We start from the raw sequence: 115,343 nt of genomic DNA, 5'->3' as shown, positions 1-115,343 counted from the left end.
AATGTGACCATAGGAGCAGTGCCCGATATCACCAACAATCAGGTGCAAGTCATCACCACGTCGCGTAATTTATCTACCAGTGATGTCGAGCAGTTTATCACCTACCCGGTAGAACTGGAAATGGCAAATTTACCCGGAGTCAAGGAAATACGTTCGGTATCCAAATTTGGGCTTTCTGTGGTCACCATTATATTTGAAGATGATTATGGAACCTACCTGCCCAGGCAATTAATCGCAGAAAAATTAAAATCTGCCGCCAGGAAAATACCATCCAGTTTTGGAACTCCTTTTATGGGCCCCATAACCACAGGTTTAGGAGAAATATACCAGTATACGCTGGAAACCAAACCTGGTTATGAAGACGAGTATGATGCCAGAGAACTGAGAACTATTCAGGATTGGATTGTGAGACGGCAGCTTTCCGGTATTCCAGGGGTGGTTGAAATCAATTCCTGGGGCGGTTATTTGAAGCAATATGAGGTCAGCATCAACACCAAGCGCCTTCAAGCCAATGAAATTAGTTTTTCTGAAGTTTTCCGAGCGCTGGAGGATAACAATTCTGTTGCAGGAGGAAGTTATATCGAAAAAAATGGCGAAGCCTATTTTATTCGGGGAGAAGGTCTGTTTTCAGATCTTGAGGATATCAAAAACACGGTGGTTACCACACGCGGGAACCTACCCATATATATTGAGGACATCGCAGAAGTGGGTTTTGGTCATGCCAGACGTTTTGGCGCCATAACAGGTAATGGTGAGGGGGAAAAGGTGTTAGGTCAGGTTATGATGTTAAAAGGGGCAGATTCTCAAAGTGTCATTACTGCGGTGAAAGAAAGAATAGCTCAGGTTGAAAACACTTTACCAGAAGGAGTCTACATCAACGGTTTTTTGGACAGATCAGAACTCATTGAACGCACCACGTCCACAATTGCAGAAAACCTGTTTTTAGGCTTCCTGGTGGTTGCTTTAATCGTGATCCTCATTATTGGAGACTGGAGAGCTGGCTTGGTCATTTCTTCCATAATCCCTTTAAGTTTTCTGTGTGCCATTAGTTTAATGTATGTTTTTGGAGTGGATGTCAACTTGATGAGCATGGGAGCCCTAGACTTTGGGATTATTATAGATGGCGCAGTCATTATTGTTGAGTTTGTAGCCTTTAGGATGTGGCAGCGAGCCAACGAATTCAGTGATAAAACCTCTTCAGAAATCCAAAAACTGAAAGATAAAATAACCTTTAAGGGGGCTTCAAAAATGTTGAATTCTGCCATTTTTGGCCAGGTCATTATCCTGATTGTTTTTATTCCTATTTTATCCTTAAGCGGCGTGGAAGGAAAAATGTTCAAGCCCATGGCCCTTACCTTTAGTTTTGCACTTGTAGGAGCGATGATTTTATGTTTAACCTGGGTTCCTGTAGCTTCCAGTTTTATTTTAAAAGCAAACTCCAAGCCATTCAGGTTTTCTACAAAATTTATGGACGGTATAAAACGCATGTATTTACCATCCATAAGATGGGCTTTAGACCACACGAAAGTCGTCCTAATTTCGGCTGTATTAATCATTGCCCTTGGAATATTTACGTTTAGCAGGATGGGCGGAGAATTTGTTCCTACGCTGGATGAAGGAGATTTTGTAATTCAGCCCGTTTTAAAAACCGGAAAATCTCTGAGCAGCACCATAGAACGCACGACTGAAATTGAGAAGATTCTAATAGAAAAAATTCCAGAGGTAGAGCAGGTTGTGTCGCGAATTGGAGCTGCAGAGGTCCCGACCGACCCCATGTCTATGCAGGATGCAGATGTTATCGTTACCCTAATACCAAAATCAGACTGGAGGGGAGGCATGACTAAAACCAAACTCGCTGGTGAAATTAAGAAGGCTCTAGCTGTGTTTCCGGGTATGGAGCTACAATTCACCCAACCTATCGAGATGCGTTTTAACGAGTTAATCACGGGTGTTCGCTCTGATATCGCCATAAAAATATATGGTGAAGACCTCGATGTCCTGGCGGAAAAAGGAGATGAGATCAAAGAATTAATTGAAGATGTGGAAGGAGCGGCAGACATTTTTGTTGAAAAAATTGTAGGCCTGCCCCAACTGGCTGTTCAATACAATCGCGACAAAATAGCGAGGTACGGGCTCAATATTAAGGATGTAAACGCCATTGTGGCCGCCGGTTTCGCCGGAAAGTCAACAGGAGTCGTTTTTGAAGGGCAAAAACGCTTCGATCTGGTCGTTAGACTTGAGGAAACTCAGCGGCAGGGTATTAACGATTTAAAAACACTACGGATTGATACGCCTAATTCAGGTAAAATCTCACTGTCTGAAGTTGCTGATATCAGCTATAAAGAAGGTCCAGCACAAATATCACGTGATGAAACCAAACGCCGTATTGTGGTAGGGGTCAATGTCAGAAACAGTGATTTAGAAACGGTCGTGAGTAAAATAAGGGATTTGGTGAATGACAATATAGATTTGCCGGTTGGATACACCATCACCTATGGCGGTCAGTTTGAAAATCTAAGAAGTGCTAAAGAAAGATTAACCCTAGCCGTTCCCATTGCTTTGATTCTTATTTATATCTTACTTTACTTTGCTCTCAAAAGGCATCGCGATTCGCTTCTTATTTATACAGCTATCCCCTTCTCTGCTGTTGGTGGAGTTTTTCTGCTATGGCTAAGAGGCATGCCTTTCAGTATTTCTGCAGGAGTTGGCTTTATTGCTTTATTTGGTATTGCAGTTTTAAATGGAATTATTTTGGTCGAGTATTTTAAGGATATTTTGAAAAAACAAAATCAATTAAGTATGAAACATATTATCGATGCTACCCAGGATCGCTTACGTGCCGTCCTGCTTACCGCAAGTTCTACCGCTTTAGGCTTTTTGCCGATGGCTATCTCTACCGGTGCCGGCGCGGAAGTTCAACGCCCTGTGGCTACCGTTATCATCGGCGGCCTGGTGACCTCCACACTGCTAACCTTAATTGTTTTACCCGTACTCTATGCTGTAACCATAAAAAAATCTAATGTGACATTTAAAGGAAAAACAGCCTTACTCATCATTCTATTTTTAGGTACAGGTTTTTCAGGCCTTGCTCAGGACAGGGAGTTTGAAACTTTAAAAACTGAAATGCTTGAGAACAATAATAAACTGAAATCGGCTCAGCTTCGGGCAGAGGGGGCCAAGGCAGGGGAAGGTGAAGCCTTCACTTTTGATAAAACGAAGCTTTTCAAAAATTATGACGAAACTGTATTTGCACCGCCAGATAATATAAGCCTTTTTACAGCCTGGGGAATTTCACAGGCTATTGATTTTCCTACGGTTTACAGCAGTAAGCTGAAACTGAATAAGGTAAAGACAGCTCTGGCTGAAACACAATACAGCATCACCGAACTAAAGCAAATCAAAGCCCTGCAGCAAAGCTATCAGAACTATTTGGTCGCTGTAGATAAATTATCTATATATGATAGTATCTACAAGGTGTATTCTGAGTTTGCTTACATGGCCAGGCGAAAATTTGAAGAGGGTGAATCCAATTATTTAGAAAAGATAACCGCTGAGTCCAAAACCAATCAAATTGAGCTTGAAATCCAGCAGATAGAACACAACAGAACGGCGAGCAGGGCCGACATCAAAAGTCTGCTTCAAACAGAAGATACCTTGATTTTGAAAGGCGATCAACTACGTAAATTAGAATTGGACCAGCCTACTGACAAGTCACAGAATCTGAGTTTATCTGCGCTGGTGCAGGATCAAAAATTATCTGAAAGAACTTCTGCCCTAGCCAAAAATCAGTTGCTGCCAGGTCTTTCTGCCAGCTACTCGGTGAGGGGTAATTCAGCCCTCGATCAGAATTTTGAAGTTTACCAAATCGGAGTCAGTATTCCCTTATTATTTTTTGGAGATCGCTCAAAGATAAAATCTGCAGAACTTATGGAACAGGCCAAGCAGGCTGAAGTTGAAGACGCTAAAATTATCCTGGAGCAACGTCAGAAACAATTGATCAGTCAGCTTTCTGTTCAGCAAAAAGCTTTGGACAATTTTGAAAATTATCAACTGAAGGTAGCGAAAGAAATCCTGACATCTGCCAAAAGAAGTTATGAGGCTGGAGAAATTGATTTTTTCAGGTATACACAAAGCATTGAGGATGCACGTCGCATACAACTGGATTACCTTTCAAAATTGAGAGAGTATAACCAAAGCATCATCGCTTTGAATTATTTATTATTAAACTAAACTTATGATACGCCATACCTATATTATCCTGAGTCTCTTCACCTTGATATTCCTGTCCTGTGGAGAAAAACAGACCGAACCAACGGAAGAAAAACACGATGATAATTTTATAGAATTAACGCAGGAACAGTTTCAGAAAAATGAACTGACTTTAGGGAAACCAGAGAAAATGACCTTTTCAGAAGAGTTTGAAGTTATGGGGGTGGTGGATGTTCCCCCAAGGAACAGATCCACAGTCACTTCTTATTTTGATGGCTACGTAAGTCAAACCGATTTATTGGTTGGAGACAGTGTGAAAAAAGGAGACTTGCTGGTAAGATTAAAAAATCCCGATTACATTAAAATGCAGCAAAATTATGTGGAAGCCAGGAGTAATCTGGATTATTTGAAATCTGAGTTTGAACGTAAGAAGACCTTGTTCCAAGACCAGGTCATTGCTCAGAAAGTGTTTCAGGATACCAGGAATCAGTACCTTAAAGCCAGAGCTCAGCTTGCCGCTGCTGAGGAACTCATAAAACTTACGAACTTCAATCCTCAGGACATTGCCGAGGGGAATTTCACATCAGAGATTACACTTAGGTCACCCATAAGAGGTAAAGTCTCAAAGTTGAATGTCACACAGGGAAAGTTTATAGGAAAATCCGAAATGATCATGGAAATCCTGGATGTGGATCATATTCATTTAGAACTGGATGTGTTTGAAAAAGACCTCATGAAAATTCAAAAAGGAGACAGTTTAAAGTTTGAGGTCCCTGAAATAGCTAACGAGCGTTATTCTGCCTATGTGAGTCTTATCGGTGCGGAAATAAATGAAAACAGGAAAGTTAGAATCCACGCACATCCTTTAGACAGAGAAGATAATTTTACGGTCGGCATGTTTGTAAATGCCTATTTTGAGGCTGACCGAAAAAAACACGTAGCGCTGCCAGAATCTGCATTTACAGAAGTGGATGAAACCACGTATATTCTAGAATTAATAGAGCAAACTGATAATACGTATAGATTCAGGAAAGTTGAAGTAAAATCCACCCCATCACAGCATGGCTTTAAACCGATTTTGAATCCAGCAGACATAAACACAAATTCTAAGTACCTAACCAAAGGCGTTTTTGACCTAATAACCACCGGAGGGGGTGGACATCATCATTAACAGCCTTATCATTGATATGATTCTGACTTAAGCAAAAGCATATCAATAACAAAGCCTTCAAATATTGTTTGAAGGCTTTGTTGAGTTTGATACTAAAAGTGTATTATCTCAATATCGTCTCTTTCCTATCTGGACCCACAGATACAATTTTGATAGGAACCTTCAGTTCGTCTTCAATAAATTTGATGTAATCCTTTAGGGTCTGTGGTAAATTATCAAAACTAGTATGCCTGGAGATATCCTCTTTCCAGCCTTTGAACTCTTTATAAACCGGCTGTAAATTTTCTGGTTCAATATTGTACGGCAGATGCTGTATTTCTTCCCCGTTGTAATTGTAAGCAGTACATACTTTCAAGGTTTTAAAACCGCTTAACACATCAGATTTCATCATCATCAATTCTGTGACTCCGTTGATTTGCACAGCGTATTTTAAAGCCACCAGATCCAGCCAGCCGCAGCGCCTTGGTCTTCCTGTAGTCGCTCCAAACTCATTTCCAACTTTGGCCATTCTGGCTCCATCTTCATCAAATAATTCTGTAGGAAATGGTCCACTACCCACACGCGTAGTATAGGCTTTAAATATTCCAAATACCTTTTTGATTTTATTAGGAGCTATGCCCAGACCTGTACAGGCACCGGCAGCAGTCGTGTTGGAGGAAGTGACAAAAGGATAGGTTCCAAAGTCTATATCCAATAAAGAACCCTGAGCACCTTCAGCCAGAATAGTTTGATTATCGACTTGTGCCTGGTGAAGATATTCTTCAGAATCGATAAATTTCAATGATTTTATAGACTCAATAGCTTCAAAAAATTCGCTTTCCAGTTCTTTTAAATTGTACTGAACATCCACATTGTAAAACTCAATCAATGCCTGATGCTTGTTGGCCAATTGTCTGTATTTCTCTTTCCAGTTATCAAACTCGAGATCTCCAATTCTTAAGCCGTTACGACCAGTCTTGTCCATATAGGTTGGACCAATGCCTTTTAAAGTCGAACCAATCTTGGCTTTCCCCTTCGAGGTTTCTGAAGCAGCATCCAATAATCTGTGCGTCGGAAGAATAATATGAGCCTTTCTTGAAATCAATAAGCTTTTAGTAAAGTCAAGATCGAATTTGGCTAATGCCTTTATTTCTTTTTGAAAAATGACCGGGTCAATGACCACTCCATTTCCAACGACGTTTACAGCATTTTTATGAAATATCCCTGACGGGATAGTGTGTAAAACGTGCTTTATGCCATCAAATTCAAGCGTATGTCCGGCGTTGGGACCGCCTTGAAATCTTGCGATAATGCTGTAATCTTTGGTTAAGTAATCAACAATTTTTCCTTTGCCTTCATCTCCCCACTGGAGTCCAAGTAGTAAATCTACTGCCATGTTTTAGTCTGTCTTTGGTTGGTTTTTAGTTCCGTAGAAATATAAAGAGTGCCTGTCGATAGAAATATCGAACACCTCTTCTATTGTTTTTTTGATCGATTCTATACGTGGGTCACAAAATTCTATGACTTCTCCTGTATCGGTAAGAATAACATGGTCATGCTGTTTATCGAAGTAAGATTTTTCATACTGAGCCTGATTTTTACCAAACTGATGCTTTCTCACCAAGCCACAATCTAAAAGCAAATCTATGGTATTGTATAAAGTTGCTCTACTCACTCTGTAATTCTTGGTCTTCATCTTGATGTACAAAGATTCTATGTCGAAGTGATCATCACTTTCATAGATTTCCTGAAGTATTGCGTACCGTTCTGGAGTTTTACGATGGCCGTTATTTTCTAAAAATTTAGTAAACACATTTTTTACTACAGCCAAATCGTTTTTTAAATTATCTTTATTTACCATAGCTACAAAAATATACTTTTATTCACGCTTAACCTTATCGATACCATCGATTTTTTCCAATCTTTCCATAAGTTTAGTTAATATAGAGATATTCTTCACTTTCACAACCAATTTTCCTTCAAAAACACCATCGTTACTGGAAAAAGCGATATTCAAAATATTCACATTAAGGTTTCTGGAAATTTCATTGGTAATAACACTTACCAAACCAAGATCATCTATACCCGTAAGCCTTATGCTGGCGCTAAACTCTTCTTGAGAAGAATCTATCCATCTCGCTTTCAACACCCTGTAAGCATAATTGCTTTGAAGCTGAATAGCGTTCGGACAATTCTTCTTATGAACTTTTATACCGTCTTTGATCGTCGTAAATCCAAACACTTCATCACCAGGAATAGGATTGCAACAGGGCGCTAATTTGTAGTCCAGCTTCTGTTCATCGTCCCCAAACACAAGCTGATCGTAATTATTGGAAATATCTCCCTCATCCTGCGATGTATCCTTATCTGGGGAACGCCTGATTTTATTTTTGAAAAACGAGACCAAAGCATTGCTTCTGGAAGATGCGTAATCTTTGATTTGTTTATTGTCTATAGTACCAATCCCTACTCTATAAAATAAATCCTGACTTGTTTTCAGTTTGAAGAACACGACCATTTCATTCACTGTTCTCTCGTTCAAACTGATACGCTGGGATTTAAGCTTTCGTCTTAAAATCTCCTTGCCCTCTTCTGCAATGAGTTTCCTTTTTTCTTTTAAAGCGGATTTGATTTTAGTCCGAGCTCTTGCTGTCGTTGCATAATCCAGCCAGTTTTTTGTCGGCTTTGCCGATGAAGACGTAATGATTTCTACCTGGTCACCACTTTTCAAGACCCGACTCAAAGCCACAATTTTACCGTTCACTTTGGCTCCTCTGGTTTGATAACCGATATCGGTATGAATGGCGAAAGCAAAATCCAGAACAGTAGCCCCTTTGGGCAAAGACTTCAAATCGCCCTGAGGCGTGAACACAAAAATCTCTTTGGAATATAAATTCAACTTGAATTGCTCTACAAAATCCACAGCATTCATCTCATTATTTTCCAAGGCCTCCTGAAGCCTGTTCAGCCATAAATCCAGGCCTTGTTCGTCCTGGGCTTCATCCTTGTGTTTGTATTTATAATGAGCCGCATAGCCTTTTTCGGCAATCTCATTCATACGTTCACTTCGGATCTGTACCTCCACCCATTTTCCCTTCGGTCCCATCACCGTGATGTGCAAGGCTTCATATCCCGTGGTTTTAGGTGAAGAAATCCAGTCGCGAAGACGTGTAGGATTTGGCCTGTAATAATCGGTGACGATAGAATAAATTTTCCAGGCCAGGAATTTTTCATTTTCGGGGTTGGATTTATAAATGATCCTTAGCGCAAACTTGTCATAGATTTCGTCAAATGAAATGTTTTGGTTGACAATTTTTTTCCTGATGGAATAAATAGACTTCGGTCGCCCTTTAACTTCAAAGTCGATGTCCTCTTTTTTCAGCGCATCCGAAATTGTTTTCGAAAAATCTTTGATATACTGGTCCTGTTCTTCCTTGCTTTCCTTGAGTTTGCCTAAAATATCATTGTAAACTTCAGGCTCTGTGTACTTTAAACTGAGATCCTCCAGCTCCGTTTTGATATTATAAAGTCCTATTCTGTGGGCTAAAGGCGCATATATATAAAGCGTTTCACTGGCTATTTTAACTTGTTTGTCCGGACGCATGGCGTCCATGGTTTGCATATTGTGAAGCCTGTCTGCAATCTTGATGATAATCACGCGAACATCATCGTTCAGGGTAAGCAGCATTTTTCTGAAATTTTCAGCCTGCATAGAAATGTCACCATCCTTTTTCAGACTGGAGATTTTGGTCAGCCCGTTTACAATTCTAGCGACTGCTTCGCCAAACATCTGCTCAATATCGGCAAGGGTGTATCGCGTATCTTCTACCACATCGTGTAAAAGGGCAGAAGCTATGGATGTTGCATCCAAACCGATCTCGTGCGCCACAATTTTTGCAACGGCAATAGGATGAAAAATATAAGCTTCACCGGACTTTCGCCTCTGGTCTTTATGAGCTTCGACAGCAGTTTCAAAGGCTTTGCGAATAAGCTTTTTGTCCTTAACGCTTAAAATCCTGTAACTTATGCGTAAAAGCTCCTTGTACTCTTTGGTAATCTCCTTGCTTTCCTGCTCTAAATAAGCATCTGTAATCTCCATAAACCTTGTCTCTTATTAAAATGAAATTACGAATTATTTTCTAAATTTTTAAGCCTTTCCGATAATGGCGGGTGAGAATAGTGAAAAAACACATAGGCCGGGTGAGGAGTCAAATTGCTCAAACTTTTCTTAGATAGTTTTTTCAGTCCTGAAATCAGTTGCTGAGCAGAATAGGTTGACCTGGCAAAATCATCAGCCTGAAATTCAAATTTTCTTGATAAAATATTGGTGAGAAGACCGGTCACCAAAGAAATAGGGGCATATAAAAAACTAAAAGCGACCAGGCCAATGTGGAAGCTTGGCTTTTCTACTCCTAAAGCTTGTGCAAGCACAGGTTCGCTTACAAACAAGGAGAGCAGCCATAAGGTAAAACCGGTTATAAGTAATGAACTAAAAAGATTGATGAGAATATGATTCTTTTTGTAATGACCCACTTCATGCGCCAGAACAGCAACGATTTCTTCGTTGTCTAAATCTTTAATTAATGTATCGTACAACGTAATACGCTTTTCACTTCCAAATCCAGAAAAGTAAGCATTGGCCTTTTTGCTTCTTTTAGAACCATCAATCACAAAGATATTTTTCAAATTAAAATTCATTTTGGTGGCGTATTTTTCGATTTCAGTGCGCAACGCTCCTTCTTCCAATGGTGTTTGCTTATTAAACAAAGGCACAATGAGTCTGGCATAAAACATATTCAGCAAGACTGAAATAAGCGCTACCAAAATCCATGTGTACCACCAAAAATCGGTTCCAACAGACTTATAAAACACTAAAATCAAGCCTAAAATAATTCCTCCCAAAACAACAGTGAGCAAAAATGATTTCAACTTGTCCTTACAAAATAAGGCTACTGTAGAGGTATTAAAATCGTAGTCTTCTTCGATGACAAAAGTGAAGTAATAATCGAAAGGCAGACTGAGCAAAAAACTTCCTGTAAATAAAATCCCGAAGAAGAGCAGAGACACAAGAATAGAATGCTCTGCATAGCGGTTGGCTATAGCGTTTACAAACTCAAAACCATCTACGCCTAAGAAAATCAGAATTAAAGCAACCGAAAAAAAGGACTGGACCAGTCCAAATTTGAATTTGTCTTTTTTATAAGCCTGGGACCTTTCGTACTCGTTTTCATCATAAAGATCTTTCATTTCTTCAGGGGGTGTAACATCAAATTTGGTGTAGTTCAAATAGTCCAGAAGGCTTTCCAACAGAAAGTTGAAAACAATGAGACCAAGGATAAGGTAAAAAACTAATTCTGAAGTCATTCGAGGATTTTTTCCGCAAATCTAAAGCATGTTTTGCAATTGTTTAGAAATATTCCTTGCTATTCATTTTGAATTTTATGAAAAGTAGGTTGTCATATTCATTAATAGATGCTAAATTTGCTTTAAAGCAATGCGAAAGTTATAAATGAGTAAATTGTTAATTAGCGTTGAATCTTTAGAAGTTAATTTGAAAAAATTGATTTCAAATCATGAAGCCTTAAAGGTTGAATATAACCATCTTAAAGCTGAGTTTGATTCCAGGTCTACAAGAGTTTCAGAATTAAATTCAGAACTGGAAAGATTACAACACGAAAACAAAACCCTCAAAACAGCCAACGCCATGCTGGGCAGTACCGAGTACAAAAGAGAAACAAAACTCAAAATAAATAGTTTAATCAAGGAAATAGATACTTGCATTATTCAATTGGCAGAATAAAATGGCTACAGATAAATTCAAAATAAAATTATCGATTGCAGACCGGGTTTATCCGCTAACCATAAGACCAGAGCAAGAAGAAGGTCTTAGAAAAGCAGCCAAGAGAATCAATGAAGTAATTAAGAAATTTGAGCAGGATTATGCCGTAAGAGATAAACAAGATGTTTTGGCCATGAGTGCCTTACAATTTGCTGCAGAAATCGAACAAAACCAGTTATCTTCATCTTCAGAGGTGAAGCAAGTAGAAGTCAAACTTGAAGCGCTGGATGACATGCTTAAAAACCAGTTAAACTAACGTTCATTACATAAATCGACACTGCCTGTATTAGTCGTACCTTTTTGATAAACTCAACATTTACTATTTAAAAAGGGTGAGTTTCAGTTGCTAAAGCAAGCCGCCACTTCGGTGCAGCGGATCCTTGATCAACTGAGTATCCCTAAACCTGTTTACACGGAGTTTTATACAAAACTAGGCTAATACAGGCTTTTTTTATATATACAATTATGGAAATTACATTTATTATAATAGCAGCAATTGCTGGACTTATCATCGGTTTTATAATTTCGAAAACCATCGACAGTAAAACTGCTACCGGCACTGTAAAAAGCGCCGAGAAAGAAGCTCAAAAAATCATTAGAGAGGCTGAAAAAGAAGGTGAAAGCGTCAAAAAAGACAAAATCCTTCAGGCCAAAGAAAAATTTATTGAACTCAAATCTGAGCATGAAAAAGTCATTCTTAGCAGAGATCAAAAAATAAGCGAAGCCGAAAAAAGAACAAAAGACAAGGAATCTCAGGTTTCCAATGAGCTTGCCAAAAACAAGAAACTAAATACAGAGCTTGAAGACAAGCTTAAAGATTATACCTACCGAACAGAATACCTCGAAAAAAGGCAGGAAGAAATCGACAAGATCCTTCAGCGTAAAATCGATCAGCTCGAAGTCCTTAGCGGCCTGAGTGCAGAAGATGCCAAGGCTCAGCTTATGGAATCGCTCAAGGAAACCGCTAAAGCCGAAGCCATGCAGATGATACAGGATACGGTTGAAGAAGCTAAGCTGACCGCCCAGCAGGAGGCTAAGAAAATAGTGATCAACACCATTCAAAGGGTTGGAACTGAAGAAGCTATTGATAACTGTGTATCGGTTTTCAATTTGGAAAGCGATGACGTTAAAGGTAGAATTATTGGACGGGAAGGTCGAAACATAAGGGCTATAGAGGCGGCGACTGGTGTGGAAATCATCGTCGATGACACTCCGGAAGCTATTATCTTATCCTGTTTTGACTCCATACGTCGTGAAGTGGCCAGATTATCCTTACACAAACTGGTAACCGATGGCCGTATTCACCCGGCACGAATTGAAGAAGTCGTCAAGAAAACCAGAAAAGCGATTGATGAAGAAATTATAGATATAGGTAAACGAACCATCATCGATCTTGGGATTCACGGCTTACACCCGGAGCTTGTAAAGATGGTAGGACGAATGAAATACAGATCGTCTTACGGACAGAATCTTCTGCAACACTCCCGAGAGGTCGCCAACCTTTGCGGCATCATGGCTTCAGAACTCGGACTCAATCCAAAACTTGCCAAACGAGCCGGATTACTTCATGATATTGGTAAAGTTCCAGAAAATGAAACCGAACTTCCACATGCTATTTTAGGAATGCAGTGGGCGGAGAAATACGGTGAAAAACCTGAAATTTGTAATGCGATTGGAGCTCACCACGATGAAGTGGAAATGACTTCCTTACTTTCTCCTCTGGTGCAGGTTTGTGATGCGATAAGTGGCGCCAGACCCGGAGCCAGACGACAAGTCCTGGACTCTTATGTGAAGCGACTAAAAGACCTTGAAGACATCGCCTTTGGTTTTGGTGGCGTCAAAAAAGCTTATGCTATTCAAGCCGGTAGAGAATTGAGAGTGATAGTGGAAAGCGAAAAAGTAACCGATGAAAAAGCCTCTGCTTTATCTTTTGAAATCTCACAAAAAATTCAAACCGACATGACGTATCCAGGTCAGGTAAAAGTGACTGTGATACGTGAAACGCGAGCGATTAATATTGCCAAGTAGTGACAAAAGATTGACTTTAAAGTTAATTATTATTAACATTTTCGGAATGAGTTATAGTTAATTAATATTTTGCCGATTAATTTATATAAAATAATTAATCATGAAAAAAATCATCGTATTAGGAGCATTTTTAATTTCAACTTTAAGTATGAATGCTCAAGAAGCTAACGTTAGTCTAAGTGGAGCTTTAGAATTTGGTCAAGGAGAGTCTTTAACTTTTGGTCTTAACCTAGATTTGAATTATTTATGGGAAGCTTCTGAAAAATTTGACTTTGGTCTCACCGCTGGTTATCATTACTATTTTAAAGAAGATTATCAACTAGTACCATCTACGACTATCGATGTTCCAGATTTTAGTTTTTTACCACTCGCTGCTGCTGCTCGTTTTAACGCCACTGAAAAGTTAACTTTTGGCGCAGACATAGGTTATGCTTTGGGTATTAGTCCTAGTGGAAATAATGGTGGATTTTATTACGCCCCAAAGGTTCAATTTGGCGTAACTCCAACATTAGATATTGTTTTTGCTTATAAAGTAATTACCTTTGACGGAGGAGGCTCTTTTGATGTTGCTAACATAGGTCTAGAATTTGGGTTTTAATTCATTAATATATTAACAAAAAAGGCTGTTTCAAATGAAACAGCCTTTTTTAATTTAGTCATATTAGATTTAAAACTGCTCTCTTCCTGAAAAATGAAAATTGCTTTCAATAGTTGCATTTTCATCGCTGTCACTTCCGTGGATAGCATTTTCGCTGATGGAAGCTGCATATTTTTTACGAATCGTGCCTTCAGCAGCCTCTTCAGGATTGGTAGCACCAATCAAAGTTCTGAAATCATCAACCGCATTTTCTTTCTCAAGAATCGCTGCTACGATAGGACCACTTGTCATATATTCAACAAGTTCTCCGTAAAAAGGTCTCTCTTTATGAACTTCGTAGAAGGTTTTAGCATCCTGTTCTGTCATTTGCGTCATTTTGAGCGCAACAATTCTAAAACCTGATCCAGTAATTTGTTTAAGGATATCTCCTGTATAGCCTTTAGATACTGCATCTGGCTTAAGCATGGTAAATGTTTTATTTCCTGCCATTGTCTTGTTTTTTATTTAAGCTGCAAAAGTAAGCAATTCTAAAGACTTTTACTTACTTCTTACTTTGAGAAACTCAGCTTTAAATTTTGAATCACATGACCGTCTTTAGTCGATTTTATTTTTAAGTCCGCTTCTTCAACTTCCAAATCCAGATCGACAATCCCGTAGCTGGTTTGAGCTACAACTTCTCCTACTCGGTACTGGTTTGGCTCTCCATCATAAGATGCATACGAATGGGTTAAGCCACTGGACGTAAAATCAGTTAACATATAATCCAAACCCTCGATTTTCTTTTGTGAAAATTCTGAAATGTGTCTGTCCCCACTTAACATCAAAACATTATCAAGTGAATAGTCTAGTAATAAGCTTTGTAATTTCTCAACCTCGTGAGGAAAATTACCCCAGGTTTCGAATCCGTGCTCGCTGGATAGAAACTGAATACTGCTCACGATGATATTGAAGTCCGCTTCAGACTTTTTAAATTCCTGCTCCAGCCAGTCCCACTGAGCCTCACCAAGCAGGGTGGAATCCTGTGAGCTATGTGGCTGATACCTCTTATCAGAAGCTTCCGCCTCCAACAAACCATCTCTAAAGTAACGCATATCCAGCATGTAGAATTTAATGCTTTTATCCCCGGCATCAATAACCTCAGCATGATAAATCCCGCCTCGGTTTGCCATGGCGTGCGTGGAATCTATATCCATAAAATCCATAAAGAGGGTCTTTGCTTCGTCTTTGTATTCCCAGCCTTCACCGGCATCATTTTTACCGTAATCATGGTCATCCCAAACCCCCATAGGGCCGTAAGGAAGCTTACTCACAAAAGTCTGGTAATAAGGGTTATTTTTAAGACTATCGTACTTGGCCTCCATCAGGTCCATATCCGGTGTATCGGCATAGATATTATCTCCTCCCCAAATAAAAATATCTGCAGAATCTTTTTGAATCACAGACCAGTAATCCTGCGGCATGTCCTGACGGTTACAACTTCCAAGAGCAATTCTAAAGCTGGTTATCTGTTCAGCATCAGCTGGTTGTTCGGTATTAGGCCTACAGGACCCTAACATAACAGAAGCTAAAACCAGTACTAAAAATCTAGTGTTCATGTTTAAATATTTTAGGCAAATCTAGAACTTCCAGTGTTATTGCATTATTAAGAATTCGTACATTTGAAATCTATGAGAAAAAAAACAATCGAAGGTCTTAAAAGCCAGTTGTCTTCAAATTCAAAAGTAAGCATTATAGGTCATAAAAATCCAGATGGGGATGCTTTAGGCTCCACTATGGGACTTTCTTTATTCCTGGAGCAGCTTGGTATTTCAACCCAGGTAATCATGCCTAACGGCTTTCCGGATTTTCTCAAGTGGCTTCCTGGTATAAACACGGTGCTTTGCTACGATGCAGATAAGGAACAGTGTGAAAAAAAATTAGCGGATTCTGATTTTGTTTTTACTTTAGATTTCAATGATTTTGGCAGAACCGGCAACCTGGGAGAGTTTCTCAAAGCCCTGGACACCAGATTTGTGATGATAGATCATCATCAGGAACCTTCAGATTATGCTGAGTTTATGCTTGTCGATACGCATATCGCTTCAACCTGCGAACTTGTATATGAGTTTATAACGACAGAATATTCAGAACAGAAATTAACTGCAGAAGTAGCAAGTTGTCTGTATACAGGCATAATGACGGATACAGGCTCGTTCAGATTCCCTTCAACCACCAGCAAAACGCACCGAATCATTGCAGATTTGATAGATGCGGGAGCAAAAAACAGTCAGATTCATCAGGACATCTATGATAATAACGCAGAAAGCCGACTTCATTTGCTTGGTCAGGCACTTCAGAATTTGAAAGTCCTGGAAGACTTTAATACCGCTTATACCTACCTGACTCAGGACGATCTCAATACCCATGGGTTCAAGAAAGGAGATACGGAAGGCTTTGTGAATTATGCTTTATCCTTAAAAGGCATTAGATTTGCAGTGATTTTTATTGAAAATAAAGCCGAGGAGATTATAAAAATATCCTTTAGATCTATTGGCGATTTTGACGTGAATACATTTGCCAGAGCACATTACCATGGCGGAGGTCATAAAAATGCAGCCGGAGGAAAAAGTGATTTGGATCTCAAGTCTACTTTAACAGAATTTGAAAACAGGTTGGATGCCTACAAAGAAAAGCTCTCATGAAAACAGTATTATATGCAATGTTATGTCTCTTTTTGCTTCAGGGATGCAAGTCACCTGAACCCAGAAAGCCAGTAAGCAGAACCTCTAAAAGTTTTACAAATAAGTCCTTAAAAATGAATAAGGCTATTGTTGAAAAAGAAGAGTCCTATATCAGAGAGCTCATCAAAAAAGATTCAACACAAGCCTATATCACTTCCGCAGATGGATTTTGGTACTATTATAATACTAGGAATGACAGGGACACCCTTACGCCTGAGTTTGGTGACGAAGTTGAATTCAATTACAATTTACTCACCTTACAGGGGGACACCATCTATTCTAGAAAGGAACTCGGTGAGAGAGCTTATGTTATCGATAAAGAAGAAATCTTTACAGGCCTGCGTCAGGGCCTTAAACTGATGAAGGAAGGTGAAACGGTCACCTTTCTTTTCCCTTCTCATCAGGCTTATGGCTATTATGGTGATAACGATAAGATCGGATCTCACGTTGCCTTAAAGGCCAGAGTAACCTTAAATAAAATTAAAACAAACATTGATTAAAACCTGAACACAATGAAAACACTAAAATTATCTTTAATTGCTTTAGCAGGACTCTTCATTTATAGTTGTGCCTCCGAATATCCAAAATTAGAAGACGGACTTTACGCAGAGTTCGAAACTTCTGAAGGCGATTTTGTCACCGAGCTTTACTATCAAAAAACACCTATGACTGTAGGTAACTTTGTCGCTTTGGCTGAAGGGAATCACCCTAAAGCTGACGAGCAATTCCAGAATGAAAAATTTTATGACAGCCTTATTTTCCACCGAATTATCGATGGATTTATGATACAGGGCGGTGATCCGCAGGGTACAGGTCAGGGCGGACCCGGCTATTCTTTCCCCGATGAGTTTCACCCCGATCTGAAGCACGAAAAAGGAGTGCTTTCTATGGCTAATGCCGGACCAGGTACAAACGGAAGTCAATTTTTTATCACGCTTGTACCAACACCACATCTGGACGGCAGACACAGCGTTTTTGGTAAAGTTGTCGTTGGTGAAGCCGTTGTCGACAGCATTGGAAAAGTGGAAACAAAAAAACCCGGAGACCGACCTGTTGAAGATGTAGTTATAGAAACCGTCAATATCATAAGAAAAGGCAGTGAAGCTAAGGCATTTGATGCCGTTGAAGCTTTTAAGGAAGGTGTAAAAAATGCTGAAGAAGCTAAAAAAGAAGCCCTGGCTTTACTAGAGAAAAAACTAGAAGAGGCCAGCGAGGGATTTGAAGTGACGGATAGCGGACTTCGCTATAACATCACAACCGAAAATCCAGGCGGAGTTTCACCAGAGGCCGGAGATATGGTCAAGGTACATTATTCAGGATATCTTCTGGACGGAACAAAATTTGATTCCTCTTTAGACAGAGATGAACCTATCGAATTTGCTGTAGGAACCGGAAGAGTTATTCCAGGCTGGGACGAAGGAATTATGCTGCTAAAGACCGGAGAAAAAGCTGAACTCGTTATACCCGCTGAATTGGCTTACGGTGCCAGACAGGTTGGACCAATTCCTGCAAACTCCATTCTAAAGTTTGAAGTTGAACTACTCGAAGTAGACAAATAATCCTACTATCCATAAATTAGCTTTTAAACATTTACTGTCAACTCTAGATGTTGATGGTAAATGTTTTTTATTATATAAAGAGGGTAAGCAAAAAGACCAATTATACAATTACTAATCAGTTTTGAGCATAGTCCCATAGAGAGCTAAACATGAAATCAATCCCACTTATCCTATAACGAAATAGCAACAGAGTCTATTCCGCCGTATTCGAATTTTAATGTAGAACTTGTAGAGGTATACTCTAAATAAAACAATACAGCCCTGTGACTTGTTGTCACAGGGCTGTATTGTATAAAGAAAAGCAATATTACATATTATTGATTTCTTCTTTTAATTGTTCTTTGGTTTTACCGGTTTTTTCCTGAAGCTTACCGAGCATTTCTTCAAACTTACCTTCAGAATACTGCAGGTCGTCTTCTGAGACATGTTCAGCATATTTTTGCTTAAATTTACCTTTAACTTCTTTAAATTTTCCTTCTAATTGATCTAAGTTCATAATATTTAGTTTTAGATTTAAACTTTAATTTACTAAACAATTCCTTTTTTTATGTTAATACCTTCTTATTTAACTCAACTTTTAAGGTTAAGCCTACTCTCGGTTTTAATCGCAGGTTGTAGCACTACCAAAGGCTTAGGAAACCAAAATCTGGAAGTTGAATTTTTGGACGAGTACACACTCCCTGCAGGTTTTAAGGTTAAAGGGGAGACTTTTGGTGGTATTTCAGGCGTTGATTTCAGAACGGGCAAGCTCATCATGACCAACGACTCCCCTTCCAATCCTTTACTCTTTTCTGCTGAATTTAATCTCAATGGCTATACCCTCGACACCCTTGTGTTTACATCGGTCTTAAAACTTGAGGGGGATGCTTTTTTTGAAGAAAATGCTTTGGATATGGAATCTGTTCGGTTTGATGGGTTGGATTACCTGATTTCTACTGAAGGAAACATCGATAAAGACCTTCCTCCACGGATTTTTAAACTAAGCCAAAACGCGGAGTTTATTGAACAGTATCCGCTACCGGATTACTTTCTGCCAAACGGCACTAATCAGCCCAGGCATAATGGTGTATTTGAGGGATTATCCATGAGCTCTAACTCGAGCGGATTTTGGTTTGCCAACGAGCTTCCCCTGGAAGAGGACGCTACGACCCCTAAGCTTTACAACACCAATTCACCTGTTCGAATAAGCTATTATGACAGAAATCAGAATCAAATTACCAGGCAATATGCCATGGATTTGGATAGAATTACAAAAATTCCGCTTCTTCCGTTTGCACTGAATGGATTGACAGAACTCCTTCAGCTCGATGAAAATAGATTCTTAGTCCTGGAAAGGTCATATTCAGCGGGTCATAAAAGCCATGGCAACCGGGTGAAGTTATTTCTGGTTGATATCAGCAAAGCCACAGACATCAAAGGCATAGAGGAACTCAGTACGGCTTCCGAAAACATAGTTTATGCCAAAAAGAGCCTGCTTTTCGATTTTAAAAGCATCGCATCCAAACTAACTCATAAAATCGTGGACAACCTGGAGGGAATTTGCTTTGGTCCCATCCTGCCCAATGGAAATATAACTCTAATCGTTACCTCCGACGATAATTTTAATAATTTTGGACCTCAGCTGAATCAATTTATCCTTTTGGAGTTAAAATCGAATTAAATGAAATCTACACCACTTTACATAATTAGCCTAATAGTTCTTCTTATGACCTCCTGTAAAGAATCCAGTACATCCTCTTTTCCCTACGATATCCCTGAAGGCCAGGATCCTCGAAACACGACTTATTATTTTTTAAGGCATGCCGAAAAGGACACCTCGAATCCTCAGGAAAAGGATCCTCATCTCACCGATGAAGGCATCAGAAGAGCCAATTACATGGCCACTTACTTTGCAGACAAAGACTTTGACTTGTTTTATTCCACCGACTACAGCCGAACTATACAAACGCTCATTCCTATCGTTCATAAATTCAAAGGGACTATCCAAAGTTACGAGGCCCAAAAAGACACCTTGTTTACCGAAGCCTTCTGGAAAGAGACCTATGGGAAAAATGTTTTAGTGGTAGGGCACAGCAACACCAATCCAAAATTTGTCAACGAAATCATTTCAGAGGAAAAATATCAGGACCTGGATGAAAGCAACTATGACGTCTTTTTTAAGGTTGAAGTTAAAAAAGACCTAAGCCTTAAAGATTCTATGATTACTAGAGAAGTTCCTGAAGATTTTACTTACAATTAAGCTCAGCTGGAGTTAATTCAATAGCCTTGTTTTCTATAACAGATAAAAGTTCGAGTTCATCATTTTCAAACAGATCTGCCAGGCCTTCCAGATTTTTAGATTTTTTCTTCGGCTTATAATTTTCATAGTCCTGGAAAACGATACCCTCGATTGTTCTCCTGTTGATGGCTTTTCTAAAACGCAGGCCACCTTCATTCACTATAAAGCTATAAGCTAAGTAATCCATTGAGAAATCTTTGACATCGAACCAGTAGATAAAAACATCTTCGAAATCGACTCCTCCTCCCTCTTCAGAAAATCTGACCTGCACTTTGTGATAGGTCTGGTCCTGAATCTCTTCTTTACCCAGATACGATAAATTGACAGCATCATCTTTCAGCCTTAAGGGGAGCTGAGTGAAATAATGAACAGAATTGACAGATTCATAATAGGAAAAAGCCGTAGAGTCTGCCAGTTTTACCAGTGAATCGCTGTAGTAACGCTTAAGCTTTTCGTTGACTAACACATCTCGGACAGGTTTGGTTTTAGAAATTCTTTCAAATCTAAAGCCATCACAGGTGGGGATAGCTTTATAGGTATACTTTCTAAAATCAAATTTAAGAATTGTGGTGTTCAGCTTCGATTTGCCAGAGTAAGCAATGGCTTTATCCACAATTTTTTCCGGAGTCAAAGTCGAATCAGATTCCTGACAACTTACCAAGGCAATTATTAAAAGTCCAAAAATATATTTCATCATAGTATTAATTTAACCATAAACATTAGTCGCTACTTATCTCTATCCTTTCAAAAGTCTTATTTTTGAAAGAATTACTAGAAACTCTATGCTGAAAAATAAAGTCAATATAAAGAATAAGAAAGCAAGATTTCAATATGAAATCCTGGACAAATATACAGCAGGAATTGTATTAGCCGGTACCGAAATCAAATCTATTCGCGAAGGCAAAGCTACAATTGCCGAAAGTTTTTGTGAGTTCAATGATAAAGGAGAACTCTTTGTCATCAATATGGATGTTCAGGAGTATTCTCATGCGACGCACTTCAATCATAAACCCAAAAATGCCCGAAAGCTCTTACTCAATAAACAAGAGCTGAAAAAGCTTTATAAAGAAGTTAGAAACTCGGGACTTACTATCATTCCGTTAAAATTATTCCTGAACGACAGAGGTTTTGCAAAATTGCAAATCGCTTTATGTAAGGGTAAAAAACTGCATGACAAGCGGGAAACCATAAAGGATAGAGATACGAAACGCAAGCTTAACCGTATCAACAAAACTTACAACACCTAGTATGCGCTAAACCTCTAGATGAAACATCAACTCTTACTTTTTTACTTTTTATTCTTTTCAGTGTTTGCTCAGGCTCAGATTTTAGGAAAAGTGACGGATACTGAAAAGCAACCTCTTCAAAATGTAAACGTTTATGTGGAAGGGACCTTTACCGGAACGACGACCAATGCCAGCGGCGAGTTCAAAATCAATGTAGATTTAGCCAAATCCCAGGTCCTTGTTTTCAAGTTTCTGGGTTTTGAAACCGAAAGAAGAACTCTTGAAAAGAATGCAACTTATCTGGAAGTTCAGCTGTCAGAAAAAGTGACCAGCCTGGAGGATGTGGTAATCACCAATAACGAAGATCCTGCCTATGCCATTATCAGAAACGCCATTGCTCAACGCAAAGAGAACTTAGCAAAGATCAAAGAATTCAAAGCTGACTTTTATTCCAAGGGACTCTGGGAAATCCAAAATGCACCTGAAAAAATACTCGGCCAGGACGTGGGGGATCTCGGCGGAGGTCTGGATTCCACCAGAAGCGGTGTGGTTTATCTCAGTGAAACGGTTTCTAAAATTGCTTACAAAGCTCCCAATCGGTTTAAAGAACGCATCATCGCTTCCAAAGTGAGCGGAAACGACAGAGGATTTAGTTTTAATTCTGCCGAAGATTTCAATTTTTCATTCTATGAAAACACCATTGATTTAGGAAACAATCTGGTATCCCCTATCGCCGATTTTGCATTGTCCTATTACGACTACAAACTCGTTGGAACCTTCTATGACAACGACAAATTTCTGGTCAATAAAATTAAAGTTATTCCCAAACGCCCCAAGGATATTGTATTTAGCGGTCATCTGTATATTCTGGAAGATACCTGGGAAATTTATGGCATTGAATTAAAAACCACAGGAAAATCTTTGCAAATTGAAGTGGTTGATGAAATCAATTTCAATCAAAACTTCAAATACAGCGAAGAGAACGCCTTTTGGGCACTAATCTCCCAGGATATTTCCTTCAGCTGGGGAATATTCGGGATTTCAGGAGGCGGAGACTTTGTCGCTTCCTATCAAAACTATGACTTCAACCCCGGACTCACCCCTAAGGACTTCAACAATGCCATTATTGTGTTTGAGAAAGAAGCCAACACCAAAGACAGTTTGTTTTGGAAAAAAAACAGGCCGGTGCCACTGACGAGCCTGGAGCTGGAGGATTACGCTTTTAAAGACAGTATTCAAACACTCAAAAACTCGCCGGCCTACAAAGACTCTATTGATGCCGTTAGAAATACCTTCAGTATCACCGATCCTATTTTTGGTTACTCCTGGCAGAATTCAACCTCGCATCGGGAAGCTGGATTTACAGGGCTTACCAATATCAATTACAACACCGTTCAGGGCTTCAATATCAAGTCTGATGTGTATTTCAGACAAAAAGATACCGCAGGCACTTACCGCAGGTTTTGGGAACTCCGCTCTTTTTTCGACTATGGATTCTCTGAAGAAAAGCTAAGAGTTCATGGAAAGTGGACTAAAAAATTCAATAATTTCTCCAGGCCTTTCTTCAGCCTTTCCGGAGGAACTAAGCTGGAAGAAATCAACTCTACCAACCCCATCAATGAACGTTTATCTTCTGTTGCTTCTGTGTTTTTTGAAAGGAATTATCTCAAATTATATGAAACTAGTTTCGGTGAAGTCAGTTATAGTCAGGAGGTCTTTAATGGACTAAGAATGAGTGCAGCTTTTAAGTTCGAGAGAAGGCGAGCCTTAATCAATTCTACAAACTCTCCGATAATCCCTAATGAAAATGGAGGATTCACAGCCAACAACCCCCTGGCACCACAGGATTTTGGCTCACTGCTATTCCCTTCGCATAATATCGGTAAGTTAAGAATCGCAGGGGAACTCAATTTTGACCAGGAATATGTACTGACGCCCAATGGAAAATACAACACCTACAGCAATAGGTTTCCTGTCTTGAGCTTTCTGTATGAAAAGGGGCTGGCTTCAGATATAAAAGATTACCATTTTGATTTGCTAAAAATCAGACTTACTCAGACTAAAACCATTTCCCGGTTTGGTGACTTAGCTTATAGTTTGAATGCAGGCTTGTTTTTCAATGCTGAACATATTTCATTTCTGGATTATACGCATTTTAATGGAAATCAAACCAGAATAGGCACTTCAGACAATTACCTCAATCAGTTTAATCTATTGCCCTACTATGAACTTTCAACCAATTCAAATTATGCAGATGTTCATGTGGAACACAACTTTAAAGGTTATGTTCTGAACAAGTTACCCTTGCTCAATCAACTCAATTTCAATCTGGTTTTAGGAGCAAAAAGCCTGTTTACAGAGGCATATAACCCTTATTCTGAATTTTCTGTCGGCTTGGATAATGTGGGATTTGGTGAATTTAGATTTTTTAGGCTAGATTATGTCAAACCTTATCAAAGCGGCTGGCAAAATGGAGCTCTCATCTTCGGCATTAAATTACTGGACCAATTTTAGTTTTTATCCTCCAGCAGCGGAACGAACCTGAATTCTCCGAAGGTTTCTTTCTGAAATTTTGTAGGTGTAGTTCTTGTCAGTAAAGTCATAATTTGCGGATCCTCCCCTACGGGAATCACAAGCCTGCCCCCTACTTTCAGTTGAGACAATAAGGGCTTTGGAATAAACGGGGCGCCAGCAGTCACGATGATCTTATCGAATGGCGCATAGTCTGGAAGACCCTTGTAACCGTCTCCAAAACTCATAAACTTGGGTCTGTATCCTAACTGCTCCAGGAAGTTCTTGGTTTTTTTGTAGAGTTTGTGCTGACGTTCTATGGTGTAAACTTTGGCTCCCAATTCACATAACACAGCCGCCTGGTAACCGCTACCCGTCCCCACTTCCAAAATCAGATCTCCGGGTTTGACCTGAAGCAGTTCCGTTTGAAAAGCAACGGTATACGGCTGAGATATGGTCTGTCCTGCCGCAATGGGAAAAGCTTTGTCCTGGTAGGCATGGTCTTCAAAACTACTATCCATAAACAAGTGCCTGGGAATTGAGTTGATGGCATTCAAAACCTTCTCGTCTTTGATGCCTTTTTCCCGAATCAATTCTACCAGTAATTTGCGTTTACCCTGCTGTCTGTAACTGTCTTCCAAGCCTTTATGTTTTGACGAATATGGAAGTAAATTTAGAAAAAAATATGAGCAATTCTATATGCGAAAATATTGTTTTAGGGCTATATATTTATTCGGTTTTCAATAGATGCTTATCAAGCGAAACATAAACCAGTTACAATGGCTTTTAAGCTGTTTTGGTTATATAAAAACGATCGGCTTTCATAAGCTAGCCGTTTCTAAAACTCAATAAGCCAGTAATCATTTACTACTTATAATTTCAATTTTTCTAATGTTAGGATCTTCCACTAGTAATTCTGATGCGTTTTCCATTAAAGCTTTGGCGATTTCTCCATTGAGGTGCGCATCTCTGCCGTGTTCGTTTTCAAAGGTGTCAAAAATTCCAAAAGTCGACTCATCTATTTGAAAAGAATACCAGGTAAGGGTTTCATTTTCTTTCTTTGCAGCTTCAACAGCATTTGATAAAAAATTTCTCACTTCGCTTTCTTTTCCTTTTTTAGCTTTGACCGTCGCTAATAATCCTAAATTCTTCATGGTAGTTTTATTTAATTAAATCAATATAGATATTCGTAATTTAGGCATACACATTAATACATTACAATACAATGGCTTATTTTATGAATCTTTTAATTGTCTATAAAATGAATTGAATCTTATTTAAATTTTAGACTTCCCATAACTGCAGCCTCCATCTTTACCTCCAATTTCAATCGTGACATGTTCAATAGATTCCTCGTGAAGTCTGTATCGTATCTTTTCTTTTAAATCCGAAACTTCTGACAGTTTATAATCTTGTTTCAATCGCACATGAACAGACATCACGTTATAGTTCCCGTCCAAAGACCAGACGTGGAGATCATGAAATTTCATAATTTCAGACAGGTCCAGGAGTTTGCTTTTGACCTCATCCAGGGAAACCTCTGAAGGGGTTGCCTGTAAAATCACCTGTATGCTTTTCTTTAGATTTCTTTAAACATTGTAAATCACGCATAGCGATATCAAAATGGATAAAAGCGGATCGATAAAAGGCGCATCAAAGTTCATCATGAGTATACTTCCGACTAAAACTGCCGCCCAGCCGAGCACATCTTCGAGCAGGTGTAAGGACACCACCTTTTCGTTTATGGATTCACCCTTTCTCAGTTTAAAAACGGCAGCACCATTTACAATAACCCCAAGAATTGCCAGGTAAAGTATGCCTTCAGCATGTGTATCTTCAGGGTTAAATAGCTGAGGTATGGTTTGAGTCAAAATAAATACAGAGCCAACTGCCAGCACAACCGCATCGATGATTGCGCCCAACAAGGAAAAGCGCTTATAGCTGTAGGAATAATTTTGGTTACGCCCTGTATTGGATAGGTTTTGAAAATACCAGTAAAGCCCCAGACTCAGACTATCCCCAGGTCATGTAAGGCATCGGATAAAATGGCCAAACTGTTGGTATAAATTCCTCCAATAATCTCAACAATAGTAAAACCAAGATTTAGAAAGAAAGCAACTTTTAAGTTACCGGTATCCTGAGAATGATCGTGGTGTTGTTCCATTTTATTTGGACAGTTTTAGAATTCTGAAGGCGCCCTGCATGACAACAGTGAAAACTAGTCCGCCTATGACCAAATCCGGCCATTTGCTATTCAGGTAATAAACCAGAATCCCTGCCACCATGACTCCTGCGTTCACAATAATATCGTTGGAAGTGAAGATGGCACTCGCCTGCATATGTGCTTCTTTGCTTTGATTTTTGTTGATGAGCCAAAGTGAAATCAGATTTCCCATTAAAGCAAAAATGGAAACAATAATCATAAGTTGAAACACAGGGGTTTCACTTTCCCTAAAAAAACGTCTCAGGACTTCTGAAAAACCGATTAAAGCTAAAATCATTTGAAAATAGCCACTGGCTTTTGTCACTTTTTTCTTGCGGATTGCAGTTGACCCAACTACCAGTAAACTTAGACCGTAAACAATAGAATCGGCCAGCATGTCCAGAGAATCAGCTATCAAACCCATGGAACTTGAAATCCAGCCCGTTGTCATTTCAACAACGAAGAAGGTAAAATTAATACCTAGTACCCACCAAAGGATTTTTCGCTGTTGAGCTTCATCATCACCGGCAACAGGCAACTCTGCTTCCTCTGTTCCTTTCAATTCATCCTTAAGCCCAAGCTCATGTATCGCCTGATGAATACCTGCCACATTAGTGGTGTGATAGACTTCAAGTTTTCGATTAGAAAGATCAAAGCAAAGCTGCTTAACCTCCTCAAAATTTTCCAGCTTCATTCGGATCATCTGTTCTTCTGAAGGGCAATCCATCTGGCTGATGTGAAAGGTGGTTTTGTTCATTTTTAAACTCTAAGATTTTATAATTTTTACTAAACAGAAAAAATCTTACTGAATTAAAATTAGCTATCCATCAAGCCATCACTAAACGATTAAGCATTCTTTAACTTTAAACTAAAAAAGCTGATTCTCTATTTTTTTAAAATTTGAAAGAAATTGAAACTGTTAAGGCCAACTCAGGAATATCCTTGTGCAGAATTTTCTGCTGAGCATTTTATGCCGGATTGAAGCTAAAATTGCTAAGTGTTCATCTAAGCACATGCTCTGGCTTAATCTAATTTTCGCAGAAAGTTTTTTAGACAACTACTTTTTTGGATATGCCTATAAAAAAAATGCCTCAAGCAAAACTTAAGGCATTTCAGGGCATAATCTAACTAAAAAACTATTCTCCCTGTCCCAGGGAAAACCCTCTTTGGTTGTCGAAATTATATAGGTTTTCCGTTTTGATGACGTCAAAGCCTGCTTCTGATAGCTTTGATAAAAGCGCCAACACGTGGTCAAATTCAATTTTTGCATACGCGGGCTGGTCCTGGTCTGCTCCAACGAACCTGCATCGCCAGTGGTCTGTGCAATAGGTTTCTTTTAATCCATTTGGAAAGACTTTAACGCCTCGGTTGGTTATCATTTTCAGCTTTACTTTGTAAGCCTGAACACCACTAAGATCTTTGCCTATATGCTCCGGGTCATTACCTTTCCAGTCTATAAATACATCTACGCCTACCAGATCTTTTTTCTCTTCCTTTCGAATATAGTCTGGCACACTAATGATTCCGCTTCCTTTAGAGAGTTCGCTTGGATTGAAGTGCGAAGGTTTCTTTCCTAAATTTGCTATGACTCGATCCGCAAATGCTTTGGTTCCCAGTTTTTCTACACTTACAGCTTCTCTGAAGATATCAGCTGTATGATAGCCTTCTTCAAGAGTTTTTAACCATGCATTTTTGATTTTATCCCCTACATCAGCCTGACCTATATGCACAAGCATGGAAATAGCAGCATTGATGAGTCCTGACGGATTTGCTATATTTTTTCCTGCTATATCGGGTGCAGAACCATGTATGGCTTCAAACATCGCCACGTTCTTACCTATGTTTGCCGAGCCGCACATTCCTACAGAACCTCCAATTTCTGCTGCAATATCTGAAATGATATCGCCGTAAAGATTCGACGTAACAATGACATCATAATTTTCAGGCTTGGCAGCCAGACGCGCCGCGCCGATGTCTATGATTTGAGTTTCACTATTGATCTCCGGGTATTCGATTGCAATTTCATCAAAAACCTTATGGAATAATCCGTCAGTAATTTTCATGATGTTGTCTTTCAGCATGCAGGTTACTTTTTTTCTGCCACACGCCTTAGCATATTCAAAAGCATAACGAACAATACGTTCACAACCCGGTCGGGTTATCAACTTTAAACATTGGTACACATCCTGGGTTTGCCTGTGCTCTATCCCGGCATATAAATCTTCCTCATTTTCGCGAACGACTACCACATCCATATCGGGAAAATGACTTGGTACAAAAGGCGTTAAAGCCTGGACGGGCCTAACGTTAGCAAACAATCCCAAAGATTTTCTCAAGGTAACATTCAGGCTTTTGTAGCCTTTACCCTGAGGAGTGGTAATAGGGGCCTTGAAGATCACCTTATTGGTATTGATGGCTTCCCAGGAAGAATCCTCAACGCCTGAAGTGTTTCCCGATAAATACACTTTTTCTCCCAGCTCAATATAATCTGGCTCAATATTAGCTCCGGCAGCATTGAGGATTCTGAGCGTGGCCTCCATGATTTCAGGACCGATGCCGTCACCGTTGGCTACAGCAATTTTTACAGGTTTACTAAGGCTTTGTGTTTTTTCTTCTTTGTTGGCTTCTAATGTACTCATGAGTATAGGTTTTAGGTTGACGATACAAATATCAGAATATCGATTCATATATTTTTATTTATATATTATATGATATACATAAATATATATTATAATTATCTGTGTTTCACCCAGTCTGATCAGACTCTAAAAGAATTCCTATAAGCTTTCTTAAGGTCGGTATTACTAAAAAAGAAATGTTACTTTTGTTTAAAATCATATTATTTATGCTAAAAGTCGGTGTTTTGGGAGCTGGACATCTCGGTAAAATTCACCTGAGATTGCTCAGCGAATCCAAGAAATATGCCCTGGTTGGATTTCACGATACCAATAATGACCATGCCTTGGCCGTAGAAAAGGAATTTGGCTACAGGTATTTCGATAATTATAAAGACCTGCTTAAGGAAGTAGATGTGATCGACATCGTCACTCCTACGACCAATCATTCCATCATGGCAGAGCAGGCCATAAAAGCCGGTGTTCATGTGTTTATAGAAAAGCCCATAACCTCTACAGTCGAGCAAGCCGAAAACCTGATTCAGCTGGCCAAAGAACACCACGTGAAAGGTCAGGTCGGACATGTGGAGCGTTTTAACCCGGCCTTTAGAGCAGCCATCGATAAAATCGATAACCCCATGTTTATTGAAGCGCATCGTTTAGCCGAATTTAATCCTCGCGGAACGGATGTGCCCGTTGTTCTGGATTTGATGATTCACGATATCGACGCCATTTTAAGCGTGGTCAAATCCAAAGTCAAAACCATCAGTGCAAGCGGTGTTTCCATTATTTCAGAAACGCCAGACATAGCCAACGCCAGGATTCAGTTTGAAAATGGCTGTGTGGCTAATTTAACTGCCAGCAGGATTTCTTTGAAGAACATGCGTAAATCGCGCTTTTTCCAAAGGGATGCCTACGTTTCTGTGGATTTTTTGGAGAAAGTCACTGAAGTGGTCAAAATGAAGGACGCACCAAAAGAGCCGGATGATTTTGCGATGATTCTTCAAAATGCAGAAGGCGTCAAGAAACAAATCTATTTCGATAACCCGGAAATACAAACCAACAATGCCATTCTGGATGAGTTAGAGACCTTTGCCACCGCCATTGAAAACGACACTCCCCCCATAGTGACTTTAGAACAGGGCACAGAAGCTTTACGAGTCGCTATGCAAATCATAAAAGCATTTGATAATTAATAACTTTAAACTATACAGATCATGAAACATATCTCAATTATAGGAGCAGGAACCATGGGTAATGGTATTGCGCATACATTCGCCCAGTTCGATTATAAAGTCAGTTTAATCGATGTAACCAAAGACAATTTAGACAAAGGAATTGCAACCATCACCAGAAACCTGGACCGCATGGTGAGCAAAGAAAAAATAAGCGAAGACGATAAAAAGCGGACGCTGGCAAACATCACAACCTTTACAAGTATTGCCGATGGCGCCAAAAACGCTGACCTTGTTGTAGAAGCGGCTACAGAAAATGAAAAAATTAAGCTGGACATCTTTAGAGAGCTTGATAAAGTTTGTCCCTCTGAAGCCATTCTGTCTTCCAATACAAGTTCGATTCCGATTACCAAAATCGCTGCGGTAACCAACAGACCGAAACAGGTGATAGGAATGCACTTTATGAACCCGGTGCCCATCATGAAACTGGTGGAAATCATCAGAGGTTACAACACCAGTGATGAGGTTACCAAAACAGTCGTGGACTTGTCCAAAAATCTAGGTAAAGTCCCCACTGAAGTGAATGATTATCCCGGTTTTGTAGCGAATCGCATCCTGATGCCTATGATCAATGAGGCGGTTGAAACCTTATACAACAATGTAGCTGGTGTTCAGGAAATCGACACCGTCATGAAACTCGGAATGGCTCACCCTATGGGACCACTTCAGCTGGCCGATTTTATTGGCTTAGACGTGTGTCTGTCCATTTTGGAAGTGATGTACGATGGTTTCAAAAATCCAAAATACGCTCCTTGCCCACTCCTGGTCAATATGGTAAGAGCAGGCAAACTCGGCGTGAAATCCGGTGAAGGCTTCTACGATTACAGCGAAAATAAAAAGGCAGAAAAGGTGTCTTCACAATTTGCCTCTTAATCATGCCCGTTGTCAAACCCTTTAGAGCGACCAGACCTACTCGAGATAAAGTAGGTCTTATAGCTTCAAAACCTTACGATACCTATACCAAAGCTCAGATAGAAGCTCGGCTGGATAACAACCCGTTTTCGTTTTTGCATATTGTAAATCCGGGGTACAAATACAATAAGGAAATCTCCGGCAAGGAGCGTTTTGGCCTTGTCAAAAACAGGTTCGAAGAATTCAAAGAAGACGGCAGTTTTCAGCAGGATAAAAAACCCTGCTACTATCTGCATAAAATCATCTACAGAAATGAAATACAGTTTGTGGGTTTTGTGGGCGCAGCCAGTACTGAAGATTACGAAAACAACAGCATCAGAAAACACGAAGACACACTCAAGGAAAAAGTGGATGTCTTTACAGAATATCTAAAAACCGTTCGATTCAATGCCGATCCTGTGCTCCTCACCTACCCGGATAATACCGTTTTAGAAGGAATCGCTCAGGAACGAATGCAGGAACGGCCGGAATATGAATTTACCACCACCTCCAGAGAAACCCATCACTTTTGGGTGATTGATGATGAAGCGACCAAAGAGCAAATCGAGGCGGAATTTAAAGCCATGCAGCATATTTATATCGCCGATGGTCATCACAGAAGTTTATCCTCTATCGACCTAAAGAAAAAACTCCAGGCAGAAAATGAGGCGCATACAGGCTACGAAGCTTACAATTATTTTATGGGTTTCTTTATTCCTGAAAGTCATTTAAGAATTCACGAATTCAACAGACTTGTTAAAGATCTAAACGGCCTGAGCAAAGATGAGTTTTTGATAAAACTGGATGAGCAATTCAAAATTGAAAACCTGAAGCAGAATTATTACAAGCCAACGAAGCCTCATCATTTTAGCATGTATCTGGATGGTGATTTTTACGAATTGAATCTGAGGTTCAGAAATTATGATTTTCATGATGCCTTATCCAGGCTTGATGCACAGATCCTGTACAATACTATCCTGAAGCCTATTTTAGGCATAGAGGACCTGAGAAATAATTCCAGACTGGAATATAGTCAGGGCCAGAAAGACATGGCTTACGTGAAAGGGATGATTGATAATGGAGAATTTGAAGTTGGTTTCGGAATGTATCCTGCTAAAATTGACGAGATGAAAACCATTGCAGATGAGGGCATGAAAATGCCGCCGAAAACGACCTTTATTGAACCGAGACTGAGGAGTGGGATTACGATTTATGAATTCTGAATTTTTATCCAAAATGACAGATTCATAGTTAATTAAATTATTATCACATTTTAAAATTTAATTCATGGAAGGCACTATAAAGGAACATATTAAATTTTTTAAAGAAGAACTTGGAGAAGATGTGGATCTGGTTGCCGTTTCCAAAACCAAGCCCAACGAAGATCTGTTGGAAGCCTATGAGGCTGGTCAGCGGATATTTGGTGAAAACAAGATTCAGGAGATGACCGGTAAATGGGAGTCTTTACCCAAAGACATCGAATGGCATATGGTGGGTCATGTGCAAACCAACAAAGTGAAATATATGGCCCCTTATGTGGATCTAATTCACGCTGTACAAAAGATGAAGCTGCTTAAAGAAATAAATAAACGAGCCAGGGAAAACGACCGCGTGATTAACTGCCTGCTCCAGGTTAAGATTGCTGAGGAAGACTCCAAGTACGGGATGTCTCCTGAGGAGTTAAAGGCTTTTCTGAAAGACGAAAAACTCGCCGAATTAAAAAACGTCAAGCTTAAAGGCCTGATGGGTATGGCTACTTTTACGGATGATGAAGATCAAGTTCATAGAGAATTTCAAGTCCTTCAGAATCTCTATGAAGAAACGTCCAAAACCTATCCTGATTTCAGTATTCTGTCCATGGGTATGAGCGGTGACTACAAAATCGCCATGCAACACGGGACAACTATGGTGAGAATTGGGAGTTCTATTTTTGGGGAAAGGCATTAAGGTTTCGGCACATCCCAGTGAAAAAGTATTAATTATTTATGATTCTTTCACCGCTGAGGCGCAGAGACCATAGAGATTGATTGAAGACAATCTCTAAAACACTGTCTGGCCGAAAGTTCAGTAGTACTGAAAATATAATCTTTTTGTGTGATACGAATAAACAAAAAACGGTCTCAAAATTTATCTTTTTGTCATTCTGAACCTACCTGACTGCGTCAAGCAGCCGGGTTGATTTCAGAATCTTTTATAATTGATAATCAAGTTATGTTAAGACCTTGAAACTCCTGAAGCATCGGGACAAGGTGACCATTTAGATAGTTTGAGACCGCTTTTTTAGCTAATTCAAATCTAAACCAATTACTTAATGGCGATTTCTCTTGCCGGCTTTGGCTTAGCCTCTTCTCGTTTTGGAATATCTACATAAAGAACTCCATTTTTGTATTGCGCAGAAATCTTATCGCCGTCTACCGTATTTGGCAAGGTGAAGGATCTTCTAAACGACTGATAACTAAACTCTCTTCGCGTATAGCGTTCGCCTTCTTCCTTTTCATGTTCTTCTTTTTTCTCTGATGAAATAGTAAGTTCGTTGTTATTCAATTCGATTTTAAAATCTTTTTTATCAAATCCTGGAACAGCTACTTCTACGCCGAATTTATCTTCGTTTTCTTTGATGTTGACCGAAGGTAAAGTGGTGTTGGTTTCAGAGTAATCTCTGTTGAACATGTCGTTGTTAAAAAGTCTGTCGAACAGACTTACATCCTGATTTACATAATGTGTTGGTAACATAATTTATAAGTTTTAAAGGTTAATATCACAATTACATTTACAGTATTTTCAAAATAGATACCAAATTAATTTTAGAGTGAAAAATGCATGTTACAGGTGTGTTTTTAAGCTTAAAACCAGATTACTAAGGGATTTTGAAGAAAATATACGTCAAAATGTCTGCTTTTAAAAGAATGAGCATGTCATTTTGTCTTAGCCACTGAAGTTAAGCAGGGTTAAATTCAGCATAAAAAAGAAAAATAAGTCTACTTTAAAAGCTTAAACTTTTGGTTATAAGGCTTTGAAACAGAATTATATCTTTATTTTTGCCCCTTAATTTCAAATATTTACAGGAGATAGATTGTACGCTATACTAGACATAGAATCCACAGGAGGGAAATATAACGAAGAGGGAATCACAGAAATTGCTATTTACAAATTCGACGGACATGAAATCGTGGACCAGTTCATCTCTTTGGTGAATCCTGAACGAAAAATACAGTCGTTTGTGGTTGGATTAACGGGCATCAACAATGAAATGCTTCATCACGCGCCCAAGTTTTACGAAGTAGCCAAACGAATTATTGAAATTACCGAAGGCTGTATCATTGTTGCGCATAATGCCAAGTTTGACTACAGAATGCTGAGGCTGGAGTTTGAAAGACTAGGCTACACTTATGAGCGTAAAACCTTGTGTACCGTCAAATTATCTAAAAAACTCTTGCCCGGCTTTGAATCTTACAGCCTCGGAAAACTCGTCAAAAGACTGGGAATCCCTATAACGGACAGACATCGGGCAAGTGGTGATGCCCTGGCCACTGTAAAGCTATTCAAGCTACTTTTGGAAAAGGATGTGGATAAGGAAATCATAAGTTCCAACCTGAAGCTAAATGCCATAAGCAGCGTCGACCAAAAGCTGATACGGCTGGTAGACGAATTGCCGAATGCGGTTGGAGTCTATTATTTTTCGGATAGCGATGGTGACATTATCTATGTTGGGAAAAGCAAGGATATCAAAAAGCGGGCTAACCAGCATTTCACGAGTGATGCACCCAAATCCAGAGAAATACAGGAGCATGTGACTTCCATAGATTTTGAAAGAACAGGCAATGAACTTTTGGCTTTACTCAAGGAAAATCAGTCCATCAAAAAATTAAAGCCTAAATTTAATTCGGCACTTAAAAAAAGCCTGTTCACTCATGGTCTGTATGCCTTTGAAGATGAAAAGGGCTTTATCAATCTTTCGGTGTCAAAACTAAAATCAAAAGAAAACTACATCACGAGTTTCACCAATTACCAGCAGGGTAAAGCTTTTATGGAACGGGCTTTAGAAACCTATGGGCTTTGCCAAAAGCTGACCGGACTTCATAAAACCGAAGGCGCCTGTTTTAATTATACCATCAAACAATGTCAGGGGGCATGTGTCCATGAGGAATCATCAGAAAGCTACAATGAGAGAGTCAGACAGCTTATTGACTTTTATGATTACCAAAATAAAAACATGATTATACAGGACAGAGGAAGACATGCCGGTGAGAAAAGTGTAGTTTTGATCGAAAACGGAGAACTTGCAGGCGCAGGATATACCGAATTAAATTTTCAAGTCGAAAATATGTCTATCCTCAAAAATATTATCAATCCAATGCAAAACGACAGAGATTCTCAACATATCATACAGAGTTATTTAAGAAAAAGCAATCACCACTTAAAGATCCTTACGTTCTAAAATGAATAAAAATACCCTTGTTCATAGTATTTCATTTTTGCTGAGTCTTTTAGGTCTAGTCATACTGATTTTTGATTTAGGATTCGATCATCCTGAAAATCTGACCACTACCTATACTATTTTTTATGCAGTTGTTTTAGTTCTTGGAGTCACCTCTACCTCAATCAGGTATTATCAAAACGAAAGCCTGCCGAATAAGGAAGTTGTCATTTTTGATGTGTTATCGATTTTATTTTCAGTTTTTGTACTCGTAAGGCATTTTATGCTCCTGGAAGTTTCGTTTCTAGAAAGTTTTTACATTGACGACTACTGGTTAAAGTTTGCTATTATTTTTACGTTCATTCGAGAATCGTCTGACATTAAAATTTCCGTAGACCGTACCATACTCAATCCGGCTCAACTTTTTATACTGAGTTTTCTGACTATTATTTTTCTGGGCAGCCTGCTTCTCCTGCTACCCAATGCCACCCATTCCGGAATTAGTTTTATAGATGCCTTATTTACCTCCACCAGCGCTGTTTGTGTTACAGGACTTATTGTAGTGGATACCGGGAGCTATTTTACGGGCTTAGGTCAAACCATCATTCTTTGTTTGATACAGATTGGCGGGCTTGGCATTCTAACCTTTACCAGTTTTTTTAGTTATTTTTTCAAAGGCGGTTCAACCTATGAAAATCAACTGACTTTAAACAGCATTACCAGTTCCAAATCTTTAAACACTGTGTTTAAAACTTTAAAGTATATTATTGTGATCACTTTTGGAATTGAACTGGTGTCAGCCATCCTTATTTACACCTCATTGGATAGTACCGACTTTAACGGTTTTATAGACCAGGCTTTTTTCTCGGTTTTTCATGCGATATCAGCTTTTTGCAATGCAGGGTTTTCAACCTTATCCAGTAGTTTTTATGAGGAAGGCTTTCGGTTTAATTACGGGTTACAACTTATCATCATTGTATCTTTTATAGTAGGTGGGCTTGGATTTCCAATTGTTGAAAATATCGATAACTATATCAAGTACAGCGTTAAAAGATTGATTGGCGGGGGAAGAAATTTTAAACCCTGGGTGTTGAATATCAATAGCAGGATTACCTTAATTACCACCTTTACAGTAACGGCAATTGCATTGGTTGCCGTCTATGTTTTAGAATACGAAAACACCCTTGCTGAACACACTGGTTTTGGAAAAATAGTGACTGCCTTATTTACAGCAGCTACTCCCCGAACAGCAGGATTTAATACGGTAGACATGGCTTTATTAAGCATGCCGACCTTGTTATTAATTTTATTGCTGATGTGGATCGGGGCTTCACCAGCATCAACCGGTGGCGGTATCAAAACCAGTACCCTCGCCATTTCTGTTTTAAATATATTGAGCTTAGCTAAAGGTAAATCCAGAATTGAAGTTTTTAAAAGAGAAATATCCAGTATATCGATTAGAAGATCTTACGCCATTATTGCTTTATCTTTGATAGTGATAGGTTTTTCTATCTTGATCTTAAGTATCAGCGATAAAAACTTAAGTCTTTTCGATTTGGTTTTTGAAACCATTTCGGCGTATTCTACAGTGGGATTGAGCCTGGGAATCACCGGACAGCTGAGCGATTTAGGGAAAGCCGTAATCATTTTTACTATGTTTGTAGGAAGAGTGAGTATGCTTACGGTTGTAATCGCTATTTTTAAGAAAATAAAACAGAAGAATTATGATTATCCTACTGAAGAAATAACAATCAACTAAACATGAAATATATCATAGTAGGCTTGGGAAATTTTGGATCTTCCATCGCTCAGAAATTAACAGCTCTTGGTAACGAAGTCATTGCCATTGATGATAGCATGGAGAAGGTAGAACATTTTAAAGAAAAAGTAACCCACACCATCCGCATGGATGCTACCGATGAACTTGCTGTTTCTGATTTACCTTTTGAAGAAACTGATATTGTTTTAATCGCTATCGGCGAAGATCAAGGTTCAAATCTTATGGCAACTGCTCTTTTTAAAAATTTAGGCGCCAAAAGATTGATAAGCAGAGCTATAAACCCGTTACATAAAAAAGTTCTTGAAGCTATTGGGGTTGATGAAATCGTACATCCGGAATCAGAAACCGCAGAGCGCTGGTCGAACAAACTTCATTTGAAAAATGTAATCGATTCTTTTGAGCTCAATGATGAATTCAGCATTATTGAAGCTAAGGTTCCCGAAAAGTATGTGGGAAAAACAATTAAGGAGTTAAAGATCAGAGAAGAACATAATCTCCTTATCCTAACGATTATTCAAAGAAAAGAAAAAACTACGCAGATTGGAGAAAAAGAGAAAGTCGATAAAATTGAAGGAATCGCCAATCCAAATGTGGAATTGAAAGAAAAAGACATTTTAGTCATCTTTGGAAAAAACTCTGACTTAGACTCTTTTATTGGTGAAAAATCATCAGAAAAAAATCAGGACGACTAGACTAAATAGTTTTAAATACACTCAACCCGTTTAAATCGCAGCTATGACTTGGAAAGAAAAAGTTCATGAAGTTATTTATGAAGCTGATACAACTACAGGCAAAGCCTTTGATGTTGTTTTAATCGTGGTGATTCTTGCGAGTTTAACATTAGTTGTTCTCGATTCGGTAGAATCTATTAGTCTAAAATACCACAACCTTTTTGTAACTCTAGAGTGGATAATCACCATTTTTTTTACGATTGAATACATCTTGAGAATCATAAGTATCAAGCAACCTAAGAATTATATTTTTAGTTTTTATGGTATTGTTGACTTTCTCTCCACAATACCTTTATACATTTCTTTAATCTTCGCAGGCTCTGGAGCACTGCTATCTTTAAGAGCACTTAGATTACTGCGCGTTTTCCGTGTATTTAAATTAGCAAGATACACAGGAGCAGGTTCTGTAGTTTCAGTCGCCTTAAAAAGAAGTATGCCCAAAATATTAATATTCCTCTACAGTGTCATCATAGTATCTTTTGTTTCGGGTACCATTATGTACCTTGTAGAAGGTCCAGAAAACGGCTATACCTCCATTCCTATTGGGATTTACTGGACAATCGTTACTCTTACTACGGTTGGATTTGGAGACATTCACCCTGTAACGCCTTTAGGTCAATTCATCGCAACTCTCATTATGCTTCTAGGTTATGGCATTATCGCTGTTCCTACTGGAATTGTCACCGCAGAGATGACCAAAGAAAATTTTTCCAGAAACACTCAGGTGTGCTACAACTGTGGTGAGAGCCAACATAAAGATAATGCGGAGTTTTGCCACAAATGTGGTTATCCGCTCAACAAAAGCAAAGAAGATATAGAAACATGAAAACTGATTCTCCAGTCTTGATTTGCATTGTCGGCCCCACAGCTATTGGCAAAACCGCTCTGAGCATACAACTGGCCTCTCATTTTGCTGCTGAAATTATCTCTGCAGACTCCAGACAATTCTTTCAGGAAATGCAGATTGGAACCGCAGTTCCCACAGCGGATGAACTCGCAAAGGCAAAACATCATTTTATACAGCACATCTCGATAAGAGAGGCCTACAATGTTGGCAGATTTGAAGATGAGGCCCTAGAGGTTTTACAAGGCCTCTTTAAATCCAATTCCATGGCCCTTTTGGTTGGTGGAAGCGGGCTTTATCAGAAAGCTGTAACAGAAGGCCTGGATTCCTTTCCTGAAATACCTTCAGAAATAAGAGAAAAATATAATGATATCCTTAACACCGAGGGCATAGAGACATTGCAGACCTTACTTAAGGAAAAAGACCCTGAAACGTTTAAGACGATCGACGTTTCAAACCCGAGACGACTTAGCAGAGCTTTGGAAGTCATTGAATCTTCTGGACAGTCTTTTTTATCCTTTCAAAATCAAAAGAAAAAAGAACGCAAATTTGAGGTCATAAAAATCGGTCTTGATGCTCCGCGGGAAGTGATTTATAGCAGAATTGAACAGCGTGTGGACCTGATGATCGATCAAGGTTTAGTAGAAGAAGCCAAAAGGCTTTATCCGTATAGACAGAACAATGCTCTGCAAACCGTGGGGTATAAGGAATTATTTGCTCATTTTGATGGCGAGCTAAGCCTGGATGAAGCCATTTCAGAAATAAAAAAAAATACCCGAAGATTTGCCAAAAGGCAACTCACCTGGTTCAAAAAAGATCCTGAGATTCATTGGTTTCATTACCAGACCCCATTGGAGGAGATTTTAGCTTATATTAAAACACAAAAAGACCAATCGTACTAGACGATTAGTCTTTTTGGTTATTTAGGAACTGAAAAAAGTGGCTTATTAAGCACCTTTCCCGTCAGAGCCTTTAACGACTAGACGGAAACCTTCACCGTGGATATTCAAAATTTCCACTGTATCATCTTTTTTCAGATATTTTCTCAATTTGGCGATATACACATCCATACTTCTTGAGGTAAAGTAGTTGTCATCTCTCCAGATCTTGGTTAATGCAAGCTCTCTTGGCATCAAATCGTTTTCATACAAAGCAAGTAAACGCAGTAATTCGTTCTCTTTCGGAGATAGTTTTATAGGCTCCTCATCCTTGTAAGTTAAGAATCTCAATTTGGAATTGAGGTGGAAATTACCGACTTCAAATTCAAACTGCTTGCTGTCTGCTAATGTATCGGAATTCTTGCGCTGCATGATGGCTTTAATTTTCATCAAAAGCACTTCACTGTCAAATGGCTTATTCAAATAATCATCTGCTCCAACTTTGTATCCTTTCAACACATCATCCTTCATCGCTTTGGCAGTAAGGAATATGATGGGAACATCTTCGTTCTTGGCTCTTATTTCCTTGGCTAAGGTAAAGCCATCTTTATAGGGCATCATCACGTCTAAAATACAGAGATCGTAATTTCCTTTTTTAAATTTTTCGAAGCCTTCCATACCGTTTTTGGCATGAGTGACATCATAATCATTCATGGACAAATAGTCCTTTAATACAATTCCGAAATTCGGATCGTCTTCTACTAATAAAATTTTCTTGTTTTCAGTTTCCATATATTTATGATATTAATGGTAATTTAATTATAAATGAACTTCCTTTTCCTTTCTCACTTTTAACGGAAATTTCTCCGTGGTGATCGTCTACGATTCGTTTTACATAAGCCAATCCAAGACCATGCCCTTTTACGTTATGCACATCTCCTGTATGTTCTCTGTAAAATTTATCGAATATTTTTTTCTGCACCTGTTTTGACATTCCACTTCCTTTATCGGAGATAATCAAAACAACGTAATTATTTACATTTTCCGTGGTCACTTTAATTTCGGGAGCCTCGGCGGAATATTTTACCGAGTTATCCAGAATATTGACAATCACATTAGAAAAATGTGAATCGTTGGCTAAAATAGTATCCCGCTTAGCTTTAAAATCGGTTTCTATACTTCCATTTCTGTCTTCCACAATCAGACTAATGTGACTGATAGAATCCTCGATAATCTCATGCAGATTCAGTTTTTCCTTTTCAATATCGAGCTCATTCTTTTCGAGTTTAGAAATCCTCAAAACATTTTCTACCTGGGCATGCATTCGTTTATTTTCTTCCCGAATCATGTTCATGTACCGATCCACAGCTTCAGGATTTTTGGAAATCATCGGGTTTTTTACAGAATCCAAAGCCAGATTAATGGTAGCAATAGGCGTTTTAAACTCATGCGTCATATTGTTGATGAAATCCGTTTTAATCTGAGATATCTGTCTTTGTCTTATCAGCTGACCAATAGCTGAAGAAAAGGCAAGAACAATGACTAAGGTAAACATAACTGATAGACCTCCCATTAAGGCTATGGATGATAAAATCTGCTTGTTTTTATCTTTAAAATTGATAAACAACTGATAATCTGAAAATTCATCGTTGTAAGAATAAACAGGTATACCGTAGGTAGAAGGTGAATTCAGTTCAAAGCTGGCTGTTCTCACTTTGGTAGATAGAGCATTGCTGTAAATTCCAAAATCATAATCGGATTTCAAATTGCGCTTCTGCATTTGTTCATCGATCAGTTTTTTGATTTCCAGGGTATCCACACGCTTGTGTATTGGAATTTTCGAAGCCATCTCTTTGATCGCATCCATCCACAAATATTTTTGCTCCTCTCCCAGATTGCTGATTCTTTCGTAACGCTCCATTGCATTAAGATTACTTCCATCAAAGTTATCCCGCCTCATCACTGCCGTTACCTTACGGTTAATCAATTTTTTAAATTCTATGGAATCTTGGTTTTCTGCTAAAAATGGAGATGCAATTTTATAATCTTCCTGGAACAAGGAGTTGGAATACATAAAATATTCCGTTGAAATTCCATCGTCAGGTAATTGGAATATTTCACTCAGCTGAGTTCTTATGGGGGTTTTAGAATCTGCTATGGAAGCAAATTTGAAGTAATACTTATCTATTTCTTCCTTTTCCAGCTGCTGAACAACGTTGATAAGAATCTGCTTTGCACCCATTGAAAACTGCTCTTCGTTGCTTTCTACCGTATTTTTAATCCAGTAGCCCTGAACGAAAATGATTCCTATTAAGGAAACACTCATCAGTATAATTATGAATGTAAATATGCGTTTATTCATTCTGCCAAAATTACAATTTTAACAAAATGCTTTGTCGGTGTTTAACCGAAAGTTAACAAGACAATTGCGCTATTTATATGAAATAATTGAAAATTTCTCATGAAGTTCCTTAACCTGTTGCCGAGTTTGTTTTAAATTAATATTTTCAATTATAAAATCAGCCTGTTTTTTCTTTTTGGACTCGGGCCATTGTGCTTTCATTCGGGATTTCACATCTTCATAACTCACCTGATCTCTTTCCATAACGCGGCTTATCCGGATTTCCTCGGGAGCTGTCACCAATACCGTAAAGTCGAAGTCTGAAGCTCGATTTTTTTCGAATATAATCGCTGCTTCGTAAATGATATACGCAGCATTTTGCTCGCTGAGCCAGCTTTTAAAACGTTCGTGTACTTTTGGATGTATGATGGAATTTAAGCGCTCCAGCGCTTTTTCATCGTTAAAAACAATAGCCGCCAAATCTGGTTTATGAATCAAACCTTCAGAAGTCAGTTTTAGACCATAGGTTTTCGATACTTCTAAAGCCACTTTAACATCGTCCAGTATCTTTTTGGCCTCAGTATCCGCTATGAATACGGGGACCTTGTAGTCCTGAAACATCCTGGCCACCGTAGTTTTGCCGCTTCCTATTCCCCCCGTAAGGCCAACTTTTATCATTTTTTAATTAAATAATCGACTTTATAATTCTCTAAAGAAACGCTTTTGACCTGCTTTGGCTGTTTCACCAGGTCCAGGAACATAAAATTTTCATCAGGCTCATATTTAGCAATCACCCTAAAACCGGACTCATCTATTCTTTCATAATTGGAAAGACTCGTGGTGAAATTTACTTTTACTGTTTTGGGAAAAATAACGAGTTCATTGGCAAGTGAGTCGTTTTCTAAATGGATTGGAATTTCAAAACTGCCTCCCGTAAATTTTACAACAGGCAAAGTAAAGTTTACAGTCTCTACCAGATACCTGATAGAAACAGAATCTATTTTTTGAATTTTAATCTCTCCCTGTATGGTGTCTGAAACCTCTTTTAAAATCTTTTCCTTGGTGGTAATGTATTCCAGCGTTTTTAAAATAGAATCATTTCCGGAAACTTCTACAAAAGGCGGGTCAAAAATAAAGTCTGCAATAGAATCATAGCCTTTATTAAAATTGACCTGGATATTCGGTTTGATTCTTAACTTTTTAGTTGACAATTTATAGGGGTCAAAGCTTAGCTTTTCCTCTTTTATTTCTAAAGCCCTTTCAGAAAGATCCAAAGATTGAGCAATTTTTGAGGTATTGGCTTCAAGGCTGTAGGTATAGGCATTATCAAGTGAATCGAGTTGGTCAAAATTCAAGTCCAAGGTGGAATTAAAGAGTGTTATGGATAAAATTTTAAATCCCGTTTGCTCAACCTGAACGCTTACTGTTTTAGTCTTATTTTCAAAAACCATATGCTGAGGAATTTCCTTAAGCTGGAAGGTCAATTCTACCTCATGTTCATAAGTTTTCGACATCTGAACAAAAATCCAAATGAGAAGTGTAAAACCTAAAAAAAAGAAAAAGGCCTTGTAGTTTCTTTTTTGAAAATTGGTTTTTATTTTTTTAATCTGTGTGTATTTACTCATTTACTAAAAAATAATTTGGGAAATGTATTTTCAGGTATTTGTCTCAAGATATGAATTTTGAAATAACTCCAAACAAATCCTGCGCCATAGCTTACAAATTGAATATTCGCAGCCAATACGCTTAATATAGCTATTTTAAAGTGTTTATGACTAAACAAGGCATCTAAAAACAATAGAAAATTATATAAAGCATAGAAATAAATAAGAAAATGAAGTTTAATAAGAAGCAAAATCAACCCCAGGACCAGCATCAAGGTATAAAAAAACGGGAACCAGTAAGTGACTTTTGAAGTCTCAGGATAACGAGCCAGCAAAATCGGTCTCACAAGGCCAAACTTAAAAACTTGTCGGGCAAATTTTTTATAATCTGTTCTTCGCTTGTGATAGACATGCGCTCCCTTAATATAGCCAACTTTGAAATTTTGCTGCTTGAGACGAATCGATAAATCCGGGTCTTCCCCGGGATGTATGCGGCTAAAGCCTTTGGATTCCTTGAAAGCCAGCCTGGAAATACCCATATTGAAACTTCTGGGCTCGTAGGATTCGGAACGCATGGATTGATCGCTTCCACGTATTCCTCCAGTCGTCAATAGCGAAGTCATGGCGTAATCTATAGATTTTTGAACAGGTGTAAAGCTATCTAAAGCCTTATCACCTCCGCCATAGCAATCCAGGTAATTTTCCGTCAGAGCTTCCCTGACTACCTTCAAATAGCCGGCAGGAATGATGACATCACTGTCTAAAATGATATAATAGTTCCCTTTCGCCTTTTCCATCCCATAGTTTCTGGAATCCCCGGGGCCTGTATTTTTCTTGAAATAATATGAAATATTCAATTTTTCTTTAAAGTCCTTCACCACCTCTTCACAGCTTTCCTCCGATCCATCTTCCACGATTACGACTTCAAAAGCACCCGGAACCAGACACAGGCTTTCCAGAAGTTCTTTGATTTCCTGGGGACGGTTATAAACGGGAATGACAAACGAAAAGTAAAGCTCTACCATACTGTAAAGATATTATAAATAAAAAATCCCGAAGCAAAGCTTCAGGATTGATTATGATGAATTCAGCACGACTACTCCTCCATCGCTTCCATGAGTTCCTGACTCACTCCCATATTGGAGAAGCCACCATCGTGAAATAGATTTTGAAGCGTTACTTTTTTGGTTAAGTCTGAAAATAAGGTCAGTGTATAATCAGCACATTCCAGTGCAGTTGCATTGCCAAGTGGAGACATTTTTTCTGCGTAATTCATAAATCCTGTAAAGCCTTTCACACCCTGTCCTGCAGAAGTTGGCGTAGGAGACTGTGAAATGGTGTTCACTCGCACTTTTTTATCTTTTCCGAAAAAATACCCAAAACTTCTGGCTACAGATTCCAAATAAGCTTTGTTATCTGCCATATCGTTATAATCTGGGAACACACGCTGAGCAGCCATATACGTAAGAGCCACAATACTACCCCACTCATTCATCGCATCTTTTTTGTAAAGCGTCTGCATCAATTTATGGAAAGACATGGCCGAAACATCCAAACCTTTATGGGTCCAGTCGTAGTTTTGATCGGTATAATGCTTTCCTTTTCTGACGTTGATAGACATGCCGATAGAATGCAATACAAAATCCAGTTTCCCACCAAGGATTTCCTGAGCTTTTTCGATTAAATTTTCTAAATCTTCAACATTCGTAGCATCAGCCGGAATCACTTGAGAATTAGTTTTTTCAGCAAGTGTATTGATGGTCCCCATTCTTAATGCTACCGGAGCATTGGTAAGAACAAATTCAGCGCCTTCCTCATGAGCGCGTTCGGCTGTTTTCCAGGCAATAGAATTTTCGTCTAAGGCCCCAAAGATAATTCCGCGTTTTCCTTTCAATAAATTATATGACATAGTTTTATTTTTAATTCAATGCTGTAAAGTTAATCATTTTAACAAAGATTGAGCATGTGCCAGAGCAGATTCAGAGGTTTTATCCCCACCCAGCATTTCGGCAAGCTCATTCACCCGGTCTTCCTGGCTAAGCACTTTGATATTGGATTGTGTTTTTTCGTTGTGTGTGGTTTTATACACTTTAAAGTGCTGCTGACCCATGCCTGCTATTTGAGGCAGATGGGTAATTGAAATTACCTGTAAGGAAGCCGACATCTTTTTCATAATCACTCCCATTTTTGTCGCAACATCGCCGGAAACTCCAGTGTCAATTTCGTCAAAAATGATACTTGGCAGGTTTTCATACTGAGCCAGTAAACTTTTTATAGCTAAGGTAATTCTGGACATTTCCCCACCCGAAGCCACTTTTTTGATATCCTGAGGCGCACTCCCTTTGTTGGCCGAAAACAGCCATTCAAAATGATCTGCTCCTCTTGAACTAAAGCTTGAATTTAAAGTCCCTTCAATTTTAAGCTTAGCATCAGGAATCCCTAATTCACCCAGCATGACTTCCACCACTTTAGAAATCGTTTCTGTCGTATGTAATCTGCTTTTATAAAGCTCCTCAGCGAGCCTGAAAAGCTCTTCTTCTTGTTTTTTAATTTGTGATTCGGACTCCTGCAGTTCTCTTTCAGCATTTTCTTTTACAGAGACCTGCTGCTCGAGTTCTTCTTTAACCCGCATCAGGCCTTCAAGGTCCGAAACATGATGCTTTTTTTGTAAGGTATAAATCAATTGAAGCTTCTCATTTACCTCTTCCAGGGCTTTCGGATCGGCATCCAGAGATTCCAGCTGAGTCTGAGTTTCAGAGCTGATGTCTTCAGCTTCTATCAAGATGCTTTCCAGACGCTGCTGGAGTTCGCTCAGACCCGGATCCAGCTGAGAAGCTTTTCTAAGCTGCAGGTTGATTTCTCTCAACTGAGCCACCACCCCTATGGTTTCTTCATCGAGTTGCTGGTAAGACTGGCCTAGCTTTTCCTGAAGTTCTTCTACATGACTCAGCTTGCTTTGCGAAGATTCCAGCTCATCCTGAAGCCCGGGCTTCAGTTTGGCTTCGGTCAGTTCTGAAAGTAAAAACACATTGTAATCGTAAGCTTCATCGGCTTTGATTTGCCTGGATTTTAACTCGTCATATTCTTTTTTGAGAGCATTCAGACGTTTGTAATTTTTCAGAAAATCAAGCTTAAGGTCTGAATTTTGAGCTACTGTATCTAAAACAGCGTACTGATACTCCTGATTTCCGATGGAAAGCGTTTCATGCTGAGAATGTATGTCTATGAGATGAACGCCTAACTCGCTCAAATTCGAAAGTTTAACAGGCGTATCGTTGACAAAAGCCCTGGATTTACCCGAAGGCAGGATTTCACGTCTTATAATCGTCTCCTCTTCATAATCCAAATCCAAGCTTTGAAACAGCGACTGCAGATGAAATGCTCCAACAGAAAACTGACCTTCGATAACGCATTTTTTATCAGAATTTCTAATGGAATTCAGGTCTGCCCTCTTCCCTAAAAGCAAAGAAAGGGCGCCAAGAATAATGGATTTACCAGCCCCTGTTTCACCAGTGATAATTGAAAAATTATCTGTGAACTCAAGACTGATGTCTTCAATAAGAGCAAAATTTTTGATCCCAAGAACTCTAAGCACAAATAAAAATTTAAGACATTAATATGAAGGCTAATCTACTAAATATTGAGGGATCCACATTAGAATTAATTGTCTATCCTCCTCCATTTGGTACTGTGAACAGGAGCCACCTGATTCAGCGTATTCATGGTAGAGCTGATGTCCATTTCCGGACCACCATCCAGGATTTGCATAATTTCATCGGCTTTGGCATCAAAAAACAACCTGAATAAAACCGCGTTCGGCCGACTTTTTGAATTCTGAGAAACCAGATTAATGGCGGTCAGAATGTTTTCTTTTCCGGCTGAAACATCCTCGTGCATTACATCCAGCCCCTTTCTGTGGTAAACGTACAAGGCTTTTCTGAAATTTGAAAAATTACCTGAAAGCAAGTCCCTGTTAATTCCGAACCTGCTTTGAGAGATACCTGCATCCCTCCAGCCTATACCCCCTCTTTGTCCGGCGACATTTACGATTTTCCTGGCTTCTTCATAAAACGCGTCGCCGCCACCTTCCATAAACGTATCGGCATCGTAACCCAGAATGGTATAAATGTAAAAACTGATTGTAGAAATGAGATTACTGGTAAAGACGTTTGGATTGTAATTTAAAGGCTCAAATTCTTTATAAATAAAATTGAAATCATCATCCTTTATATTCAACAGAATGGAATTCATTGTAGAACCGAAGACGGGACGGGAAGACTGGACCTGAAGCGTTGCCTGAAAGTTATCGGCATCATAGGACTGTACCAAAATATTAAAACTACACTTTATACGCTGGTGTGGCTGGTAGTTGGAGTCTGTCCACTGTGTACTATTGATAAACTCGGTAATATCTTCCTCCAGGGTATTGAAAACGCTAAGTTGCGTTTTACCGGTTTGTTGTGCATCCAAATAGACCTCAGCCTCAATAGCCTGGGAGGAGGCCAGTAAAGGAAAACATAAAACCAGTAAAAATGATTTGAAATGCATTAGTCTTTAATTTTCAAAAGGTGATCCAAAATATCTTTAGCCACTTCGGCTTTGGGCTTGGCTTCAAAACGAATGATTTCTGAATTTGTTATGATTTTGATTTTATTGGTTTCTTTTTTAAACCCCGCTTCTTTATCATTTAAGGAATTTAGAACGATAAAGTCTAAATTTTTCTTCTTTAGTTTAGCTTTAGCATGCTCTTCTTCATTTTGGGTTTCAAGGGCAAAACCCACTAAAATCTGATGAGTTTTCAAAGTGCCTAAATGCTTTAGAATATCTGGAGTGGGTTCCAGATCTATTCGCAAAGAATCTTCACTTTTCTTTAGTTTTTGATCGTACTGGGTTTTGGGTTTATAATCTGAAACCGCTGCGGCAGCGATTACAATATGAGAATTCTCAAAATTTGCTGTGGCCGCTTCAAACATATCCTGAGCGCTTACCACATCAAATCTTTTCAAATGGCTATGGGTGAGTTTTAAGTGGGTGGGACCGGTGATCAGATTGACCATCGCCCCGAGTTTTAAAGCCTGGTCTGCCAGTTCAAAACCCATTTGTCCGCTGGAATGATTACCTATAAACCGAACAGGATCAATAGCTTCATAGGTGGGTCCTGCGGTAATAGTTACTGTTTTTCCTGACAGCGGAAGCTGGGACAGTATATCCTGTTCTAAAAAATGAATGATATTTTCCGGCTCGGCCATTCGCCCCTTACCACGAAGACCACTGGCAAGATAACCAGACTCTGGCTTAATGAATTTATTCCCGAAGCCGATCAGTTTTTCGATGCTTGCTTTGGATGACGCATGCTTATACATATCCAGATCCATGGCGGGTGCAAAATACACTGGACATTTGGCTGATAGATATGTGGTGAGTAGAAGATTATCGGCATTTCCGGCAGCCATTTTCGATAAGGTATTCGCCGTTGCTGGTGCTATTAGCATAAGGTCTGCCCACAATCCAAGTTCCACATGGTTGTTCCAGTTTTTTTCTTCATCGGTAAACGAAGAAACCACCGGATTTTCTGAAAGTGTTGACAGGGTAAGCGGAGTGACAAATTGCTCAGACTCAGGCGTCATGATTACTTTTACATCGGCCCCCGATTTTTTAAGCAGTCTTACCAAAAAAGCAGATTTGTAAGCGGCAATACCACCCGTAATTCCTAAAAGGACATGCTTGCCGCTTAAAATACTCATCTGCAATACGTATTACTCTTCAGTATTCTCTTTGGTATTTCTGTAGTAAATTTTATCATCTAACCATTCATCCATGGCTATAGAATGCGGTTTTGGCAATCTTTCGTAATATTTAGACACTTCGATCTGCTCCTTGTTTTCAAAAACCTCATCGAGGTTTTCGTTATAGGTTGCAAATTCATCTAATTTTTCCAAAAGCTCTTTCTTCATCTCCACATTAATCTGGTTGGAACGTTTAGAAATGATAGAAATCGCTTCATAAATGTTACCAGTAGCAGCATCAACTTTGTTCTTGTTGATCGTCGTCGTGCTTATTGGAGCGTTGGTGTGTTTGATATTTGAATTCATAATTCTATTTGGGTATTTGTGCGTTGTTCTATGTCTTGAGCGTAGGTTTTGGCCTGTTCTAAAAATTCACTTTCCGTATCACCATAGTATTTCATAAAGTCCTCATAGTATAGCAGGGCTTCAGCCAGTCGTTCAGGAACTAAATAAGAGACACTGTTGATGGCTAAAATATAAGCAGATTCAAACTTATAGAAAAGAGCCTGTTCTCTTAATTTGGACCCCGGGAACTTGAGAGTAAAATTATCAAAGGACTGTATGGCTGCTTTATAGCGCTCTGTATGATGGTATTGCTTGGCTATTTCGTAAAATTTCCTTTCAATTTTCTGACTCAGTTCCTGAATCATGTCATTGGCAGCTATAAAGTATTCTCCGTCAGGATAGGTGTTGATATAAAACTGAAGTTTGTTTAAAGCCTTATAGGTGTCTTCCTGGTCTTTACTGTACACCGGGGAAACTTTGTAGAAGCTTTCTGCACTTTTGAAAAAAGCCTCTTCTACCTTTTCACTGTTGGGATAGGATTTTGTAAAACGTTCCATAAGGTAACCCGATAAAAAATAATCCCCTACCAAATAATGCGCATTAGCATTCATATAACTTACGGTCTCTCCCGCAGGCTTCCCCTTGTATTGAGGCAAAATCTGATCAAATAAACGGATGGCTTTACGAAAATATCTGTTCTTTCCCGTTTCCAAACCCTGTTCATACAACTGCTTGGCCATTTCGTATTTCGGTGAAATCTCCTTTTCTTTCAATACCTTCTGGTATTCACCACAGGATGAAAATCCAACAGTAATAATCAAGAGAACTAATAATCGCTTCATAAACTTAAATATCGTGCAAAATTAGGGATAAATCTTCGATAATAAAAATGCAATAGATTCCAGGCTATTTCAACTGTTTGATAAAAACGCTTAGTGCTGAATTTAATTCGGAACTCGCTTTGACCAGGGGTAATCTTACAAAACTTTCTGTTATCCTTTTCAGTTCCAAAACCGATTTGATTCCAGATGGATTTCCCTCTTTGAAAATAAGGTCTATACCATCCATCAACTGGTATTGAATTTTATAAGCCTCCTCGGCCTTTTTCTGCATTCCAAAATTTACCAGTCTGGTAAATTCAGCAGGAAAACCCTGGGCCATCACAGAAATCACACCAGCTCCTCCCGCAAGCAGCATGGGCAGGGTAATCATATCATCTCCCGATATAACCAAAAAATCTTCTGGTGTATCTCTTATCATCTGCATAGCCTGCACGATATCTCCGGAGGCTTCTTTAATCCCAATGATGTTATCAAAATCATTCGCTAAGCGCCTCACGGTAAGCGGCAACATATTGGAACCTGTTCTCCCCGGAACATTATACAGTATAACCGGAAGTGGAGAGGCTTCTGAAACCGCCGCAAAATGCTGATAAATTCCTTCCTGACTTGGTTTATTATAAAATGGAGATACTGAAAGAATCGCATCAAATCCTTCGAGGTCTTCTTCACCCAGATCCGCTACCAGCTGCGAAGTACTGTTTCCTCCCAATCCATAAACCAGGGGCAACTTCCCGTTGTTTTCGGTTTTTATAATATGCTTTACCCTTTGTTTTTCAACCTTGCTTAAGGTTGGACTTTCTGCGGTAGTACCCATCACCACCAGGTAGTCTACTCCATTTTTAATTTGAAACTGGACCAAACGCCTTAAGGCATTTTCATCTACTTCATTCTCCTTAGTAAAGGGAGTTGCCAGCGCAACGCCTGTCCCCAAAAACTGTGTCATGTCTGTTTAAATTATGTGTTTAATATATTTTGAACCCTCCTCAAAAAAGCTCAAATCCTTAGGGTCCAAATCTAATAAAAGATCATTTACGTTTTGATTAGATTCGCTAAAACCCAATTTTAATTTGGCTTGTGTTAGCTGTGCAATGCGCTCGAGATAAATTTCATCCTTGCCGAAAAAATTAAAAAGCAATTTATAATGAGTCGCTAAAAATTCAGCGATGACTTCAGACTGGATTTGACCAAGCAGACTGAAGTCTTTTTTCAAAAAAACAAAATCCGGTTGCTTTTCCTTCGCATAGGCTTTTCTGCTAAATCCCAAAACATGAATTTCGGAGGAATCTACATCAAAATTCTTTGCCATACGTTCCAGGAGCTGATCTTTGTCGGATACGTCTTCATTATACAAAAGCCCCACTTTGGATTCTGAAAAATCAAGAGACTCAGAGCCTTTTGAAGAGTTCAATCTCTTCTTTATAAAATAGGTTTGAATGGAATTGAGCAACTTTAAATTTTAGTTCAAATATAAGTGATTATCAAGTTTTTCTAATTAAAAAAAATCAGTCTTTCAGCCAGGCCTGTCGCAATTCGAATTTGGGATTATCGCTATCCAAATCAACCGCCTGTAAACTTGTTTTTTTGACATAAGGCTGGGCGGTTTTTCCTTCTAAAGTCACTTCCTCCCCATCTCTTATCACAATCATCGTAAAGTCTTCCCCTTCTGGCCAGGCCATGGAAGTCGAGATAAGATTTCTTATATTTTCTAAGCTATATTCAGTGCCGTTGATTGACTTTATCACATCACCTCCCTTGACTCCCAGGTCTTTGAAAAATGAATTCATCGGATAACTTTCTCTGAAAAAGACCGCCCCATCATTCGGGTTGACGTCTATAAACGGAGTGTTTCCATTTAAAAAATAACCGGTCTTGGAAAGGCTTTCCGTTTTTTCCACACCTACTTTAGCGAAAAATTCATCGTAAGGTATGGGCGTGTTGCCGGAAACGTAGCTGTCAAAAAAGCTTTGGATTTCAGGGTAGGTCATCGCAACGATTTCAGGAATTAAAGCATCATCCTCAAAGGGTTTGTCTTTTCCGTATTTAGAAACCAGTTTTTTCATCAAATCCAAAAGCCCCATTTGCCCGCCGCTCAATTCTCTGAGGCGAATATCCAAAGCCATGCCTATCAAGGCTCCCTTTTGATACACATTATAATAACTGTCTTTATAGTCTTCTTCCAGTATATTCTCACTCATTTCTGTAAACGCCATCGTATCATCAAATGCCATGGCCGTTTCGATTTTATCATTCATGCGCTGATAAAACTGGTCCTCGGAAATCAATTCCTGATTGATTTGAAACAAATTAGCAAAATACTCGGTAACCCCCTCATACATCCATAAATGTTTGGACATTTCAGGATCGTTATAATCGAAATAATGAACTTCCCTGGAGTGAATGTTTAAAGGCGTAATGATGTGGAAAAATTCGTGAGAAACCACATCGGTCATCGTTTCTTCCAGTTGTTCCAGGGTCATGGTTTCCGGCAAAACCACACTTGTAGAAGTATGGTGTTCTAAAGCGCCAAATCCACGTGCATCCGGATTTTCCATATCAGACAGGTATAACAAAATCGCATACACATTGGTGTTATCCATTTCACCTAAAAAGGATTTCTGAGCCTGAACCATCGTTTCCAGAGCCGGCTTCAGGTCTTCGGTAGTGTGAACCTCATTGGGAGAATAAACACTTAACAAGACCTTCATGCCGTCGATATCAAAGCTGGTCGTATCGGGTTCAGAATACAAAATAGGATGGTCTATCACTCCAAAATATCTGTCTGTAGAAAATTCATCGATCACATATGTGCCTTTATCTGTTTGTTTGATAACCGGTAGAGAAGCCGAAGCTGCTAAAGAAGAAGGTCTGTGAATATTGATTTTGTATGGAATTTCTTTAGCACCTTCAAAGTAGCCGACCATCGCATGCAAATTCAGCATAAAATTATCTCCAGCTTCAAAATTGGTTCCTGCCGGAGAAAACACACCACCTTCGCCTTCAATGTCATAGGAATCATCCACTTCATAAATAAGCTTGTCGAAGTCTGAAGAATTGGAAATTACCCAGGTATTATCATCCTCACGGGTCGTTTCCATGACATTACCCTTATAATCAAATGCGATAAGATCGCTGGCAAACTGACCGTAATTATTAATTTCATAGGTGCCGGGAACTGTTTTTGGCAGGTAGAATTTAAGCGAATCTGAACTTATCGGTCCGGGATTCATGCTTACTTTTACTCTGTCGTTTTCGATTTCATTCACAAAAATTTCGACCTCAACAAGGTCATTTTCCTTTTGCGAAACCGATTTACAACTTATTACACTGACTAAAACAGCTAAGGCTAATACTAGGTTTTTCATGATTTTAATTTTTTATTGAACGATTTCTTCTGAATAGTGTTACTCACTTAGACTAAAATTTTATGACTTTGTTCAATGCATTTATAGCTTTTGGTGCTCCGAAAATATACACCAAATCATCTATTTCAATTCTGGTCTCCGGATTAATATCCGAGATGTACTTTCTACCCCGTTTTATGGCTAAAACTGTCACATTATAATTTTTACCGATTCCAGATTCTCCTATAGAAGCTCCGGCAATATTATTATTCCCATGCTGAACATGAAGCGTCGCCACTTCTTTATCCGGAATATTCAGTTGCTGGAAAACCGCATTGGTAGATGTTGGCTTGATACTGGTTAACATCTGGTAATCTGAAGACCTGATGCTGGTAACTATATTTTCAATATCTCCCTGAGTGACCATGTATTGTCTTAGCACTCGCGTAAAAATTTCGATAGAGGTTTCAAATTCTTCCGGTATCACCTCATCTGCACCAATCTTCATATTCTCTTCAATTTCTTTAACATATCGCGTTCTTACGATAATGTAAACCGTCTGAGAGAATAAACGAACCGAAGAAATAATCTTTTTGGTGGCACCTGGATCTGAAATAGCGATCACCACTACCCTGGCTTTCTGAATATGGATATGCTTTAAAATTTCAGGATCGGAAGCGTCACCGTAAATGACAGGCTGGTTTTTTTGTTTTGCCAGTTTGATAGCTTCATAATCCATATCCACGATCACATAGGGAATATCAATATGAGAGGTAACTCGCGAAATATTTTGACCATTGATTCCATAACCCACAATAATCACATGGTCTTTCCAATCGTGGTCAGAATCGACTTCCTGACTGCTGCTATCGATTTTTCGTTTATTCATGCGCTTTCTCACCCGCTTTGGAATGGCCGCTCTGAGGAGAAAATCTGACATCTTATGAGATTTTTGCAGCACGAAAGGCGTCAAGGCCATGGTGATGATGCATACCGCAAGGAAATACTGGTATAATGCATCGGGCAATAAATCATTCTGCAAACCTACGGTGGAAAGCAAGAGTGAAAATTCTCCCACCTGGAAAATGCTAAAGGCCGACAAAAACACCGTTCTTGGCTGGTTTTGAAGGAACAGGGCCACAAATGCTACAATAACCACTTTAATAATCAAAACGGCCAGTACAAAAAGCAAAATATAAACCACATTATTTATAAAAAAGTGGATGTCCAAAAGAGAACCTACCGAGATAAAAAAGAAACTTATAAAGATCTCTCGGAACGGAAGAACATTGGCCGTAGCCTGGTGACTGTATTCCGATTCTGAAATGATCAATCCTGCAAAGAAAGCACCCAGAGCCAGCGAGAGACCCACAGAGGACGTCAGCCAGGCCACAGAAAAACAAAACACGATGGTCGTTAAAATGAATAATTCTCTGTTTTTTGACTTGACAACCAGTTTAAAAATGAAAGGCACAACATACTTTTGAAGCACGAAAACCACCAGACCAACTCCTATGAGTTTAACTAAAAGAATAAGCAGGGTTTCTCCTATATTTTCGGCCTTTCCGGCCAAAATAGGCGTCAAAAGCATCATGGGTACGACAATGATATCCTGAAAAATAAGAATTCCCAACGCTATTCTTCCATGAGGAGACTTTATTTCACCTTTCTCCTGCAGCATTTTAAGAACGATGGCTGTACTGCTTAAGGAGATCAAAAACCCGATAAATACAGCTGTGTTAAGATCTATACCTAGGGCCATAGCCACTAAAGCAGTTATCAAGATGGTGCCTCCAACCTGCAGACCACCTCCTACGAATACCGTTTTCTTAATTTTCATCAATCCGCTAAAGGACAATTCTATACCGATGATGAAGAGCAGAAAGATGATGCCTATTTCTGAAAGCAGCTCTACCTCATGCCTAGAACTCAACAGGTTAAACGCACTTGGTCCTACGATAATACCCGCAAATAAAAATCCGAGAATCGAAGGCACTTTCAGCTTTTGAAACGCTAAAATAATGACAATAGAAATGCCTAAAACGACAACAATTTCCTTAAGCAGCGGGATTTCCATAAATTATATTAAAACAGTTTTGCAAAAATACCAAAATTAAATCCTTAATGTCTTTTGAGAACACGAAATAAAAATAGCATTTAAACTCCCTAATTCTAGCAAATTCAAGCTAAAGTTAATTTTCAAACCTATTATATTTACCGAAAATTGATCCTGATGAAAACACTCAGTCTATTGTTTTTGCTTTCGGTGCTGTGGTCCTGTGCAGATGCACCCCAGAAACTGACCCGCATAGAGAGCAAACAAATTTTGATTTCCGACACTATTGCGGAAAATAAAGAACTGGAAACCTTTATAGCCCCTTACCGCAGGAGAATTAAAGAAGAAATGGAAGGCGTGCTTTCCTACACGCCTAATGCGATGTATAAGGCTGAGGCCAGATTCAACACCTCTATTGGAAACATGATGGCAGATGCCGTTTTTGAGATGGCCACCCCCCTGTTTAAAGAACGGACAGGACATAGTTTTGACCTGGTGATTTTGAATTACGGAGGCATTCGCGGGGGGATCAATGCCGGAGACATCACCACCAGGACAGCTTACAACATCATGCCTTTTGAAAATGAAGTTGTGGTAGTCGAATTGACTTCAGATGAACTTCAGGCTTTGGTTGATTATCTGGTTCAGGATAAAGCAGCTCACCCCATCTCAGGGCTTCAGGTGATTCTGGATGCTCAAGGCAACCTGAGTGAATTTAAAGTAAACGGAGCGCAACATCAGAAGAAATCCTACTACGTAGCCACCTCCGACTATTTGGCAAAAGGCGGCGATAAAATGGATTTTTTCCTTAGCGCCAGAAACGTTCAGGGCCTGGATTACAAACTGAGAAATCTGTTTATCGACTACTTCAAAAAAAAGGATACGATAGCACCAGTCAGGGATCAACGTTTTATTCAACTTCAAAACTAAAGGCATGAATCGATCGAAATTTATCAAAACAACGGGGGCTGCCACTGGTTTTCTGGCAGCAGGAGGGCTGGGAGTCCTGAGTGCTTTTAAACCTTCTGCGTTTTCAAAACACCTCACCATTTTACACACCAACGATGTGCATAGCCATATCGATCCTTTTCCGGCCAATGACAGCCGATACGCCAATCTTGGAGGCGTTTCCAGACGATACACTTACATCCAGCAGGTGAGATCGGAAAACCCAAACACGCTGGTTCTCGATGCGGGAGATGCATTCCAGGGCACGCCTTATTTTAATTTTTACGGGGGTGAACTCGAATATAAATTGATGAGTAAACTGGGCTATCATGCCTCTACCATTGGAAATCATGAGTTTGATAACGGTATTGCGAATATTGCTGCACAGCTGCAGCATGCAGAATTCGACCTGCTCAGTTCAAATTATAATTTCTCCAACACCGTGTTGGACGGCCTGGTGAAATCTCATCAAATTTATGAGGTAAACGGCCAAAACGTTGGGGTTTTTGGTCTGGGAATTCAACTGGAAGGTCTGGTTTCCAAGGACCTCTACAAGGAAACCGAATATCTCAATCCTGTGGAAATCGCTCAGGAACAAACCCGGATTTTAAAACAGGACCTCAACTGTGACCTAGTGATTTGCCTGTCGCACTTAGGCTATAGTTACCGCTCTGATAAAATCGATGATTTGAAACTGGCGGCACTTACCAAGGACATCGATCTTATCATCGGCGGACATACCCATACCTTCCTGGAAAAACCAAGTCTTGTCGAGAATTTGGAGGGCAGGAAAGTCCTCGTCAATCAGGTGGGCTGGGGTGGCATCAATGTAGGACGAATCGATTTTTACTTCGACGAAGCCGGTGAAACAGAGCATGAAAGTTTAGTTGTCGAAGTTTAAAGCCCATCCCTATTTAAGAAAGACCTTTTTACTTTGTACTTCTTACTTTGTACTTCCTAATCTTCGATCATGTTCAAAAACTCATCTTCAGTAATAATTTTCACACCAAGATTTTCTGCTTTAGTGCGTTTGCTAGGACCCATATTGTCTCCGGCCACCAGGTAGTCTGTCTTTTTTGAAATGGAACTGGTATTTTTTCCGCCGTGGGTTTCTATCAGGTTTTGAAGCTCCTTTCTGGAAACTTTTTCAAACACTCCGGAAATAACCAGGCTTAAATCTGCCAGCTTCTGACTTTGATTTTCTAACTCCTCTTCAGAAACTTCGAGGTTGAGTCCATAGTTTTGAAGTCTGAGGATGCGTTCTTTATTGGCTCCATCCTCAAAGAATTCGACCACACTCTGCGCGATACGCTCTCCTATTTCATCGACAGCCACCAGATTTTCAAAGCTTGCGGCAGCCAGAACATCGATGCTTTTATAAGCTTTTACCAGCTTTTTAGCTACCGTTTCACCAACATACCGGATTCCCAAACCAAAAAGCACCCTTTCAAAAGGAACGTCTTTGGAAGCTTCAATGCCCTGAATCAAATTTTCAGCTGACTTTTCTGCCATGCGTTCCAGGGGAAGCACATCTTCTTTTTTCAGGGTATACAGGTCGGCGTAATCCTCGATTAGGTTTTCTTTCACAAGTAAAGCCACGGTCTCCCCGCCAAGACCTTCGATATCCATAGCTTTTCTGGAAATAAAGTGCTGAATACGACCAATAATCTGAGGGGGACAGCCCTCCGAATTTGGACAAAAGTGAAGCGCCTCCCCTTCTTTGCGTTGCAGAGGTGTTTCGCAAACCGGGCAGGCTTTAATGTATTCGGTGGGTTTAGAATCCGGATTTCGCTGTGTAAAATCCACTCCGATAATTTTAGGAATGATCTCACCTCCTTTTTCAACAAACACCACATCGCCTTCTCTTACATCCAGCTTTTCAATCTGGTCGGCATTATGTAAAGAGGCACGTTTTACGGTGGTCCCAGCCAGCTGAACAGGCTCTAAATTGGCTACTGGTGTAATGGCACCGGTTCTGCCAACCTGGTAGGTGATTTCATTTAACAGCGTTGAGACCTGCTCGGCCTTGAATTTATAGGCCATCGCCCAGCGTGGAGATTTTGCCGTATAACCCAGCTCGTCCTGCTGCTGAAGACTGTTTACTTTGATGACAACACCGTCGGTTTCGTAAGGCAAGTCACGCCTGTGCTTATCCCAGTAGTCGATATACTCAAAAACGGCTTTCATGGATTTGGCGAGCTGAGCTTCTTCCGGAACATTGAATCCCCAGGCTCGTGCTTTAGTTAAGCTTTCCATTTGAGTCTCTACACCCAGGTTTTCACCTGTCAGATTGTATAACAAACACAGCAAAGGCCGTTTGGCAACTTCTCCGCTATCCTGAAGCTTCAGGCTGCCGGAGGCTGTGTTTCTGGGGTTGGCATAAGGCTCTTCGCCCTGCTCTACTTTTTCGGCATTGAGTTTTGCAAAGCCTTCATACGGCAATACAATTTCTCCGCGGATATCGAAGCGTTCTGGATAATCGTCTCCTTTGAGTTTTAAGGGAACCGATCTTATGGTTTTTACGTTTTGGGTGATTTCGTCACCCTGGGTGCCATCTCCACGAGTCACGGCTCTTACAAACTCACCGTTTTCATAGGTTAAGCTGATGGATGCACCGTCGTATTTGAGTTCACAGGTGAATTCTACGGGTTCCTCTATGATTTTCTGAATTCGGGTTTCCCAGTCTTCGAGATCTTCTTTAGAGTAGGAGTTTGACAATGAATACATCGGGAAATCATGTACCACCGTTTTAAAGCTTTTGGTCACTTCACCACCGACCCTCATCGTTGGCGAATTGGAATCGTAAAACTCCGGATGGGCCTGCTCCAGCTCCTGTAACTCCTTCAGTTTCATGTCAAAATCATAATCAGAAATCTCAGGATTATCCAAAACATAATAGTTATAATTATGCTCATGAAGCTCTGATCTTAGCTGTTCTATCTTGTGTTTTGCATCCATGAAATCGAAAAATTAATGACGTTAATCTGAGGTATAAATTTAAACCAAAATCTTTGAAAATCAGTCTTAAAAACCGGCATTCGACTAAGTTTAATAAGCTTTTAGCATTCTGTCATTCCCTCTAAAATCCTTTCTCAGCTCAATATGCTGAAAACCAAAATCTTCAAATAACCGGCAGGTTTCCTGGGCTAAGTATTGATTGATTTCAAGATAAACCACTGGCGTTTTAGTCATTTGGGAAGTCAATTCAGCTATTTTTCTGTAAAATATCAGAGGATCCTCATTCTCTACAAATAAGGCGAGATGCGGCTCATTCTTCAATACATTGGCTTTCATTTGCACTTGCTCATCACGCTTCACATAAGGTGGATTGGAAACCACGAGGTCTGCTTCAGGGAGCCGTTCGAGTTCCAGTATATCGGCTTGTATAAATTCTATGGATGATCCCTTTGTTTTTAAGCCTTCCTCTCCAAGGCTTCTGAGCAGATTCGATGCCCCTAGTTGTAATGCTGCAGCAGAAATATCAAAGGCTTTAATTTTGGCCTGATGCAGGTGTTTGGCCAGGGCGATAGGAATACAGCCACTTCCGGTTCCTAAATCTATAAGATTCAACTGAAGCCGGGAGAACTGGTAATCGTCCAGTATCCACTGAACAAGCTCTTCTGTTTCCGGCCTTGGAATCAATACATCCGAACTGACTTTCAGCTTCAAACCCAAAAATTCTACATAGCCTAAAATATATTGAATAGGCTCTTCGTTCTTCAGTCTTTCCCTGGCCTCTTCAAATTTTAAAAGCTGAGTTTCGTCAAGATCGGCTTCCGCATTGAGCAACAGGTCATGGGTTTTCAAACCGAATAGGTCTTCTGCAAGCCAGGAAAAAAAAGTTGCAGCTTCATCCCTATCGTAAACAGAAGAAAGGTCTTCCAGGAATTCCTTCTTAAGCATTTTCAAATTTGTCATTCTTCTTCAGACTTAGATTTACTGGAAACTTCAAAACCAAACACCGCATCGAATTTGTCGAAAATTTTGTCAAACTCCTTTTTCCTCACCCCGATTTTGAAACGGCAATCCAGCTTCAGATCCTGCTCTAAAATGGTCAAATCATATTCCTTGACCAACCTCATCACCAGATTCATTTTATCATAGTCACAAACCACATCAAAATCAAGTTTGATGGTTTTAGAAATAAGTTTAGCCTGCTCTAAAGCCAGCTTCGCAGCGGTTTTGTAAGCTGAAATTAAGCCGCCGACGCCAAGCTTGGTTCCTCCAAAATACCGGACTACAACCACTAAAATATTGGTGACTTCAAAATTTTGCAACTGGCCAAGGATTGGCATGCCCGCAGAATTGGAGGGCTCCCCATCGTCATTGACTCTGTAATGCTCGTAGTTTTCGCCAATTTGCCAGGCATAGCAAAAATGACCCGCTTTATTGTGTTTGGATCTTAAATCTAGAAGGGCCAATTCCACATCCTCTTCAGAAGATACAGGAAAGGCATATCCAAAAAACTTGCTTGCCTTTTCCTTGAAAAGAATTTCTGAACCGGGACGATCTATGGTTTTGTAAGCGTCTTTTTCCAAAGGAAATTAAATTTAACAAGCGCATTGGTCTCCTAACCCTGAATTAAGAAAATGGCTGGTCTTTTGTGCAAATCTATGGAAGTTTTCTTCCACTCGGCCGCCGTTTGAGTTTTAATAAATTCTGTGGATAAGGTTAGGTCTACAGCAACACTAATTCTGGTAGAAGCCTGCAGTGTAGAAATAAGACTAATCAGCAATTTGTTATTCCGGTAAGGCGTTTCAATAAAAATCTGAGCCTGATTCAGTTCGATGGAAGCTCTTTCTATTTTCTTCACAAACTGTTTGCGCTCCTGATTGTCGATAGGCAAGTAGCCATGAAAAGTAAAACTTTGTCCGTTGAGTCCGCTAGACATCAGGGCAAGCAAAATAGAGGAAGGCCCAACCAAAGGAACCACCTGTATATCTTTTTGATGCGCCAGAGCCACTACCTGAGCTCCGGGATCTGCTACGCCGGGACAACCCGCATCCGAAATCAGTCCCATATGGATTCCTTCCTCACAGGCACTTAAAAATTCTGGGATTTCCAGGTCGGAAGTGAATTTATTAAGGAGTTTGAATTCCAGATTAGGCTGAGATTTTGTAGGTACAATTTTTTTGATAAAATGCCTGGCTACTTTCTCATTTTCAACAATATAATGATCAATTTCACTAATCACTTTTCGAATAGAAAGCGGAAGTACTTCTAAAGGCGGTAAATCTCCAAGTCGATTTGGGATAAGATAGAGTCTGCCTTTTTTCTTAACGTTTTCCATTTCTATAAAATAAAATTAGTTTTAGATTATGACTTCTCCAGCTCCTGAGCTATGACAGTGCAGGATTCGTCCAGCATTTGATAAACCTGTTTAAAACCATCTATTGAGTTGTGGTAAGGATCGGGAACACTTTCGTTTTCGCCGGGGAAGATCTTATTTAATATCAGGCTTACCTTGTCGCGGTCTTCCTGAGTATCAGCTAAAGCCAGTACATCTTCATAATTGGAAGTGTCCATCACATATATATAGTCGAAAGTCTTGAAATCTTCTCTTGTGAAAGGCCGGCCCCGTTGATCGGTGATGTCCAGTCCATGGTCACTCGCAACCTCGATAGAGCGTTGATCTGGCAAGGAACCTTCATGTTGATTTGAGGTTCCCGCAGAATCGATTTCAAATTTTGAGGAGTCGAGTTTGGACTTTAAGATACCTTCCGCCAGTGGAGAACGACAGATATTTCCTAGACATACCATCAAAATCCTGGTCATAACTGCTTGAATTTAACCTCAAGATCCTGGATAAATTTTCTAAACTGCTTGTCCGAATCCTGTAAGTTGGAAACGATTTTACAGGAGTGCAAAACGGTAGAATGATCTCTTTGGCCAATGTGTCTGCCAATGTTAGTCAGCGATGTTTTGGTGATTTCCTTGGCAAAATACATAGCGATCTGTCTGGCCTGGACGACATTGCGTTTTCTGCTTTTAGATTGTAATTCATCAATCTCAATGTGGAAATAATCGCTAACCACATTTTGAATATCATCCAGAGAAATAGGTTTCTTATTATTCTTAACGTAGTTTTTTACGATTTGCTCAGCAAGATCGATAGTGATTTCAGTCTTGCTAAATGAAGAATGAGCAATCAATGAAATAATGGCACCTTCCAGCTCCCTGATGTTGGTGGTGATGCGAGAGGCGATGTAATCTAAAATCTCATCGGCCATTTCCACCCCATCATTGTAGAGTTTATTTTTGATAATCTTAATACGCGTTTCGTAATCCGGTTGTTCCAACTCTGCAGAAAGCCCCCATTTGAATCTGGATAAGAGACGCTGCTGAATATCCTGCATATCGACAGGGGCTTTATCACTGGTCAAAATCACTTGTTTACCGTTTTGGTGCAGGTGATTGAAAATATGGAAAAAGACATCCTGAGTTCCTTTTTTACCAGAAATCAATTGAATATCATCGACGATAAGAACATCTATAATCTGGTAAAAATGAATAAAATCATTTCTGTTGTTTTTGGAAACCGCATCAATATGCTGCTGGGTAAACTTATCAGCCGAAATATAAAGGACCGTTTTATCAGGGAACTTATCCTTGACCTGCAAACCTATGGCGTGTGCTAAGTGTGTTTTTCCCAAACCAACTCCTCCAAAAATAAGCAGTGGGTTGAATGAGGTCCCTCCGGGTTTGTTGGCTACAGCAAGACTTGCAGACCTGGCCAGCCTGTTGGAAGTTCCCTCCAGAAAATTATCAAAACTATAATTTGAATTTAACTGAGAATCGATTTTTAAATTTCTTATTCCAGGAATCACAAAAGGATTTCTCAATTCCGGATTTTTTTGCCGGGCAGGAAAATCTACTGATTGTGAATGCACATTGGATCTCTGGGTACTTGGAATTTTTTCGGTAAAGGGCTGTTTATTACCCTCGGCATTTTCCATGCGGATGACATAAACCAGTTTCGCAGCCTTCCCCAGCTCTTTGGTAAGTGCAACTTTCAGCAAGTCAACATAATGCTCCTCTAACCACTCATAAAAGAATTTTGAAGGCACTTGAATACTTAAAGCATTGTCATTGAGTTTCACAGCATTAATGGGTTGAAACCAAGTTTTATAAGCTTGATCTGAGATGTTATCTTGAATAAAAGTAAGACAGTTTTCCCAAACCGAAGATGCTGATTTTGACATAGTTAAACTTAAGTAATTTGTATTAGACTGAATTTCAACAAAGATGATCTCGCTTTGTTTGAACCACAAATATGTGCACAAACTTTTTAATAAAAAAATAAAATTTAGGTTGAATTTCTAGTTTTTTCTACCTATACTTAAAGAGATGTTAATACATAAATTTTGAGCAAAAATTATAAAGAAATAAAACCGATTTTTACCACCTCAACACTGGAGGTCAGGTATGCCGAAACCGACCAAATGGGAGTGGTACATCACTCTGTTTATCCTATTTATTTTGAACAGGCCCGAGTAGACTGGCTAAAAATAATGGGAATGCACTATCAAAAAATGGAAGATAGCGGTGTGATGTTACCTTTGAATAAATTAACGGTAGATTACAAAAAACCGGCAAAATTTGGAGATATCTTAAAGGTCAGGACAAGCCTTCATCAGTTACCGAGTGCAACCATTACATTTGATTATGAAATCAGGAATGAGCACGAAGAATTGCTTACCCTGGGACAGACTGTCCTGGTATTTGTCAGGCAGTCCACCGGCAGACCCATGCGCTGTCCGGATGAGATTATGGAATTGATTTTGAAGGCTATCACGAAAGATTAGTCCTTAAAAAAAGCATCGATAAGCAATTGAGCCGTTGCTGGATTTGTGGCGATAGGAATATTGTGAACATCACAAATTCTCATGAGCATCTGTACATCCGGCTCATGGGGATGCTTACCGAGCGGATCTCTAAAAAACAAAATCATAGCCAGCTTTTTCTCTGCCCCCATGCCTGCAATTTGAGCATCTCCGCCAATAGGTCCGGAAAGTTTTTTTTCAACTTTAAGCCCTGTGTTTTCAACGTGAGTTCCCGTGGTCCCTGTAGCGACAAGTTCTGCTTTTTTAAGCTTTTCCAGGTTTTTATTGAGGAAGTTGACCATTTCTGGTTTTTTCCCATCGTGAGCTATAATTGCAATCTTTTCCATTGTTTATCAGTTTAATTCTTTTTTCATAAAAATCGTGCAGGAATAATGACCCGTATCGCCCATTCTATCAGAAATGTAGTCGAATCCTGTTTTCTGATAAAGTTTCTGGGCTGCTTTCATGCTCGGCAAGGTTTCTATGTAGCATACCTGAAACTCCTGAGCTCTGGCAAAATCGAGGCAGGTTTTCATCATCTGCATACCCAATCCCCGACCCCTGGCGCTGGGATCAAAATACATTTTCTGAAGTTCACAAACCTTTGGGTCTCCATTGTCTAAGGGTGAAATACCTGCACTGCCTAAAATCCTGTCGCCTTCCAAAAGCACAAAATATTCTGATCTTTCTTTGTGGTAGGTTTCAAAAAGCTGATCCAGGGCTTTATCTTCGTAAGCAGTGCCCACCTTAGGCGCTCCTTTCTCGACGAGGACGTGACGAATCATTTCGGCAACTTCCTTATTGTCTTTCTCCTGAATAGGGCGTATGGTTATCTCTGTCATGTTAGGCTTCCGTTGAATACGTGTATTAATTTTAACTTCCAGGGTTTTAGATAGAACCTGAGAACGCAAACAAAATTAAATGAATTTTAGACTTATAGGCCTATCTGCATTTAAAAATTGAAATTTTTATACATCGAATTTTATAGCTGCATCAGATCTGGTAATATCACAAAAAAAGATCTCAATTAATTTCATAAAACGAATTAAAGAAAAGCTGAATGCTTAAGTCTTTTTCTATTTTTACGCAGTGAAAACAAACGCATTTTATATCAACCGATGTCTTGAACTAGCAAGAAACGGACTGGGCACCACCTATCCCAATCCGCTTGTGGGTTGTGTCATTGTTTGTGATAACACCATTATTGGTGAAGGCTGGCACATCAAAGCAGGGGATGCCCATGCCGAAGTGAGAGCCATACAAGCCGTAAAAGACCAATCCCTGCTGAAAAAATCAACGCTTTACGTAACTCTGGAGCCCTGCAGTCACTATGGAAAAACACCACCCTGCAGCGATCTTATTATTGCCAAAAAAATACCAAACATCGTTATAGGAACGCTAGATCCTTTTGCGGAAGTAGCCGGAAAGGGCATTCAAAAATTACTTGCTGCCGGCAGGAATGTTGTCGTGGGGGTTTGTGAAGAAGAATGCGAGGCCTTGAACAGGCGATTTTTTACTTTTCACAGAAAAAAAAGACCTTACATCATTTTGAAATGGGCTGAAACTAAGCAGGGTTTCATCGCTCCTGCAGACCAAAAAGCAGGTGGCATTTTCTGGATAACGAACCCCTATTCCCAGCAGCTTGTGCATAAATGGAGAAGTGAAGAACAGGGAATTTTAATAGGAACGCAAACGGCTGTGAAGGACAATCCAAAACTGAATACAAGACATTGGGCCGGAAAAAACCCTACGCGCATAGTTCTGGATAAATCCCTGAAATTACCAAAACACCTGTCAATCCTGGATACTTCGCAGCCCACGGTGGTGTTTCATCACAACACCTCAACGGCTGAGAATCAAAAAAATTTAAGCTTTGAGCCCCTGGATTTCGAGAGCGATTTACTGCCGCAAATCCTAGATAAGCTGTATCAACTCGAACTTCAATCGGTCATCATTGAAGGCGGAAGCAAAACCTTACAGAAGTTTATCGATTCTGACCTGTGGGACGAAGCCAGAGTCTTTACGGGACAAAATGAAATTGAAAACGGCACAAAAGGACCACGTCTAAACAGGCAAGCCTCCAGCACAACGGAGATAGAAGGCGATCAACTGAATTACTTTTACAATGATTAAAACCATCCTATTTGACTTTGGAGATGTATTTCTCACTTTAAATAAATCTGCAACGACTGAGCATTTAAAACAGCTAGGGATTTCTGAATTGGATTCTGAATCCATTAAAATCAACAAATCTTATGAAAAAGGCCTGATTTCATCCGATGCGTTTATACATCACTATACCGAAAAATTCGAGGGACTTTCGGATGAAAAATTTAAGGAGGCCTGGAACTCAATTTTAATCGACTTCCCTAAGGACCGGCTTGAGTTTTTGAAAACATTAAAAGCCACAGGGACTTACAAACTCATTTTACTAAGCAATACCAACGCACTTCACATCGACTGGGTCAAGAAGCATATTTCAGTTTTTGAAGAGTTTAAATCCTGTTTTGATCAGTTTTATCTTTCTCATGAGATTCATTTCAGAAAACCCGATAAATCCATTTTTGAATTTGTTTTACAGGAGAACGATTTGAATCCTGAAGAAACATTGTTTGTAGATGACACTTTGGAACACATTCAAACAGCCAAAAACATAGGTATTCACACCTGGCATCTTCAGGCTGGTGAAGAAAAAGTGACTCAATTATTTTCTATAAAATCGGATTTGTTTTGATAGCCTTAATCTTAAGTATTTTATCCTCCAGCGCGATTTATATCGTTTTCAAACTCTTCGGCAAGTATAACATTACGACGCTAAACGCCTTAATTGTCAATTATCTTATAGCCTTTGTACTCGGAATTATCCTCCAGGGAAATTTTTCTGTTGAAGGAATTTTGTCCGTTACAACCAAAGACTGGTTTTATGGCTCGGTGATTTTAGGGGCTATGTTTATTCTGGTTTTTTCACTTATGGTCATCACCACCCAAAAAGGCGGGATGTCTGTAGTCTCGGTAGCCAGCAAAATGAGCGTAGCCATACCCGTTGTTTTTGTGATTCTATACTACAATGAATCCTTAGGCATCTTGAAAATCATCGGTATTCTCATGGCTTTAGTCTCTGTTTACCTGGTATCTGTAAGGAAGAAAGAGGGTTTAAGTATAGATATGAAGTATTTTATTTTTCCGCTTTTGGTGTTTCTTGGAAGCGGGATCATAGAGAGTAGTATAAAATTTCTTGAAAACACCTATGTACCGGAAAATGAAGTTTCGCTTTTTTCTGCCAGCACCTTTTTCTTCGCCTTTGTGACCGGACTGATATTTTATGGGGTCAGAAGACTTCGAGGCAAATCGAATTTTAAATTTAAAGATGCCGCAGGAGGCATTCTTCTGGGGATACCAAATTATTTTTCCATTTACTTTTTCATTTTAGCGCTCAGGATGGAGGGCTTTGATAGCTCAAGTATTTTTATCGTCAATAACGTGAGCATAGTGCTGCTTTCAACAATTCTGGGAATTCTCTTTTTCAGAGAAAACGTGATCCCCAAAAACTGGCTTGGAATCGGGATAGCCGTTCTAAGCATTATCTTGATCACCTACACCCAGTAATTTTTTTTCAGCAAGGTGATAAAATCTGAAACACAGAATGGCAATCATCGTTCCTACAAAAGCTCCAACGATGATATCACTCGGGAAATGTACACCGACAAAAATCCGGCTTAGTGAAAACAGAACCGGCCAGATAAAAATGAGACCTAGGTATTTGAATCTGGATTTCAAAACGAGATAAATGAATACCGTGGCTGCGAATGAAGTTGAGGCATGCCCGGAAAAGAAACTAAAATTGGTAGGTTCGTAAAGAATTTTCAGATTGGCCATAATATCTTCGGTGAGATTTGGCCGGTTTCGCTGCACCATAAATTTTGTAAGCTCCGTAAGCAAATGGGTAAAACCAACACTCATCAGCAAAACTAAAGCTCCTAATAAGCCTTTTTTATAGTCAGCCTTATAAAAAAACAGCAGTAAAAGAAAAAAATAGAAGAAAATCCAGTGTTCTGTATGGGTTACGAAGGTCCAAAAAGAATCTAAGGCATCTGGACTTAAGTTATTCAGATACACCATCAGTTTCCAATCCCAGCGGGAAGGATTGAGCTCCATCAGAACCTTCTTTTGATGGGACCAATAGCATCTTCAACTTCATCTTTTAATTTTGAGGTTTCAGAGTCTAAGGTTTTGGTTCGGTCTTCGACTTCTTTCTGGATATCAAAATCTAAGTTGTAATCTTTCTTTTGCTTGGTGATTTCAGTTTTGATTTCATCGGTAGCATGGCGGAAAGACTTCATTGTTTTTCCAAAAAATCTGGCGATTTCCGGAATTTTATCAGCACCGAAAACCATGATCAGAATAAATAAGATAAAGACGATTTCTGCGCCACTAATAAAAAGAGGTAAAATTATCATACTGCAAATATACTGGTCTGTTTGTTAACAGCGAAACATAAAATTTTAAAACTTACAAAAGACTTTTTAGAAAATCGAAAAGCCCGTGAGAGTGGTTAGCCGTTCCAAAACTTTCATTCCTAAAGCAGAATTCCCTTTCTCGTTCAGCATTGGACTCCAGACTGCTACGGCATATTTTTCCGGATGCACGGCTACGATACCGCCTCCCACTCCACTTTTGCCGGGCAAGCCTACCCTAAAACTAAACTCTCCTGCTTCATCGTAAAATCCGCAAGTCTGCATGATGGAGTTGACACGCTTAACACTCTGCTTATCGATCACTTTTTCTCCGGTCTGAAAATGCAAACCTTCATTGGCAAATAGCATAAACGCCTTGGAAAGCTGCTCACAATTCATGGCAAGAGAACACTGATAAAAATAAAACTCCAGGACTTTTTCTGTGTCATTTTCAATATTCCCAAGGGATTTCATGTAATTGACCAGAGCCTTGTTTCGATACCCATGACTTTTTTCACTTTTATAAATCGACTCATCGTAGAAAATATCATCATCTCCGCAAAGTTTACGCACAAACTTCAACAGATCCCGCTCGGGGTTCTCCAGGACTGTCAAAAGCGCATCTGCCACAACAATAGATCCTGCATTTATAAAAGGATTACGAGGGACTCCACTTTCTCTTTCCAGTTCTGTAAGAGAATTAAAAGGTGTTCCCGAGGGCTCTACATCTACGCGTTTCCACAAATCCCTGCCCAGCAATTCCTTGGCGATGGTCAGGGTAAAGACTTTAGAAATACTTTGTATGGAGAATTTTTCCTGGCTGTCTCCGAACTGAAACGAAGATCCATCCTGACAATACAGGTAAACCCCAAACTTAAGCGGATCTACTTTCTCCAGTTCCGGAATATAGCCAGCTACTTTGCCCATATCTTCATGAGGAGAAAATTCTTTTTGAATGACATTTAAGATTGCTTGATAATCCATTTCTTAAAATTTAATAGGTCGGTTTGGACTTAACTCGTAGGCTTCTTTGCCAGGTTCAAATACCCTGGCCGGCCATGGGCCTTCCAGTGAGATTTCTAAATTATCGATTTTTATCCAGCTGCCTTCCCGGAGCCCTACAACAATTTCAGAATTTAACGTCTGAAATTCCTGAATCCGTGTTTCCCGGGTCTCTCCTTTATGGGTTGAGGCGGTATCTGGATCCAAATAATGAGGATTGATGTTGAAATTGAGAATGCCCAAGGTCTCAAAAGACGGCGGATAAACAATTGGCATGTCGTTGGTCGTTTGCATCGATACCCCACAAATATTGCTACCGGCACTGGTCCCGAGATATTTTGCGCCCTGCTCAATACTCCCTTTTAAAGTCTGCATCAAGTCGAGTTCATGCAGTTGTTTTACCAGTAAAAAGGTGTTTCCACCGCCTACAAAAATGGCTTCAGCTTCTGAAATCGCCTGTTTCATGTCTGAAAACTCATGCAATCCTTTTACAGATTTTACACAAGACATTAAGCCTTTTCTTGCCTTTAAGGTATAATCCTCATGTGAAATTCCTCCGGGCCTTGCGAAGGGAATAAATACAAGGTCTTGTATGTCCCTAAAGTGGTTCTTCAGAACCGGTTCGAGATACTCTAAATAGGAACTTCCATGAACAGTGGATGTACTGGCGATAATGGCTTGCATAAAACAGAAACTTAAATTGAATTGAACTCAGTTAACATAACTTTAGTAGCAAAATTAGGATTGCGTATCTGAATTTTTAAGTAGATTGTACAAAAAATAACATATGAGACTTATCTCTGCCTTTATATTCCTTTTTTTAATTCAAAACCTTAGCGCACAAATAGACGATAGAGTTTTTGTAGCCGGTGAAGTGATCGTTCCCCTGGATGGCGAAGCTTCCCAAATTGAGATTATCAATCAGAATTCAAAGCAAGGGACAGTAACCAATGCCTATGGCCAGTTTGGTATACCCGTAAGGGAAGGAGACAGATTGCGATTTGAATCTATTCAATATCAAAATTTCACAGTGATTATAGACGAAAATATTATCAAGAAGAGAAAGTTCACCGTCAAAATCAATGATGAAATAAATACTCTGGATGAAGTCATCGTAAGACCTTATGATCTTGAAGGAAATATTGAGGTAGATGCCAGGAAAGTGAAAACCACTTTTTATGCGGCTCCGGATGCAGAAACCGTGATTAATGAATATGAGGGCGAACAGCCTTACGTAAGGTCGCAAACCATCACCGAAAACTACACCACAGAACAGCGCTTTATCAAAAACGGACTCAATATAGCCAATATCTTCAGAGCCATCTTATCCTCAAGAGAGGTAATGGAAGATCACAGGCTTCCGAAAAATGTTGACGTCATGGTGAGAAAGATGTATAAAGATTCTTTCTTCAAAGAAAACCTTGATATTGATGAAGACCGTATCAATGAGTTCATCTTTTTTGTGGAAGACGAAGGACTCACCAAAACTATGCTTAAGAAAGAAAATGAGCTGGACCTTATAGGATTTCTCATAGATAAATCAAAAGAATTTAAATCTAAAGACTAATTTGAAAAAGCTCCTCTTTTTAGTTCTGATTTCACCTTTTCTTTTGACCGCTCAGGACAGTTTTTTGAAAGGTCAGATTTATGCAGACTCGATTAGTGACTATCAGGTAAATGTGATCAATATCAATCAAAAAATAGGCAGTGTATCCAATCCCGACGGAGAGTATAAAATAAGAGCCCATGTTGGAGATTCGATTTTATTCACCTCCTTACAACACAGAACCTATACACTTAAGGTGGAAGAAAACAATTTACAAACCTCTACCTCCATTTTTTTAGAACTAGAAGTCAACGAACTTCCGGAAGTCACCCTTAATCCATATGATTTAACCGGAGATTTAAGCAAGGATATGGCTCAGGTCAAGGTAGATTTTGTAGATCAAAGACAATTTGGATTTGGTGTGCCGCGACAATTAGACAAAGTAGACCGGGAGATTTATACCGCAAATACAAGTTCAGGAGGTATTCCTTTAGCTCCGTTGATCAACTGGATAAGCGGTGAAACCAAGATGCTTAAAAAAAGAAAGGAAAACGCTATTGTGCAATCCAATAAAAATAAGGTGCTGAGAAAAGTAACTTCCGACCTTATCACTAAAGACTTAAGAATACCAAAGATATATATAGAAGATTTCGCCTATTTTTGCGCCGAAGATCAAAATACGATGTCCATAGTAAATCAAAATGACCCTTTAGCCCTGATAGATGAACTCAAACTTAAAGCTATCGCTTATCTCAAATTAAAAGCAATTACAGAATGAAATTTTTAACAGCCTTCATCCTTTGGTTATCCTTGACTTCGGCAACAACTGTTTATCACGAATTCTACCTCAGCGTGACGGATATAACCTATATTCAAAACGAACAGAGTCTTCAGATTATTTCCAGGGTTTTCACAGATGATTTTGAAGAGGTTCTAAACAAAAGATACAACAAGGATTTTAAACTTATTCCAGGTCTGGAAGTCGAAGAAATAGAGGTGTATATAGAAAAGTATCTCAGAGATAAATTTGTGCTGGAAACCGAAACCGGAATTTTGGAGTTCAATTATCTGGGAAGGAAATACGAAGACGATATGATTTATTTGTTTCTGGAAGTTGAAAACCTGGACTCTTTTGAACGTTTAAGCATCGAAAATTCAATATTGACGGATTTGTATGAAGAACAAAAAAATATGATTCATTTTAAATCCGATAATTATAAAAAAAGTTTTATTCTTGAAAAAGAAATTTCAAAGCGAACCCTTAATTATAACCCTAAATTGTAATACTTACTCCTTATGAATTTGATTAAATACACAAGTCTTTTATTATCCGTTTTTGTCTTATCCATTTCTGGATATGCCCAGGAACAAGAAAAAGAGGAAAAGCAAACCGGTCATACCAATCAAAATAAGTTCAGACAACTTTACGATGAGTTTGCAACTCCAAATGTTTACAGGACAGCTTCAGGTGCTCCTGGACATCAATATTATCAAAATACCGCAGACTACGAGATGGATATTATTCTGGATGATGAAAACACGACACTGTACGGTAAAGAAACCATTACTTATACCAATAATTCACCCAATTCACTAGAATACCTGTGGGTGATGCTGGATCAAAATATAAGAGCAAAGGACAGCCCTGCCAAGGAAAGAAACAGTAGCGAATTTGCTCCTGTTACGCCTGCAGGCAGCTTTGTAAGTTCTTATATGGAGCCGGCTTTTGACGGTGGTTTCAATATTAAAAAAGTACATCAAAACGGAGTGCCTCTGCCCTACACGATCAATTACACCATGATGAGGATAAATCTAGAAGAACCACTTATGCCAGGTGACGCTTTTGAATTTTCTATTGAATGGGATTATTTAATCAATAACCATACGGTAAACGGAGGGCGCTCTGGTTATGAGTATTTTGAAGAAGATGACAACAGAGCCTACGTCATGGCACAGTTTTTCCCTAGAATGGCTGTATACAATGACAAAGAGGGATGGCAGAATTATCAGTTTTGGGGAAGCGGTGAATGGGCTTTACCTTTTGGAGACTATAACGTAAAAATAACCGTCCCTGAAGATCACATTCTGGATGCTACCGGAAAACTACAAAACAGAGACGACGTATTCAGCAAAGTCATGCTGGACCGCTACGAAAAAGCTAAAGAGACTTACGATCAACCCGTTTTAATCGTGACAGAAGAAGAAGCGATTGCCAATGAAAAAAGGAATGCTACCAGAACTAAAACTTGGGAATTTGAAGCTGAAATGGTAAGAGATTTTGGTTTTGCTACCTCAAGAAAATTTATCTGGGACATGATGGCTGTAAAAGTTGGTGATAAGGACGTCATGGCCGTTTCTCTTTACCCGAAAGAAGGTAACCCCTTATGGGAGGACTGGTCGACACGAGCTGTGGCAAGCACCTTAAAAACCTATAGCGATTATACCTTTCAATACCCATATCACAAAGCCATTTCGGTACATGCCAAAAGCCAGGGAATGGAATATCCGATGATTTGCTGGAATTACGGACGACCAGATGAAGAAGGCTTTATTTCAGACCGGGTTAAATTTGGTATGATGAGCGTCATCATTCATGAGGTTGGACATAATTTCTTTCCCATGATTGTGAATAGTGATGAAAGACAGTGGGGATGGATGGACGAAGGCCTTAACACCTTTATGCAATATTTATCTGAGCAGGAATTTGCAGAAACCTATCCTGAAGTTTTACAAGGCAATAATGAAGTGTATGAAAAATATCCGTCAAGACGTGGAGAACCTTCCAAGATTGTCAATTATATGAAGGGAAATCAGGAATACATCTCACCCATTATGACCAATCCGGAGCAGGTTTACCAACTGGGTAACAATGCTTATGGAAAACCGGCTACAGCCTTGAATATATTAAGAGAGACGGTTATGGGTCATGATTTATTCGATTATTCGTTTAAAACCTTTGCACAACGATGGAAATTTAAACACCCGACTCCGGAAGATTTCTTTAGAACCATGGAAGATGCGTCTGCCGTTGAATTGGATTGGTACTGGAGAGGCTGGTTCTATACCACAGACTATGTGGATATAGGTGTGGAAGATGTCAAAACCTATTTCCTCACAAGCAATCCTACGGTGGAAGGCAAAGCGCTTTTGGCAAGATATGGTATTAATGATCCAGAAAAGGATCCTCGCACCCAAGACGCTGTTTATTTGCTGACTGAAGACAGTGAAAGCTTCGATGCTTCCATGAAAGTTGGTGATCCTTTGAAAGACGCACCCAAGCTTCGTGAGTATCTGATGGATAACTTTACTATGGAACAGGTTGAAGCCATGAAGACACCAAAACATATATATGAAATCACCTTTAACAAGCCAGGTGGATTGGTGATGCCTATTATTGTAGAGTTTCAGTATGCAGACGGGACTTCAAAAACGATCAGCTACCCTGTTCAAGTGTGGAGAAAAAATGATTCACAAGTAAAAAAAGCCATTCTTTCTGAAAAGGAAATCGTAAAAATAGTAGTGGATCCAAATCAGGAAACTGCAGACGTAGATACGTCAAACAATGTTTGGCCAAGAGAAAATACAACAAGTGAGTTTGAGTCTTTCAAAGAAGGGCAATAAAACAAACTGAAACCACTATCAAAAACGCCAGCTCAATCGAAGCTGGCGTTTTTTTATTGAATAAAACGCAGTGCTTTGGGTAATACTTTGATGTGAAGCTCTGTAAACTCATCCATAATTTCACCATCAATTTGAAGCAATCTGGGCTGCTTAAATTTTACGGTAGCTGTTTTAGCCTGAATGGTTTCCAGGTTTTCTATTTCAAAATCATCATCAAATTTAGATAAGGCCGCTTTCAGTAAGTCTGAAAAATCAATAGCCTTTACCACCACAAATTCGAATAAGCCATCATCCATTTTACCTACAGAGTTAAGAGGAATGCCGGTTCCGAATTTTTTACCATTGCAAATGGCCAGCATCACTCCTTTCCGCTCATACTCATTTTGATCTGTTTTAATTTCAAACTCAAAACTTTTCAGGTTTTTAAATTCTGACCAAAAGTGCCTGGCATAGGTAAACATGCCTCGGCTTTCGTCTTTATCGTAATTTGCAACCAGGTTCGCATTAGCACCAATATCTCCTAAGTGCAGTAACAAATGAGAATCGTTTATGGAAAGAACATCCAGGGGTCTGGTCTCTTTAGATTTGATGAATTTTACAAGCAAATCTTCCAGGGAATCTGTCAGGTCCAGCTCGACTGCCATCCCATTAGCAGAACCCATGGGTATAAAACCAACCTGAATCTTATGCTCGATCAAAGGTTTCAAAAACATATTCAAAGTGCCATCACCTCCGGCGATAATCACTTTTTTGGGAGAATAAATGCCAATCAGATGATTTAATTCCTCACAATCCTTATCCCCTGTTGTTTTGTACAAATGGTAATCAATCTTCGATTTAGACAGCGTCCGTTTGGCGAAATCAAGGAAGTCGGATTTGTTGATATCCCCGGAAATGGGGTTAATGACTAAGAGAATTTCCATCATATGATCTTTAAAGATTCCTTCAACTCTTCAATTTCAACGTTGATGTCGTCATCGTCCTGAAAATACATGCAATCTACCCCAGTAGCCTGGAGTGTTTCCCATTGTTTTGTCTGGTTTTCATTTACTGTAAATGTAGTTTGCCTGATGTAAACTTTGATGATCCTATCCTTATACCGATTAACAACTTCAGTATATACCTCCATATCTCTCTGGGTATCATCCCCCATTAAAATAAATTTTTTATCCGGTAAATTGGAAATGAGCTGGTCGAGGAAATCCTGCTTATGCTTCCCCTTTTTAGGCTTAAACAAGGCTTTAAATTTGAGGTAAGAGGTCAGGAATAATGGACCACTGGGAATTTCTCTGGCTCTAAATATGGCTGTAATCAATCCAAACAAATTGCTTTCACTTTTAGATAAATAAGCTATTCTGAACTTATTTTCATCAAAAAAATCGAGTAAGGCATTGCTGAATAATATCTTGTTTCTACGCTTTGGCCTCTTGAATAAAATGGTGAAAATCCGCTTTAAAGCGGAAGCAGTATGGGAGTGAATCACTGTATCATCGATGTCCGATATAATTTCTATGGGAGTAGAATGCTTTTTAAAATAATAAGGGTGAATTTGATCAATACTAAGCAGGTTTTGTGCCTCATCATGTATCGTGAAATCATCGAAGTCTTCAACTGGAAGAATTTCAAAAAAATATCCTTTTTTATCGGTTTTCACGCTAAACGTTTGCTCCTGAGTTTTTATAGATATACATTTTCTTTTGTAAGCTTTTTTTCGATAAGAACTCAGCACATTCCAGGCATTTGCAAGAATCGAACGCGGTGATTTGTCAATAGCAGTCTCATTCTTCAGGATGGTGCCGGTCACCAGGACCTTATCCTTCAATTCTACTGCTGTAAGGTGCCAAAGAAATGCCATGCGTTATGTCTTGGTTTTCATTTTAAGTCTAAAAAGTAAGAAAATACCACCTGCAAAAAAAAGAATTAAAAATAAAATAGCATTTCTGATACTGCCGGTCACCTGTGCAATAAATCCATACATAAACATGCCGATCACGATTCCTATCTTCTCGGTAACTTCATAAAAACTAAAAAAAGAGGCTGTGTCTTTTTCATCCTCCGGAATATACTTGGAGTAAGTTGATCTCGACAGAGACTGAATACCCCCCATAACCAACCCAACAAAAAAAGCAGTGATATAAAATTGAAGGGGTTGCGTAATAAAAAAGGCATAGATACAAATGCCTATCCAGATTATGTTAATGGCGATCAGGATATTGATGTTTCCAAACTTACCTGCAAGTTTTGAAGCCGCATTGGCACCCACAATAGCGATGAGCTGTATCAACAAAATACTTACAATAAGTCCCGTGGTAGACTCGCCTTCTGCCCACTGGATTTCTCCTACACCAAAGTAGGTGGCAATCAGCATAATGGTCTGTACGGCCATGCTGTAAACGAAGAAAGCCTGAAGATAAGGTTCGAAGCCCAAGGAAGATTTTATTTTTTTATAAGTGGTTTTCAGCTCTCTGAAGCCATTCAGTACTAAATCTTTGGTTTTGGCCTGTCCTTTCCGGTTCCCTTTGGGCAAATAAGCGTAAGTGTACTGACTAAAGCCTAACCACCAGATTCCTGTTAAAATAAAGGAGATGCGGGTAGGAAGCGACTCACTTTCAAATCCAAAGCTGTCGTAAAACTGGATTAAAATCAGACAAATAAGAAGCAGAATGACACTCCCGATATACCCCAGTGAAAAGCCTTTTGCTGAAGCTTTATCCTGTTGATTTCTGAACGCGATATCCGGCAAATACGAATTGTAGAAGACGATACTTCCCCAAAATCCAACTAATCCAAAAAAATAACAGATTAAACCAAACCATAGATTCTCGATAGAAAACCAGAATAAACCCATGCAGGCTGCAGCACCTAGATAATTGAAAAACTTCATGAAATTTTTCTTGTTGCCGATATAATCTGCCATACCCCCAAGTAGCGGGCTCAAAACAGAAATGAGGATAAAAGCCAACCCTGTCACATAACTGATTAGCGCATCATTATTGAGACTAAAGCCTAAGAACTGAACGGTATCGTTTACAACAAGCCCCTGATCGTTTTTGGCGAGGGTAAGTGCTCCGTAATAGATAGGAAAAATAGCTGAACTAATGACTAAGGGGTAAACAGAATTAGCCCAGTCGTAAAACGCCCAGGCATGTATGAGTTTTTGATGCCCTTTTGGTAAAAGTTTCTCCTTCACACTTAGTTTTTAAAGGAGGTCACTCCGTATTCTCTGGCCACTTTTTTAGCGTCATCCGACCATTTCTCAAGGTTTTGTATTCGCTCTTCATTAGACGGGTGAGTGCTCAAAAATGTTGGAGGCCCTGCTCCACCAGAACTTTCCTGCATACGTCTCCAGAGCCTTGAAGCTTCTTCGGGGTTGTAGCCGGCAATAGCCATTAGTTTTATACCAATCCTGTCTGCCTCTGTTTCATGCTTTCTACTAAAAGGCAGCATAACTCCTACCTGAGATCCTATCCCGTAAGCCATAGCAAAAAGCTGCTGACTTTCCTGATCGTCACCTAAGGCAAGCATACCTACAGCACCTGCAGCCTGCTGGATCTGCCCAGCACTCATACGTTGCTGACCATGATTGGCAAGCGCGTGAGCCACCTCATGTCCCATAATGGCAGCTACCCCGGCCTCGTTTTTGGCCACTGGCAGAATACCTGTGTAAAAGGCTACTTTACCTCCGGGCATAGCCCAGGCATTTTTTTGATCATCTTTAATCAGACTGAATTCCCATCTGTAATCATCGGTATAATTTGAATATCCATTTTCATTAAGCCAGCGTTCGGCAGCGTTTGCAATTTTAAAACCGACTCGTTGAATCATCTGAGCCTCTTCGCCTTCTTTGACCACCTCTTTTTCCTCCAACACCTTATTGTATTGTTCAAAGGACATTGGTAAGATTTGCGAGTTAGGAACTAAAGCCAGGGTGCTTTTTCCGGTAAACGGATTGGTGCCGCAGCTTAGAATAATAATGAATAAAAGAAAACTGGTATAGAATTTGAACTTAGACATAGTATTAATTTTTATCAAAACTAGTCATAATATAGTACTTTTAATTTAAGATGTGATTGATTTGTGAAAATTAGCAAGACCTAACTGATTAAATTATACTTTTAAAAAAAATTGAACAATGAAACATTTATCGATTATTCTACTCATGATTGTGCTTATTTCCTGTAAATCTGAAGCCCAACAGGAAGAAACTTCAAAAAAGTTTGAAGTTCAAAAAACCGAAAGCGAATGGAAGGCAGAACTTACAGATGAAGAATACAAGATTCTGAGAGAAGCAGGAACAGAACCTCCGTTCTCAAGTCCTTTAAACGATGTGAAAAAACCCGGCACCTTTGTATGTGCTGCCTGTGGCAACCCGCTTTATGAAACCAAACATAAATTTGATAGTGGTACGGGATGGCCAAGTTTTGACAGAGCTATCGAGAATAGTGTAGCCTATAGTTCTGATATGAAGTTAGGCTATGAGCGTTCAGAATTGCTTTGTGCAGATTGTGGAGGCCATTTAGGTCATGTGTTCAATGACGGACCTGAAGAAACCACAGGAATGAGACATTGCATTAACGGAGTTGCTTTAGACTTTATACCAAAAGACAAATCATAATATGGCAGATCACAAAAAAATGACGGAACAGGACTGGAAGGAAAAACTTTCTGAAAAAGAATTTCACATCTTAAGAGAAAAAGGGACCGAACCTCCGCACTCCGGCAAATACAATACGCATTTTCAAGACGGGAAGTACTACTGCAACGGTTGTGGCGAACTGCTGTTTGACAGTGAATCCAAGTTCGAAAGCAATTGTGGATGGCCGAGTTTCGACAGTTCTGTGGATGGCGCTATCGAATATAAAAAGGACACCACTTTTGGAATGATGCGTACTGAAATTTTATGTTCCAACTGCGGCGGACATATTGGCCATATTTTTGATGATGGTCCTACTGAAACCGGAAAGCGCTATTGTGTCAATTCGCTTAGTATTAATTTTGAAAATCAAAACTCATGAAAAAAATAAGTGTATTACTCGCCTTTGTTTTAGTTTTAGTTAGCTGTGAAGGGGAAATAGGTCCCATGGGGCCTCAAGGTCCGGCAGGTGAGCCTGGAGATGCCGTAATAGGAACCATCCTGGAAATTGAAGGAGATTTTACAGCAGAGAATGGTTACTCATTTCTCTATGAATTTCCACCAAGTCAGGTTGAAGTTTTTGAAAGCGATGTCGTTCAAGTTTATTTGTTGGAAGAAGTTATCGAAGACAATGGAACATTAGTAGATGTCTGGACACCTTTACCCAATAGTTTTTTCTTCGGCGATGGAAGTCAGTTGGTCTATAATTTTAATCATACTTTTTTTGATGTCAACCTCTTTTTAGATGGAAATGTCGATTTCAGTACAGTTTCAAACGATTTTCTAATAAATCAGGTCTTTAGAATCGCTATTTTACCGGCAGCTTTTGCTGAAAACAATCCAAACCTGTCCAGTTATGAAGCGCTTATGCAGGCTATGCCTGAAGCCAAAGTATTGAAAGTAAAATAATCATGATGACATGACTTTAAAAAAGACCTTTTCAGAAGGTCTTTTTTAATATACTGAAGAATCCATATCGTGTTTCGTTAATACTCTTCAAATTATTGGTTTGCTTTAGGAATATAATTTTAATTTTACATTTCAAAAAAAATATTATGAGCGATAAGTCAGGAAAAGTTCAAGATCTAATAGATAAAAAATTTTTAGAACAAAGGAAAGTCTTCCTTAACGGACAAGTAGACGGTAAAAGTGCAAAACATATCATCGACAGATTGATGTATCTGGATATGGAAAGCAGTAAAGAAATTCAATTTTACATCAACAGTCCAGGCGGCTATGTTACCGATGGATTTGCGATTTATGATACGATGAAATCCTTAAAAAGCCCGGTATCCACAATTTGTAGCGGTTTGGCTGCCTCTATGGGTTCTATTTTGATGTCTGGTGGTGAAAAGGGAAAGCGCTTTATTCAGCCGCATGCCAAAATTATGATTCATCAACCCATGGGTGGTGCCAAGGGTCAGGCTTCCAATATTGAAATCCAGGCGCAGGAAATTTTAAAAATCAAAGAATTGAGTGCTCAAATTCTTGCCGATAATTGTGATCAGGATTTTGATAAGGTGATGAAAGATTTTAAGCGTGATTACTGGATGAATGCTCAGGAATCTCTGGACTATGGTATTGTAGACGGCATTCTTTCTTAAAAAACATGCCAGTTGAAGTCAAATATATCTCTTCCGATGACACCATAGACTTAAGGCATCTTGTCCTTAGAGAAGGCAAACCAAGAAGTTCCAGCCACATGGAAGGAGACCACTTAAAAAGCACCAAGCATATTGGTGCTTTTGCAGATTCTAAATGTGTTGGTATTTTAAGTTTATTTCGTGCGAAAACAGACCATCTGCCAGGGGTTTCTCAATATCAACTGAGAGGAATGGCAGTAGATCCAGCCTATCGAGGAAAAGATATAGGAAAGGAATTAGTTCGTTTTTCTGAAAGTGAACTTAAAAAAATGAAGGTGGAGATGCTTTGGTGTAACGCAAGAGAAATGGCTGTAGGCTTTTATAAAAAATTGAATTTTGAAATCCTTTCAGATCGGTTTCATATTCCGGAGGTGGGTCCGCATTATGTGATGTACAAACACTTAAACTGAAGATGAATCGAAAAAGATTTTTAAAGACTTCTGTTTTGGCAGGCATAGGATCTCAACTTCAACTGAGTTCAGAATTGATTGCTTTTTTCAACAGTACAGCTATCGACGTAGAAAATCTTCTGGGTCTGAGTCAGTCGCATTTAAAATCAGAATCGATTTTGCTGGAAGCGGAAACTTATGAAGCTTTTATGTCGATGAAGTCGGCCGCTTTAAAAGCGGGCATAGACTTAAAAATAGCTTCAGCTTACCGAAGTTTCGAACGTCAGAAAACGATTTGGGAATGGAAGTTTAATCAGCTTACCGAGACCAAATCTCCAGCCGAAGCCATTTCAGAAATCATCACCTACTCCTCTATTCCTGGCACTTCACGTCACCACTGGGGTACCGATATAGATTTGATCGATGACTCTGTTCAGGCTCCTGAAGGAGATTTGCTTTTGGAACACCATTACCACGGTGAGGCTGCATTTTCAAACCTGAAAACATGGATGGATGAGCACAGCAGGGCTTTTGGATTCGAATTGGTGTATACGCAGGATGAAAACCGAACCGGCTTTAAATATGAGCCCTGGCATTATTCTTATCAACCAAAAGCGAAATCCTTATTGAGCTTACAGTCAAAGCACAACTTCAGAAAGGCCTGGGATAATTTAGAGTTTGAAGGTAAATCCCATATGACAGATTCTTTTATGGATGCTTATTTCAAAAGCTACGGATGGGGAATCAATCCGAGTTTAATGCCTTCTTAAACACGGCTCAGTATCTTTCAATAATTCTTATTTTAGCAAAAAATATTTCCTATGGGCAAAAAAGTAATATTAACCATTTTAGACGGCTGGGGCATTTCGCCTTCCAAAGAGATTTCTGCTGTGGATCAGGCAAAGACTCCTTTTATGGACAGTTTATATACAAAATATCCGCATGCCACCTTAAGAACCGACGGATTAAACGTGGGATTGCCTGAAGGACAAATGGGAAATTCTGAGGTTGGACATATGAATCTTGGAGCGGGAAGAATTGTATATCAGGATCTCGTCAAAATCAACAGAGCTGTAGAAAAAAACACACTGAAAGATGAGCCCGTCCTGGAACAGGCTTTCAATTATGCAAAACTCAACGATAAAGCAGTGCATTTTCTGGGACTTGTGAGCGATGGAGGCGTTCATTCTCATATCAATCATCTTAAAGGCCTGACTACTGCTGCACAGGATTACGGAATTTCAAAAAAATATGTTCATGCCTTTACAGATGGGAGAGATGTAGATCCGCACTCTGGTAAGGGGTTTATAGAAGAATTGCTGCCACATTTTGAAAAAACAGACACCAAACTGGCGAGTATCATTGGAAGATACTATGCTATGGACAGAGATAAGCGATGGGAAAGAATTGAAAAAGCTTACGATCTTACTGTCAAAGGCGAAGCAGAGACCTATACCGACGCTCCCCTGGAAACTTTACAGAAAAGCTATGACGACGGTGTATCCGACGAATTTATTAAACCTATCGCCATTACTTCCGATGGTGAACCCATTGCCAAAATCGAGGAGGGTGACGTCGTGATTTTCTTCAATTTTAGAACCGATCGGGGAAGACAGCTTACCCAAGCGCTGACTCAGGAGGATTTTCGCGATAACGATATGAGGTCTATTCCGTTGTATTACGTTACCATGACCAAATATGATGAAAGCTTTAAAAACATACATGTCGTTTACAAAAAGGAAAACATCAAGGCGACTCTGGGAGAAGTTTTGGAATATACCGGTAAATCACAAATACGTGCTGCAGAAACTGAAAAATATCCTCATGTCACATTCTTCTTTTCAGGTGGCAGGGAAGAGCCGTTTAGAGATGAAAAGCGCATCATGGTCAATTCACCAAAAGTGGCAACCTACGACTTGCAGCCCGAAATGAGTGCATATGAGCTAAAAGACAAGCTTGTCAAAGAAATTTCAGAACAAAACGGCGATTTTATATGTTTGAATTTCGCCAACCCGGATATGGTAGGCCATACTGGAGATTTTGATGCGGCTGTAAAAGCCTGTGAAACCGTAGATGAATGCCTTAAAGCAGTGGTTACTGAAGCAGAGAAACAAGACTATTCGGTTATTGTCATCGCGGATCACGGGAACAGTGAAACCATGGTCAACGAAGACGGCTCGCCCAATACCGCACATACCACAAACCCGGTTCCTTTCATTTTAGTTGACAAGGACATCAAATCTATCAAAGACGGAATACTGGGTGACATAGCCCCTACTATTTTAGATTTAATGGGTATCGATAAGCCAGAACTTATGACTCAAAACTCATTATTAGAATGAAAAAAATAATCGCAATACTTACAGTTCTAACCCTTAGCCTGGGCTTTTCCAGTTTTATTTCTTCTGAATTTACCAGGAATAATAAAACGGAACTTCAGGATTATAAACTTTTACTTGGGGATTTCACTTTAGAAGAATTGAAGTCTACAGTGAACAAAACCTGGTTTAATTCTCAATATGAACCTTACACCCCCAATGCTGAAGTTATTGATCAACTAAAATCAGAATTGAAAAACACTGATTTTCACATTTCGGTATATATGGGAACCTGGTGTCCGGACAGCAGAAGAGAGTTTCCACATTTGATTAAAATTTTAAATCAGGCGGATTTTGATCTCAATCACCTGAGAATCGTCGGTGTGGATAGAGACAAAGTCATTCCCAATGCTACTGAGGACGAACGAAAAAAAATCAATATTCTAAACGTGCCAACGATTATCGTTTACGATGAAAACGGCAAGGAGATAAATCGCTTTGTAGAATTTCCACAGGAAACGCTGGAAAAAGATCTTCTTAAAATTTTCTCAGGTGAGGATTATAAACACGTTTACGACTTTTAATATAACCTTATGATTTCCTCTAAAAGACCCATTTTAGCTATAGATTTTGATGGAACGATAGTAGAAAATAAATATCCTTCCATCGGTAAACCCATGATTTTCGCCTTTGAAACGCTCGAAAAATTAAAAAAAAGTGGCTTTACCCTCATTCTATGGACCTACAGAAGCGGTGAAAGGCTGGAAGAAGCTGTAGAATTTTGCAAAGCACACGGCCTGGAGTTTTATGCTGTCAACAAGAGTTATCCTGAAGAAGAATATACCGAGCATATCAGCAGAAAAATAAATGCCGACATTTTCATAGATGACAGAAATATCGGCGGGTTTCCGGGCTGGGGTCAAATTTACAGGGAATTGCTGGGCGAAGATAGCGAGATTGAAAATTTGAAAAAAAAGAAAAAAGGATTCTTAGAATCTATTTTTAAAAAATTATAAATGATAATTACCAAGTCAAAAGAAGAATTAAAACTGATGCACGAAAGTGCCCAAATCGTATCCAAAACCCTAGGCATGCTTGCCAAAGAAGTAAAACCAGGAGTCACTACCCTGCATCTGGATAGACTGGCTGAAGAATTTATAAGAGACCACGGAGCTGTTCCGGGATTTCTTGGACTGTATGATTTTCCTAACACCTTATGTGTAAGCCCAAACGCGCAAGTGGTTCATGGCATTCCCAACAACACACCTCTTGAGGAAGGAGATATTGTTTCCATAGACTGCGGAGCTGTAAAAAATCAATATTACGGTGACCACGCTTATACTTTTGAAGTAGGCGAAGTCGATGAGGAGATCAGGAAAGTTATTCGCATTACCAAAGAGTCTCTTTATAAAGGAATTGCTCAGTTTGTAGCGGGCAACCGTGTTGGTGATGTGGGATACGCCATTCAGAAACATACCGAACAACATGGCTATGGGGTGGTAAGAGAACTCGTAGGCCATGGTTTAGGTAAAACCATGCACGAAGACCCGCAAATGCCTAATTATGGTAAACGAGGTCGAGGTAAAAAATTTACAGAAGGCATGACAGTTGCCATAGAACCCATGATCAATATGGGAACCAAACGCATCAAACAATTGCCGGACGGCTGGACGATACTTACAGCCGACGGTAAGCCAAGTATTCATTTTGAACATGATGTGGCTTTAGTAGATGGACAACCGAGACTATTGTCTACATTTGATTATGTCCATGAAGCCCTAGGCATCACCTCCGATGAGGAAGAGCCGTTTAGACTGGATGTGGCTTTGCTATAGAGTGGTGAGTGGTGAGTGGTGAGTGGTGAGTCGAAATTAAAAAATTTGAAATTTATTATTCTTTATTTGATCAGACTTTTGGTGTGATTTAAAAAGCCTGTATTACCAGCAACACCTATACATTTCCCAATAAAATTTAGATTTTAAAATACATCTCAAATTATTTTTAGCTTATCTGTTTAAGTTTTAACTTGATTTTTTAAACAAAGTACGATTATTATATCTATTTTTGACTATTGTTAAATAATATCATGGGAAACATTAAACAAAATTTCAGCATTAAAGATTTAGAATCGTTGAGCGGTATTAAGGCACATACTATACGTATGTGGGAAAAGCGATACAGTGTATTACAACCTGAACGTACCGAGACCAATATCAGGAATTATGGGGTCTCCGGACTTCAGAAAATTTTGAATATTGCTTTTTTGAATGAGAACGGCTACAAAATATCTCGTATTTCCAAATTGGATGACAGTGAGATTTCAGAACTTGTACAGAGCATTACGACGAGTAAAAGCAATTCTAACAGAGCTCTGAAATCTATGAAAGTGGCTATGATGAATTTTGACCAGCCTTTGTTTCTGAGGACCTATGAAAATCTTCTCATCAACAAAACCTTTTCTGAGATTTATGAAGAGGTTTTTATTCCACTTATGATCGAAATTGGTATGCTATGGCAGGCTGGAACGATTACCCCTGCACACGAGCAATTTATATCCAATTTGATTAAGCAGAAGTTATTTATCAATATTGAAAGCCTTCAAAAAGAACAGGCTTCCAAAACAGACAAAGTCTTTGTTTTGTTTCTACCTGATGAAGAGATTCATGACATCGGTTTGTTTTATGCCAATTATGAAATCCTATCTCATGGGTATAAAGTTATATTTCTTGGACAAAGTTTGCCAATGAAAGATTTGACTTATCTTTCAACTTTATATGACAATACGATTTTTGTTAGTTACCTGACTGTAAAACCGGATAATCTGACACAATACCTCGATAACTTCAAGGAGCATATATGTCCGGATGGAAAGTGTGAATATTGGTTACTAGGCCGAAAATCTATTGAATTATTAGAAAATAACACCAAACTTCCTGAAGGTATCAGAGCATTTAGGGATATTTCAGAATTGACATTAAATTTATAACATGAGTAAATCGATTGCAGTAATAGGCTCTGGCTTTTCGTCACTGGCAGCAGCCTGTTATTTAGCCAAAAATGGCCATACCGTTCAAGTTTTTGAAAAAAATGAAAGCCTGGGAGGAAGGGCAAGACGGTTTAAACACGAAGGATTTACGTTTGATATGGGCCCGTCCTGGTACTGGATGCCTGATGTGTTTGAACGCTTTTTTGCAGACTTCGGAAAGAAGCCTTCAGATTATTATGAATTGGACAAACTAGACCCAGGTTACCAGGTCGTTTTTGAAGGTGGTGAAACCATTGAGATTGGAGATAGCTTAGAAAAAATATACAAAATTTTTGACCGCGAGGAAAAAAACGGAGCTAAAAAACTGAAAAAGTTTATAGACAATGCGCGGCATAATTATGACATAGCGATTAAAGATCTGGTGTATAAGCCAGGCCTCTCGCCTTTAGAACTTGTCACCCCGAAAACCATATCAAAACTCGGCGAATTTTTCAGTACCGTTGACAGAGATGTTGAAAAGGAATTCAAAAGTGAGAAGCTTAAGCAGATTTTAAAATTTCCTGTTTTATTTTTGGGTGCTAAGCCTAGTGAAACCCCATCGTTTTATAATTTTATGAATTATGCAGATTTTGGACTGGGGACCTGGCATCCTCGGGGGGGATTTCATGAAGTTATAGCGGCCATGGTAAAACTAGCCGAATCTTTAGGTGTCAAGTTGAATACCAGTGCCAACATCGATAAGATTGTAGTTGAGGATAAGACTGCAAAGGCTTTAGAAATAAATGGTGAAGTCCTGGAATTTGATACGATATTGTCGGGGGCAGATTACCACCATACGGAAACCCTGCTTGATTCTGAACACCGTCAATATTCTGAAGACTACTGGAAGAAAAAAGTGTTTGCCCCGTCATCTTTGCTATTTTACATAGGATTTGATAAAAAACTTGAAAACGTCAAGCATCACAATTTGTTTTTCGATGTTGACTTCGATGAACATGCTAAGGACATTTACACCACTCCAAAGTGGCCCGATGAACCCTTATTCTATGCAAATTTTACATCCAAGACAGACCCAACTACAGCACCTCCCGGACATGAAAATGGATTTTTCCTTGTTCCTATTGCTCCAGGCATAGAAGATACTGAGGAACTCAGAGAAACTTATTTTAACAAAATCATGACAAGGTTTGAATCTCTTACTAGTCAGGAAGTTCAAAAAAATATTATATTTAAAAAATCGTTTTGTGTGAATGACTTTGTGAAAGATTATAATTCATATAAAGGAAACGCTTATGGTATGGCAAACACCTTATTACAAACTGCTTTTTTGAGACCAAAATTGAAGAGTAAAAAAGTAAAAAATCTATATTTCACAGGGCAACTTACAGTTCCAGGGCCGGGCGTTCCTCCAGCATTGATTTCAGGTAAATTGGTATCTGAATTAATTGAAAATTATTAACGCAATGAAATCATTATTCGATACAGTTTCCAGAGATTGCAGTAAGTTGGTTACCAATTCTTATAGTACTTCTTTTTCTATAGCTACAAAACTACTCGCGCCTTCCATAAGACAGGATATCTACAATATATATGGCTTTGTAAGATTTGCAGATGAGATTGTAGATACCTTTCATGAGTACGATAAATCAAAACTTTTTAAAAGTTTTCAGACTGAAATGTATGAAGCCATTAGCCAGAGGATAAGTCTGAATCCTATCTTGAACAGCTTTCAGGAAACTGTACACAAATACAATATAGATGCTCATTTGTATGAGTCATTTATGGATAGTATGGAAAAAGACCTGCATAAATCCATTTATCTGACTCAGGAAGAATATGAAGCTTATATTTATGGAAGTGCTGATGTTGTTGGATTGATGTGCCTTAAAGTTTTTGTAAATGGCGACGAGGAAGCTTACGAAAGTTTGAAAGATGACGCTATGCGTTTGGGTTCTGCCTTTCAGAAGGTCAATTTTTTAAGAGATTTAAAAGCAGACTGCGAAGAACTGGAGCGGTCTTATTTTCCAAATGCAGACTTGAACTGCCTGGATGAAGAAACAAAATCGAGTATCATTGCTGAAATCGATGCCGATTTTAAAGCGGGCTTAAGAGGCATCGGAAAATTGCCGGTGGAAGCAAAATTGGGGGTATATACCGCTTATATTTATTATTCCAAACTGCTTCAAAAATTGAAAAATACGCCTTCGCTCGAAATTAAAAGCAAAAGAATACGAGTCCCGAATTATCAAAAAGCTAGTTTGCTGGCGAAATCTTACATTTCTTGTAGATTTAATTTAGTTTAAGCATATGGATATATTGATTTGGATTATTGTATTTATAGCAACATTTTTGGGAATGGAATTTATGGCATGGTTCACGCACAAATACGTTATGCACGGTTTTTTATGGGTTCTCCATAAAGATCACCATCATAAAAATCACAAAAGCTGGTGGGAACGCAACGATTTATTTTTTGTGTTTTACGCTGTGGTTAGCATGTATTTTTTTATGGTCGCCGAGTTTCAGTTTGCTGTGGCTATCGGAGCCGGTATTGCAGGCTATGGTTTGGCTTACTTTCTTGTTCACGATATTTTTATACATCAGCGCTTCAAATTATTTCGCAAAGCCGACCACTGGTATGCCAAAGGCATAAGACGTGCTCATAAGATTCATCACAAACATTTAGGCAAAGAAGACGGTGAGTGCTTTGGTATGCTTATACCTCCCGCCAAATTTCTAAAAAACAAATAGAGATGAAACCAAAAGCTGCAGTTGTTGGTTCCGGTATCGCCGGAATTGCCTCAGCATTAAGGCTTAAAGCCAAAGGATACGAGGTCGAAGTTTTTGAACAAAACAACTACACCGGTGGAAAACTCCACAGTTTTCGGAGAGGCGATTACAGGTTTGATTACGGTCCTTCACTATTCACTATGCCTCATCTGGTGGATGAATTGTTCGGGCTTTTTGATAAAAGCCCTGAATCCTACTTTCAGTATAAAAGAAAAGAAAGCATTTGCAATTATTTCTGGGAAGATGGTCAGCGGTTTCAGGTAAAAGCCGATAAGCAAAAATTCATAGAAGAGGCTGCTGAAGCATTTGATGAACCCGCGAAACACCTCAGCGATTATCTTCAAAGTACCCAACGCAAATATGAGCTCACCTCGAGCTTATTCTTAGAAAAATCACTTCACAAGTTCAGCACCTATCTTTCACAGGATACGGTAAAAGCGATTCTAAATTTGAATAAGTTACACCTGGACGACAGCCTCAATGAGGTCAATGAAAAGTATTTTGACCATCCAAAACTCGTTCAGCTTTTCAACAGGTTTGCCACTTACAATGGTTCTTCTCCCTATAAGACCCCTGGGATCATGTCTATGATACCACATTTGGAAATGAACTATGGCGCTTTTATTCCAAAACACGGCATGCACGATATCTCTCAAAGTCTTACTAAGCTGGCCAGGGAAGTTGGAATTGATTTTCACCTCGGTCAAAAAGTGGATGAAATTCTTTACGAAAATGGAAGAATAAAAGGCCTGCAGATAAACCAGGAAAAAAAGGAGTTTGATCTGGTGGTTTGCAATATGGATGTATACTCCGCCTATTCTTCTCTATTAAAAAAAGCTACACCCCCCAAAAAGACCTTGGATCAGGAACGCTCGAGCTCAGCATTGATATTTTACTGGGGAATTAATAAACGCTTCAAAGACCTCGACTTACACAACATCCTCTTTACAGAAGATTACTCAAAGGAATTCGACCATCTATTCAACAAGAAATACTTCACAGACGACCCTACAGTGTACATCAATATCACTGTCAAGGACGTAGAAGCGGATGCACCCGAGGGTTCTGAAAACTGGTTTGTTATGGTGAATGCACCTACCAACTGTGGTCAGGACTGGGCTGCACAAACCACATATATCCGGGAAAAAGTGATTGCTAAGATCAACACCTGTCTCGGCACCCAAATTGAAAATCATATTGAAGTTGAACATGTAGAAACCCCTGAAAGCATCGAAGCGGCAACCTCATCTTTTCAGGGTTCGCTGTATGGAACTTCAAGCAATAACAAATTTGCCGCTTTTTTAAGGCATCCAAACTTTAGTTCCAAGATAAAAAACCTATACTTTTGCGGTGGAAGTGTTCATCCCGGCGGTGGTATCCCTTTATGCTTACTCTCTGCCAAAATCGTTTCCGATTTAGTTCCACAAGCCTAAGCCCAGCTCATGAAAAGCCTGTATAGCGAAAATAAATATGTGTTTATTGCCATTGGTATTCTTTGGCTTTTTCATATCTCCGGAATCATAGGGATCAGCTTAGGTTTTCAAGACTGGTTTGCAAGCCGGACGGCACTCAACCTTCTGATTATGTTTCTGGCCCTTATTTTTTTCTTCCCGATGGACTCCATCAAAAAGTGGGCTTTATTTTTTCTCTTTGGCTTCTTAGGCGTCTTCGTTGAATACCTGGGCGTCACCTTTGGATTGTTTTTTGGCGAATATGCCTACGGGAACAACTTCGGACCCAAAATCCTTGGTGTCCCCCTGCTTATTGGCGTAAACTGGGCCATGCTTACCTTTATATGTGGCGCTGTGGCCAATAAATTATCGGATAACATTTTCCTGAAGTCCTTGCTGGGAACATTTATGATGCTGTTTTTAGACCTGTTCATGGAGAAAATTGCACCCATTTTCGATTTTTGGGAATTTACCGGGGGCTATGCTCCGGTGGATAATTATATAGCCTGGGGTATCATCTCTTTCATTTTTCTCCTGATCTTTCATTTTGCCAAACTCAAGGGTAATTTTCTGATTTCCTTTCACCTCTATCTGGTTCAACTCGCATTTTTTATCTACTTCTATGTCTACTATTAAATATGATTATATCATCGTGGGTGCTGGTGCAGCTGGATTGAATCTAGCTCTCGCTATGGCTGTTGACGCCTTTTTTGAAGATAAGTCTATTCTGATTTTAGATAAAGATGTCAAAGACAAGAACGACAGAACCTGGAGTTTCTGGGAAAAAGGGAAAGGGAACTGGGATGACATCATCTCAAAATCCTGGGATAAAGGGCTTGTGAAGGCTAATGGAGAATATATCCCTCTCCATCTGAAGAAATACAGCTATAAGACCCTAAGGTCTGCAGACTTTTACGATCACGCCAAAAAAACACTCCCAAAACCTAAGTTCACCTGGAAAACTGAACAGGTTCAAAAAATCATGCAGGCCGATGAAGGAGCTGTGGTGTTTACCGATCAACAAAACTATAAAGCAGACCTGGTGTTCGATTCTCGCGTTCCGGAGAGTTACTCCTTAAAAGATGATAATTATCTCAATATTGCTCAGCATTTTAAAGGATGGATCATAGAAACGAAAACGCCTGTTTTCGATGACTCTACGTTCACCATGATGGACTTCGATCTGAAAGATGGGGAAAGCACAAGTTTTACTTACATTTTACCTTTCTCACCTACCAAAGCCCTTGTTGAATTTACTTACTTCAGTCCGGAGGTGGTCGAGGAATCTACTTACGATGACTACTTAAAAAAATACATTTCAGAACATCTTCAGACTGACGACTACAGCATTCTTGAAACTGAAAAAGGCATTATTCCAATGACTAATTTTCCGTTTGAGGATTATAACCAGAAACACATCATCAAAATTGGTACTGCAGGGGGCTGGGTAAAAGCTTCTTCAGGCTATTCGTTTAAGAATTGTGAACGAAAGAGCCAAAACATCATCAAATTCCTGAAATCGAAACAGGAGTTTTATAAGGATTCAACGCCGGTTAAATACAAGCATTACGACAAAATATTTCTGGAAGTTCTTACCAAAGAAAACCACTTTGGCGAAGAGTTATTTTATAGGATGTATAAAAACAATTCTATCCAGACCATCTTCAGGTTTCTGGATGAGCAGTCCTCTTTTCAGGAGGATTTAAAAATCATCATGAACCTGAGCTCCTCTCCTTTTATCAAAGGATTTGTGAGGCATTTAAAAAGCGGGTTCAACACTTAAGACCTTAACACCACTCTGTCCTGAAGTCTGAATCTTGAAAAGAGTTCTTCGCTATACCAGTCTAGCGCTCTTGTTTTTTGGATGGCTTTGATATGTTCATGACTTTGGTAGGCATACGCCTGAAGACTTTCCATATTTTTCCAAATACTGAACGTGGCCATTTCTACAAAAGGCAATTCTCCAAATCCTTTTGTATACACCAGGCCTTTCGCATTTTCCAGAGGCTTTTGAGACTCGGGAACAAATTTCCAGAATTTTAAAAGCTGGCTGGTTTTAATACTGGCTCTGGTGATCACTGCAATTTGATCGTCCTCGCCAATGTCTTTAGGCAAAACCGACGACTGAAACGGATTTTTACCATTCCACAGGCCTCTGGCCTGAATGCTTTCCAGATAAAGCACTTCCATCTTCTGCGCATGCTTCTGATACACCTCGCTCAGGGGATGAGTTTCAAAAAAATCTTCAGCGAAGCTTTTATTCTCCCACACCTGCAACACAGCGTACACATTCCAGTCTGGAAATGGATTAAAATTTTCCTTTCCACTGCCCAGTAATTTATAAAAACTCAATCCTTTAACGGATTTCATATAACGATGACCAAATTGCATCATGGACAACGCCCAGAATTTATCAGTGAATCCCTGGTAAGTTAAAATCGTAAGTGTGGTGATTTGAGGCATAGACTATTAAAGCATTAAAGGTGAAAACTAATTGGCTTATAACCTAGTTTTCACCCTTATTTTATTACTTATTAAACAAATAATGATTCTCTATCGGATTTCAAATCTGGTTCGATTTCAACCTGCCTGTGTGATTTGGACGGGCAGGCAGGTTCAAAATATAAAATCAATCCCCGAATCAGTTCTTGTACTTATCAAACCAATTCGTGATATATTCCACTTTCCTGAACAAATTGCTTGGTTTACCTGCTATGCCATGGCCGGAGCCTGCAATACGAACCATCACCGCTTCGATCCCCTGAAGTTTTAAAGCCGTGTAATATTGCTCGGTTTCACTCATGGGCGTTCTGTAATCCTGCTGCCCCGTTAATAACATGGTTGGTGTTTTTACGTTGCCTACCAGCGAAATTGGAGAAAACTTCAAATAATCTTCAGGAGATTCCCATGGCATATCTTTAAACCAGTACTTGGAAAAGAACGGAGAAGCATCTGCGGTTAATACAAAGCTATACCAGTTTATGACTGGTTTGGCTACAACAGCCGCCTGAAAACGGTCGGTTTTACCAATAGACCAGGCGGTAAGCACTCCGCCTCCACTTCCACCGGTTATGAACAGGTTATCTGTATCTACATAGCCCTGATCGATCACATAATCTGTAGCATCCATCAGGTCGTTATAATCTTCGCTGGGGTAATTGTGATTGATGTAAGCGGCAAAGTCTTCTCCATAGCTTGTACTCCCCCGTGGATTGGTATACACCACCACATAGCCTTTACTGGCCATAAACTGCAGTTCCGGTGAAAAGCGAGAGCCATAGTTGGTATAAGGGCCTCCGTGAATTTCAAGGATTAAGGGATAGGTTTTAGAAGAGTCAAAATCCGGCGGTGTGATGACCCAGCCTTGAATTTTAAAATCATCTACAGAAGAATCAACCCAAAATTCTTTGACTTCACCTAATTTCTCTGACTTTAACAGGTTCTCATTTAACCGGGTTAAAAGTCTGGGATCTGAATTGGATTTGTTTCCAACTACCGCCAGTTCGGAAGGTGTAGAAGGGGTCACATGAGAAAACGCCACATATCCTTTATTGGAAACGGAATAACTTCCACCGCCGTAAGGCCGGCCTATGCTGGCTGAACCCAGGTCCCGTGCTATGCTGATGACATTGCCACTCATATCTATATTACCAACTTTGCTGTTGCCTTCCTCATCGTATCTAAAATAGACAGACTTACTGTCCTGTGCCCAGGTGATTGAAGATATATCCTGAGCAAAGTTTTCAGATAAAACCTGAATACTCCCCCCTTCTCTGTCCATCAAATATAGCTTGGTGAGCTGATAGCCTACAAATTCATCTTTGAAGCCTGTATATGCGATATATTTACCATCCGGAGAAATCTTCGGAGAATAATAGGGGCCGCGGGCATTCGTGAGTTGTTTTACTTCTCCGGTGATCAGGTTTTGCTGATAGATCTGCTCGTTATTGGGATCGAGGTCGGCAGCTTCAGATTTATCGACTGTATAGATAATGTGGTTACCATCCGGCCCCCAGGAAGGCGACCCGTATTGGTGAGGACCGGAGGTCAATTGGCGTGCAGTTCCCCCTTCAGCAGAAATCACAAAAAGATGGCGATACCCATCCTGAACATAACCGCCACCATCACGTCTGTAAACGGTCTTGTCTATGACATCGGCAGCTTCTTCCCACTGAGCACCTGCAGGTGGGTTAGGCAGGTTGGCCTGAACAGCTTTCGAAGATTCCGGAACAAACTTGCTGAATAAAAGCTGAGAGCCGTCTGGTGACCAGCTTATACTGGAAGGGCTCTCGGTAAAATTAGTTATGGCTGCTGCGGTATTTGAGGCTGTCCAGTACACATAGAGTTGGTTGGCCCCCTCCTGATTGGAGGTGAAAGCAAATTTATCGCCCTGAGGAGACCAGGTCACGTTGCCATGATATTCGGTTCCTGTAGTAATCGGATAATGCTTTGTACCGTCAAATGAAATTTGCCAGAGATTGACCAGTCGCCGATCGGTCATGACGTCAAACTGATGTCTTTCATAAATAATCGTCTTTCCATCCGGAGAAATGGCAGGATTGGATACCATTTGCAAATCAAAAAGATCCATATAACCAAAATGATCTTCTGCAATCTGAGCCTGAATTTGACTCGTAAAACATAGAAAAAGACTAAAAACTAAAAAATGAATAGTTGAATATTTCATGTGTATAGGCATTTAATTAGCGTATAATTCCGGAGATTTTCTCTTTGGAGAGGCCTGTTCGTAAAGTTTTGCATAGCTGTAGATATCAGATTCCTGATAAGGCTTTGTTATAAACGTAAGCCCTTGGGGTTCACCTTCAGCCGTATACCCCATAGGAACCGTCAAGGCTGGATATTTGGCAGCCGCCGCCTGTCCTGCATTGTAGTTATTGATAGATAAAACCGCATCCAGGCTATGAGTCTGCATAGGCTTTTCGAAATATTCGATACCGGCCAGCAAAAGGTTTCTCCGTATTTCCACAAGCTCTTCTTCGGTTAGGTCCAGTTCTTCAATACCCTCAAACCTGGCTTGCCCATAAGGAATTCTTAACATTGTATCCTGAAGATTAAACTGCATCACGTCATAAGCAGTTCTAACCTCCACCTCATCTGAGGCATAGACTGTTAAATAGTTTTCTAAATCTATTTTCATATCACCGCTTAGCAGTTCAGTAAAGCCTTCAAAATTCATAGATTCAGGATTGATTTCGACAATCTCAGCACCTAATTTTTTTAAATCTTCAATAGCTTGCTGGTATAAAGGATTTTGCGAATAAGCCTGATATGCTCCAAGTCGAACACCGGTTAAGTCTTTTCGAACTTCGATTTGCCAGGGTACTTTTGAAGGTGAGGTTTTACTCCTGGGAGAAGCCATAGCAGAAAAGAGAATCGAATTGTCTGTTAAGGTTCTGGTAATAGGTCCAGGCGTATCCAAAGTACTCGAAATAGGCACAATTCCATCCTGACTAAGAATGCCCAGGGTAGGTTTTAAACCCACCACAGACTGCTGACTAGAGGGAGACAAAATAGAGCCGGAGGTTTCAGAACCAACGGCGGCCACGGCGTAATTTGCAGCAACAGCCACGGCGCTACCAGAGCTCGACCCACCCGTATCAAACTTTCTTACCCCATAGGGGTTCAAGGTTTGTCCACCTACAGCACTATATCCGTTTGGACAACCTGCACAAAGGAAATTGGCCCACTCACTCAAATTTGCTTTACCCAGGACAAGACCGCCATGAGATTTCAGGTTCGCTACAACTTCGGCATCGTTTTCTGTTTGGTTGTTCAATAAAGCGACCGATCCGGCTGTTGTGGGCATAGATTCTGTGTTGATATTGTCTTTTACAATGATGGGCATCCCACGTAAGGGGTGATTACTGGCGTAAGACCCCGTGTCAAATTTTTCAGCCTGAGCTACCAGATTAGGATTGACTGAAATCATGGCATTTAAAGCTAAGTCCCTGTTGCTTTCAAATTGAGCAATCCTATATAAATACCACTGAGATAATTCTTTATAAGTAAAAAGACCTTCTGAAATCTGGTTCTGCAGGACTTCGATTTCCTGGTCTAAAATAAAGGGGCTAAGTTCTAGGTATCTGTCTGCTGAAAAGCCATCGAGTTGAGAAATGATGGTGTTCATCATGTCATTCCTGTCTGTAACTTTAGATTGAATCAATTTATAGCGTAATCGCTGGGACTCATTATCCGCATTGGCTTCGATTAAGCCGGTTTCATCATAAGGCACCCAGGTATTAAACTCTGGAAAATTATCCTTTTTACAGGAGGTAAAACATAAAACCGAAATGAAAGCCAGGTAAATAAACTTATTTGGAGTCATAGATTTAAAGGAATTTGATTATATAGAGGCTCAAATTACAAATAATAAGTAAAAATTACTAACCGACGCTGTGTATTTAAATTGAAAAGAGGGAGGAGTTTTGCGTATTGATGGAATTATGGTTAATTTTATAAAACTTTAAAAGGGTTATCATCCTAAATTTTACCCCATTACATACTTAAACCTCTATTATGAAACGAATTAATCTTATTGAAAATTATAGACTTAAATACAAAAACCTGATCCATCCAGACCTTATTTATCTGGGTTTACTGCAAACCTCATCTGAAGTCTTTCTTGAAAAAATACTGGATTCCAAACCCGAACTTATGATTCAGCATAATCTGGAAAACATTCTTGACAAAGATTTAGAGGCATTTCTTCCACATATAAGTGGAGCTCTTTTCAATCCTTTAATAGATATTGATGATAACGCCAGTCGATTTTTACTTCATATGGATCCCTTGAGCATAGCTATGAACTATTCGGGCATTTTTTCTGAAGAAGCTACAGAACACCTTCTGAATTTCATATAAGATAAAACCTAGTCGCTCACTTAACCCATTCTATCACTGAATAGAGTTGTGCGCAAAGCCTTTACCAGGCCTTCTGTTATTAATTTGTTTGACGAATTTCCAGACACGTTCCTCGAAGCCTAAGCCTGAAGAGGAGGATCTCCTCAGGACAAAAACCTGGACGTTGTCGGAAGTTTTAAGCATGCATAGTAAACGACTCAATTTAGGATTGATGAAGCGCATATTTTTTCTCAGCTGAAAAATCATCTTCTAAACTTAGGTCAAATTCAATTCATTTAACCTCTGTCATCCCTGGCAGAGGTTTTTTTTAGTCGGTAATCCCAGAACTATTAACAGGTGCTTCTTTAGATGTATGCATAGAACCTGCAAAACGGATAAAAACTGACTAAATTAAGTTTTGCTGCGGGTTTCTGATAAGTCTATTCGGCTATAAAGCTCTTATACTTATTTCAAGTGATTTTATAAAACTAAAGGGACTGAATCTCTTTTAATTTTACCGGACCCAGTTCATAACCAGCTTCCAACAATTCTTCTTTTATATCCCCAGCTTTATCAGGCATCCCATTGGCCTTGTAAATTTTTGCCATTGTCAACAAAGCTGTGGGTTCAAAGGTCTTATCAGCCACATGAACCTCAATTAGTTCCAGGGCTTTTTCCTTATGCCCATTCACCAAATTTGCCAGGGCTAGCAATTGGTAAGTCTCTGGAGTTGCTCTGTTTTTGAGTTCTTGCTCAGCTAAATTCAAGGCTTCTTGTTGAGTGGCAGAATTTTCTGACAGCAACTCAATCTTGTAGGTGTTATACATACTCCCATACGCAGGATCATTCACTAAATTCCAAAAGGAATTCATGGCCTCTTTCTTCGCATTCTCATTCTTTTCAAATTCAGCTATTTCCGCTTTTAGCAAATAATAATCTGGAGTGACGTGACCAGCTAACACAGAATTCAGGATGCGGTTTGCCTCATCACTATTCTTGTCTTTTGAAAATGCTATCCAGGCGATTCCCTTTTTAGCATAGGCATTAGAACTATCAATTTCCAGGGTCTTTAAATAGTGCTCATAACTCTCCTGGATATTTCCATCATGCCCATAGTAATCCGCCAGATTAGAATACACCCATAGAAGCTTTGCTCGGTTTTTACCTTCTTCTGCTTTTTCTTTCGCTTTTTCCATGTAATTTATCGTCAGATTCAGTTTTCCCTGGTAATCATTCCATTTAGCCGCTCTTATGATATAATCGAAATCATAAGGATCTGCAAACCTTTTTTTAATGCTGTCTGCTTTGGTATAATTCCCCAATTCCACATGAACATCAAAAAGCAAATGCTGTGTTGCAGGGATATTTTTAGACAGGCTAGCAGCAGAATCGGCATAAACCAAAGCCTCTTTAAACCTATGCTGGGAAATATAGTTCCTAGTTAAAGATCTGTAGTATTTTTCTTTATCGATATTGGTAATTTCGACCGCTTTTTCAAGGGATTGTTCTGCTTTTTTAAGGAAAGCAATACGACCAGTAGACTTGAAAAACCCGGTGTACTGTCCTGCTACTGCTGTAAAACTTGCCAACTCAAGGCTGTCAGCTGTTATTTTTGAATTCCATAGTTCGAAATAAGGAGAGGTTGTGCTTGCGTTTTGAACCGCTAAAAAAGCGTTATAATCCTCAGGTGTAACAATTGGGTTGTCTTCCTCAGAAGTCGAATTTTTACAACTTATAATCAGTAAAAAACCAAACAATAAAAGCGTAATATTTTTCATAGTGATAAGATTTGAAATGAAACGATCTCAAAAGATCCAAATTGTCAGTCTGTCCCGATGCTTAGGTAGTTTCAAGATCTAAATAATTTGATTATCAATTACTTGAGATGCAGGACGACAATAAAGATTTTGAGACCGTTTTAATAAAATTAAATACTTATTCTGGTGCTCCTGCATATGGAAAGGCAGAAGAAATATTTGCAGTAAGAGAAACTCCATCTGTAACTAACTGAGGTAAACCGTTTTGACCATTAAACCTGGCTCCAGATTCTCCTCCAAATAATAGGATAAGTGAAACATCTATCACATCATCCTGAAGTCTTCTCCCTGTAAAACCTATGGCACCTTCAAAATTGGGAGCTCCGCTTCCCGCATCAAAATACGTAGTCGGTGCGTTTGGTGCAACTTCCAAGACATCGTTGGCTAATACAGTCGTTAGAACTGTGGCTGATACCGGATTAGGATTAGACTCTGAGGTGGGTTCAGAACCATTCAGGATATCTCCCAAAATATTGGGCTGGTAATCTACATCAGCGGCAGTAAGTCCCAAAGCAATAGCGTAGGCATCGTGAAGAGCTTCTAAACGTGCTTCAAAAGCTTCCTGAAAAACCCCCTGCATCATAGAAGGAAGGGTTACATTGTGGGTGTTTTTAATATCTGCATCTGCGCTAAGAACTGTATTGATTCCTGGTCTGCCCATATGATCTACCTGTTCATAAGTTCCGCTAAAATCTTCTGTTGGTGCAGGATTTATAGCATTGTCATCGTCACTACATCCAACTAATAAAAAGCTGGCAAACACTGCTGTAAATAAAAATTTTATAGTGTATAATTTCATAATTCTATGTTTTTTAAATTTGATTTATTATTGTTTTCTGTTTGTCGTTACCCAGGTTTTATACACAGGTACTCCTATAACATTTTGTGCACTTGGGCTTCCTAATAAAGCGTTTGGAACTTCCAGAGCTATAGACAAAGTATTGGAACCATCGAAAGTGTCTGTTCCGGGAACGTTAAATCCAGAATTGTCTGAAGGAGAAGGGGCAATTACTTCATTGAATCGATTGAAATCGAAGTAGAAAGCATCCTGTCTTGGACCTGCAAATAGTGAAACTCCATTGCTAGTGGTCGTTGTAATAGCAGTTGTGCCAGAAATTTCGACAGAGCCTAAGGCATTTTCAAAGGCTACCTGACTAGAAAGACCTGTTGATGATGGGTTAAATGGGCCGAAGAAATACATGATTCCATCTCTTGGAATGGCTTGTATAACCTGATCTTCTACCAAGTCACCATCCAAATCGATGTTGATCTCAACCAGCACATCCTCGTCAAATGCACCATAAGTTAAACTGGGTAAGACATTGGACTGAACATCAACAATAAAAACCGTGTGATCTGATCCGGGTGTTGGTTCAAAAGCAAAATAATCAGCGATATCTGCTGAGGATCCTGCCACGCCTGGTGCATCAACGTGATCGGCGGCAATGAAAATTGGCACAGCCAACACTAATGCTAAAACTGAAAAAACTTTAATCTTTTTCATATTAAAAACTTATTTATAATTATTAGGACCAATATTAGCCCACTTGTACATACGTGACTTTTAAAGATGTGGTTCATTTAATTTGACAATACTTTCATTTCTCACTAATTTAGAAAACATAAACTCATAAAAATGCCGATGATCATCAGTTAGAATAAAGGGAGGCTTCATTAAATTAGGATTAGTTTTTTCAAAAAACAATTCAGTAAGATTTACACCTAAATGTTAAACTACAGATTAGCAACTGGTTTTAAAATTTGTACTTCCTAAGGTTTTCGAAAAACGTAAGCATTTTACGGAAAACGTACCTTTTGCGTTATCCAGGCTAAATAGATGCATGTAGATTCTAATCGTGTTAACTTTACATTGCTTTTTTTAAACCGCTTTTTTAGCTATGAAGTATAAGATTTATATAATTAAAGCTGACTTGTGGTATTCAAAAATCCTTCGTCATCAGTTTCTTCTGAATTCAGATCATGAAGTGGAAGTATTTTCAGACCCCAATGTGTTGCTGAAAAGCTTATCTGGTAAACCAAATTAACGGGGTGTTGGTCATTGGTACTACAAAAAGCGATGTTAGCTTAGATAAATTTTGCGGTTTAATGAATAACCTGGGATTATTCATAGGTTCAGAAATTAACCGTAAAAGATTAGAAGTCGACCTGCGTCTATATGTGAAGCAAATTGAAACGAGAAACTCAGAAATATTAACTGGACTCAATCTCATGTGATGGGAGCGCCCTTATCAAGAATTTTGGGCATCATCAATTTAATCGAATTAGAAAAAGATAAAATGGATAACCTGATGCTTTTGCTAGACCAGCTTAGAGTTTCAGCCAATGAAATGGATGAAATCGTCAGAAAAACCAAAGAAGAAGCCCAGGAAATTAATCCAAAAAGAAAAAATAAATAAACTCTATGCATAATAGATGAAGAATTTAATTTCTCCATCAAATCTGACCTAAATAATAATTATTTATCGAATTTTAAGGTGTCTTAAAAAAGGGGAGCCTACCTATTACACATAATAAATAACTTACTTTAATTCAAATATGTTATTTTAAGAAAAATTAGATTAGATTTGATTATCATAGATCTGAATCTTAAAATCATTGATTTTTATTAAAACATTCTTCACATTTTCTTTATTCTGTGTTTTTGTATCCATGCAAGGTCAATTTTTTGTTAGTGATGGCACACAAGTTTCTATTAAAGGTCAAACTAATCTTTACGCTGACATTGAGTTAGTGAACAAAGGCGAAATAATATTTGATCCTGTAGCAACTGGTGGCTTATATATTGACGCCGGTCTTGACAATTCTACCGGAAACTTAACCCTAAATGATGCTATATTACATTTGGGTAGTAACACTACGAGGGCAGACGGTGATCAAAATTTGATATTTGGAGATAATGATACTATCAAATTTGTAGAACTAGCTAAAAACAGTGGAACTTATACTGTAACTGGAGGTTTATTAAACATAACAAATACTTTTACTTCAAATTCTGGAACATTAGAAGCTGGAGACAAGATCGTGTTAAAAAGCACCAGTATACAGAATACTGCTCTTGTTCCAGAGAGCAATGCGGGTGTTGTAAATAACATTCGTGTAGAACGTTTTATTCCTGCTAAAAGAGGATGGCGAATGATGGCAAGTCCTGTCGCTACAGAGGAATCTATACTTAAAAACTGGCAACAAAATGGTTTAAATCCTGGTGAAACAGGCTATCGTCCGAATGTTGGTACTCATATTACTGGGGGAACAGAGATAAATGGTTTTGACCAAAGCGGTACAAATTTTCCTTCAATGTACACCTTTAATGTATCAAATCAGCAATGGGCTGCTATTGATAATACTAATGCTTTAAAACTTTTAAATTTTGAACCTTATCTTATCTTAATAAGAGGAGATCGAAGTATTAATTTACAAATAAATGATACAGCTGAAACGGAAACTACACTGGAACAGACAGGTGCACTCCATATTGGTATGAAGTCTAATACTTTTAACGCACCTTCTAATGGATCCTTTATAGCTATTGCCAACCCCTATCAGGCTCCTGTTGATATGAATCAGGTAATTGGTGCTTCAAATATTTATTTCAAAAATCAACTTTGGATATGGATTCAAACTGATTTTACTTCTGGCCAATACGTTAATATAAGCAATCTTGCCGACCCTCAACCTAGCGTAACTGGAAGCAATGTTACCGAAGACATACAGCCTGGTCAATCTGTATTTATTCAAACCCAGGATGATGTAAGTGGAGATGTATCTATAACTTTCAATGAGGCCAACAAAGTTGGCCAAGGAAGTCTAACTGAAACTTTTTCAGTAGAGACCAATGCAGCTTCAACTCCAGATGGTTTTTTACGTATCGGTTTATATAATGTCGATTCAACTCCTTTTACAGATGTTGCTTACGATGGTGTTATAGTAAGATTTGATAACCAGTATAATAATTATGTAGATGATTATGATGGTATGAAATTATTTAACGCAGAAGAGAGTTTAGCAATAACATTGGAGGACACTTTTTTGAGCGTTAACAATAGAAAAACACCTAGTCAACTGGATGAAGTAATAAATTTATCTGTATTCAACTTAGCGGAAGATGAATATGTATTTAGTATAGAATTAGAGGGTTTATCCTCTTTGCCAGACGGTATTATGCTATGGGATAAGTATTTAGACAACTATACAACCCTTAATGATCAAGATTTAATTAATTTTAGCGTTGATGCTTTAGTTCCTGAGTCTATAGCTGAAGATAGATTTGCATTAGTATTTGAAAATTCAACTTTAAGTATTGAGGATCAATTTTCATCTAATATAAACGTATACCCTAATCCTGTAATAAACGATTATTTAACTATTCAATTTTCAGAAGGAATTCAAAATACAAAAACTGAAGTTGAAATTTTTTCTATAAACGGAGTTTTGCTGAAAAAAGAAACTTACGAAAATACCGGGAAAACACTTAAATTGACAAATTTAAATTTCTCATCAGGTGTTTATATCTTAAAAATAAAACAAGGTAACATTACAAATACATTTAAAATTGTCAAGAAGTGAATTAACTCGAAGGTTTTATATTAAAAGAATATAATTTAAAATGATAATACTAATGAACTTGCTACTTTATCTAATATTTCAAGATCTTCCTTTCATGCCAAGTGATGGAGATACTAATGTGGATACAGCAGCACCTATTGATGATTATTTAATCATTGGTCTAATCGCTGGATTACTTATAGCGGGTTTTTATTATAAAAAACTAAAAAATAGAACTATGTAAATATCTGGCTTAATTGGTTTTTAAAACAAGTAATTGTCATACTATTACACTTATCAATATTATTAATTAAGTCATATGAAAACAAAATTATTTTTTATAGTTGCACTGTTAAGTTTTTATCTTGGTTATGCTCAGATTGGGATAGGCACTTTAAATCCAAATCCTACTTCTATATTAGATATTGAATCAACGAACCAGGGGCTATTAATTCCCAGAATGACCTTAGCCCAAAGAGACGCTATAGCAGATCCTGCGCCTGCAGATGGATTGCAAATTTACAACACGACCAACAATACCCTGGATATCTATAGCAATAGTAGCTGGAAATCCTTTGCCTATTCTCCAGATTCCAATCTTGTTTATGTCTATTCCCTTGCTGATTTGCCAACGCCAAATGGTAGCGAAATTTCACTGGACGGCTCAAAAATGTATGTTTTTTCTGGTGCGGTTGATATTGGTACAAATTACATTTTGATGAACGGCGCCGGGCTAAGAGGTACCGACCCACAAAAAGACATGGTAATTTCTGCAGTATCTGGAGCTGTGTTAAAAAGTAGTGGAACTAATGTATATATTAAGGAATTAGCCATTGTGCCTGCAAGTACTTCCACTCAAGCCTATGATTTTACAGGAGGTCCTTCAAATTTCTGTAATATCTTTTCAGGAAGCTCGGTAGTTGACGCTATGGGACCTTCTTCAGGAGTTGGAACGATTTCGGGATTCAATGCGATTACTATTCTTCAAAACTACTGGAATACCGCCAATGGCGTAAAAATAGATGGAACTGTGGGAAAATTCACCTCTGGTTATAATTTTATAGTAGGGGTTTCCAATGGAGCAGGTATAGAATTGACCTCGACCCTAAATGCTCAGGATATAGATTTATCCAACAATTACTTTATTTATAGTGGACAAAATACCGTTGGTTTAAAGATTAATAGTGGCGCTCAAATAGACAAAGGACGATTAACAACAAACTTGTTTAGAGATGTCGAAAATCCTTTAGAAGGTATAGATTCCTATTCCCTAGGATGGAATATGAGTCAAAACACAAATATCCCGGACTCCAGAGCCTTTAGTTATATTTTTTTCAGCGGCAATACTACCGAAACAACTATTGCAACCCAAGACGTGTTTGTTAAAATTGAAGGCGTCACTACTGTCATAAGGCAACAAAGGTTCTCCTCAAATGTAGATAACAGAATCTATTATGGTGGTGTAGATCCTATTACAGCCAAAATCTTTGTGGTGGTAAGTGCCAATGCTCCAAAGAATAATGCTGGCTTCTCAATTGCCATTGCTAAGAACGATTCAGTACCAGCGGTTTCACCTGTAGCTACCGCGTCTAGCCTTTCAAACGATCAGTCATTTCAGATCACTTTAAATAGCGAAATAGACTTGGTATCTGGGGATTATATTGAAGTTTTCATTCGTAATAATACGAATACTGATAATATCACTGTAAGAGAGTTGCAATTTAGCGTAACCGATTAGAATATAAATTTTGCTTTAATGATCTGAGCAGTGATTAACTGATCACGATATTTCAATTCTTGATAAATCTGAAATATCTTACTTTTCAACTCATCCGGATATTGATTGACCTGTTTTGCTTTTTTCCTTTTCCGATCCCAGAGGTCAATAGGAATACGCCTCTTCAGGCTAACATTTAATCTTTTGCCATCTACAGTAATGCGTAGATAGGGTCCAGCCTCATTATTGACAGCTCTGGTCGTTTGTTGGCAGAACATGGTTGAGAAAGTGTGTTTTGTGCGCATCGTTGTCGTCTTTTAGAGTTAAACTTCATTTGGACGAATGTCAAATCAACTTAAGTGCATCAAAATCAATATTTTTCAAAGTGTCTGCAGTACAGACACTTTGAAAATCTGGTAACCGAATTGCAGACATTTTGATTCAAATCATATCAAATGCTATGACTGCCTAAAAACCTGAAAAACCACGCAGTTCCTAAGAATTGCATGGTTTTGATAAGAGTTGTTACTCTTTAAAGTGACCTCGGCAGGATTCGTTTATTTGTATCCCATTTTATTTATAAAACAATATAATTAAAATATTCAATTCCTAATTAACTGTATTTTAATTAGTTATAAAGTTGTTTTGAAAATAGGATCCAAATCAGAAAATATAAATTAAATTTGGGCACGCCTCAGGGCACGCCTCTAAGCACGCCTCTGATTGTTTTTTTAATGAAACCATTATTCAAACTCATCACATGGCAAATTCAAGATTCAGCATCAAAAAAAATAAATCTGGGACAGGTACAATTAAGCTCATTTTCAATTTTGGAAAACATAGAAAGATAGAATATTACACCCCCTATAAAGTACTAGATGTAACTAATTGGGATAGAAGTAATAACAAGATTAAAGTCGGTAAGCAAGAAGATGCCGCGTCAACAAATGACAAACTCAAATTACTAGATAGTGCCGCTGACAAGTTAATTTCAAAACATATTAACGAAGGAATAGAGCTGACAAAGGAGCTGATAAAATCAAGGATGGAGAGCGTCATCACTGAAAGAGAGGTAGATATTGATGAGATTAAAACCAAAGAGAAGAACCAGGACTTTATTAAATACTTTGAGTGGTATTTGGATTTTTATAAACAGCATCCTCGACCAAAAACCAAAAAACCATATAACAAAGGCACACTCAAAACACTAAGAAATACCAAAGAGCTTCTGGAACGTTTTCAAAAAAATAAAAAGCGGTTAACGTTTGATGATATCACACTCAGTTTTCACCAAAAACTATTAAGCTATATGAGTGAAAATGACTATAGCATGAACTATAAAGGCACCATTATCAAAAATATAAAAGCGGTCATGCACGATGCCTTTGAGAGAGACTTCCACAGAAGCCTAGATTATACAAAATCGGCTTTTACCAAACCGACTGAAGAAGTTGAAAATGTCTATCTCACAGAAGAAGAAATAAAGAAAATTGCTGAAGTCGACTTAAATGAAGTACTGAAAAACAAGGACAATGCTTATTTTGATAAGAATACTAAAAAACCCAGCCTAAACTACCTGGAACGCTGCATAGACTTTTTTCTCATTGGCTGTCACACTGGCTTAAGAGTTTCAGACCTACTTGAACTTAATCAAAGTAATATCTTGACTTTTGAAGAGGCTGGACAAACCATGACCGCGATAGCGATTAAAAATAAGAAAACAGGGAAAAGAGTTGAGATTCCAATCAAGAAGGAACTCCAGGACATCTTAGAAAAATACGATAATAATTTCCCTTCAAAAGTATCCGACGCCAAGGTTAATCTTTATATCAAACCTATATGTAAAGCTGCAGGCTTAAATGAACCTGTTGAAATGAAAATTACTGAAGGTGGGAAAACTTTGGTAACCTCTGTTCCGAAATACGATAGAGTATCAAACCATACTGCAAGACGAAGCTTTTGCACCAATGCTTATAATGCAGGGATGCAACCTACAGACATCATGACGATATCAGGACACACAACTGAGAAATCATTTTTCACCTACATCAAGTCAACCAGCAGAGAACGCTTTAGCAAAATTAAAGGCCATGCTTTTTTTCAATAGGACAGCACTATATAATTTAATTTGAGCCGTTGAGATATATCAACGGCTTTTTCATTTTAATGTTTTAAATATAAAAAATCAATAAAGCTTTAATTCATACACTTAAGAGAAAGTTAAAAAAAGTTATATATATTTGATGATATATTAGTTGTGTTCAATTAAATGAATGAAAAAATACCTCTTCATATCTGGTCCTAAGTTATCGTGGAATTTAAAAACACTATCTAATAAGTGGATTAAACTAAAATCTGCATCTAATCTAGAATTGTTGAATCCATATCATTTTGGCAGAGCATATAGTGATGAAAAATTTCTAAATCAAGAAATAGTTACGGTAATAAATGAATCGGCACATCTTTCAACAACTGGTTTGATTTTCAAAACAAATACCTCTATTTCAGAAGGTGAACATGAGAAGATTTGGAAAGAACTGACTCATTTTTTCAAATATCTACGTTATACAAGTCATCAATTTGGTTTAAATAGTGAAGGATCAATTCACTCAATGCACTATGGTTCCACTATCAAGAAAGGTACTTTCGAAACTCAAGGGCATACCACAAGCATGATGATTAGACAGGATTATTTAAACTCAATGATTACGTGGGATGATGTAAAAAGCGCAGAAAGGTTATCTCAAAAACAATTCATTATTCCTGTACATGAAGAGATTTTGCTTGACGCCATAAATGATCGAAATAAACAAGAACACCGAAAAGCTATATTGTATTCAGCGATAGCAATAGAGTCTATGCTAGCGAAGTCATTTGATGATTTCTACGAACAATTAATAAGTAAATCAAAGCATACCAAGAAATATAGATTTTTAGAACAATCAGGGAATATTAAAGATCCAATATTTAAAGTTTTAACAGATAGAACCGACTTTAAAAAGTTGCTCCACGAAATACCTTTATATCTCATGGGGAAATCATTATTAGAATCTGATGAAAGACTTTATGCAGACACAATTAAGCTTTATACAACAAGGAATAAAATTGTTCATTGGGGAGCCCCAGTAAACCCTAATTTAGATAAAGTTCTTGAAATATCTCAATCTGGCGCTGTGAAGTCTGTAAAAATTGCAATCAAAGTATTTGAATGGATAGGTATCGATAAATTCTCAAATATGAAACAATCAAATTTTGTAGAAATAAAAAACTGAACACAACAAAACCTATACGTAATGCCCTTCGGGACACTGCGCATAGCCCAAACGTTGTGGGCAAGCTAAAAAAAACAATAACTAATATTAAAAATTATGGAAATACCAGAATACACTATAAATGATTTGAAAATGGCAGAGCGTGATGGAGAATTCATCTATGTAGAATTTGATGATTTCGTAAACGGACTAATCAACAGAGATATGATCGATGATGCTGCAGAAAGAGGAATTTTAGCCTTCGTAAAAGAAAATGGAACCGCCAAGTTATCACCTAAACAGAAATATAGACTTGAAAAAATAGTTGAGGAATATGGAACTGAATCTTGTACAATCTGCTCTGATGAAATACCCTTTAACGAAGTTTTGGATTTTGATGAAAATGACAGGTTATGTAGTTATCATAAACATCAAATGGACAAAGATGATTAATAAGAAATTCTAATTAATTAAACGATTTATAAACAAAATTATTGGATAAGCAGTTCTAAGCGGAATTTGACGGAGTAAAAGCCAGCGCACAACAATTTATAAAAAAAATGCTTAAGCCTGTTACGAATCGAAACTATGTGTGTATTTGCTGCGTCTGATTTTCTTGCGAAAAATCAGACGCAGCATACAATTTTTCTTTTACGAGACGCTAGGGGTAAGCAAAAAACACGAAACGTATGACTAAGTATGAACTATTAGAAATGCACAAGGATATTCCAGAAATAAATCCGATATCTGTCGATATGCATCAAGCTAATCATCCAATAAATATTTATGAAGGTTTGTTCAGCCTTAAGAACAAACAACATGAAATAAAAATTGACGGTAATATTACTTTTGATTGGTTTCCAAATTCAGGTGCGCATTTTTCAGGCAAGCCAAAATTGGACACAAATGAATTATTCGAAATTACCAATGGATCAGATACTTTCAAATTAATCATAGATAACTTAGACTTTGGAGATGCATTTATTACTAATACTAATTTTGGTAGTTTTAATAACGATTCTCATCTAAAAGGAACATTGTCTAATCAAGCAGTCCTTGGTGATAAATCAATTGCAGTAAAGAAAATAAAATTTTCCATTCCAAACCTTCGAGAATTTCATGGGCTTACTGTTAAAACCATTTCTGAAAAAACTATCTCGACTTCAATGAGCAGACTTAGGTTCGAAGACGATAATTACATAATTACTATTGACAAAGCTAATGACTATAAAAACCGTAAGGGTTCGCTGGAAGAAAAAGGTGGCTATATAGTCCTTTATGCTGGCGAATTGACTTGTAAAAAAGGCTCTCTTATGCACGAAAATACAAGGGAAGTTTTCCATTGCCTGGACACATTTTTATCATTTCTGAACGGACGTAGAACATCTGCACTTTTTATCCAAGGAATCCACGATGAAGAGGTTATTTGGTGTGATTACACTGACTACTTTGTTGACCCTTATAAATTCGTACAAAGTTGGCCACCCCGTCATTCAATTGTTGGGCTCAATGATTTGTGGAATAATTTTAAATCAATTTGGCATGACCCTGACGACAAAAACTTCCTAACCTCCTTGATACATTGGTATGTAGAAGCAAATGGTCATGCTGGGTTTTCGGAAGGTTCAATTATTCTAGCGCAGACCGCTCTGGAATTAGTATACAATTGGTGGATAATAGAACAGAAAGGAATGCTTTTGGGTAAAGACACGGAAAATATCAGCGCATCTAACAAGATTCGATTATTACTGTCTCAAGCGAATATAGATTATAAAAGTCCTATTGGTTTTACAAATTTGCAAGCATTTATTGAATCAACTGATAACGTTTCAGATGCACCAGAAGCAATTGTTTATATAAGAAACGCAATTGTCCATTCTCAAGTAGAGAAAAGAAAAAAACTAAGTCAAATTCATTTCAAAGCAAAATATGAAGCTTTACAGCTTTTCATTTGGTATATCGAAATGACATTATTGCGTATTCTGAATTTTGACTCTAATTATTTCAATCGTTGCTCGAAAGAAATTTATGCAAGTAAAGCAGAAATGAATGTTCCATGGACAGGAAAATTAAAAACCTTACCCCTAACATAACCTATACGCAATACCCTTCGGGACATTACCTATAACCAAGTCCCATGAAAAATATTAACCAAAACCAATGAAAAAAACCATAACACTTTTATTCTTAATATGCTCATCAGTAATTTATAGTCAAAACGGCTTCGAATCCTGGGATGAGACTTATCGTTTAGTAGAGGTTTCAAATGTTCTGGAAACTGAAAAAGAATATGCTAAAAAAGTAGAGGCTGATCCTGATGAAGGTCAATATTATATAGCGTTGAGATCATATCGGTTTCTTGCAAAATTTACAGGCCGATCAAGAAATCTCAGAGATAAAAATCTCAATTCAATGAGGAATGTATTAAAAATGCAAACTGGCAGCGCTGAAATACTCAACGGCTTAGTTTCAAAAGAATTTGAATTTAAGATTAACGACCTAACCCTATGGCTGGGCATCCAAAATCAATTGATCGAACCTTTCTTGAAAGAAGTTGATAAGGACCAGGATGTCTTATTGTACACAATGTTTACAAATGAACATAAGTTTGAAGGTGGCTATATAAATACTTTTTTGATTTCTGAATTCACAACTAATTGGTCAAAATAATAGCTTTCAATGCTATCTCTAATTCCTATTATTTCTTCAAGAATAATATCCTAAACGAAAAAATGACGCCTGAAATGCACATATTTTCATATTATCATGAATAAGAGATGAAGACAACGGCACCACAAACGGCTTTTTCAACGCCCGTTGCAAAACGACCAACGGATCAAGCAACGGCTTTTAAATTCCAGTAAATACTTTATGAAACACCTAAACTTACAATTCCTTAAACCTGTCTCTACCTAAAATTGAATTAGCTTAGCCCTGACATAATTCAAAATAAAATTTTATACCATACCTTTAAAATATGAAAACGATTGTGTTAATTATAACCTTTGTACTCACACAATTTGTAAATGCTCAGGAGCTCACACAAAAAGAATTTGATAGAATACATAAAGATGCGCAAGAATCCCTTTTTCAATTTGCATACACCTTCAACAAAAATTTTTTTGCTAAAAAATTCAATTTATCTGAATCTGACTTAAAGTCTTTTAGAAATGTGAATTCTGGAAAAAGAATCGAATTTTATGAGAATCCCAATGATAGTACTTACATGCTTCCCTTTTATTATCTTACTGATAATCCCAAAGAATTAGAGCTCATCGTCTTTGCATGCCAAGATTTACCTAAGAGAATGGGCGAAACTTTTAATAGATCTGATTATTACTTTGTTTTAAAAACAAATATTTCGTTACATGATGGAACTGTAAGTTATAGAAAAACAGAATTGATTACCCTGGAAAAAGAAATTAATAACTGGTTTCTTTCTGGATATAAATCCTATATCGATAAAACAGGATTGGTTTACGACAAATTTGGATTTATACCTCCACCACCTCCGTTACCTCCTTCAGGATTGAAATAATAATAACTCTATATTTTAATCAAAATCAGCAACGGCAACCATTTTATCTCTCATAGAGTTCCTCAGACTTTTTATTGAACTTAAATGTCAGCGTATTATAAAATTTACGCTGGAATGTTGTAAGTTTAAAACTCATCCAAAAATCTATTATGAAAAAATTACTAGTCCTCTCTTTAATATTGCTTACATGTAATATAAATGCCCAGTATTCTCAAACTTCAGGTCTTTACTTCGCTAAAGAATTTAGCAAGGATGCAGCACTTTATAAGGCCAAAAGCTACGTTATGACTCAAATTCTTGGAGTAGACGAAAATCTTGTGAAATTTGACATTGATCCTTTAGCGGCAGCCTCGTCTGGTGAATTAACCTCTTTAGTCTATAACTGCGAGCAAAAAAACATCAACGGTCTGATACTTGGTTTTTATGGTAACCGCTGGAATGAGTCTGGGGTCTCTTATCAAGCCTATGCTTTTAAAAATTTTGAAAAGGAGAGAGCATTTGAATTATTTGAAATACTCGAAGAATATTTTGATAATGAAACGGAATATATCAGCACCTTTAACAAAGAAAATAACATGTATTTCAAATTCGATGACCTTACCTTTTTAATCTACAATGATGGTGGGAAGAAAATTAGAGTCTTTTGGGAAGGATTTGACTCAGAATGGGAATATACTGCTTATAAAAGAACAAGACGCCGTTTTGAAAAGAGGGTTGATTAAAAATAGATTTTTATAAATGAAAATTAATACGAGATATATTAAAATTCTATTATCGATTCTATTGTTTCTATGCCTACTCGATATGCCATATGGTTTTTATCAATTTGTTCGCTTTTCTGCGTTAATAGTGTTCGTCATTTTAGCTTATAAAGCTAACGAAGAAAAAAATACTGTTTTATTCTTTATTTATGGCAGCTTAGCATTATTATTCCAGCCGTTCATTAAAATAGCTTTAGGGAAAGGTATTTGGAACATTATAGATGTTATAGTTGGAGTTGGACTTTTGGCAAGCCTTTATTATAAAAAAGAAAGAAAATAATAAATTTAAATTTTCAAATGGAAAAGACTACAATTGTTATAAGTAAAAAATTCTTGAAAAATTTCTTGCTAAGCATTATTTTTAGCTTAGTAGCAGTCTTTATTGCTTTACATTTTGGAGATTTTTCACAAGTACGAAATTCAAATTTTTATAGATATTATTTTGATCTTATCAATTTCTCAGGTGTTTTTCAGGGAAAAATGCCATATTACTATGATGAAGAATTATTACATTATATTAAACTTTTTGGAGATCCCGAAATACTTTTGAACGTATTAGGATTAAGCCTTATAGTTCTTACAATTAGATATATCCCAAAATTTTTAAAAATAAAAATTGAATAAATTAACTTATCGACATTAAAAATTGTTGTGGGTACACTGTTTCAAAACAATTAAATATTAAGTACAACAATTAAATACAATGCGACACAATTGAATACAAAACAAAAAAAACTAAGTACAACAATTTAAAACATTGCAAAACAATTAAATACAAAACAGTTTAATACAAAGAACAACAATTAAGAACAAGAAAAAATATTTAAATACGAAGTACAACAATTAAAAACGATGTAAAACAATGTATTTTCGCAATTATGCCGTTTTAGAGTACATCAGAATACATTATGAATTGCTATTGGTTTTAAATCTTTCTTTTAGTTATTCTATTTCTTATTTATACTAGCTATCATACTTTCAAAATAACCAGGGGTATTTATTATTTGATAATTATGTGAACCCTTTCAACTTAAACCTAAGGCAATTAAAGAGAGCTGCTGAAATTTAATCAAGGGTGTTCTCTGTTGCATTATTTTTAAACAACGCTGTTCAAAGTTTCCTTTGCTAAATTAGCAACAGATTAAGTAATGGCTTTTCAATTCACAAATGCAAAATAGGTCCACGGAATAAAATTGATAAAAACATGCGTTTATCCCGTAATTATTTCAGATAAACGTGTATTTTTATGCACATATAACGAGTT

The 115,343-nt window shown here is 38.6% G+C and carries 115 protein-coding genes, 1 other RNA gene and 2 pseudogenes (1 of these 118 running past the window's edge); 65 read left to right on the top strand and 53 right to left on the bottom strand.

The genetic code is table 11. The features are described from left to right. Both G3567_RS03190 and G3567_RS03185 read left to right on the top strand, forming a co-directional pair. On the top strand, nucleotides 1-4,230 hold the 3' portion of the coding sequence (locus G3567_RS03190) for a CusA/CzcA family heavy metal efflux RND transporter (protein ID WP_164003885.1). Its footprint begins 96 nt before the window's first position; 4,230 of the gene's 4,326 nt are visible here — the last part of the coding sequence; its start codon lies off the left edge, out of view; it ends in the stop codon at nucleotides 4,228-4,230. A 4-nt stretch (nucleotides 4,231-4,234) separates the two neighbouring features. Further along, the gene (locus G3567_RS03185; protein ID WP_164003884.1) at nucleotides 4,235-5,380 is read left to right on the top strand and encodes an efflux RND transporter periplasmic adaptor subunit; all 1,146 of its coding nucleotides are present in this window, start codon (nucleotides 4,235-4,237) and stop codon (nucleotides 5,378-5,380) included. Between the two features lie 103 nt (nucleotides 5,381-5,483). Here G3567_RS03185 and G3567_RS03180 read toward each other — a convergent pair whose 3' ends face one another. From G3567_RS03180 to G3567_RS03165, 4 genes are read right to left on the bottom strand one after another with little or no spacing between them, the layout of a single operon-like run. Continuing rightward, nucleotides 5,484-6,755: an adenylosuccinate synthase gene (locus G3567_RS03180; RefSeq protein WP_164003883.1), complete on the bottom strand. Its 1,272-nt coding sequence runs from the start codon at nucleotides 6,753-6,755 to the stop codon at nucleotides 5,484-5,486. A 3-nt stretch (nucleotides 6,756-6,758) separates the two neighbouring features. After that, entirely contained in the window at nucleotides 6,759-7,220 is a 462-nt protein-coding gene (locus G3567_RS03175) for a Fur family transcriptional regulator (RefSeq protein ID WP_164003882.1), read from the bottom strand. Between the two features lie 18 nt (nucleotides 7,221-7,238). Beyond that, entirely contained in the window at nucleotides 7,239-9,458 is a 2,220-nt protein-coding gene (locus tag G3567_RS03170) for a RelA/SpoT family protein (RefSeq protein WP_164003881.1), read from the bottom strand. A 26-nt stretch (nucleotides 9,459-9,484) separates the two neighbouring features. Beyond that, nucleotides 9,485-10,723 (bottom strand): M48 family metallopeptidase, encoded by a 1,239-nt coding sequence (locus G3567_RS03165; protein ID WP_164003880.1) that lies wholly within the window; start codon nucleotides 10,721-10,723, stop codon nucleotides 9,485-9,487. A 145-nt stretch (nucleotides 10,724-10,868) separates the two neighbouring features. Here G3567_RS03165 and G3567_RS03160 point away from each other — a divergent pair, with 145 nt between their 5' ends. From G3567_RS03160 to G3567_RS03140, 5 genes are all read left to right on the top strand, one after another. Continuing rightward, nucleotides 10,869-11,159, top strand: coding sequence for a hypothetical protein (locus tag G3567_RS03160; RefSeq protein ID WP_164003879.1), 291 nt, complete (start codon nucleotides 10,869-10,871; stop codon nucleotides 11,157-11,159). A 1-nt stretch (nucleotide 11,160) separates the two neighbouring features. Next, the gene (locus G3567_RS03155; protein ID WP_164003878.1) at nucleotides 11,161-11,454 is read left to right on the top strand and encodes a cell division protein ZapA; all 294 of its coding nucleotides are present in this window, start codon (nucleotides 11,161-11,163) and stop codon (nucleotides 11,452-11,454) included. Between the two features lie 51 nt (nucleotides 11,455-11,505). After that, nucleotides 11,506-11,619: non-coding RNA, 6S RNA (gene ssrS / locus G3567_RS03150), on the top strand. Nucleotides 11,620-11,663: 44 nt separating this feature from the next. Then, on the top strand, nucleotides 11,664-13,226 hold the full coding sequence (rny, locus tag G3567_RS03145; RefSeq protein WP_164003877.1) for a ribonuclease Y: 1,563 nt from the start codon (nucleotides 11,664-11,666) through the stop codon (nucleotides 13,224-13,226). A 100-nt stretch (nucleotides 13,227-13,326) separates the two neighbouring features. Then, on the top strand, nucleotides 13,327-13,824 hold the full coding sequence (locus G3567_RS03140) for a hypothetical protein (RefSeq protein ID WP_164003876.1): 498 nt from the start codon (nucleotides 13,327-13,329) through the stop codon (nucleotides 13,822-13,824). A 69-nt stretch (nucleotides 13,825-13,893) separates the two neighbouring features. Here the strand turns inward: G3567_RS03140 and G3567_RS03135 are convergent, their stop codons facing one another. Beyond that, on the bottom strand, nucleotides 13,894-14,313 hold the full coding sequence (locus G3567_RS03135; RefSeq protein WP_164003875.1) for a nucleoside-diphosphate kinase: 420 nt from the start codon (nucleotides 14,311-14,313) through the stop codon (nucleotides 13,894-13,896). 59 nt (nucleotides 14,314-14,372) lie between these two features. After that, on the bottom strand, nucleotides 14,373-15,419 hold the full coding sequence (locus tag G3567_RS03130) for an alkaline phosphatase D family protein (protein ID WP_164003874.1): 1,047 nt from the start codon (nucleotides 15,417-15,419) through the stop codon (nucleotides 14,373-14,375). A gap of 72 nt (nucleotides 15,420-15,491) precedes the next feature. On the opposite strand from G3567_RS03130, the gene G3567_RS03125 reads away from it, so the two are divergent. From G3567_RS03125 to G3567_RS03115, 3 genes are read left to right on the top strand one after another with little or no spacing between them, the layout of a single operon-like run. Further along, nucleotides 15,492-16,505, top strand: a complete 1,014-nt coding sequence (locus G3567_RS03125) for a DHH family phosphoesterase (protein WP_164003873.1) — start codon at nucleotides 15,492-15,494, stop codon at nucleotides 16,503-16,505. Then, the gene (gene gldI / locus G3567_RS03120) at nucleotides 16,502-17,044 is read left to right on the top strand and encodes a gliding motility-associated peptidyl-prolyl isomerase GldI (protein WP_164003872.1); all 543 of its coding nucleotides are present in this window, start codon (nucleotides 16,502-16,504) and stop codon (nucleotides 17,042-17,044) included. Before G3567_RS03125 ends, gldI begins: the two co-directional genes overlap by 4 nt. 12 nt (nucleotides 17,045-17,056) lie before the next feature. Then, nucleotides 17,057-18,103 (top strand): peptidylprolyl isomerase, encoded by a 1,047-nt coding sequence (locus tag G3567_RS03115; RefSeq protein ID WP_164003871.1) that lies wholly within the window; start codon nucleotides 17,057-17,059, stop codon nucleotides 18,101-18,103. Nucleotides 18,104-18,410: 307 nt separating this feature from the next. On the opposite strand, the gene G3567_RS03110 is transcribed toward G3567_RS03115, so the two are convergent. Beyond that, a complete protein-coding gene (locus G3567_RS03110; RefSeq protein WP_164003870.1) occupies nucleotides 18,411-18,599 on the bottom strand; it encodes a CsbD family protein in 189 nt (62 codons plus the stop codon). Nucleotides 18,600-18,650: 51 nt separating this feature from the next. Here G3567_RS03110 and G3567_RS03105 point away from each other — a divergent pair, with 51 nt between their 5' ends. Then, nucleotides 18,651-19,763 (top strand): esterase-like activity of phytase family protein, encoded by a 1,113-nt coding sequence (locus G3567_RS03105; RefSeq protein WP_164003869.1) that lies wholly within the window; start codon nucleotides 18,651-18,653, stop codon nucleotides 19,761-19,763. Further along, complete coding sequence (locus G3567_RS03100; protein WP_164003868.1) at nucleotides 19,764-20,342, top strand: phosphoglycerate mutase family protein; 579 nt, start codon at nucleotides 19,764-19,766, stop codon at nucleotides 20,340-20,342. It abuts the gene before it with no gap. Here G3567_RS03100 and G3567_RS03095 read toward each other — a convergent pair. Next, complete coding sequence (locus G3567_RS03095; protein WP_235923455.1) at nucleotides 20,329-21,078, bottom strand: DUF6503 family protein; 750 nt, start codon at nucleotides 21,076-21,078, stop codon at nucleotides 20,329-20,331. The two genes, G3567_RS03100 and G3567_RS03095, sit on opposite strands and share 14 nt — an antisense overlap. A gap of 85 nt (nucleotides 21,079-21,163) precedes the next feature. On the opposite strand from G3567_RS03095, the gene smpB reads away from it, so the two are divergent. Together smpB and G3567_RS03085 are read left to right on the top strand one after the other, a co-directional pair. Further along, nucleotides 21,164-21,628 carry an SsrA-binding protein SmpB gene (gene smpB / locus G3567_RS03090; RefSeq protein WP_164003867.1) on the top strand — a complete coding sequence of 155 codons (465 nt, stop codon included), beginning with the start codon at nucleotides 21,164-21,166 and terminating at the stop codon, nucleotides 21,626-21,628. Nucleotides 21,629-21,646: 18 nt separating this feature from the next. After that, complete coding sequence (locus G3567_RS03085; protein ID WP_164003866.1) at nucleotides 21,647-24,121, top strand: DUF5686 and carboxypeptidase regulatory-like domain-containing protein; 2,475 nt, start codon at nucleotides 21,647-21,649, stop codon at nucleotides 24,119-24,121. On the opposite strand, the gene G3567_RS03080 is transcribed toward G3567_RS03085, so the two are convergent. The 6 genes and pseudogenes from G3567_RS03080 to G3567_RS03060 all read right to left on the bottom strand — a co-directional run bounded on the left by G3567_RS03080 (nucleotide 24,118) and on the right by G3567_RS03060 (nucleotide 28,960). Continuing rightward, on the bottom strand, nucleotides 24,118-24,759 hold the full coding sequence (locus G3567_RS03080) for a protein-L-isoaspartate(D-aspartate) O-methyltransferase (RefSeq protein WP_164003865.1): 642 nt from the start codon (nucleotides 24,757-24,759) through the stop codon (nucleotides 24,118-24,120). The genes G3567_RS03085 and G3567_RS03080 overlap by 4 nt on opposite strands. Before the next feature lie 219 nt (nucleotides 24,760-24,978). Then, nucleotides 24,979-25,272, bottom strand: a complete 294-nt coding sequence (locus G3567_RS03075; RefSeq protein ID WP_164003864.1) for a putative quinol monooxygenase — start codon at nucleotides 25,270-25,272, stop codon at nucleotides 24,979-24,981. A 123-nt stretch (nucleotides 25,273-25,395) separates the two neighbouring features. Continuing rightward, entirely contained in the window at nucleotides 25,396-25,683 is a 288-nt protein-coding gene (locus G3567_RS13310; protein ID WP_205521168.1) for a cation transporter, read from the bottom strand. 24 nt (nucleotides 25,684-25,707) lie between these two features. After that, nucleotides 25,708-26,282: pseudogene (locus G3567_RS13305) on the bottom strand (cation diffusion facilitator family transporter). A gap of 1 nt (nucleotide 26,283) precedes the next feature. Next, nucleotides 26,284-27,078 carry a cation transporter gene (locus G3567_RS03065; protein WP_205521166.1) on the bottom strand — a complete coding sequence of 265 codons (795 nt, stop codon included), beginning with the start codon at nucleotides 27,076-27,078 and terminating at the stop codon, nucleotides 26,284-26,286. A gap of 379 nt (nucleotides 27,079-27,457) precedes the next feature. Then, nucleotides 27,458-28,960, bottom strand: a complete 1,503-nt coding sequence (locus G3567_RS03060) for an NADP-dependent isocitrate dehydrogenase (RefSeq protein WP_164003863.1) — start codon at nucleotides 28,958-28,960, stop codon at nucleotides 27,458-27,460. 206 nt (nucleotides 28,961-29,166) lie between these two features. On the opposite strand from G3567_RS03060, the gene G3567_RS03055 reads away from it, so the two are divergent. The 4 genes from G3567_RS03055 to G3567_RS03040 all read left to right on the top strand — a co-directional run bounded on the left by G3567_RS03055 (nucleotide 29,167) and on the right by G3567_RS03040 (nucleotide 33,009). Next, a complete protein-coding gene (locus tag G3567_RS03055; RefSeq protein ID WP_164003862.1) occupies nucleotides 29,167-30,132 on the top strand; it encodes a Gfo/Idh/MocA family protein in 966 nt (321 codons plus the stop codon). A 21-nt stretch (nucleotides 30,133-30,153) separates the two neighbouring features. After that, nucleotides 30,154-31,044 carry a 3-hydroxybutyryl-CoA dehydrogenase gene (locus G3567_RS03050; RefSeq protein WP_164003861.1) on the top strand — a complete coding sequence of 297 codons (891 nt, stop codon included), beginning with the start codon at nucleotides 30,154-30,156 and terminating at the stop codon, nucleotides 31,042-31,044. Between the two features lie 2 nt (nucleotides 31,045-31,046). Continuing rightward, nucleotides 31,047-32,285: a DUF1015 domain-containing protein gene (locus G3567_RS03045; protein ID WP_164003860.1), complete on the top strand. Its 1,239-nt coding sequence runs from the start codon at nucleotides 31,047-31,049 to the stop codon at nucleotides 32,283-32,285. A gap of 64 nt (nucleotides 32,286-32,349) precedes the next feature. Beyond that, on the top strand, nucleotides 32,350-33,009 hold the full coding sequence (locus G3567_RS03040) for a YggS family pyridoxal phosphate-dependent enzyme (protein WP_164003859.1): 660 nt from the start codon (nucleotides 32,350-32,352) through the stop codon (nucleotides 33,007-33,009). 357 nt (nucleotides 33,010-33,366) lie between these two features. On the opposite strand, the gene G3567_RS03035 is transcribed toward G3567_RS03040, so the two are convergent. Beyond that, entirely contained in the window at nucleotides 33,367-33,795 is a 429-nt protein-coding gene (locus tag G3567_RS03035) for an Hsp20/alpha crystallin family protein (protein WP_164003858.1), read from the bottom strand. A gap of 340 nt (nucleotides 33,796-34,135) precedes the next feature. Here G3567_RS03035 and G3567_RS03030 point away from each other — a divergent pair, with 340 nt between their 5' ends. Genes G3567_RS03030 through miaA form a run of 5 tightly spaced genes read left to right on the top strand, consistent with a single transcriptional unit; the run spans nucleotide 34,136 to nucleotide 39,736 of the window. Continuing rightward, a complete protein-coding gene (locus G3567_RS03030; protein WP_164003857.1) occupies nucleotides 34,136-35,500 on the top strand; it encodes an exonuclease domain-containing protein in 1,365 nt (454 codons plus the stop codon). Nucleotide 35,501: 1 nt separating this feature from the next. Then, nucleotides 35,502-37,238, top strand: coding sequence for a TrkH family potassium uptake protein (locus G3567_RS03025; RefSeq protein WP_164003856.1), 1,737 nt, complete (start codon nucleotides 35,502-35,504; stop codon nucleotides 37,236-37,238). Between the two features lie 2 nt (nucleotides 37,239-37,240). Further along, complete coding sequence (locus G3567_RS03020) at nucleotides 37,241-37,951, top strand: potassium channel family protein (RefSeq protein WP_164003855.1); 711 nt, start codon at nucleotides 37,241-37,243, stop codon at nucleotides 37,949-37,951. Nucleotides 37,952-37,994: 43 nt separating this feature from the next. Next, nucleotides 37,995-38,816 (top strand): ion transporter, encoded by an 822-nt coding sequence (locus G3567_RS03015; protein WP_164003854.1) that lies wholly within the window; start codon nucleotides 37,995-37,997, stop codon nucleotides 38,814-38,816. Next, complete coding sequence (gene miaA / locus G3567_RS03010; protein ID WP_164003853.1) at nucleotides 38,813-39,736, top strand: tRNA (adenosine(37)-N6)-dimethylallyltransferase MiaA; 924 nt, start codon at nucleotides 38,813-38,815, stop codon at nucleotides 39,734-39,736. Before G3567_RS03015 ends, miaA begins: the two co-directional genes overlap by 4 nt. Nucleotides 39,737-39,781: 45 nt before the next feature. Here the strand turns inward: miaA and G3567_RS03005 are convergent, their stop codons facing one another. From G3567_RS03005 to G3567_RS02935, 15 genes are all read right to left on the bottom strand, one after another. Next, complete coding sequence (locus G3567_RS03005) at nucleotides 39,782-40,504, bottom strand: response regulator transcription factor (RefSeq protein ID WP_093366267.1); 723 nt, start codon at nucleotides 40,502-40,504, stop codon at nucleotides 39,782-39,784. A gap of 4 nt (nucleotides 40,505-40,508) precedes the next feature. Beyond that, nucleotides 40,509-42,074, bottom strand: coding sequence for a sensor histidine kinase (locus tag G3567_RS03000; protein ID WP_164003852.1), 1,566 nt, complete (start codon nucleotides 42,072-42,074; stop codon nucleotides 40,509-40,511). A 69-nt stretch (nucleotides 42,075-42,143) separates the two neighbouring features. Next, the gene (coaE, locus tag G3567_RS02995) at nucleotides 42,144-42,731 is read right to left on the bottom strand and encodes a dephospho-CoA kinase (RefSeq protein ID WP_164003851.1); all 588 of its coding nucleotides are present in this window, start codon (nucleotides 42,729-42,731) and stop codon (nucleotides 42,144-42,146) included. Further along, complete coding sequence (locus G3567_RS02990) at nucleotides 42,728-43,678, bottom strand: YbbR-like domain-containing protein (protein WP_164003850.1); 951 nt, start codon at nucleotides 43,676-43,678, stop codon at nucleotides 42,728-42,730. Before G3567_RS02990 ends, coaE begins: the two co-directional genes overlap by 4 nt. Further along, nucleotides 43,675-44,682, bottom strand: a complete 1,008-nt coding sequence (locus tag G3567_RS02985; protein ID WP_164003849.1) for a glycosyltransferase — start codon at nucleotides 44,680-44,682, stop codon at nucleotides 43,675-43,677. The genes G3567_RS02990 and G3567_RS02985 overlap by 4 nt, the downstream gene beginning before the upstream one ends. Before the next feature lie 71 nt (nucleotides 44,683-44,753). Beyond that, the gene (locus tag G3567_RS02980) at nucleotides 44,754-45,566 is read right to left on the bottom strand and encodes an enoyl-ACP reductase FabI (protein ID WP_164003848.1); all 813 of its coding nucleotides are present in this window, start codon (nucleotides 45,564-45,566) and stop codon (nucleotides 44,754-44,756) included. Between the two features lie 33 nt (nucleotides 45,567-45,599). Beyond that, nucleotides 45,600-47,252 carry a DNA repair protein RecN gene (gene recN, locus G3567_RS02975; RefSeq protein WP_164003847.1) on the bottom strand — a complete coding sequence of 551 codons (1,653 nt, stop codon included), beginning with the start codon at nucleotides 47,250-47,252 and terminating at the stop codon, nucleotides 45,600-45,602. A gap of 65 nt (nucleotides 47,253-47,317) precedes the next feature. Further along, entirely contained in the window at nucleotides 47,318-48,205 is an 888-nt protein-coding gene (gene porD, locus G3567_RS02970; RefSeq protein ID WP_164003846.1) for a type IX secretion system protein PorD, read from the bottom strand. Next, nucleotides 48,205-49,401, bottom strand: coding sequence for a bifunctional phosphopantothenoylcysteine decarboxylase/phosphopantothenate--cysteine ligase CoaBC (gene coaBC, locus G3567_RS02965; protein WP_164003845.1), 1,197 nt, complete (start codon nucleotides 49,399-49,401; stop codon nucleotides 48,205-48,207). Before coaBC ends, porD begins: the two co-directional genes overlap by 1 nt. A 12-nt stretch (nucleotides 49,402-49,413) precedes the next feature. Next, nucleotides 49,414-49,749: a DNA-directed RNA polymerase subunit omega gene (locus tag G3567_RS02960; protein ID WP_164003844.1), complete on the bottom strand. Its 336-nt coding sequence runs from the start codon at nucleotides 49,747-49,749 to the stop codon at nucleotides 49,414-49,416. Beyond that, complete coding sequence (locus tag G3567_RS02955) at nucleotides 49,746-50,570, bottom strand: outer membrane protein assembly factor BamD (protein WP_164003843.1); 825 nt, start codon at nucleotides 50,568-50,570, stop codon at nucleotides 49,746-49,748. Before G3567_RS02955 ends, G3567_RS02960 begins: the two co-directional genes overlap by 4 nt. A 64-nt stretch (nucleotides 50,571-50,634) precedes the next feature. Continuing rightward, nucleotides 50,635-51,513 (bottom strand): 4-hydroxy-tetrahydrodipicolinate synthase, encoded by an 879-nt coding sequence (gene dapA, locus G3567_RS02950; RefSeq protein WP_164003842.1) that lies wholly within the window; start codon nucleotides 51,511-51,513, stop codon nucleotides 50,635-50,637. Nucleotides 51,514-51,519: 6 nt separating this feature from the next. Further along, on the bottom strand, nucleotides 51,520-52,017 hold the full coding sequence (locus G3567_RS02945; protein ID WP_164003841.1) for a DUF6913 domain-containing protein: 498 nt from the start codon (nucleotides 52,015-52,017) through the stop codon (nucleotides 51,520-51,522). A gap of 55 nt (nucleotides 52,018-52,072) precedes the next feature. Then, entirely contained in the window at nucleotides 52,073-53,932 is a 1,860-nt protein-coding gene (locus tag G3567_RS02940) for a M61 family metallopeptidase (protein WP_164003840.1), read from the bottom strand. Between the two features lie 52 nt (nucleotides 53,933-53,984). Beyond that, complete coding sequence (locus G3567_RS02935; RefSeq protein ID WP_164003839.1) at nucleotides 53,985-55,988, bottom strand: monovalent cation:proton antiporter family protein; 2,004 nt, start codon at nucleotides 55,986-55,988, stop codon at nucleotides 53,985-53,987. 156 nt (nucleotides 55,989-56,144) lie between these two features. Between G3567_RS02935 and G3567_RS02930 the strand changes: the two genes are divergently transcribed. After that, on the top strand, nucleotides 56,145-56,897 hold the full coding sequence (locus G3567_RS02930; RefSeq protein WP_164003838.1) for a 5'-nucleotidase C-terminal domain-containing protein: 753 nt from the start codon (nucleotides 56,145-56,147) through the stop codon (nucleotides 56,895-56,897). Nucleotides 56,898-56,901: 4 nt separating this feature from the next. Further along, nucleotides 56,902-57,816 carry a bifunctional metallophosphatase/5'-nucleotidase gene (locus G3567_RS02925; protein ID WP_164003837.1) on the top strand — a complete coding sequence of 305 codons (915 nt, stop codon included), beginning with the start codon at nucleotides 56,902-56,904 and terminating at the stop codon, nucleotides 57,814-57,816. Between the two features lie 56 nt (nucleotides 57,817-57,872). Here G3567_RS02925 and ligA read toward each other — a convergent pair whose 3' ends face one another. From ligA to dnaA, 6 genes are all read right to left on the bottom strand, one after another. Further along, on the bottom strand, nucleotides 57,873-59,873 hold the full coding sequence (ligA, locus tag G3567_RS02920; RefSeq protein WP_164003836.1) for an NAD-dependent DNA ligase LigA: 2,001 nt from the start codon (nucleotides 59,871-59,873) through the stop codon (nucleotides 57,873-57,875). 90 nt (nucleotides 59,874-59,963) lie between these two features. Continuing rightward, the gene (prmC, locus tag G3567_RS02915) at nucleotides 59,964-60,833 is read right to left on the bottom strand and encodes a peptide chain release factor N(5)-glutamine methyltransferase (RefSeq protein WP_164003835.1); all 870 of its coding nucleotides are present in this window, start codon (nucleotides 60,831-60,833) and stop codon (nucleotides 59,964-59,966) included. After that, nucleotides 60,830-61,453, bottom strand: a complete 624-nt coding sequence (locus tag G3567_RS02910; protein ID WP_164003834.1) for an IMPACT family protein — start codon at nucleotides 61,451-61,453, stop codon at nucleotides 60,830-60,832. The genes prmC and G3567_RS02910 overlap by 4 nt, the downstream gene beginning before the upstream one ends. A 32-nt stretch (nucleotides 61,454-61,485) precedes the next feature. Next, entirely contained in the window at nucleotides 61,486-62,205 is a 720-nt protein-coding gene (locus G3567_RS02905; protein ID WP_164003833.1) for an SAM-dependent methyltransferase, read from the bottom strand. Between the two features lie 26 nt (nucleotides 62,206-62,231). Then, a complete protein-coding gene (locus tag G3567_RS02900; protein WP_164003832.1) occupies nucleotides 62,232-62,690 on the bottom strand; it encodes a low molecular weight protein-tyrosine-phosphatase in 459 nt (152 codons plus the stop codon). Beyond that, nucleotides 62,687-64,117 (bottom strand): chromosomal replication initiator protein DnaA, encoded by a 1,431-nt coding sequence (gene dnaA / locus G3567_RS02895; protein WP_164003831.1) that lies wholly within the window; start codon nucleotides 64,115-64,117, stop codon nucleotides 62,687-62,689. The genes G3567_RS02900 and dnaA overlap by 4 nt, the downstream gene beginning before the upstream one ends. 162 nt (nucleotides 64,118-64,279) lie before the next feature. Here dnaA and G3567_RS02890 point away from each other — a divergent pair, with 162 nt between their 5' ends. After that, complete coding sequence (locus G3567_RS02890; protein ID WP_164003830.1) at nucleotides 64,280-64,720, top strand: acyl-CoA thioesterase; 441 nt, start codon at nucleotides 64,280-64,282, stop codon at nucleotides 64,718-64,720. On the opposite strand, the gene G3567_RS02885 is transcribed toward G3567_RS02890, so the two are convergent. Together G3567_RS02885 and G3567_RS02880 are read right to left on the bottom strand one after the other, a co-directional pair. Beyond that, complete coding sequence (locus G3567_RS02885) at nucleotides 64,717-65,085, bottom strand: methylglyoxal synthase (protein ID WP_164003829.1); 369 nt, start codon at nucleotides 65,083-65,085, stop codon at nucleotides 64,717-64,719. The genes G3567_RS02890 and G3567_RS02885 overlap by 4 nt on opposite strands. A 6-nt stretch (nucleotides 65,086-65,091) precedes the next feature. Then, nucleotides 65,092-65,580, bottom strand: coding sequence for a GNAT family N-acetyltransferase (locus G3567_RS02880; protein WP_164004293.1), 489 nt, complete (start codon nucleotides 65,578-65,580; stop codon nucleotides 65,092-65,094). Between the two features lie 247 nt (nucleotides 65,581-65,827). On the opposite strand from G3567_RS02880, the gene ribD reads away from it, so the two are divergent. The 3 genes from ribD to G3567_RS02865 are packed head-to-tail and all read left to right on the top strand — an operon-like array spanning nucleotide 65,828 to nucleotide 68,344. Continuing rightward, the gene (gene ribD / locus G3567_RS02875; protein ID WP_164003828.1) at nucleotides 65,828-66,871 is read left to right on the top strand and encodes a bifunctional diaminohydroxyphosphoribosylaminopyrimidine deaminase/5-amino-6-(5-phosphoribosylamino)uracil reductase RibD; all 1,044 of its coding nucleotides are present in this window, start codon (nucleotides 65,828-65,830) and stop codon (nucleotides 66,869-66,871) included. Then, nucleotides 66,864-67,472 carry an HAD family hydrolase gene (locus tag G3567_RS02870; RefSeq protein ID WP_164003827.1) on the top strand — a complete coding sequence of 203 codons (609 nt, stop codon included), beginning with the start codon at nucleotides 66,864-66,866 and terminating at the stop codon, nucleotides 67,470-67,472. The genes ribD and G3567_RS02870 overlap by 8 nt, the downstream gene beginning before the upstream one ends. Then, a complete protein-coding gene (locus G3567_RS02865; RefSeq protein ID WP_164003826.1) occupies nucleotides 67,469-68,344 on the top strand; it encodes an EamA family transporter in 876 nt (291 codons plus the stop codon). The genes G3567_RS02870 and G3567_RS02865 overlap by 4 nt, the downstream gene beginning before the upstream one ends. On the opposite strand, the gene G3567_RS02860 is transcribed toward G3567_RS02865, so the two are convergent. From G3567_RS02860 to pepE, 4 genes are all read right to left on the bottom strand, one after another. Continuing rightward, complete coding sequence (locus G3567_RS02860; protein WP_164003825.1) at nucleotides 68,312-68,893, bottom strand: phosphatase PAP2 family protein; 582 nt, start codon at nucleotides 68,891-68,893, stop codon at nucleotides 68,312-68,314. The genes G3567_RS02865 and G3567_RS02860 overlap by 33 nt on opposite strands. Further along, a complete protein-coding gene (locus G3567_RS02855; protein WP_164003824.1) occupies nucleotides 68,893-69,195 on the bottom strand; it encodes a Sec-independent protein translocase subunit TatA/TatB in 303 nt (100 codons plus the stop codon). Before G3567_RS02855 ends, G3567_RS02860 begins: the two co-directional genes overlap by 1 nt. Nucleotides 69,196-69,261: 66 nt before the next feature. Continuing rightward, on the bottom strand, nucleotides 69,262-70,176 hold the full coding sequence (locus tag G3567_RS02850) for a glutaminase (protein WP_164003823.1): 915 nt from the start codon (nucleotides 70,174-70,176) through the stop codon (nucleotides 69,262-69,264). 3 nt (nucleotides 70,177-70,179) lie between these two features. Next, the gene (gene pepE / locus G3567_RS02845; RefSeq protein ID WP_164003822.1) at nucleotides 70,180-70,878 is read right to left on the bottom strand and encodes a dipeptidase PepE; all 699 of its coding nucleotides are present in this window, start codon (nucleotides 70,876-70,878) and stop codon (nucleotides 70,180-70,182) included. A gap of 103 nt (nucleotides 70,879-70,981) precedes the next feature. On the opposite strand from pepE, the gene G3567_RS02840 reads away from it, so the two are divergent. The 4 genes from G3567_RS02840 to G3567_RS02825 are packed head-to-tail and all read left to right on the top strand — an operon-like array spanning nucleotide 70,982 to nucleotide 75,361. Beyond that, nucleotides 70,982-71,761, top strand: a complete 780-nt coding sequence (locus G3567_RS02840) for a peptidase associated/transthyretin-like domain-containing protein (protein ID WP_164003821.1) — start codon at nucleotides 70,982-70,984, stop codon at nucleotides 71,759-71,761. A 1-nt stretch (nucleotide 71,762) separates the two neighbouring features. Continuing rightward, entirely contained in the window at nucleotides 71,763-72,518 is a 756-nt protein-coding gene (locus G3567_RS02835) for a hypothetical protein (RefSeq protein WP_164003820.1), read from the top strand. Continuing rightward, entirely contained in the window at nucleotides 72,515-73,024 is a 510-nt protein-coding gene (locus G3567_RS02830; RefSeq protein ID WP_164003819.1) for a DUF6702 family protein, read from the top strand. The genes G3567_RS02835 and G3567_RS02830 overlap by 4 nt, the downstream gene beginning before the upstream one ends. Nucleotides 73,025-73,036: 12 nt before the next feature. Next, a complete protein-coding gene (locus tag G3567_RS02825) occupies nucleotides 73,037-75,361 on the top strand; it encodes a M1 family metallopeptidase (RefSeq protein WP_164003818.1) in 2,325 nt (774 codons plus the stop codon). Nucleotides 75,362-75,414: 53 nt separating this feature from the next. Here G3567_RS02825 and G3567_RS02820 read toward each other — a convergent pair whose 3' ends face one another. The 4 genes from G3567_RS02820 to G3567_RS02805 are packed head-to-tail and all read right to left on the bottom strand — an operon-like array spanning nucleotide 75,415 to nucleotide 79,375. Further along, nucleotides 75,415-76,287, bottom strand: a complete 873-nt coding sequence (locus tag G3567_RS02820) for a diacylglycerol/lipid kinase family protein (protein ID WP_235923454.1) — start codon at nucleotides 76,285-76,287, stop codon at nucleotides 75,415-75,417. Next, a complete protein-coding gene (locus tag G3567_RS02815) occupies nucleotides 76,284-77,216 on the bottom strand; it encodes a phosphatase domain-containing protein (protein WP_164003817.1) in 933 nt (310 codons plus the stop codon). The genes G3567_RS02820 and G3567_RS02815 overlap by 4 nt, the downstream gene beginning before the upstream one ends. Nucleotides 77,217-77,219: 3 nt before the next feature. Then, the gene (locus G3567_RS02810) at nucleotides 77,220-78,551 is read right to left on the bottom strand and encodes an MFS transporter (RefSeq protein WP_164003816.1); all 1,332 of its coding nucleotides are present in this window, start codon (nucleotides 78,549-78,551) and stop codon (nucleotides 77,220-77,222) included. Between the two features lie 2 nt (nucleotides 78,552-78,553). Then, nucleotides 78,554-79,375: a M48 family metallopeptidase gene (locus G3567_RS02805; RefSeq protein WP_164003815.1), complete on the bottom strand. Its 822-nt coding sequence runs from the start codon at nucleotides 79,373-79,375 to the stop codon at nucleotides 78,554-78,556. A 118-nt stretch (nucleotides 79,376-79,493) separates the two neighbouring features. On the opposite strand from G3567_RS02805, the gene msrB (G3567_RS02800) reads away from it, so the two are divergent. The 17 genes from msrB (G3567_RS02800) (at nucleotide 79,494) to G3567_RS02720 (ending at nucleotide 93,354) form a co-directional block, all read left to right on the top strand. After that, the gene (gene msrB / locus G3567_RS02800) at nucleotides 79,494-79,976 is read left to right on the top strand and encodes a peptide-methionine (R)-S-oxide reductase MsrB (protein WP_164003814.1); all 483 of its coding nucleotides are present in this window, start codon (nucleotides 79,494-79,496) and stop codon (nucleotides 79,974-79,976) included. Nucleotide 79,977: 1 nt separating this feature from the next. Continuing rightward, nucleotides 79,978-80,376: a peptide-methionine (R)-S-oxide reductase MsrB gene (msrB, locus tag G3567_RS02795; RefSeq protein ID WP_164003813.1), complete on the top strand. Its 399-nt coding sequence runs from the start codon at nucleotides 79,978-79,980 to the stop codon at nucleotides 80,374-80,376. Beyond that, nucleotides 80,373-80,903 (top strand): hypothetical protein, encoded by a 531-nt coding sequence (locus G3567_RS02790; protein ID WP_164003812.1) that lies wholly within the window; start codon nucleotides 80,373-80,375, stop codon nucleotides 80,901-80,903. The genes msrB (G3567_RS02795) and G3567_RS02790 overlap by 4 nt, the downstream gene beginning before the upstream one ends. 146 nt (nucleotides 80,904-81,049) lie before the next feature. After that, nucleotides 81,050-81,598: a ClpP family protease gene (locus tag G3567_RS02785; protein WP_164003811.1), complete on the top strand. Its 549-nt coding sequence runs from the start codon at nucleotides 81,050-81,052 to the stop codon at nucleotides 81,596-81,598. A 5-nt stretch (nucleotides 81,599-81,603) separates the two neighbouring features. After that, on the top strand, nucleotides 81,604-82,047 hold the full coding sequence (locus tag G3567_RS02780) for a GNAT family N-acetyltransferase (protein ID WP_164003810.1): 444 nt from the start codon (nucleotides 81,604-81,606) through the stop codon (nucleotides 82,045-82,047). Nucleotides 82,048-82,049: 2 nt separating this feature from the next. Beyond that, nucleotides 82,050-82,796, top strand: coding sequence for a M15 family metallopeptidase (locus G3567_RS02775; RefSeq protein ID WP_164003809.1), 747 nt, complete (start codon nucleotides 82,050-82,052; stop codon nucleotides 82,794-82,796). A 51-nt stretch (nucleotides 82,797-82,847) separates the two neighbouring features. Then, nucleotides 82,848-84,368: a 2,3-bisphosphoglycerate-independent phosphoglycerate mutase gene (gene gpmI / locus G3567_RS02770; protein WP_164003808.1), complete on the top strand. Its 1,521-nt coding sequence runs from the start codon at nucleotides 82,848-82,850 to the stop codon at nucleotides 84,366-84,368. Next, the gene (locus G3567_RS02765) at nucleotides 84,365-84,928 is read left to right on the top strand and encodes a TlpA family protein disulfide reductase (RefSeq protein WP_164003807.1); all 564 of its coding nucleotides are present in this window, start codon (nucleotides 84,365-84,367) and stop codon (nucleotides 84,926-84,928) included. The genes gpmI and G3567_RS02765 overlap by 4 nt, the downstream gene beginning before the upstream one ends. 9 nt (nucleotides 84,929-84,937) lie before the next feature. Next, the gene (locus G3567_RS02760) at nucleotides 84,938-85,360 is read left to right on the top strand and encodes a BT0820 family HAD-type phosphatase (protein WP_164003806.1); all 423 of its coding nucleotides are present in this window, start codon (nucleotides 84,938-84,940) and stop codon (nucleotides 85,358-85,360) included. Then, nucleotides 85,361-86,179: a type I methionyl aminopeptidase gene (gene map / locus G3567_RS02755; RefSeq protein WP_164003805.1), complete on the top strand. Its 819-nt coding sequence runs from the start codon at nucleotides 85,361-85,363 to the stop codon at nucleotides 86,177-86,179. A gap of 251 nt (nucleotides 86,180-86,430) precedes the next feature. Then, nucleotides 86,431-87,330, top strand: a complete 900-nt coding sequence (locus tag G3567_RS02750; RefSeq protein ID WP_164003804.1) for a MerR family transcriptional regulator — start codon at nucleotides 86,431-86,433, stop codon at nucleotides 87,328-87,330. Nucleotide 87,331: 1 nt separating this feature from the next. Then, complete coding sequence (locus G3567_RS02745) at nucleotides 87,332-88,789, top strand: phytoene desaturase family protein (RefSeq protein WP_164003803.1); 1,458 nt, start codon at nucleotides 87,332-87,334, stop codon at nucleotides 88,787-88,789. A gap of 4 nt (nucleotides 88,790-88,793) precedes the next feature. Continuing rightward, on the top strand, nucleotides 88,794-89,633 hold the full coding sequence (locus G3567_RS02740; RefSeq protein WP_164003802.1) for a phytoene/squalene synthase family protein: 840 nt from the start codon (nucleotides 88,794-88,796) through the stop codon (nucleotides 89,631-89,633). Between the two features lie 4 nt (nucleotides 89,634-89,637). After that, the gene (locus G3567_RS02735) at nucleotides 89,638-90,081 is read left to right on the top strand and encodes a sterol desaturase family protein (protein ID WP_164003801.1); all 444 of its coding nucleotides are present in this window, start codon (nucleotides 89,638-89,640) and stop codon (nucleotides 90,079-90,081) included. Between the two features lie 2 nt (nucleotides 90,082-90,083). Further along, a complete protein-coding gene (gene crtD, locus G3567_RS02730; RefSeq protein WP_164003800.1) occupies nucleotides 90,084-91,553 on the top strand; it encodes a 1-hydroxycarotenoid 3,4-desaturase CrtD in 1,470 nt (489 codons plus the stop codon). 9 nt (nucleotides 91,554-91,562) lie between these two features. Next, entirely contained in the window at nucleotides 91,563-92,207 is a 645-nt protein-coding gene (locus G3567_RS02725) for a carotenoid biosynthesis protein (protein WP_164003799.1), read from the top strand. Then, complete coding sequence (locus G3567_RS02720) at nucleotides 92,194-93,354, top strand: lycopene cyclase family protein (RefSeq protein ID WP_164003798.1); 1,161 nt, start codon at nucleotides 92,194-92,196, stop codon at nucleotides 93,352-93,354. Before G3567_RS02725 ends, G3567_RS02720 begins: the two co-directional genes overlap by 14 nt. Here the strand turns inward: G3567_RS02720 and G3567_RS02715 are convergent. From G3567_RS02715 to G3567_RS02705, 3 genes are all read right to left on the bottom strand, one after another. After that, entirely contained in the window at nucleotides 93,351-94,034 is a 684-nt protein-coding gene (locus tag G3567_RS02715; RefSeq protein WP_164003797.1) for a DUF3291 domain-containing protein, read from the bottom strand. The genes G3567_RS02720 and G3567_RS02715 overlap by 4 nt on opposite strands. Nucleotides 94,035-94,212: 178 nt before the next feature. Next, nucleotides 94,213-96,258, bottom strand: a complete 2,046-nt coding sequence (locus G3567_RS02710; protein WP_164003796.1) for a S9 family peptidase — start codon at nucleotides 96,256-96,258, stop codon at nucleotides 94,213-94,215. Between the two features lie 12 nt (nucleotides 96,259-96,270). After that, nucleotides 96,271-97,917 carry an amidase family protein gene (locus tag G3567_RS02705; RefSeq protein ID WP_164003795.1) on the bottom strand — a complete coding sequence of 549 codons (1,647 nt, stop codon included), beginning with the start codon at nucleotides 97,915-97,917 and terminating at the stop codon, nucleotides 96,271-96,273. Nucleotides 97,918-98,108: 191 nt separating this feature from the next. Here G3567_RS02705 and G3567_RS02700 point away from each other — a divergent pair, with 191 nt between their 5' ends. Next, nucleotides 98,109-98,453 carry a hypothetical protein gene (locus G3567_RS02700; protein WP_164003794.1) on the top strand — a complete coding sequence of 115 codons (345 nt, stop codon included), beginning with the start codon at nucleotides 98,109-98,111 and terminating at the stop codon, nucleotides 98,451-98,453. Between the two features lie 33 nt (nucleotides 98,454-98,486). Here the strand turns inward: G3567_RS02700 and G3567_RS02695 are convergent, their stop codons facing one another. The 3 genes and pseudogenes from G3567_RS02695 to G3567_RS13445 form a co-directional block, all read right to left on the bottom strand. Beyond that, nucleotides 98,487-98,675: a hypothetical protein gene (locus tag G3567_RS02695; protein ID WP_164003793.1), complete on the bottom strand. Its 189-nt coding sequence runs from the start codon at nucleotides 98,673-98,675 to the stop codon at nucleotides 98,487-98,489. Nucleotides 98,676-98,920: 245 nt separating this feature from the next. Further along, the gene (locus tag G3567_RS02690; RefSeq protein ID WP_164003792.1) at nucleotides 98,921-100,210 is read right to left on the bottom strand and encodes a tetratricopeptide repeat protein; all 1,290 of its coding nucleotides are present in this window, start codon (nucleotides 100,208-100,210) and stop codon (nucleotides 98,921-98,923) included. A gap of 157 nt (nucleotides 100,211-100,367) precedes the next feature. Next, nucleotides 100,368-101,753: pseudogene (locus G3567_RS13445) on the bottom strand (DUF4331 family protein). 394 nt (nucleotides 101,754-102,147) lie between these two features. On the opposite strand from G3567_RS13445, the gene G3567_RS02675 reads away from it, so the two are divergent. The 5 genes from G3567_RS02675 to G3567_RS02660 all read left to right on the top strand — a co-directional run bounded on the left by G3567_RS02675 (nucleotide 102,148) and on the right by G3567_RS02660 (nucleotide 106,550). Then, nucleotides 102,148-102,294 (top strand): hypothetical protein, encoded by a 147-nt coding sequence (locus tag G3567_RS02675; RefSeq protein ID WP_164003789.1) that lies wholly within the window; start codon nucleotides 102,148-102,150, stop codon nucleotides 102,292-102,294. A 189-nt stretch (nucleotides 102,295-102,483) separates the two neighbouring features. Next, the gene (locus tag G3567_RS02670; RefSeq protein ID WP_164003788.1) at nucleotides 102,484-102,666 is read left to right on the top strand and encodes a hypothetical protein; all 183 of its coding nucleotides are present in this window, start codon (nucleotides 102,484-102,486) and stop codon (nucleotides 102,664-102,666) included. Nucleotides 102,667-102,865: 199 nt separating this feature from the next. Beyond that, nucleotides 102,866-104,833: a T9SS type A sorting domain-containing protein gene (locus G3567_RS02665; RefSeq protein WP_164003787.1), complete on the top strand. Its 1,968-nt coding sequence runs from the start codon at nucleotides 102,866-102,868 to the stop codon at nucleotides 104,831-104,833. Between the two features lie 94 nt (nucleotides 104,834-104,927). Continuing rightward, a complete protein-coding gene (locus G3567_RS13535; protein WP_262887108.1) occupies nucleotides 104,928-105,056 on the top strand; it encodes a hypothetical protein in 129 nt (42 codons plus the stop codon). A gap of 75 nt (nucleotides 105,057-105,131) precedes the next feature. Next, nucleotides 105,132-106,550, top strand: a complete 1,419-nt coding sequence (locus tag G3567_RS02660; protein ID WP_164003786.1) for a hypothetical protein — start codon at nucleotides 105,132-105,134, stop codon at nucleotides 106,548-106,550. On the opposite strand, the gene G3567_RS02655 is transcribed toward G3567_RS02660, so the two are convergent. Further along, on the bottom strand, nucleotides 106,547-106,834 hold the full coding sequence (locus G3567_RS02655) for an Arm DNA-binding domain-containing protein (protein WP_164003785.1): 288 nt from the start codon (nucleotides 106,832-106,834) through the stop codon (nucleotides 106,547-106,549). The genes G3567_RS02660 and G3567_RS02655 overlap by 4 nt on opposite strands. Nucleotides 106,835-107,289: 455 nt before the next feature. On the opposite strand from G3567_RS02655, the gene G3567_RS02650 reads away from it, so the two are divergent. The 9 genes from G3567_RS02650 to G3567_RS02610 all read left to right on the top strand — a co-directional run bounded on the left by G3567_RS02650 (nucleotide 107,290) and on the right by G3567_RS02610 (nucleotide 114,703). Beyond that, on the top strand, nucleotides 107,290-108,636 hold the full coding sequence (locus G3567_RS02650) for a tyrosine-type recombinase/integrase (protein WP_164003784.1): 1,347 nt from the start codon (nucleotides 107,290-107,292) through the stop codon (nucleotides 108,634-108,636). A gap of 166 nt (nucleotides 108,637-108,802) precedes the next feature. Then, on the top strand, nucleotides 108,803-109,801 hold the full coding sequence (locus G3567_RS02645; protein ID WP_164003783.1) for a hypothetical protein: 999 nt from the start codon (nucleotides 108,803-108,805) through the stop codon (nucleotides 109,799-109,801). Between the two features lie 96 nt (nucleotides 109,802-109,897). Further along, nucleotides 109,898-110,233, top strand: coding sequence for a hypothetical protein (locus tag G3567_RS02640; RefSeq protein WP_164003782.1), 336 nt, complete (start codon nucleotides 109,898-109,900; stop codon nucleotides 110,231-110,233). A 236-nt stretch (nucleotides 110,234-110,469) separates the two neighbouring features. After that, complete coding sequence (locus G3567_RS02635; protein WP_164003781.1) at nucleotides 110,470-111,873, top strand: hypothetical protein; 1,404 nt, start codon at nucleotides 110,470-110,472, stop codon at nucleotides 111,871-111,873. A gap of 67 nt (nucleotides 111,874-111,940) precedes the next feature. Next, nucleotides 111,941-112,450 carry a hypothetical protein gene (locus tag G3567_RS02630; RefSeq protein WP_164003780.1) on the top strand — a complete coding sequence of 170 codons (510 nt, stop codon included), beginning with the start codon at nucleotides 111,941-111,943 and terminating at the stop codon, nucleotides 112,448-112,450. Nucleotides 112,451-112,757: 307 nt separating this feature from the next. After that, nucleotides 112,758-113,318, top strand: a complete 561-nt coding sequence (locus G3567_RS02625) for a hypothetical protein (protein WP_164003779.1) — start codon at nucleotides 112,758-112,760, stop codon at nucleotides 113,316-113,318. Nucleotides 113,319-113,467: 149 nt separating this feature from the next. Next, nucleotides 113,468-114,040 carry a hypothetical protein gene (locus tag G3567_RS02620; protein WP_164003778.1) on the top strand — a complete coding sequence of 191 codons (573 nt, stop codon included), beginning with the start codon at nucleotides 113,468-113,470 and terminating at the stop codon, nucleotides 114,038-114,040. A 16-nt stretch (nucleotides 114,041-114,056) separates the two neighbouring features. Beyond that, nucleotides 114,057-114,359, top strand: a complete 303-nt coding sequence (locus tag G3567_RS02615; RefSeq protein WP_164003777.1) for a DUF6804 family protein — start codon at nucleotides 114,057-114,059, stop codon at nucleotides 114,357-114,359. Nucleotides 114,360-114,376: 17 nt separating this feature from the next. Continuing rightward, entirely contained in the window at nucleotides 114,377-114,703 is a 327-nt protein-coding gene (locus tag G3567_RS02610) for a hypothetical protein (RefSeq protein WP_164003776.1), read from the top strand. The last annotated feature ends 640 nt before the right edge of the window (nucleotides 114,704-115,343 follow it).

It is taken from the genome of Psychroflexus aurantiacus, from assembly GCF_010820555.1.
GTDB lineage: Bacteria > Bacteroidota > Bacteroidia > Flavobacteriales > Flavobacteriaceae > Psychroflexus > Psychroflexus aurantiacus.
This window is presented reverse-complemented; position numbering and strand designations above follow the sequence as displayed.

What these genes read in the sequence shown, in the direction of transcription:
- G3567_RS03185 (WP_164003884.1), top strand. Translation starts at nt 4,235, where the DNA reads ATGATACGCCATACCTATATTATCCTGAGTCTCTTCACCTTGATATTC.
- G3567_RS03180 (WP_164003883.1), bottom strand. Translation starts at nt 6,755, where the DNA reads ATGGCAGTAGATTTACTACTTGGACTCCAGTGGGGAGATGAAGGCAAA.
- G3567_RS03175 (WP_164003882.1), bottom strand. Translation starts at nt 7,220, where the DNA reads ATGGTAAATAAAGATAATTTAAAAAACGATTTGGCTGTAGTAAAAAAT.
- G3567_RS03170 (WP_164003881.1), bottom strand. Translation starts at nt 9,458, where the DNA reads ATGGAGATTACAGATGCTTATTTAGAGCAGGAAAGCAAGGAGATTACC.
- G3567_RS03165 (WP_164003880.1), bottom strand. Translation starts at nt 10,723, where the DNA reads ATGACTTCAGAATTAGTTTTTTACCTTATCCTTGGTCTCATTGTTTTC.
- G3567_RS03160 (WP_164003879.1), top strand. Translation starts at nt 10,869, where the DNA reads ATGAGTAAATTGTTAATTAGCGTTGAATCTTTAGAAGTTAATTTGAAA.
- G3567_RS03155 (WP_164003878.1), top strand. Translation starts at nt 11,161, where the DNA reads ATGGCTACAGATAAATTCAAAATAAAATTATCGATTGCAGACCGGGTT.
- rny (WP_164003877.1), top strand. Translation starts at nt 11,664, where the DNA reads ATGGAAATTACATTTATTATAATAGCAGCAATTGCTGGACTTATCATC.
- G3567_RS03140 (WP_164003876.1), top strand. Translation starts at nt 13,327, where the DNA reads ATGAAAAAAATCATCGTATTAGGAGCATTTTTAATTTCAACTTTAAGT.
- G3567_RS03135 (WP_164003875.1), bottom strand. Translation starts at nt 14,313, where the DNA reads ATGGCAGGAAATAAAACATTTACCATGCTTAAGCCAGATGCAGTATCT.
- G3567_RS03130 (WP_164003874.1), bottom strand. Translation starts at nt 15,419, where the DNA reads ATGAACACTAGATTTTTAGTACTGGTTTTAGCTTCTGTTATGTTAGGG.
- G3567_RS03125 (WP_164003873.1), top strand. Translation starts at nt 15,492, where the DNA reads ATGAGAAAAAAAACAATCGAAGGTCTTAAAAGCCAGTTGTCTTCAAAT.
- gldI (WP_164003872.1), top strand. Translation starts at nt 16,502, where the DNA reads ATGAAAACAGTATTATATGCAATGTTATGTCTCTTTTTGCTTCAGGGA.
- G3567_RS03115 (WP_164003871.1), top strand. Translation starts at nt 17,057, where the DNA reads ATGAAAACACTAAAATTATCTTTAATTGCTTTAGCAGGACTCTTCATT.
- G3567_RS03110 (WP_164003870.1), bottom strand. Translation starts at nt 18,599, where the DNA reads ATGAACTTAGATCAATTAGAAGGAAAATTTAAAGAAGTTAAAGGTAAA.
- G3567_RS03105 (WP_164003869.1), top strand. Translation starts at nt 18,651, where the DNA reads ATGTTAATACCTTCTTATTTAACTCAACTTTTAAGGTTAAGCCTACTC.
- G3567_RS03100 (WP_164003868.1), top strand. Translation starts at nt 19,764, where the DNA reads ATGAAATCTACACCACTTTACATAATTAGCCTAATAGTTCTTCTTATG.
- G3567_RS03095 (WP_235923455.1), bottom strand. Translation starts at nt 21,078, where the DNA reads ATGATGAAATATATTTTTGGACTTTTAATAATTGCCTTGGTAAGTTGT.
- smpB (WP_164003867.1), top strand. Translation starts at nt 21,164, where the DNA reads ATGCTGAAAAATAAAGTCAATATAAAGAATAAGAAAGCAAGATTTCAA.
- G3567_RS03085 (WP_164003866.1), top strand. Translation starts at nt 21,647, where the DNA reads ATGAAACATCAACTCTTACTTTTTTACTTTTTATTCTTTTCAGTGTTT.
- G3567_RS03075 (WP_164003864.1), bottom strand. Translation starts at nt 25,272, where the DNA reads ATGAAGAATTTAGGATTATTAGCGACGGTCAAAGCTAAAAAAGGAAAA.
- G3567_RS03065 (WP_205521166.1), bottom strand. Translation starts at nt 27,078, where the DNA reads ATGAACAAAACCACCTTTCACATCAGCCAGATGGATTGCCCTTCAGAA.
- G3567_RS03060 (WP_164003863.1), bottom strand. Translation starts at nt 28,960, where the DNA reads ATGAGTACATTAGAAGCCAACAAAGAAGAAAAAACACAAAGCCTTAGT.
- G3567_RS03055 (WP_164003862.1), top strand. Translation starts at nt 29,167, where the DNA reads ATGCTAAAAGTCGGTGTTTTGGGAGCTGGACATCTCGGTAAAATTCAC.
- G3567_RS03050 (WP_164003861.1), top strand. Translation starts at nt 30,154, where the DNA reads ATGAAACATATCTCAATTATAGGAGCAGGAACCATGGGTAATGGTATT.
- G3567_RS03045 (WP_164003860.1), top strand. Translation starts at nt 31,047, where the DNA reads ATGCCCGTTGTCAAACCCTTTAGAGCGACCAGACCTACTCGAGATAAA.
- G3567_RS03040 (WP_164003859.1), top strand. Translation starts at nt 32,350, where the DNA reads ATGGAAGGCACTATAAAGGAACATATTAAATTTTTTAAAGAAGAACTT.
- G3567_RS03035 (WP_164003858.1), bottom strand. Translation starts at nt 33,795, where the DNA reads ATGTTACCAACACATTATGTAAATCAGGATGTAAGTCTGTTCGACAGA.
- G3567_RS03025 (WP_164003856.1), top strand. Translation starts at nt 35,502, where the DNA reads ATGAATAAAAATACCCTTGTTCATAGTATTTCATTTTTGCTGAGTCTT.
- G3567_RS03020 (WP_164003855.1), top strand. Translation starts at nt 37,241, where the DNA reads ATGAAATATATCATAGTAGGCTTGGGAAATTTTGGATCTTCCATCGCT.
- G3567_RS03015 (WP_164003854.1), top strand. Translation starts at nt 37,995, where the DNA reads ATGACTTGGAAAGAAAAAGTTCATGAAGTTATTTATGAAGCTGATACA.
- miaA (WP_164003853.1), top strand. Translation starts at nt 38,813, where the DNA reads ATGAAAACTGATTCTCCAGTCTTGATTTGCATTGTCGGCCCCACAGCT.
- G3567_RS03005 (WP_093366267.1), bottom strand. Translation starts at nt 40,504, where the DNA reads ATGGAAACTGAAAACAAGAAAATTTTATTAGTAGAAGACGATCCGAAT.
- G3567_RS03000 (WP_164003852.1), bottom strand. Translation starts at nt 42,074, where the DNA reads ATGAATAAACGCATATTTACATTCATAATTATACTGATGAGTGTTTCC.
- coaE (WP_164003851.1), bottom strand. Translation starts at nt 42,731, where the DNA reads ATGATAAAAGTTGGCCTTACGGGGGGAATAGGAAGCGGCAAAACTACG.
- G3567_RS02990 (WP_164003850.1), bottom strand. Translation starts at nt 43,678, where the DNA reads ATGAGTAAATACACACAGATTAAAAAAATAAAAACCAATTTTCAAAAA.
- G3567_RS02985 (WP_164003849.1), bottom strand. Translation starts at nt 44,682, where the DNA reads ATGGTAGAGCTTTACTTTTCGTTTGTCATTCCCGTTTATAACCGTCCC.
- G3567_RS02980 (WP_164003848.1), bottom strand. Translation starts at nt 45,566, where the DNA reads ATGTCATATAATTTATTGAAAGGAAAACGCGGAATTATCTTTGGGGCC.
- porD (WP_164003846.1), bottom strand. Translation starts at nt 48,205, where the DNA reads ATGCATTTCAAATCATTTTTACTGGTTTTATGTTTTCCTTTACTGGCC.
- coaBC (WP_164003845.1), bottom strand. Translation starts at nt 49,401, where the DNA reads ATGAGTATTTTAAGCGGCAAGCATGTCCTTTTAGGAATTACGGGTGGT.
- G3567_RS02960 (WP_164003844.1), bottom strand. Translation starts at nt 49,749, where the DNA reads ATGAATTCAAATATCAAACACACCAACGCTCCAATAAGCACGACGACG.
- G3567_RS02955 (WP_164003843.1), bottom strand. Translation starts at nt 50,570, where the DNA reads ATGAAGCGATTATTAGTTCTCTTGATTATTACTGTTGGATTTTCATCC.
- dapA (WP_164003842.1), bottom strand. Translation starts at nt 51,513, where the DNA reads ATGACACAGTTTTTGGGGACAGGCGTTGCGCTGGCAACTCCCTTTACT.
- G3567_RS02940 (WP_164003840.1), bottom strand. Translation starts at nt 53,932, where the DNA reads ATGAAAAACCTAGTATTAGCCTTAGCTGTTTTAGTCAGTGTAATAAGT.
- G3567_RS02935 (WP_164003839.1), bottom strand. Translation starts at nt 55,988, where the DNA reads ATGGAAATCCCGCTGCTTAAGGAAATTGTTGTCGTTTTAGGCATTTCT.
- G3567_RS02930 (WP_164003838.1), top strand. Translation starts at nt 56,145, where the DNA reads ATGAAAACACTCAGTCTATTGTTTTTGCTTTCGGTGCTGTGGTCCTGT.
- G3567_RS02925 (WP_164003837.1), top strand. Translation starts at nt 56,902, where the DNA reads ATGAATCGATCGAAATTTATCAAAACAACGGGGGCTGCCACTGGTTTT.
- ligA (WP_164003836.1), bottom strand. Translation starts at nt 59,873, where the DNA reads ATGGATGCAAAACACAAGATAGAACAGCTAAGATCAGAGCTTCATGAG.
- prmC (WP_164003835.1), bottom strand. Translation starts at nt 60,833, where the DNA reads ATGACAAATTTGAAAATGCTTAAGAAGGAATTCCTGGAAGACCTTTCT.
- G3567_RS02905 (WP_164003833.1), bottom strand. Translation starts at nt 62,205, where the DNA reads ATGGAAAACGTTAAGAAAAAAGGCAGACTCTATCTTATCCCAAATCGA.
- G3567_RS02900 (WP_164003832.1), bottom strand. Translation starts at nt 62,690, where the DNA reads ATGACCAGGATTTTGATGGTATGTCTAGGAAATATCTGTCGTTCTCCA.
- dnaA (WP_164003831.1), bottom strand. Translation starts at nt 64,117, where the DNA reads ATGTCAAAATCAGCATCTTCGGTTTGGGAAAACTGTCTTACTTTTATT.
- G3567_RS02885 (WP_164003829.1), bottom strand. Translation starts at nt 65,085, where the DNA reads ATGGAAAAGATTGCAATTATAGCTCACGATGGGAAAAAACCAGAAATG.
- G3567_RS02880 (WP_164004293.1), bottom strand. Translation starts at nt 65,580, where the DNA reads ATGACAGAGATAACCATACGCCCTATTCAGGAGAAAGACAATAAGGAA.
- G3567_RS02870 (WP_164003827.1), top strand. Translation starts at nt 66,864, where the DNA reads ATGATTAAAACCATCCTATTTGACTTTGGAGATGTATTTCTCACTTTA.
- G3567_RS02860 (WP_164003825.1), bottom strand. Translation starts at nt 68,893, where the DNA reads ATGGAGCTCAATCCTTCCCGCTGGGATTGGAAACTGATGGTGTATCTG.
- G3567_RS02855 (WP_164003824.1), bottom strand. Translation starts at nt 69,195, where the DNA reads ATGATAATTTTACCTCTTTTTATTAGTGGCGCAGAAATCGTCTTTATC.
- G3567_RS02850 (WP_164003823.1), bottom strand. Translation starts at nt 70,176, where the DNA reads ATGGATTATCAAGCAATCTTAAATGTCATTCAAAAAGAATTTTCTCCT.
- pepE (WP_164003822.1), bottom strand. Translation starts at nt 70,878, where the DNA reads ATGCAAGCCATTATCGCCAGTACATCCACTGTTCATGGAAGTTCCTAT.
- G3567_RS02840 (WP_164003821.1), top strand. Translation starts at nt 70,982, where the DNA reads ATGAGACTTATCTCTGCCTTTATATTCCTTTTTTTAATTCAAAACCTT.
- G3567_RS02830 (WP_164003819.1), top strand. Translation starts at nt 72,515, where the DNA reads ATGAAATTTTTAACAGCCTTCATCCTTTGGTTATCCTTGACTTCGGCA.
- G3567_RS02825 (WP_164003818.1), top strand. Translation starts at nt 73,037, where the DNA reads ATGAATTTGATTAAATACACAAGTCTTTTATTATCCGTTTTTGTCTTA.
- G3567_RS02820 (WP_235923454.1), bottom strand. Translation starts at nt 76,287, where the DNA reads ATGATGGAAATTCTCTTAGTCATTAACCCCATTTCCGGGGATATCAAC.
- G3567_RS02815 (WP_164003817.1), bottom strand. Translation starts at nt 77,216, where the DNA reads ATGGCATTTCTTTGGCACCTTACAGCAGTAGAATTGAAGGATAAGGTC.
- G3567_RS02805 (WP_164003815.1), bottom strand. Translation starts at nt 79,375, where the DNA reads ATGTCTAAGTTCAAATTCTATACCAGTTTTCTTTTATTCATTATTATT.
- msrB (WP_164003814.1), top strand. Translation starts at nt 79,494, where the DNA reads ATGAAACATTTATCGATTATTCTACTCATGATTGTGCTTATTTCCTGT.
- msrB (WP_164003813.1), top strand. Translation starts at nt 79,978, where the DNA reads ATGGCAGATCACAAAAAAATGACGGAACAGGACTGGAAGGAAAAACTT.
- G3567_RS02790 (WP_164003812.1), top strand. Translation starts at nt 80,373, where the DNA reads ATGAAAAAAATAAGTGTATTACTCGCCTTTGTTTTAGTTTTAGTTAGC.
- G3567_RS02785 (WP_164003811.1), top strand. Translation starts at nt 81,050, where the DNA reads ATGAGCGATAAGTCAGGAAAAGTTCAAGATCTAATAGATAAAAAATTT.
- G3567_RS02780 (WP_164003810.1), top strand. Translation starts at nt 81,604, where the DNA reads ATGCCAGTTGAAGTCAAATATATCTCTTCCGATGACACCATAGACTTA.
- G3567_RS02775 (WP_164003809.1), top strand. Translation starts at nt 82,050, where the DNA reads ATGAATCGAAAAAGATTTTTAAAGACTTCTGTTTTGGCAGGCATAGGA.
- gpmI (WP_164003808.1), top strand. Translation starts at nt 82,848, where the DNA reads ATGGGCAAAAAAGTAATATTAACCATTTTAGACGGCTGGGGCATTTCG.
- G3567_RS02765 (WP_164003807.1), top strand. Translation starts at nt 84,365, where the DNA reads ATGAAAAAAATAATCGCAATACTTACAGTTCTAACCCTTAGCCTGGGC.
- G3567_RS02760 (WP_164003806.1), top strand. Translation starts at nt 84,938, where the DNA reads ATGATTTCCTCTAAAAGACCCATTTTAGCTATAGATTTTGATGGAACG.
- map (WP_164003805.1), top strand. Translation starts at nt 85,361, where the DNA reads ATGATAATTACCAAGTCAAAAGAAGAATTAAAACTGATGCACGAAAGT.
- G3567_RS02750 (WP_164003804.1), top strand. Translation starts at nt 86,431, where the DNA reads ATGGGAAACATTAAACAAAATTTCAGCATTAAAGATTTAGAATCGTTG.
- G3567_RS02745 (WP_164003803.1), top strand. Translation starts at nt 87,332, where the DNA reads ATGAGTAAATCGATTGCAGTAATAGGCTCTGGCTTTTCGTCACTGGCA.
- G3567_RS02740 (WP_164003802.1), top strand. Translation starts at nt 88,794, where the DNA reads ATGAAATCATTATTCGATACAGTTTCCAGAGATTGCAGTAAGTTGGTT.
- G3567_RS02735 (WP_164003801.1), top strand. Translation starts at nt 89,638, where the DNA reads ATGGATATATTGATTTGGATTATTGTATTTATAGCAACATTTTTGGGA.
- crtD (WP_164003800.1), top strand. Translation starts at nt 90,084, where the DNA reads ATGAAACCAAAAGCTGCAGTTGTTGGTTCCGGTATCGCCGGAATTGCC.
- G3567_RS02725 (WP_164003799.1), top strand. Translation starts at nt 91,563, where the DNA reads ATGAAAAGCCTGTATAGCGAAAATAAATATGTGTTTATTGCCATTGGT.
- G3567_RS02720 (WP_164003798.1), top strand. Translation starts at nt 92,194, where the DNA reads ATGTCTACTATTAAATATGATTATATCATCGTGGGTGCTGGTGCAGCT.
- G3567_RS02715 (WP_164003797.1), bottom strand. Translation starts at nt 94,034, where the DNA reads ATGCCTCAAATCACCACACTTACGATTTTAACTTACCAGGGATTCACT.
- G3567_RS02710 (WP_164003796.1), bottom strand. Translation starts at nt 96,258, where the DNA reads ATGAAATATTCAACTATTCATTTTTTAGTTTTTAGTCTTTTTCTATGT.
- G3567_RS02705 (WP_164003795.1), bottom strand. Translation starts at nt 97,917, where the DNA reads ATGACTCCAAATAAGTTTATTTACCTGGCTTTCATTTCGGTTTTATGT.
- G3567_RS02700 (WP_164003794.1), top strand. Translation starts at nt 98,109, where the DNA reads ATGAAACGAATTAATCTTATTGAAAATTATAGACTTAAATACAAAAAC.
- G3567_RS02695 (WP_164003793.1), bottom strand. Translation starts at nt 98,675, where the DNA reads ATGCGCTTCATCAATCCTAAATTGAGTCGTTTACTATGCATGCTTAAA.
- G3567_RS02690 (WP_164003792.1), bottom strand. Translation starts at nt 100,210, where the DNA reads ATGAAAAATATTACGCTTTTATTGTTTGGTTTTTTACTGATTATAAGT.
- G3567_RS02675 (WP_164003789.1), top strand. Translation starts at nt 102,148, where the DNA reads ATGAAGTATAAGATTTATATAATTAAAGCTGACTTGTGGTATTCAAAA.
- G3567_RS02670 (WP_164003788.1), top strand. Translation starts at nt 102,484, where the DNA reads ATGGGAGCGCCCTTATCAAGAATTTTGGGCATCATCAATTTAATCGAA.
- G3567_RS13535 (WP_262887108.1), top strand. Translation starts at nt 104,928, where the DNA reads ATGCCAAGTGATGGAGATACTAATGTGGATACAGCAGCACCTATTGAT.
- G3567_RS02660 (WP_164003786.1), top strand. Translation starts at nt 105,132, where the DNA reads ATGAAAACAAAATTATTTTTTATAGTTGCACTGTTAAGTTTTTATCTT.
- G3567_RS02655 (WP_164003785.1), bottom strand. Translation starts at nt 106,834, where the DNA reads ATGCGCACAAAACACACTTTCTCAACCATGTTCTGCCAACAAACGACC.
- G3567_RS02650 (WP_164003784.1), top strand. Translation starts at nt 107,290, where the DNA reads ATGGCAAATTCAAGATTCAGCATCAAAAAAAATAAATCTGGGACAGGT.
- G3567_RS02645 (WP_164003783.1), top strand. Translation starts at nt 108,803, where the DNA reads ATGAAAAAATACCTCTTCATATCTGGTCCTAAGTTATCGTGGAATTTA.
- G3567_RS02640 (WP_164003782.1), top strand. Translation starts at nt 109,898, where the DNA reads ATGGAAATACCAGAATACACTATAAATGATTTGAAAATGGCAGAGCGT.
- G3567_RS02635 (WP_164003781.1), top strand. Translation starts at nt 110,470, where the DNA reads ATGACTAAGTATGAACTATTAGAAATGCACAAGGATATTCCAGAAATA.
- G3567_RS02630 (WP_164003780.1), top strand. Translation starts at nt 111,941, where the DNA reads ATGAAAAAAACCATAACACTTTTATTCTTAATATGCTCATCAGTAATT.
- G3567_RS02625 (WP_164003779.1), top strand. Translation starts at nt 112,758, where the DNA reads ATGAAAACGATTGTGTTAATTATAACCTTTGTACTCACACAATTTGTA.
- G3567_RS02620 (WP_164003778.1), top strand. Translation starts at nt 113,468, where the DNA reads ATGAAAAAATTACTAGTCCTCTCTTTAATATTGCTTACATGTAATATA.
- G3567_RS02615 (WP_164003777.1), top strand. Translation starts at nt 114,057, where the DNA reads ATGAAAATTAATACGAGATATATTAAAATTCTATTATCGATTCTATTG.
- G3567_RS02610 (WP_164003776.1), top strand. Translation starts at nt 114,377, where the DNA reads ATGGAAAAGACTACAATTGTTATAAGTAAAAAATTCTTGAAAAATTTC.